The 113009-nt window shown below is 46.9% G+C and carries 118 protein-coding genes, 3 tRNA genes, 2 pseudogenes, 2 riboswitches and 1 other annotated feature (1 of these 126 running past the window's edge); of the genes and pseudogenes, 84 read left to right on the forward strand and 39 right to left on the reverse strand.

Translation table 11 applies throughout. The features are described from left to right. Window positions 1–60: 60 nt before the first annotated feature. From ACQ5DJ_RS11365 to ACQ5DJ_RS11380, 4 genes are all read left to right on the forward strand, one after another. Window positions 61–136 (forward strand) — tRNA-Gly (locus tag ACQ5DJ_RS11365). 28 nt (window positions 137–164) lie between these two features. Beyond that, a tRNA-Cys gene (locus ACQ5DJ_RS11370) sits at window positions 165–238 on the forward strand. 8 nt (window positions 239–246) lie between these two features. Further along, a tRNA-Leu gene (locus ACQ5DJ_RS11375) sits at window positions 247–328 on the forward strand. A gap of 127 nt (window positions 329–455) precedes the next feature. Then, window positions 456–1784 (forward strand): purine/pyrimidine permease, encoded by a 1329-nt coding sequence (locus ACQ5DJ_RS11380; protein ID WP_429842569.1) that lies wholly within the window; start codon window positions 456–458, stop codon window positions 1782–1784. Window positions 1785–1799: 15 nt separating this feature from the next. Here ACQ5DJ_RS11380 and ACQ5DJ_RS11385 read toward each other — a convergent pair whose 3' ends face one another. Then, complete coding sequence (locus ACQ5DJ_RS11385; protein WP_429842570.1) at window positions 1800–2471, reverse strand: B3/B4 domain-containing protein; 672 nt, start codon at window positions 2469–2471, stop codon at window positions 1800–1802. A gap of 115 nt (window positions 2472–2586) precedes the next feature. Here ACQ5DJ_RS11385 and rnhA point away from each other — a divergent pair, with 115 nt between their 5' ends. From rnhA to ACQ5DJ_RS11405, 4 genes are all read left to right on the forward strand, one after another. Next, a complete protein-coding gene (rnhA, locus tag ACQ5DJ_RS11390; RefSeq protein WP_186380639.1) occupies window positions 2587–3021 on the forward strand; it encodes a ribonuclease HI in 435 nt (144 codons plus the stop codon). Next, window positions 3018–4169 (forward strand): tRNA epoxyqueuosine(34) reductase QueG, encoded by a 1152-nt coding sequence (queG, locus tag ACQ5DJ_RS11395; RefSeq protein WP_429842571.1) that lies wholly within the window; start codon window positions 3018–3020, stop codon window positions 4167–4169. The genes rnhA and queG overlap by 4 nt, the downstream gene beginning before the upstream one ends. Before the next feature lie 26 nt (window positions 4170–4195). Then, complete coding sequence (locus tag ACQ5DJ_RS11400) at window positions 4196–4732, forward strand: methylated-DNA--[protein]-cysteine S-methyltransferase (RefSeq protein WP_429842572.1); 537 nt, start codon at window positions 4196–4198, stop codon at window positions 4730–4732. A gap of 124 nt (window positions 4733–4856) precedes the next feature. Continuing rightward, on the forward strand, window positions 4857–5828 hold the full coding sequence (locus ACQ5DJ_RS11405) for an amidase domain-containing protein (protein ID WP_429842573.1): 972 nt from the start codon (window positions 4857–4859) through the stop codon (window positions 5826–5828). Here ACQ5DJ_RS11405 and ACQ5DJ_RS11410 read toward each other — a convergent pair whose 3' ends face one another. Then, window positions 5829–6536, reverse strand: a complete 708-nt coding sequence (locus tag ACQ5DJ_RS11410; protein WP_429842574.1) for a ferric reductase-like transmembrane domain-containing protein — start codon at window positions 6534–6536, stop codon at window positions 5829–5831. A 138-nt stretch (window positions 6537–6674) separates the two neighbouring features. Here ACQ5DJ_RS11410 and trmL point away from each other — a divergent pair, with 138 nt between their 5' ends. The 3 genes from trmL to ACQ5DJ_RS11425 all read left to right on the forward strand — a co-directional run bounded on the left by trmL (window position 6675) and on the right by ACQ5DJ_RS11425 (window position 8602). After that, window positions 6675–7145 (forward strand): tRNA (uridine(34)/cytosine(34)/5-carboxymethylaminomethyluridine(34)-2'-O)-methyltransferase TrmL, encoded by a 471-nt coding sequence (trmL, locus tag ACQ5DJ_RS11415; RefSeq protein WP_069853088.1) that lies wholly within the window; start codon window positions 6675–6677, stop codon window positions 7143–7145. A gap of 25 nt (window positions 7146–7170) precedes the next feature. Next, the gene (locus tag ACQ5DJ_RS11420) at window positions 7171–7896 is read left to right on the forward strand and encodes an HAD family hydrolase (RefSeq protein WP_429842575.1); all 726 of its coding nucleotides are present in this window, start codon (window positions 7171–7173) and stop codon (window positions 7894–7896) included. A gap of 145 nt (window positions 7897–8041) precedes the next feature. Further along, entirely contained in the window at window positions 8042–8602 is a 561-nt protein-coding gene (locus tag ACQ5DJ_RS11425; RefSeq protein ID WP_429842576.1) for a hypothetical protein, read from the forward strand. Window positions 8603–8841: 239 nt separating this feature from the next. Here ACQ5DJ_RS11425 and ACQ5DJ_RS11430 read toward each other — a convergent pair whose 3' ends face one another. Beyond that, on the reverse strand, window positions 8842–9042 hold the full coding sequence (locus ACQ5DJ_RS11430) for a hypothetical protein (RefSeq protein ID WP_429842577.1): 201 nt from the start codon (window positions 9040–9042) through the stop codon (window positions 8842–8844). A gap of 357 nt (window positions 9043–9399) precedes the next feature. On the opposite strand from ACQ5DJ_RS11430, the gene ACQ5DJ_RS11435 reads away from it, so the two are divergent. From ACQ5DJ_RS11435 to ACQ5DJ_RS11445, 3 genes are all read left to right on the forward strand, one after another. Further along, a complete protein-coding gene (locus ACQ5DJ_RS11435; protein WP_429842578.1) occupies window positions 9400–11298 on the forward strand; it encodes a PrkA family serine protein kinase in 1899 nt (632 codons plus the stop codon). A gap of 70 nt (window positions 11299–11368) precedes the next feature. Next, the gene (gene yhbH, locus ACQ5DJ_RS11440) at window positions 11369–12526 is read left to right on the forward strand and encodes a sporulation protein YhbH (protein WP_017251936.1); all 1158 of its coding nucleotides are present in this window, start codon (window positions 11369–11371) and stop codon (window positions 12524–12526) included. 57 nt (window positions 12527–12583) lie between these two features. Then, a complete protein-coding gene (locus tag ACQ5DJ_RS11445; protein WP_429842579.1) occupies window positions 12584–12871 on the forward strand; it encodes a YiaA/YiaB family inner membrane protein in 288 nt (95 codons plus the stop codon). Window positions 12872–13060: 189 nt separating this feature from the next. Here ACQ5DJ_RS11445 and ACQ5DJ_RS11450 read toward each other — a convergent pair whose 3' ends face one another. From ACQ5DJ_RS11450 to ACQ5DJ_RS11480, 7 genes are all read right to left on the reverse strand, one after another. Continuing rightward, complete coding sequence (locus tag ACQ5DJ_RS11450; protein WP_429842580.1) at window positions 13061–13378, reverse strand: hypothetical protein; 318 nt, start codon at window positions 13376–13378, stop codon at window positions 13061–13063. A 393-nt stretch (window positions 13379–13771) separates the two neighbouring features. Next, window positions 13772–14821 (reverse strand): alpha/beta hydrolase, encoded by a 1050-nt coding sequence (locus ACQ5DJ_RS11455; RefSeq protein ID WP_429842581.1) that lies wholly within the window; start codon window positions 14819–14821, stop codon window positions 13772–13774. A gap of 120 nt (window positions 14822–14941) precedes the next feature. Continuing rightward, the gene (locus ACQ5DJ_RS11460) at window positions 14942–16414 is read right to left on the reverse strand and encodes a methyl-accepting chemotaxis protein (protein WP_429842582.1); all 1473 of its coding nucleotides are present in this window, start codon (window positions 16412–16414) and stop codon (window positions 14942–14944) included. A 3-nt stretch (window positions 16415–16417) separates the two neighbouring features. After that, window positions 16418–16972: a GNAT family N-acetyltransferase gene (locus tag ACQ5DJ_RS11465; RefSeq protein ID WP_429842583.1), complete on the reverse strand. Its 555-nt coding sequence runs from the start codon at window positions 16970–16972 to the stop codon at window positions 16418–16420. A 194-nt stretch (window positions 16973–17166) separates the two neighbouring features. Further along, window positions 17167–17250, reverse strand: a riboswitch (cyclic di-GMP riboswitch). Between the two features lie 173 nt (window positions 17251–17423). After that, complete coding sequence (locus ACQ5DJ_RS11470) at window positions 17424–18086, reverse strand: peroxiredoxin-like family protein (protein WP_429842584.1); 663 nt, start codon at window positions 18084–18086, stop codon at window positions 17424–17426. A gap of 84 nt (window positions 18087–18170) precedes the next feature. Next, the gene (locus tag ACQ5DJ_RS11475; protein WP_429842748.1) at window positions 18171–18848 is read right to left on the reverse strand and encodes a Crp/Fnr family transcriptional regulator; all 678 of its coding nucleotides are present in this window, start codon (window positions 18846–18848) and stop codon (window positions 18171–18173) included. Next, entirely contained in the window at window positions 18848–19687 is an 840-nt protein-coding gene (locus tag ACQ5DJ_RS11480; RefSeq protein ID WP_429842585.1) for a DNA alkylation repair protein, read from the reverse strand. The genes ACQ5DJ_RS11475 and ACQ5DJ_RS11480 overlap by 1 nt, the downstream gene beginning before the upstream one ends. 133 nt (window positions 19688–19820) lie before the next feature. Here ACQ5DJ_RS11480 and ACQ5DJ_RS11485 point away from each other — a divergent pair, with 133 nt between their 5' ends. From ACQ5DJ_RS11485 to ACQ5DJ_RS11505, 5 genes are all read left to right on the forward strand, one after another. After that, the gene (locus ACQ5DJ_RS11485; RefSeq protein ID WP_376894036.1) at window positions 19821–20006 is read left to right on the forward strand and encodes a hypothetical protein; all 186 of its coding nucleotides are present in this window, start codon (window positions 19821–19823) and stop codon (window positions 20004–20006) included. Between the two features lie 124 nt (window positions 20007–20130). Next, complete coding sequence (locus ACQ5DJ_RS11490) at window positions 20131–20838, forward strand: DNA alkylation repair protein (RefSeq protein ID WP_429842586.1); 708 nt, start codon at window positions 20131–20133, stop codon at window positions 20836–20838. Window positions 20839–20998: 160 nt separating this feature from the next. After that, the gene (locus ACQ5DJ_RS11495; protein ID WP_429842587.1) at window positions 20999–21775 is read left to right on the forward strand and encodes an amino acid ABC transporter substrate-binding protein; all 777 of its coding nucleotides are present in this window, start codon (window positions 20999–21001) and stop codon (window positions 21773–21775) included. A 72-nt stretch (window positions 21776–21847) separates the two neighbouring features. Next, window positions 21848–22507, forward strand: coding sequence for an amino acid ABC transporter permease (locus ACQ5DJ_RS11500; RefSeq protein ID WP_017251947.1), 660 nt, complete (start codon window positions 21848–21850; stop codon window positions 22505–22507). Window positions 22508–22521: 14 nt separating this feature from the next. Further along, a complete protein-coding gene (locus ACQ5DJ_RS11505; RefSeq protein WP_429842588.1) occupies window positions 22522–23268 on the forward strand; it encodes an amino acid ABC transporter ATP-binding protein in 747 nt (248 codons plus the stop codon). Window positions 23269–23333: 65 nt separating this feature from the next. On the opposite strand, the gene ACQ5DJ_RS11510 is transcribed toward ACQ5DJ_RS11505, so the two are convergent. Next, window positions 23334–23597 (reverse strand): KTSC domain-containing protein, encoded by a 264-nt coding sequence (locus ACQ5DJ_RS11510; protein ID WP_429842589.1) that lies wholly within the window; start codon window positions 23595–23597, stop codon window positions 23334–23336. 466 nt (window positions 23598–24063) lie between these two features. Between ACQ5DJ_RS11510 and ACQ5DJ_RS11515 the strand changes: the two genes are divergently transcribed. The 3 genes from ACQ5DJ_RS11515 to ACQ5DJ_RS11525 all read left to right on the forward strand — a co-directional run bounded on the left by ACQ5DJ_RS11515 (window position 24064) and on the right by ACQ5DJ_RS11525 (window position 27580). Next, the gene (locus tag ACQ5DJ_RS11515; protein WP_144617407.1) at window positions 24064–24390 is read left to right on the forward strand and encodes a PadR family transcriptional regulator; all 327 of its coding nucleotides are present in this window, start codon (window positions 24064–24066) and stop codon (window positions 24388–24390) included. Next, window positions 24383–25150, forward strand: coding sequence for a VanZ family protein (locus tag ACQ5DJ_RS11520; RefSeq protein WP_429842590.1), 768 nt, complete (start codon window positions 24383–24385; stop codon window positions 25148–25150). Before ACQ5DJ_RS11515 ends, ACQ5DJ_RS11520 begins: the two co-directional genes overlap by 8 nt. 138 nt (window positions 25151–25288) lie before the next feature. Further along, window positions 25289–27580, forward strand: coding sequence for a glycoside hydrolase (locus ACQ5DJ_RS11525; protein ID WP_429842591.1), 2292 nt, complete (start codon window positions 25289–25291; stop codon window positions 27578–27580). 54 nt (window positions 27581–27634) lie between these two features. Here ACQ5DJ_RS11525 and ACQ5DJ_RS11530 read toward each other — a convergent pair whose 3' ends face one another. Next, window positions 27635–28561, reverse strand: coding sequence for a LysR family transcriptional regulator (locus ACQ5DJ_RS11530; protein WP_429842592.1), 927 nt, complete (start codon window positions 28559–28561; stop codon window positions 27635–27637). Window positions 28562–28697: 136 nt separating this feature from the next. On the opposite strand from ACQ5DJ_RS11530, the gene ACQ5DJ_RS11535 reads away from it, so the two are divergent. The 6 genes from ACQ5DJ_RS11535 (at window position 28698) to ACQ5DJ_RS11560 (ending at window position 35302) form a co-directional block, all read left to right on the forward strand. Then, window positions 28698–29453, forward strand: coding sequence for an SDR family NAD(P)-dependent oxidoreductase (locus tag ACQ5DJ_RS11535; RefSeq protein WP_429842593.1), 756 nt, complete (start codon window positions 28698–28700; stop codon window positions 29451–29453). Window positions 29454–29494: 41 nt separating this feature from the next. Then, complete coding sequence (locus tag ACQ5DJ_RS11540; protein WP_429842594.1) at window positions 29495–30238, forward strand: SDR family NAD(P)-dependent oxidoreductase; 744 nt, start codon at window positions 29495–29497, stop codon at window positions 30236–30238. 47 nt (window positions 30239–30285) lie between these two features. Then, window positions 30286–30651 carry a spore germination protein gene (locus tag ACQ5DJ_RS11545; RefSeq protein WP_429842595.1) on the forward strand — a complete coding sequence of 122 codons (366 nt, stop codon included), beginning with the start codon at window positions 30286–30288 and terminating at the stop codon, window positions 30649–30651. Between the two features lie 125 nt (window positions 30652–30776). Beyond that, window positions 30777–31922: an alpha-hydroxy-acid oxidizing protein gene (locus ACQ5DJ_RS11550; protein WP_429842596.1), complete on the forward strand. Its 1146-nt coding sequence runs from the start codon at window positions 30777–30779 to the stop codon at window positions 31920–31922. Window positions 31923–32157: 235 nt separating this feature from the next. Continuing rightward, window positions 32158–34284: a bifunctional diguanylate cyclase/phosphodiesterase gene (locus ACQ5DJ_RS11555; RefSeq protein ID WP_429842597.1), complete on the forward strand. Its 2127-nt coding sequence runs from the start codon at window positions 32158–32160 to the stop codon at window positions 34282–34284. Window positions 34285–34396: 112 nt separating this feature from the next. Beyond that, the gene (locus ACQ5DJ_RS11560; RefSeq protein ID WP_429842598.1) at window positions 34397–35302 is read left to right on the forward strand and encodes a DMT family transporter; all 906 of its coding nucleotides are present in this window, start codon (window positions 34397–34399) and stop codon (window positions 35300–35302) included. Between the two features lie 56 nt (window positions 35303–35358). On the opposite strand, the gene nadD is transcribed toward ACQ5DJ_RS11560, so the two are convergent. The 4 genes and pseudogenes from nadD to ACQ5DJ_RS11580 all read right to left on the reverse strand — a co-directional run bounded on the left by nadD (window position 35359) and on the right by ACQ5DJ_RS11580 (window position 38268). Further along, window positions 35359–35997, reverse strand: a complete 639-nt coding sequence (nadD, locus tag ACQ5DJ_RS11565; protein WP_429842599.1) for a nicotinate-nucleotide adenylyltransferase — start codon at window positions 35995–35997, stop codon at window positions 35359–35361. Between the two features lie 30 nt (window positions 35998–36027). Then, a pseudogene (locus ACQ5DJ_RS11570) lies at window positions 36028–36572 on the reverse strand (cysteine hydrolase family protein). Between the two features lie 66 nt (window positions 36573–36638). Next, on the reverse strand, window positions 36639–37427 hold the full coding sequence (locus tag ACQ5DJ_RS11575) for an NUDIX hydrolase (RefSeq protein WP_429842600.1): 789 nt from the start codon (window positions 37425–37427) through the stop codon (window positions 36639–36641). 154 nt (window positions 37428–37581) lie between these two features. Next, entirely contained in the window at window positions 37582–38268 is a 687-nt protein-coding gene (locus ACQ5DJ_RS11580) for a YceI family protein (RefSeq protein WP_429842601.1), read from the reverse strand. A gap of 280 nt (window positions 38269–38548) precedes the next feature. Between ACQ5DJ_RS11580 and ACQ5DJ_RS11585 the strand changes: the two genes are divergently transcribed. The 5 genes from ACQ5DJ_RS11585 to ACQ5DJ_RS11605 all read left to right on the forward strand — a co-directional run bounded on the left by ACQ5DJ_RS11585 (window position 38549) and on the right by ACQ5DJ_RS11605 (window position 44075). Continuing rightward, window positions 38549–39232, forward strand: coding sequence for a response regulator transcription factor (locus ACQ5DJ_RS11585; RefSeq protein WP_429842602.1), 684 nt, complete (start codon window positions 38549–38551; stop codon window positions 39230–39232). Next, complete coding sequence (locus ACQ5DJ_RS11590; RefSeq protein ID WP_429842603.1) at window positions 39229–40725, forward strand: sensor histidine kinase; 1497 nt, start codon at window positions 39229–39231, stop codon at window positions 40723–40725. Before ACQ5DJ_RS11585 ends, ACQ5DJ_RS11590 begins: the two co-directional genes overlap by 4 nt. A 49-nt stretch (window positions 40726–40774) precedes the next feature. Beyond that, window positions 40775–41016 (forward strand) — a binding site (T-box leader). 126 nt (window positions 41017–41142) lie between these two features. Continuing rightward, window positions 41143–41643: an Lrp/AsnC family transcriptional regulator gene (locus ACQ5DJ_RS11595; RefSeq protein ID WP_429842604.1), complete on the forward strand. Its 501-nt coding sequence runs from the start codon at window positions 41143–41145 to the stop codon at window positions 41641–41643. Next, the gene (locus tag ACQ5DJ_RS11600; protein WP_429842605.1) at window positions 41640–42818 is read left to right on the forward strand and encodes an aminotransferase; all 1179 of its coding nucleotides are present in this window, start codon (window positions 41640–41642) and stop codon (window positions 42816–42818) included. Before ACQ5DJ_RS11595 ends, ACQ5DJ_RS11600 begins: the two co-directional genes overlap by 4 nt. A gap of 345 nt (window positions 42819–43163) precedes the next feature. Continuing rightward, window positions 43164–44075: an aminoglycoside phosphotransferase family protein gene (locus ACQ5DJ_RS11605; protein ID WP_429842606.1), complete on the forward strand. Its 912-nt coding sequence runs from the start codon at window positions 43164–43166 to the stop codon at window positions 44073–44075. A 71-nt stretch (window positions 44076–44146) separates the two neighbouring features. On the opposite strand, the gene ACQ5DJ_RS11610 is transcribed toward ACQ5DJ_RS11605, so the two are convergent. From ACQ5DJ_RS11610 to ACQ5DJ_RS11635, 6 genes are all read right to left on the reverse strand, one after another. Continuing rightward, window positions 44147–45202, reverse strand: a complete 1056-nt coding sequence (locus ACQ5DJ_RS11610; protein WP_429842607.1) for a TolC family protein — start codon at window positions 45200–45202, stop codon at window positions 44147–44149. 216 nt (window positions 45203–45418) lie between these two features. Further along, a complete protein-coding gene (locus ACQ5DJ_RS11615; RefSeq protein ID WP_429842608.1) occupies window positions 45419–45565 on the reverse strand; it encodes a hypothetical protein in 147 nt (48 codons plus the stop codon). Further along, window positions 45558–45749, reverse strand: a complete 192-nt coding sequence (locus ACQ5DJ_RS11620) for a hypothetical protein (protein ID WP_429842609.1) — start codon at window positions 45747–45749, stop codon at window positions 45558–45560. The genes ACQ5DJ_RS11615 and ACQ5DJ_RS11620 overlap by 8 nt, the downstream gene beginning before the upstream one ends. A 106-nt stretch (window positions 45750–45855) precedes the next feature. Then, the gene (locus ACQ5DJ_RS11625) at window positions 45856–46716 is read right to left on the reverse strand and encodes a hypothetical protein (RefSeq protein ID WP_429842610.1); all 861 of its coding nucleotides are present in this window, start codon (window positions 46714–46716) and stop codon (window positions 45856–45858) included. Between the two features lie 217 nt (window positions 46717–46933). After that, window positions 46934–48382 (reverse strand): amino acid permease, encoded by a 1449-nt coding sequence (locus ACQ5DJ_RS11630; protein ID WP_429842611.1) that lies wholly within the window; start codon window positions 48380–48382, stop codon window positions 46934–46936. 112 nt (window positions 48383–48494) lie between these two features. After that, window positions 48495–48680, reverse strand: a riboswitch (Lysine riboswitch). 84 nt (window positions 48681–48764) lie between these two features. Next, on the reverse strand, window positions 48765–49259 hold the full coding sequence (locus tag ACQ5DJ_RS11635; RefSeq protein WP_429842612.1) for a DinB family protein: 495 nt from the start codon (window positions 49257–49259) through the stop codon (window positions 48765–48767). 168 nt (window positions 49260–49427) lie between these two features. Here ACQ5DJ_RS11635 and ACQ5DJ_RS11640 point away from each other — a divergent pair, with 168 nt between their 5' ends. Together ACQ5DJ_RS11640 and ACQ5DJ_RS11645 are read left to right on the forward strand one after the other, a co-directional pair. Then, entirely contained in the window at window positions 49428–49985 is a 558-nt protein-coding gene (locus ACQ5DJ_RS11640; RefSeq protein ID WP_429842613.1) for a CGNR zinc finger domain-containing protein, read from the forward strand. A gap of 105 nt (window positions 49986–50090) precedes the next feature. Then, complete coding sequence (locus ACQ5DJ_RS11645; RefSeq protein ID WP_429842614.1) at window positions 50091–50843, forward strand: alpha/beta fold hydrolase; 753 nt, start codon at window positions 50091–50093, stop codon at window positions 50841–50843. Here the strand turns inward: ACQ5DJ_RS11645 and ACQ5DJ_RS11650 are convergent. The 3 genes from ACQ5DJ_RS11650 to ACQ5DJ_RS11660 form a co-directional block, all read right to left on the reverse strand. After that, a complete protein-coding gene (locus ACQ5DJ_RS11650; protein ID WP_429842615.1) occupies window positions 50821–51219 on the reverse strand; it encodes a hypothetical protein in 399 nt (132 codons plus the stop codon). The genes ACQ5DJ_RS11645 and ACQ5DJ_RS11650 overlap by 23 nt on opposite strands. A gap of 34 nt (window positions 51220–51253) precedes the next feature. Next, the gene (locus ACQ5DJ_RS11655) at window positions 51254–51778 is read right to left on the reverse strand and encodes an ImmA/IrrE family metallo-endopeptidase (protein ID WP_429842616.1); all 525 of its coding nucleotides are present in this window, start codon (window positions 51776–51778) and stop codon (window positions 51254–51256) included. Window positions 51779–51850: 72 nt separating this feature from the next. Further along, window positions 51851–52297, reverse strand: coding sequence for a helix-turn-helix domain-containing protein (locus ACQ5DJ_RS11660; RefSeq protein WP_429842617.1), 447 nt, complete (start codon window positions 52295–52297; stop codon window positions 51851–51853). A 180-nt stretch (window positions 52298–52477) separates the two neighbouring features. On the opposite strand from ACQ5DJ_RS11660, the gene ACQ5DJ_RS11665 reads away from it, so the two are divergent. The 7 genes from ACQ5DJ_RS11665 to ACQ5DJ_RS11695 all read left to right on the forward strand — a co-directional run bounded on the left by ACQ5DJ_RS11665 (window position 52478) and on the right by ACQ5DJ_RS11695 (window position 56978). Next, window positions 52478–52672, forward strand: a complete 195-nt coding sequence (locus tag ACQ5DJ_RS11665; protein ID WP_017251979.1) for a BhlA/UviB family holin-like peptide — start codon at window positions 52478–52480, stop codon at window positions 52670–52672. A 218-nt stretch (window positions 52673–52890) separates the two neighbouring features. Then, on the forward strand, window positions 52891–53109 hold the full coding sequence (locus tag ACQ5DJ_RS11670; RefSeq protein ID WP_429842749.1) for a hypothetical protein: 219 nt from the start codon (window positions 52891–52893) through the stop codon (window positions 53107–53109). After that, on the forward strand, window positions 53063–53191 hold the full coding sequence (locus ACQ5DJ_RS11675) for a hypothetical protein (protein WP_429842618.1): 129 nt from the start codon (window positions 53063–53065) through the stop codon (window positions 53189–53191). The genes ACQ5DJ_RS11670 and ACQ5DJ_RS11675 overlap by 47 nt, the downstream gene beginning before the upstream one ends. Before the next feature lie 94 nt (window positions 53192–53285). After that, complete coding sequence (locus ACQ5DJ_RS11680) at window positions 53286–54218, forward strand: hypothetical protein (RefSeq protein WP_429842619.1); 933 nt, start codon at window positions 53286–53288, stop codon at window positions 54216–54218. A gap of 189 nt (window positions 54219–54407) precedes the next feature. Next, on the forward strand, window positions 54408–55574 hold the full coding sequence (locus ACQ5DJ_RS11685; RefSeq protein ID WP_429842620.1) for a dicarboxylate/amino acid:cation symporter: 1167 nt from the start codon (window positions 54408–54410) through the stop codon (window positions 55572–55574). Window positions 55575–55827: 253 nt separating this feature from the next. Further along, entirely contained in the window at window positions 55828–56220 is a 393-nt protein-coding gene (locus tag ACQ5DJ_RS11690) for a hypothetical protein (protein ID WP_429842621.1), read from the forward strand. A 281-nt stretch (window positions 56221–56501) separates the two neighbouring features. Continuing rightward, the gene (locus ACQ5DJ_RS11695) at window positions 56502–56978 is read left to right on the forward strand and encodes a hypothetical protein (RefSeq protein WP_429842622.1); all 477 of its coding nucleotides are present in this window, start codon (window positions 56502–56504) and stop codon (window positions 56976–56978) included. 80 nt (window positions 56979–57058) lie between these two features. Here ACQ5DJ_RS11695 and ACQ5DJ_RS11700 read toward each other — a convergent pair whose 3' ends face one another. Beyond that, window positions 57059–57496, reverse strand: a complete 438-nt coding sequence (locus tag ACQ5DJ_RS11700) for a Dps family protein (RefSeq protein WP_429842623.1) — start codon at window positions 57494–57496, stop codon at window positions 57059–57061. 87 nt (window positions 57497–57583) lie between these two features. Between ACQ5DJ_RS11700 and mobA the strand changes: the two genes are divergently transcribed. Further along, window positions 57584–58216, forward strand: coding sequence for a molybdenum cofactor guanylyltransferase (gene mobA / locus ACQ5DJ_RS11705; RefSeq protein WP_429842624.1), 633 nt, complete (start codon window positions 57584–57586; stop codon window positions 58214–58216). Between the two features lie 37 nt (window positions 58217–58253). On the opposite strand, the gene ACQ5DJ_RS11710 is transcribed toward mobA, so the two are convergent. Both ACQ5DJ_RS11710 and fdhD read right to left on the reverse strand, forming a co-directional pair. Then, window positions 58254–58871 (reverse strand): hypothetical protein, encoded by a 618-nt coding sequence (locus ACQ5DJ_RS11710; protein WP_429842625.1) that lies wholly within the window; start codon window positions 58869–58871, stop codon window positions 58254–58256. Window positions 58872–58902: 31 nt separating this feature from the next. Next, window positions 58903–59700: a formate dehydrogenase accessory sulfurtransferase FdhD gene (fdhD, locus tag ACQ5DJ_RS11715; RefSeq protein WP_429842626.1), complete on the reverse strand. Its 798-nt coding sequence runs from the start codon at window positions 59698–59700 to the stop codon at window positions 58903–58905. A 401-nt stretch (window positions 59701–60101) separates the two neighbouring features. Here fdhD and ACQ5DJ_RS11720 point away from each other — a divergent pair, with 401 nt between their 5' ends. From ACQ5DJ_RS11720 to ACQ5DJ_RS11750, 7 genes are all read left to right on the forward strand, one after another. Next, on the forward strand, window positions 60102–61376 hold the full coding sequence (locus ACQ5DJ_RS11720; protein ID WP_429842750.1) for an L-lactate MFS transporter: 1275 nt from the start codon (window positions 60102–60104) through the stop codon (window positions 61374–61376). A gap of 53 nt (window positions 61377–61429) precedes the next feature. After that, window positions 61430–61795 carry a DUF2294 domain-containing protein gene (locus ACQ5DJ_RS11725; RefSeq protein WP_007722503.1) on the forward strand — a complete coding sequence of 122 codons (366 nt, stop codon included), beginning with the start codon at window positions 61430–61432 and terminating at the stop codon, window positions 61793–61795. 196 nt (window positions 61796–61991) lie between these two features. Then, complete coding sequence (locus ACQ5DJ_RS11730) at window positions 61992–64340, forward strand: FdhF/YdeP family oxidoreductase (RefSeq protein WP_429842627.1); 2349 nt, start codon at window positions 61992–61994, stop codon at window positions 64338–64340. Window positions 64341–64382: 42 nt separating this feature from the next. Continuing rightward, window positions 64383–65642: a molybdopterin molybdotransferase MoeA gene (locus ACQ5DJ_RS11735; RefSeq protein ID WP_429842628.1), complete on the forward strand. Its 1260-nt coding sequence runs from the start codon at window positions 64383–64385 to the stop codon at window positions 65640–65642. Between the two features lie 3 nt (window positions 65643–65645). Next, the gene (gene mobB / locus ACQ5DJ_RS11740; protein ID WP_429842629.1) at window positions 65646–66146 is read left to right on the forward strand and encodes a molybdopterin-guanine dinucleotide biosynthesis protein B; all 501 of its coding nucleotides are present in this window, start codon (window positions 65646–65648) and stop codon (window positions 66144–66146) included. A 149-nt stretch (window positions 66147–66295) separates the two neighbouring features. Further along, window positions 66296–66781, forward strand: a complete 486-nt coding sequence (locus ACQ5DJ_RS11745; RefSeq protein WP_429842630.1) for a DUF2199 domain-containing protein — start codon at window positions 66296–66298, stop codon at window positions 66779–66781. A 165-nt stretch (window positions 66782–66946) separates the two neighbouring features. Further along, window positions 66947–67483 (forward strand): pyridoxamine 5'-phosphate oxidase family protein, encoded by a 537-nt coding sequence (locus ACQ5DJ_RS11750; RefSeq protein ID WP_429842631.1) that lies wholly within the window; start codon window positions 66947–66949, stop codon window positions 67481–67483. Here ACQ5DJ_RS11750 and ACQ5DJ_RS11755 read toward each other — a convergent pair. After that, window positions 67467–68903, reverse strand: coding sequence for a PLP-dependent aminotransferase family protein (locus ACQ5DJ_RS11755; RefSeq protein ID WP_429842632.1), 1437 nt, complete (start codon window positions 68901–68903; stop codon window positions 67467–67469). The two genes, ACQ5DJ_RS11750 and ACQ5DJ_RS11755, sit on opposite strands and share 17 nt — an antisense overlap. Window positions 68904–69128: 225 nt before the next feature. Here ACQ5DJ_RS11755 and hmpA point away from each other — a divergent pair, with 225 nt between their 5' ends. Then, window positions 69129–70346 (forward strand): NO-inducible flavohemoprotein, encoded by a 1218-nt coding sequence (gene hmpA / locus ACQ5DJ_RS11760; protein ID WP_429842633.1) that lies wholly within the window; start codon window positions 69129–69131, stop codon window positions 70344–70346. 28 nt (window positions 70347–70374) lie between these two features. Here hmpA and ACQ5DJ_RS11765 read toward each other — a convergent pair whose 3' ends face one another. Further along, window positions 70375–70884: a Crp/Fnr family transcriptional regulator gene (locus ACQ5DJ_RS11765; protein WP_429842634.1), complete on the reverse strand. Its 510-nt coding sequence runs from the start codon at window positions 70882–70884 to the stop codon at window positions 70375–70377. 165 nt (window positions 70885–71049) lie between these two features. Between ACQ5DJ_RS11765 and ACQ5DJ_RS11770 the strand changes: the two genes are divergently transcribed. From ACQ5DJ_RS11770 to ACQ5DJ_RS11800, 7 genes are all read left to right on the forward strand, one after another. Next, window positions 71050–71991 (forward strand): MBL fold metallo-hydrolase, encoded by a 942-nt coding sequence (locus ACQ5DJ_RS11770; RefSeq protein WP_429842635.1) that lies wholly within the window; start codon window positions 71050–71052, stop codon window positions 71989–71991. 125 nt (window positions 71992–72116) lie between these two features. Then, window positions 72117–73907 (forward strand): M3 family oligoendopeptidase, encoded by a 1791-nt coding sequence (locus tag ACQ5DJ_RS11775; RefSeq protein ID WP_429842636.1) that lies wholly within the window; start codon window positions 72117–72119, stop codon window positions 73905–73907. A 180-nt stretch (window positions 73908–74087) separates the two neighbouring features. Beyond that, window positions 74088–75050 carry a metal-dependent hydrolase gene (locus ACQ5DJ_RS11780; protein WP_429842637.1) on the forward strand — a complete coding sequence of 321 codons (963 nt, stop codon included), beginning with the start codon at window positions 74088–74090 and terminating at the stop codon, window positions 75048–75050. 259 nt (window positions 75051–75309) lie between these two features. Then, window positions 75310–76095, forward strand: coding sequence for an ArsR/SmtB family transcription factor (locus tag ACQ5DJ_RS11785; RefSeq protein WP_429842638.1), 786 nt, complete (start codon window positions 75310–75312; stop codon window positions 76093–76095). 51 nt (window positions 76096–76146) lie between these two features. After that, window positions 76147–77391 carry an MDR family MFS transporter gene (locus ACQ5DJ_RS11790; protein WP_429842639.1) on the forward strand — a complete coding sequence of 415 codons (1245 nt, stop codon included), beginning with the start codon at window positions 76147–76149 and terminating at the stop codon, window positions 77389–77391. A 370-nt stretch (window positions 77392–77761) separates the two neighbouring features. After that, entirely contained in the window at window positions 77762–78934 is a 1173-nt protein-coding gene (locus ACQ5DJ_RS11795) for a bis-aminopropyl spermidine synthase family protein (RefSeq protein ID WP_429842640.1), read from the forward strand. Window positions 78935–78988: 54 nt separating this feature from the next. After that, window positions 78989–79327 carry a DoxX family protein gene (locus tag ACQ5DJ_RS11800; protein ID WP_429842641.1) on the forward strand — a complete coding sequence of 113 codons (339 nt, stop codon included), beginning with the start codon at window positions 78989–78991 and terminating at the stop codon, window positions 79325–79327. 47 nt (window positions 79328–79374) lie between these two features. Here the strand turns inward: ACQ5DJ_RS11800 and helD are convergent, their stop codons facing one another. The 3 genes and pseudogenes from helD to ACQ5DJ_RS11815 all read right to left on the reverse strand — a co-directional run bounded on the left by helD (window position 79375) and on the right by ACQ5DJ_RS11815 (window position 83130). After that, window positions 79375–81711 carry an RNA polymerase recycling motor HelD gene (gene helD / locus ACQ5DJ_RS11805; RefSeq protein WP_429842642.1) on the reverse strand — a complete coding sequence of 779 codons (2337 nt, stop codon included), beginning with the start codon at window positions 81709–81711 and terminating at the stop codon, window positions 79375–79377. Window positions 81712–81964: 253 nt separating this feature from the next. Next, complete coding sequence (locus tag ACQ5DJ_RS11810) at window positions 81965–82588, reverse strand: DUF6143 family protein (RefSeq protein WP_429842643.1); 624 nt, start codon at window positions 82586–82588, stop codon at window positions 81965–81967. A 168-nt stretch (window positions 82589–82756) separates the two neighbouring features. Further along, window positions 82757–83130: pseudogene (locus tag ACQ5DJ_RS11815) on the reverse strand (DUF423 domain-containing protein). A gap of 185 nt (window positions 83131–83315) precedes the next feature. Here ACQ5DJ_RS11815 and ACQ5DJ_RS11820 point away from each other — a divergent pair. Together ACQ5DJ_RS11820 and ACQ5DJ_RS11825 are read left to right on the forward strand one after the other, a co-directional pair. Then, on the forward strand, window positions 83316–83498 hold the full coding sequence (locus tag ACQ5DJ_RS11820) for a hypothetical protein (protein WP_429842644.1): 183 nt from the start codon (window positions 83316–83318) through the stop codon (window positions 83496–83498). 133 nt (window positions 83499–83631) lie between these two features. Then, window positions 83632–85053: a SpoVR family protein gene (locus ACQ5DJ_RS11825; protein WP_429842645.1), complete on the forward strand. Its 1422-nt coding sequence runs from the start codon at window positions 83632–83634 to the stop codon at window positions 85051–85053. A gap of 63 nt (window positions 85054–85116) precedes the next feature. Here the strand turns inward: ACQ5DJ_RS11825 and ACQ5DJ_RS11830 are convergent, their stop codons facing one another. Both ACQ5DJ_RS11830 and ACQ5DJ_RS11835 read right to left on the reverse strand, forming a co-directional pair. Continuing rightward, window positions 85117–85884 carry an SDR family NAD(P)-dependent oxidoreductase gene (locus tag ACQ5DJ_RS11830; RefSeq protein WP_429842646.1) on the reverse strand — a complete coding sequence of 256 codons (768 nt, stop codon included), beginning with the start codon at window positions 85882–85884 and terminating at the stop codon, window positions 85117–85119. Between the two features lie 28 nt (window positions 85885–85912). After that, a complete protein-coding gene (locus ACQ5DJ_RS11835) occupies window positions 85913–86614 on the reverse strand; it encodes an SDR family oxidoreductase (protein ID WP_429842647.1) in 702 nt (233 codons plus the stop codon). 199 nt (window positions 86615–86813) lie between these two features. Between ACQ5DJ_RS11835 and ACQ5DJ_RS11840 the strand changes: the two genes are divergently transcribed. From ACQ5DJ_RS11840 to ACQ5DJ_RS11920, 17 genes are all read left to right on the forward strand, one after another. Continuing rightward, window positions 86814–87746 carry a 3-hydroxyacyl-CoA dehydrogenase family protein gene (locus ACQ5DJ_RS11840; protein WP_429842648.1) on the forward strand — a complete coding sequence of 311 codons (933 nt, stop codon included), beginning with the start codon at window positions 86814–86816 and terminating at the stop codon, window positions 87744–87746. Between the two features lie 130 nt (window positions 87747–87876). Further along, the gene (locus tag ACQ5DJ_RS11845; RefSeq protein WP_429842649.1) at window positions 87877–89859 is read left to right on the forward strand and encodes a methyl-accepting chemotaxis protein; all 1983 of its coding nucleotides are present in this window, start codon (window positions 87877–87879) and stop codon (window positions 89857–89859) included. Between the two features lie 204 nt (window positions 89860–90063). Next, window positions 90064–92043, forward strand: a complete 1980-nt coding sequence (locus tag ACQ5DJ_RS11850; protein ID WP_429842650.1) for a methyl-accepting chemotaxis protein — start codon at window positions 90064–90066, stop codon at window positions 92041–92043. Between the two features lie 118 nt (window positions 92044–92161). Beyond that, window positions 92162–92698, forward strand: coding sequence for a GNAT family N-acetyltransferase (locus ACQ5DJ_RS11855; RefSeq protein WP_429842651.1), 537 nt, complete (start codon window positions 92162–92164; stop codon window positions 92696–92698). A gap of 133 nt (window positions 92699–92831) precedes the next feature. Next, complete coding sequence (locus tag ACQ5DJ_RS11860; protein WP_429842652.1) at window positions 92832–93173, forward strand: GRAM domain-containing protein; 342 nt, start codon at window positions 92832–92834, stop codon at window positions 93171–93173. A gap of 138 nt (window positions 93174–93311) precedes the next feature. Further along, window positions 93312–93533 carry a hypothetical protein gene (locus ACQ5DJ_RS11865; protein WP_429842653.1) on the forward strand — a complete coding sequence of 74 codons (222 nt, stop codon included), beginning with the start codon at window positions 93312–93314 and terminating at the stop codon, window positions 93531–93533. 37 nt (window positions 93534–93570) lie between these two features. Then, window positions 93571–93867 (forward strand): hypothetical protein, encoded by a 297-nt coding sequence (locus ACQ5DJ_RS11870; protein WP_261375916.1) that lies wholly within the window; start codon window positions 93571–93573, stop codon window positions 93865–93867. Window positions 93868–93970: 103 nt separating this feature from the next. Continuing rightward, on the forward strand, window positions 93971–94672 hold the full coding sequence (locus tag ACQ5DJ_RS11875; protein WP_429842654.1) for a TerC family protein: 702 nt from the start codon (window positions 93971–93973) through the stop codon (window positions 94670–94672). A gap of 2 nt (window positions 94673–94674) precedes the next feature. Continuing rightward, entirely contained in the window at window positions 94675–95547 is an 873-nt protein-coding gene (locus ACQ5DJ_RS11880) for a LysR family transcriptional regulator (protein ID WP_429842655.1), read from the forward strand. Between the two features lie 183 nt (window positions 95548–95730). After that, a complete protein-coding gene (locus ACQ5DJ_RS11885; RefSeq protein WP_429842656.1) occupies window positions 95731–96798 on the forward strand; it encodes an AbrB family transcriptional regulator in 1068 nt (355 codons plus the stop codon). A 203-nt stretch (window positions 96799–97001) separates the two neighbouring features. Continuing rightward, the gene (locus ACQ5DJ_RS11890) at window positions 97002–98036 is read left to right on the forward strand and encodes a Bug family tripartite tricarboxylate transporter substrate binding protein (protein ID WP_414853327.1); all 1035 of its coding nucleotides are present in this window, start codon (window positions 97002–97004) and stop codon (window positions 98034–98036) included. A gap of 81 nt (window positions 98037–98117) precedes the next feature. Beyond that, window positions 98118–98579 carry a tripartite tricarboxylate transporter TctB family protein gene (locus tag ACQ5DJ_RS11895; RefSeq protein ID WP_429842657.1) on the forward strand — a complete coding sequence of 154 codons (462 nt, stop codon included), beginning with the start codon at window positions 98118–98120 and terminating at the stop codon, window positions 98577–98579. Window positions 98580–98591: 12 nt separating this feature from the next. After that, window positions 98592–100115 (forward strand): tripartite tricarboxylate transporter permease, encoded by a 1524-nt coding sequence (locus ACQ5DJ_RS11900; protein ID WP_429842658.1) that lies wholly within the window; start codon window positions 98592–98594, stop codon window positions 100113–100115. A gap of 23 nt (window positions 100116–100138) precedes the next feature. Further along, window positions 100139–100921 (forward strand): class I SAM-dependent methyltransferase, encoded by a 783-nt coding sequence (locus ACQ5DJ_RS11905; RefSeq protein WP_429842659.1) that lies wholly within the window; start codon window positions 100139–100141, stop codon window positions 100919–100921. 235 nt (window positions 100922–101156) lie between these two features. Continuing rightward, window positions 101157–101609, forward strand: a complete 453-nt coding sequence (locus ACQ5DJ_RS11910; RefSeq protein WP_429842660.1) for an Lrp/AsnC family transcriptional regulator — start codon at window positions 101157–101159, stop codon at window positions 101607–101609. A gap of 19 nt (window positions 101610–101628) precedes the next feature. After that, window positions 101629–102210: an EamA family transporter gene (locus tag ACQ5DJ_RS11915; protein ID WP_429842661.1), complete on the forward strand. Its 582-nt coding sequence runs from the start codon at window positions 101629–101631 to the stop codon at window positions 102208–102210. Further along, window positions 102207–102593: an EamA family transporter gene (locus tag ACQ5DJ_RS11920; protein WP_429842662.1), complete on the forward strand. Its 387-nt coding sequence runs from the start codon at window positions 102207–102209 to the stop codon at window positions 102591–102593. The genes ACQ5DJ_RS11915 and ACQ5DJ_RS11920 overlap by 4 nt, the downstream gene beginning before the upstream one ends. A 28-nt stretch (window positions 102594–102621) precedes the next feature. Here ACQ5DJ_RS11920 and ACQ5DJ_RS11925 read toward each other — a convergent pair whose 3' ends face one another. After that, window positions 102622–103341, reverse strand: a complete 720-nt coding sequence (locus ACQ5DJ_RS11925) for a response regulator (RefSeq protein ID WP_429842663.1) — start codon at window positions 103339–103341, stop codon at window positions 102622–102624. Next, window positions 103334–104962 carry an ATP-binding protein gene (locus tag ACQ5DJ_RS11930; protein ID WP_429842664.1) on the reverse strand — a complete coding sequence of 543 codons (1629 nt, stop codon included), beginning with the start codon at window positions 104960–104962 and terminating at the stop codon, window positions 103334–103336. The genes ACQ5DJ_RS11925 and ACQ5DJ_RS11930 overlap by 8 nt, the downstream gene beginning before the upstream one ends. 266 nt (window positions 104963–105228) lie before the next feature. Here ACQ5DJ_RS11930 and ACQ5DJ_RS11935 point away from each other — a divergent pair, with 266 nt between their 5' ends. The 6 genes from ACQ5DJ_RS11935 (at window position 105229) to ACQ5DJ_RS11960 (ending at window position 110793) form a co-directional block, all read left to right on the forward strand. Next, window positions 105229–105441: a hypothetical protein gene (locus tag ACQ5DJ_RS11935; protein WP_429842665.1), complete on the forward strand. Its 213-nt coding sequence runs from the start codon at window positions 105229–105231 to the stop codon at window positions 105439–105441. Window positions 105442–105986: 545 nt separating this feature from the next. Further along, a complete protein-coding gene (gene qoxA, locus ACQ5DJ_RS11940; protein ID WP_429842666.1) occupies window positions 105987–106973 on the forward strand; it encodes a cytochrome aa3 quinol oxidase subunit II in 987 nt (328 codons plus the stop codon). 23 nt (window positions 106974–106996) lie between these two features. Continuing rightward, on the forward strand, window positions 106997–108967 hold the full coding sequence (locus ACQ5DJ_RS11945; protein ID WP_017247321.1) for a cbb3-type cytochrome c oxidase subunit I: 1971 nt from the start codon (window positions 106997–106999) through the stop codon (window positions 108965–108967). 2 nt (window positions 108968–108969) lie between these two features. Next, the gene (cyoC, locus tag ACQ5DJ_RS11950) at window positions 108970–109578 is read left to right on the forward strand and encodes a cytochrome o ubiquinol oxidase subunit III (protein WP_429842667.1); all 609 of its coding nucleotides are present in this window, start codon (window positions 108970–108972) and stop codon (window positions 109576–109578) included. A 1-nt stretch (window position 109579) separates the two neighbouring features. Beyond that, entirely contained in the window at window positions 109580–109897 is a 318-nt protein-coding gene (gene cyoD, locus ACQ5DJ_RS11955; RefSeq protein ID WP_056497113.1) for a cytochrome o ubiquinol oxidase subunit IV, read from the forward strand. Window positions 109898–110262: 365 nt separating this feature from the next. After that, the gene (locus ACQ5DJ_RS11960) at window positions 110263–110793 is read left to right on the forward strand and encodes a GNAT family N-acetyltransferase (RefSeq protein WP_429842668.1); all 531 of its coding nucleotides are present in this window, start codon (window positions 110263–110265) and stop codon (window positions 110791–110793) included. Window positions 110794–110853: 60 nt separating this feature from the next. Here the strand turns inward: ACQ5DJ_RS11960 and ACQ5DJ_RS11965 are convergent, their stop codons facing one another. Together ACQ5DJ_RS11965 and ACQ5DJ_RS11970 are read right to left on the reverse strand one after the other, a co-directional pair. After that, window positions 110854–111384, reverse strand: coding sequence for a hypothetical protein (locus ACQ5DJ_RS11965; protein WP_429842669.1), 531 nt, complete (start codon window positions 111382–111384; stop codon window positions 110854–110856). A 50-nt stretch (window positions 111385–111434) separates the two neighbouring features. Further along, the gene (locus tag ACQ5DJ_RS11970) at window positions 111435–112313 is read right to left on the reverse strand and encodes a YpjP family protein (protein ID WP_429842670.1); all 879 of its coding nucleotides are present in this window, start codon (window positions 112311–112313) and stop codon (window positions 111435–111437) included. 190 nt (window positions 112314–112503) lie between these two features. On the opposite strand from ACQ5DJ_RS11970, the gene ACQ5DJ_RS11975 reads away from it, so the two are divergent. Beyond that, window positions 112504–113009 carry the 5' portion of an FAD-dependent oxidoreductase gene (locus ACQ5DJ_RS11975; RefSeq protein WP_429842671.1) on the forward strand. The gene runs 64 nt beyond the window's last position, so only the first 506 of its 570 coding nucleotides appear in the window; the start codon lies at window positions 112504–112506; its stop codon lies off the right edge, out of view.

Here is a 113009-nt window from a genome sequence, read left to right on the forward strand (position 1 = left end):
GCAACGGACTTTGACTCCGTCATTCCTAGGTTCAAATCCTAGTACCCCAGCCATTAAAATGCGGACGTAGCTCAATTGGTAGAGCGTCGCCTTGCCAAGGCGAAGGTCGAGGGTTCGAGACCCTTCGTCCGCTCCATTTCTCAACTTGTTTTACCTTATATCATGGAGGCATAGCCAAGTGGTAAGGCACGGGTCTGCAAAACCCTTACCCCCGGTTCAAATCCGGGTGCCTCCTCCAAAGTATTTGCCGGTGTGGCGGAATGGCAGACGCGCGCGACTCAAAATCGTGAGGGAAACCGTGGGGGTTCAAGTCCCTTCACCGGCACCATACATTTACAAGCTAACCCTGAATGTCAAGATATCTTGATGATTGGGGTTTTTTTCTGCTTTAATATGCACATAGTGTAGACAGGGAAATAGACAACTTATGCAAGCAAGAGGACGAGGTGGTTGAGGTGTTTTACAAACTGCAAGACAAGCCGCCAATGGGGATCACGACGCTGTCCGTATTGCAATGGATGATCGTAACTGTTTCCAGCAGTGTGGCGGTACCACTAATGATTGGAGACATGTACGGCTTGCAGCCTGATGAAATTGGAAAGCTGATGCAGCAGACCATGTTTTACATTGGACTCGCGTCACTACTGCAAGTATGGATTGGACACCGCTATCCGATGATAGAAGGACCGGCTGGATTATGGTGGGGGATCTTTATCATTTTGGCTCAACTCGGAACGAGCATGGGTCTTCATCCACAAGAAATTGGTCAATCCTTTCAAGTGGGGATGATATTAGCAGGTCTACTCTTTTTTATTTTTGGTTTATTAGGCTGGATTGGAAAATTACAGAAATGGTTTACACCGCTGGTTTCAGGTACGTATATGATTTTGCTTGCTGTTTCTTTGTGTAGCAACATTCTCACGGGCATGCTCGGTATTGGGTTTCAACATTCAAAAGAGGTGCAACCGGGTGTAGCACTTGTGTCCATAGGGATCGTAGCCCTTGTTGTGTTCATTATGCGAACGAAGCGCTTCTCTAGTTTTGCGGTTTTGTTTGGCATGGTTGGGGGCTGGATCGTGTACGCGCTTCTTGGATGGACAGAACCTGTCCGGCCTTCTGAGCAATTATTTTCATGGCCTTCTATTTTCTTTTGGGGCCCTCCACGTTGGGATTGGGGCGTTGTATTAACAAGTATGCTGACAGGATTCGTTCTGTTGACAAACCTTATGACGAGTCTGGCGGTCATGGGAAAAGCGACAGACACTGTGCCTACTGAAAAGCAGTACAATCGCGGTGGTATTTTTACAGGGGTATCCCATTTCCTGTCAGGTCTGAGCGGTGTGGTTGGTATGATTCCACTTTCCTTGGCAGCAGCGGTTATTCAAACGACGAAAATGGCTTCGCGCCTGCCATTTGTAATAGCGATGCTGGGGATGATGTTGATTGGGCTGATTCCCACTGTTGCTCATTTTTTGGCAGCTTTACCTACTCCAGTGGCATATGCGGCGATGTTCATTTCCTATACGCAACTGCTTGGCTTCGGCTTGAAGGATTACGTAAATGTGAAGATGGACGAACGTACGATTATTGTTGGGGGCAGCTCGCTGCTGATCGGGATCGGAGTCATGTTCGTACCGGCTGTAGCTTGGCAGCAACTTCCTGCACTAGTCAGCTTTTTGTTCGGCAATGGCTTATTGCTCGGAGTTATTGTATGCCTGGTCCTAGAACATATTGTTTTTAGAAAAAAGGAAGATAGCGTAGAAAAAGACGGCCAGGCTGCATGACGGGCCGTCTTTTTCTTAGGCGGTAACAATAGAGGAGTAAGTCAGCTCGCCACCGTTGATTTCCGTAAACATGCGACCAACTGAACCTACGATTTCTTCTTTTTTAGATTGTTCCATTTTTTCATGGAAAAAGATGACTTGGAGTAGTGTCCGGCTTTGTTCCGTTACGCATGAGCGCTTGGAATCAACAATGGGACTCCCAAATGAGCCGTTACCATCAGCGAGAAGCAGTTTCCCTTCCATGTTGACTTCGCGTCCGTTTAATCCTTCATAGACATCATCGGCGTGGCCGAGACGACATGTGATATCACCCGCTAAGTGATTGACGTCATAAATCCCAAAAGGAAGCGCGTGCAAAACTGAGAAAAAATTATTAACATCAACAGCGCTGTTGATCCAGAAAAAAGGATTTCCCTGCAGCAGTCGGCGTAGTAATGCTTCGGAGGAAGGTCGGTATCTGGACGGATCAATGCCAACTTGCTTAAAGCAGGCCCTCCACTCGCGGACGCCTTCGATTTCTGTTAGGTTTGCAGTATCGTGCTCCAGCCGCAAGCTCTCCACATAATAATTAATACGTCCCTGCAGCATTTTCGGGGAGTCACTGACAGAAGCATTGCTGTATTGTAAAATGCCGAGAGAAAACTGTGGCAGACGCTCGGACACGGAAGAATCTAGTTGAACTTTCATCTTTAGACACTCCTTACTAAACCTATTTTTGGTAGTATAACAAAAAATTTTTGTGGAAGCGACTAAGCTTCGATACAATAGAAGAGAACAGAGGAGGGAACCCCTGACGATGACGATGCGTGAGGTTGAAATTTATACAGACGGAGCTTGTTCCGGCAATCCAGGACCAGGTGGTTGGGGAGCTGTACTGATGTACGGCCAACACATCAAGGAAATGTCCGGTGCCGAACCGCATACAACGAATAACAGAATGGAGCTGTTGGCGGCCATCAAGGCGCTCTCTACATTGAAGGAGCCTTGTAAGGTGACGCTGTATAGCGACAGTGCATACTTGGTTAACTGCTTCAAACAAGGCTGGTATAAAGGCTGGTTGAAAAACGGTTGGAAAAACAGCAAAGGCCAGCAGGTGGAAAATCAGGACTTATGGAAAGAACTGCTGCAATTGATGGACACCCACAAGGTAGAGTACGTAAAAGTTAAAGGACACGCCGACAACAAATGGAACAACCGCTGCGACGAATTGGCGACAGGAGCGATTAAACAGCTGTGAACGACTTGCAGTACTGGGAACAGACAAAGCAGTCCATCATTGACTATGCCAAGGAAATTGGAATCGATAAGATCGGGTTTGCCAGTGCCGATCCATTCACGGCCTTAAAAGAACGACTTCTTGTACATCGGGAAAAGGGTTATGAATCTGGATTTGAAGAGCCTGATTTAGAAAAGAGGACGAATCCGGAACTGTTGCTGGAGGGGGCACGTTCGCTGATTTCTATAGCACTAGCCTATCCATCCAAGCTAAAAAATCCACCAAAGTCAGAGCCTGGTGCGTATCGGGGAATCTTGTGCCGTGCAGCATGGGGAACCGATTACCATCACGTTCTGCGCGACAAGCTGGACAAGCTGACTCGATTCATTATCGAGCTGGAGCCAGGAGCTCGGATCGAATCTATGGTAGACACGGGAGCATTGTCTGATCGTGCGGTTGCCGAGCGGGCTGGGATTGGATTTGCCGGAAAAAACTGTGCCATCATAACACCGGAGTTCGGATCATGGGTGTACTTGGGGGAGCTTGTAACGAATCTTCCGTTGCCAAGCGACATGCCGATCGAAGAAGGCTGTGGCGACTGTAATATATGTGTTGATGCTTGTCCGACCGGAGCCTTGATTCAGGGCGGACAGCTTGATGCACAGCGATGTGTTGCGTATTTGACTCAGGTAAAAGATTTTATTCCAGATGAATTCCGCGGGAAAATCGGGAATCGACTGTATGGTTGCGACACTTGTCAGACGGTATGTCCTAAGAATCGTCGCATCGATAACGACCATCATGCTGAATTTCAGCCTGATCCGGAGATTGCCAAGCCTTTGCTGATACCGCTGCTTCAGATGAGCAATAAGGAGTTTAAGGAAAAGTTCGGTCTATCTTCTTCATCTTGGCGGGGTAAAAAGCCCATTCAGCGCAATGCCATATTAGCACTTGCACATTTCAAGGATCGGACGGCTGTTCCTCATTTGGAGCGTCTTTTGTTCGAAGACCCCCGTCCAGTCATTCGTGGAACTGCTGCATGGTCACTTGGAAAAATCGGAGGAGAGCAGGCACAAGAAGCGCTCATTTCCGCAAAAGCAAAAGAGGCGTCACCAGAAGTAGTGGAAGAGATAGAAAAAGGGATGACCATGATTCGTGCACAGGCTTAGTTTGAATGTGAGAGGGAGGACGTAAAATGGCAAAGGAATTAGGCTATAGCATGATGGATTCACCGATTGGACCATTGCTCTTGGCTTCTACAGAAGAAGGGCTGTGCTACATTCAATTTGCCAATGAACAAGACGGATTGGCGCCTCTGGTGCGCTGGTGCAAAAAAACGTTCTTAGGAATTACCCCAACGCTCAACGATGCGATCAATGAGTCTGCAAAAAAACAATTAGAAGAGTATTTTGTAGGCAAGCGAAAGACGTTTGATGTTCCAACCGTATTGTACGGAACTCCCTTTCAAAAGGCTGTATGGAATGAGCTATCGAACATCCCCTATGGAGAAACTCGTTCTTACAAAGATATTGCCTTGGCTATTGGAGCAGCGAAAGCTGTTCGGGCCATTGGCGGTGCGAACAATCGCAATCCGATTCCTGTCATTATTCCTTGCCATCGTGTCGTTGGCTCGAATGGTGCCTTGGTCGGATACGGCGGTGGCTTATCCATTAAAAAATATTTGTTGTCCTTAGAAGAAGGCCCACTTTTTGCTCACGCTTCTTCCAAATAAGCTGTCTGCTTGCTCGGGCAGCTTTTCTTTTTCTTCTGAATGCTCCAGGAGTGACATATTCTTCATTGAGATGCACGGTTCATGGGTCTATGTCGCAGTCTGAAGTGGAAAGGAGGAGGAGAAAGTGGAGTGGCGTGAATTTGTTCAGCAATATTTTCAAGCAGTTCACCAGTCATCTATGGACGGAAAGTATGAGCGGCTGCTGCCTTTTTACTGTACAGGAGAGTCTGGCGTACAGGAAGAATGGGGTCGACTGAACCGGGAGAAGCAGAAAATCGAGGAGCGGGGAGTCAAATTATTGGCTGTCCAGGGACAAGTAACGCCCATGTGCTGGGTAGATACCGATGCCACCATGGAAATAACGGTTCAATGGGAAGAAAAGAAAACCCTGGGGATCAAGCATACCAAGTATAAAGAGGCAAACAAACGATTGTTCCAGCTCCAGTTGCTCAAAACGAATGAAAAGTGGTCGATTATCGGGGCAAGGGAGTCGAATGGTGATCAAAAAATGATGGTCGAGGAAGAGGAGGAGCCTGTCATCGTTGTGTCAGGCGTCGAGGATGCCATTGACCAACAACCTATGCTGATTGTGCATGGAGTGGGAGGATACAACGCTGCAAATGCAGTCGCGTATGCGGAACGCTACTGGAACACGACCAATCCTGTGTATCCTCGTTTTACGGATGACTGCACGAATTTTATTTCGCAATGTTTACACGCTGGCGGAATCCCTATGCTGATGTCGAAGGAGATGGGCAAGGGCTGGTGGATTCGCACGGGAAAAGGCTCCTCTTGGAGCTATAGCTGGACGGTAGCGCATAGCTTGTATTTGCTATTGAAATCGGGTGGACCACCTATGCAGGCAGTTACGAAAAGCTCTGCGGCCGAATTGGTCCCAGGTGATATTATTTGTTATGATTTTAACGGGGATGGGCGTTTTCAGCACAATACGATCGTGGTCGCAAAAGACGCGAATCAGATGCCGTTAGTGAATGCCCATACGACAGATAGCAGCATGCGTTATTGGGCATATGAGGATTCCACAGCCTATACGCCCAAAATGCGCTATGCCTTCTTTCATATAAGAGGGGTATAATTACCGCTTGCGAAAATAAGCTCTTCGTATAAAAGCGATGCTGCGAATCATCCAAATCATTGCTGCGAAAACGAGCATGTCTGAAAAGGTATGCGGTTCTCCTTTAATGGATTGGATGTAAATCAAGCCATGGAACAAGACGATGACAAACAGCCATGGATTCGCGAGATGAAGCCTTTTCCAACTGGAGCCACCCAGCCATTTTTCTGCCCGTGCAGAAGAAGTCAGCGACAGGGTTAGTAGCATGAAAAAAGCCAGCAGCCCAAGGTAGTTCGCAACGCCTGTAAGGGTCCAGTTGGGAGATGGCCACATGGTTGGATCAGAGGAAGCGAAAAAGAACAAACCCAGCCAGCCATCAGCCTTTTCAGCACGGTTGTCATCTATGATCATCAGGCGAGGCTCACTTTCAAAAAGGACGAGCACAAGAAGGACGTGCAGCAGTCCAGTTAGCCCAGCCCATATGCCGATATCTCGGCGGATGGACAAGCTGACAGCCATCCAGCCAGCAGGGAGCCTGGACTGGAGTGGCCCCATCAGTAAGGTGCAGCCAATCAAAATAAATGAGAGATAGCCAAGAATCATACTCCATGTTTCTAAGGCGGGGAACGCAGAAAAATCAGTCCACATCCAGCTGGTACCTAACAGGATCAAACTCAGGATGCTCACATGTGCGACAAGGCGTTGCCCAAATGATAGGGGTGTCCCCATCTAATCGTCACTCCTTCGATAGCCAAAAGTTTCTGATTAGATGCAGCAGGCACTCCATTTGTTACAGAAGCTGGGCACGGTGGTATAATAAGACGTGTACAGGTATCAAGTTCGCAATTTACAAGGAGATTTTCAGATATGCCGTTACATATTGTTTTGCATGAGCCGCTCATTCCGGCCAACACGGGAAACATCGCCCGTTCATGTGCAGCAACAGGAGCTCATCTGCATTTGATTCATCCGCTCGGATTTTCAACGGACGATCGTTATCTGAAGCGGGCTGGTCTTGATTATTGGCATGCAGTAAATGTTCACCATCATGAGAGCTTTGAGCACTTTGCTGCGGCACAAGGGGAAGGTGCGGGCACCTTTTACTTTGTGGAAACCTGGGGGGAAAAGTTATATTCGGACGTTTCTTTCCGGGATGGCGACTACATTATCTTGGGCAAGGAGACGACGGGCTTGCCGGAAGAGCTGACAGAAAAATATCGGGAACAGACTATTCGTATCCCGATGAGCGGTGCGACCCGTTCTGTGAACCTGTCCAATTGTGCAGCTATTGTCTTGTTTGAGGGACTTCGTCAGTTAGGTTTTCCATCGTTATCGTAAGGCATTTGGGAGGGAGAGATCCATTATGACTGTGAACACCATCCTGTTTGATTTGGACGGTACGTTATTAGAGATGCAGACAGAACCCTTTGTCAAAAGTTACTTGGTTGAAGTAGGTCGCCATGTCGGAGATAAGTACGATACCGAAAAGCTGTTGGCGCTGATTTGGGATGCGACCAAGGCAATGATTATGAACCAAGAGCCGGACAAAACAAACGAACAAGTTTTTATCGAACATTTTATGGAACACAGTGAGTGGGAGCGGGAGGAAATATGGCCTCTGTTCGATTCGTTTTATCGCGATGTATTTCCGACACTTTCTCACCTGACGTATCCTTCGCCGTGGGCGAAGCAGATTATTGCTGCCGCTAAAGAGCAAGGATTTCGGGTTGCAGTAGCGACGAATCCTGTTTTCCCGCGTGATGCGATTCACCATCGCCTCGCTTGGATCGGGATGTCCGCGGATGAATTCGAGCTGGTCACCGTCTACGAGGAGTCGCATTTCACGAAGCCGAATCCTGGTTATTACAATGAGATTTGCCAGAAGCTCGGGGTTGAACCGACAGACTGTGTCATGGTCGGAAATCACATGCAGGAGGACATGGTCGCATCCAAGCTGGGGATGAAAACGTTTTTGGTAACCAATTGGATGGAAGACCGTGGTGATCCTGAGTATCCGGTAGATCAGCGGGGATCACTAGAAGAGCTGTTTACGGCGATTTCTGAAAAAAGCGGTGTGTTTGCGCGTTAAGAATTGACCATGAAAGAATAAGCGAGAAGCAGGCTGTCCGTTTGAAAAAATGGTCAAGCCTGCTTTTTCACATACTTTTCCCAAAATCATTAGGTAGGCTAGGGGTGTACGACCATGTTTTACATAATAAAGGAGGAAATCCTGCATGAAAAAACTTGTTTCGTCTCTGGTGATGGCTACGTTGCTGTTTAGTGGTATCTCTGTAGTGACTGCGGCGGATACATCAGCGGATGCTACGGCTAAGCACTCGAAAGCAGAGAAAAAGGAAGAAAACAGAGCAAAACTGAACGCGAAGGCTGCCAAGTGGGGCGTAGAAACATCGGAAAAAACAAATAAGGAAGTAAAAGCAGGCATTCAAGAAGCAAAGGCAGCAAAGAAAACAGAAAACGCTGAGAAAAAAGCGGCAAAAGAAGCGAAGAAGCAAGAACAACTCGCCAAGCTAAATGATAAAGCTGTGAAGTTGGGCGTTGATACGGCAGGTAAAAAGGCGAAGGAAGTAAAAGCGGCTATTAAAGAAGCAAAAGTAGCAAAAAAAGCAGCAAACGCTGAGAAAAAGGTAGCAAAAGAAGCGAAGAAGCAAGAACAGCTCGAAAACCTGAAAGAAAAGGCGGCCAAGTGGGGCGTTGACACAGCAGGTAAGAGCGTAAAAGAAATCAAGGCTGAAATCGAAGCGAAGAAAGCAGAAAAGAAAGAGAATAAGAAATAACAAGAAAACAAAAAAAGCAGGTTGCCACAGTAGGCAGCCTGCTTTTTTCCCCTGGTTGCTTCTTACATGTTCCAGGTTTTGTCCTCGTTGTAGCCAGCTGTCAGCATGAAAAACAGAAAAGCTCCGAAGACCAATGCTACGATAAATGTACCCACGTTTGACAGCTCCTTTCGTAAACAAACTACTTTCATTATAGCGTAGCCTGCCCACTTTGCAAACGAATTAAAGCTGCTGCACCCTTAAGTTAGTGACAATTTACGATGGTCATGAACCATTTTCAAAAAGGCACTAACCGATATGTACACACTCAGTATTTCTCCCGTATCGAGCTCCATTCCTGTCACTGCTTGGTAAATGAATATCGAAAGAATCATTAAGGTCGCAATGCCGGTCAAAAAAAGTCCCTTTTTCACTTGAATGCGTTCTGCTTGAATGTCCATGAATTTTGCCTCCCGTTATTTTAAGCCAATCCATATTGGCTTCCGTGTATGTTGCTTATGATTGTATTTTACAGGGGAGAAGGGATTACAAACCATCGAATCAGCTTACAGCTACGTTCGCTAAACCTTACAATTCCGTAATCTTCCAAGCCGTAAAAAAGCAATGTGACGGATTTTTATGGGAAGATTGCTGAAACTTGTGCTGATGTCTCGCATACACATATGTAAAGGCTGTAAGAGCCTGTTGGCAACCGGAGAAAACGGCTTGCACGTGAATGCGTGACCGCAGGCGGACATATACATGAGAGTACATTGTCGTTGGGAAGAGAGAGGGCTTAAGAGGGAGGAGTGTCGAACATGGACATTTTAAAACGGATCGCTGAGCACCGGGCCCGCGAAGAAAACCTGATGTGGAGAGGAACATTCGCCGAATATTTGGATCTGGTACGTAAAAATCCGCAAATTGCCCAGACGGCGCATTCACGCGTCTACAACATGGTTAAAAGTGCGGGAGTTGAAGAGAACGAGGATGGCTCACGTTCGTATCAATTTTTTAGTCGGGAAATCTTCGGACTGGATCGTTCTGTAGAGCGCCTAGTGGAGGAATATTTCCACTCGGCTGCGCGTCGTCTGGATGTCCGCAAACGCATCTTGCTCTTGATGGGACCTGTGAGTGGCGGTAAGTCTACGCTCGTGACGATGCTCAAGCGAGGACTGGAAGAGTATTCAAGGACGGAAGCCGGAGCGATCTATGCACTTGATGGCTGCCCCATGCACGAAGAACCACTTCATCTCATCCCGCACGAGCTGCGTGCAGAGGTGGAAGAAGAGCTGGGAATCAAGATTGAAGGAGAATTGACGCCTTATAACCGGATGAGGTTGGAGAACGAATATGGAGGGTGCATCGAGGATTTCCCTGTTCATCGGATTTTGTTTTCCGAAGCCAATCGTGTCGGGATCGGTACATTTAGCCCTTCCGATCCGAAGTCTCAGGATATTGCCGATTTGACGGGGAGCATCGACTTCTCGACGATTACGAAGTACGGCTCTGAGTCCGACCCGCGTGCTTATCGTTTTGATGGGGAGCTGAACAAAGCCAATCGCGGATTGATGGAATTCCAGGAAATGCTGAAATGCGACGAGAAATTTTTGTGGCATCTCCTGTCGCTGACACAGGAAGGAAACTTCAAGGCAGGTCGTTTTGCCCTCATTTCTGCAGATGAGCTGATTGTTGCACATACGAATGAATCTGAGTACAAGGCTTTTATTGGGAATAAGAAAAATGAGGCACTGCAATCTCGGATTATCGTCATGCCGATGCCGTATAATCTGCGTGTCAGTGACGAAGAAAAAATATACGCGAAATTAATCAAGCAATCCGACTTGGGGCATGTGCATATTGCGCCGCATGCGCTCCGGTCAGCAGCAGTCTTTTCCATTATGACCCGCTTGAAAGAATCGAAAAAACAAGGGGCCGATCTGCTGAAAAAGATGCGGCTGTATGACGGTGAATCGGTGGAAGGCTTCAAGGGAGCCGATCTGGAAGAACTGCGTAACGAGCATGCCGACGAAGGAATGTCCGGTATTGATCCGCGCTATGTTATCAACCGTATCTCTAGTGCACTGATCCGCCGCGACACGGAGTGCATCAATGCGCTTGATATTCTTCGGGCACTGAAAGAAGGCTTTGACCAGCATCCATCTATCACCAAGGAGCAGCGGGAGAGGTATATGAACTTTATCTCTATCGCGCGCAAGGAATATGACGAGCTGGCGAAAAAAGAAGTGCAGAAGGCGTTTGTTTACAGCTACGAAGAGTCGGCAAAAACGCTCATGGATAACTATTTGGACAATGTGGAAGCTTATTGCAACATGAACAAAATCCGTGACCCCGTTACAGGTGAGGAGATGGATCCAGATGAGCGCCTGATGCGTTCCATCGAGGAGCAAATCGGCATTTCGGAAAATGCCAAGCGGGCCTTCCGCGAAGAAATTCTCATCCGTATTTCGGCCTATGCGCGTAAAGGGAAACGTTTTGACTACAGTACGCATGATCGCCTGCGGGAAGCTATCGAGAAGAAGCTGTTTGCCGATCTAAAGGATGTCGTCAAGATTACGACCTCGAACAAAACGCCGGATGAGCATCAGCTCAAGAAGATTAATGAGGTCACTAAGCGTCTTATCGAAGAGCATCAATATTGCCCCGTTTGCGCAAATGAGCTGCTGCGCTATGTGGGTAGCCTGTTGAACAGATGACAGAACTTTGGCGACATAAGGAGCACGTCATATTCGGCGCAGATTGCGCCAGTTGCTAGGAGGAGACGGCATGAAAGATGAATCATCGTTCATTGTCTCCCGGGAAGACTGGTCGCTGCACCGCAAAGGGTACCAGGACCAAAATCGACACCAGGAAAAAGTGAAAGAAGCGATCAAAAAAAATCTGCCCGATCTCGTCAGCGAAGAAAACATCATCATGTCGAATGGTCGGGAAGTCATTAAGATCCCTATTCGCTCCCTGGATGAATACCGATTGCGTTTTAACTTCCAAAAGGGAAAACATGGCGGTCAAGGTAAAGGAAACAGTAAAGTAGGCGATGTCGTCGCCCGTGACGGCGATCCGGCGCAAGGGCCAGGAAAGGGTCAGGGAGCGGGTGATCAGCCAGGTGTAGACTACTACGAGGCTGAAATCAGCGTAGAAGAATTGCAGGAAATGCTTTTCGCCGAGCTGGAGTTGCCGAACCTTCAACAAAAAGACGAGGAACAAATCGTCGTGGAAGAGACTCGGTTTAATGATGTCAGGAAAAAAGGCTTGATGGGCAACATTGATAAAAAACGTACGCTGATTGCGGCCATCCGCCGAAATGCGCTGGCAGGCTACAGTGATATGGAGCTGGGGATCACCGATGATGACCTGCGCTTCAAGACGTGGGAAGAGATCATCAAGCCACATTCCAATGCTGTCATTATTGCGATGATGGATACTTCCGGATCGATGGGTGTGTTTGAAAAGTATATCGCCCGCAGCTTTTTCTTCTGGATGGTACGTTTTCTGCGCACTAAGTACGAAAAAGTCGAGATCGTCTTCATTGCCCATCATACGGATGCGAAGGAAGTAACGGAGGACACCTTTTTCTCGAAAGGGGAAAGCGGGGGGACGATCTGCTCCTCTGCCTACAAAAAGGCGTTGGAGATCATCGATAGCCGCTACCCAACATCGCAGTACAACATTTACCCGTTCCATTTTTCCGATGGCGACAACCTCACGTCTGACAATGAGCGTTGCGTAAAGCTGGTGAAAGAGCTCATGGAGAGATGCAACATGTTCGGCTATGGCGAAGTGAATCAGTATAATCGTCATTCAACCCTCATGTCAGCATATCGCCACATCAAAGAGCCGAAATTCATGCATTGTGTCATTCGGGAAAAGGGCGAGGTATACAAGGCGTTGCGTACTTTCTTTGGCAAGAAGGAAGCTGTGAAGTAATCTATAGAGGCAACCGGGCGAGAAATCGTCCGGTTGACTTATGTGAGGGGTGTTACTATGTATCCACAAAAGCATCGGATGCGCAACACGGGAGCCTTCACTTTCTTGGCATACTTTACATTGGGCGCAGGGGTACTGCTATTTTCCATCGGTTTATACAATGCGCCAGGTCTTCAGCTACACGAAAAGGGGTATTATATCGCATGCATGCTTTTGGTAGCAGTTGGATCGATTTTGACACAAAAAGTAGTGAGAGATAATGCAGAGGATCGAGCGATTATTGAGGAACAGGAAAGAGATTTTAACTTGAAGGTATCGAAAGCGGAGAAAGATACGCCGAAATAGCCATCATCAGGATATACAGGTCGCGTAGTCTTTTAGACGAGCGGCCTTTTTGTTCTTATGTATAACGAGCCGTTTTCATCCTCTAGTAGGTATGGTCGGCTCTTACTCGTTGATCCTCTCAACCGATTTGCATAATGTTTACGTTTGCTGCGACAAACTTGATTTCTTCCAAGTTGGTATTCACTAGCTTCAGTTCGTTCGTACCTGGTCCTGTAAGCTTTGATACAGAGGAACATCATTTAGTGTCAGCAGGACGCGAACAGGCAAGTTCGCGATTAACGGACATTCGATAAAATTGTAGCAGGCAAAGTAAGTAGCATGGGGAGCTAACGAGATAACGGTTGGGGTTGTTTGCGAGAAAGAAATACCCGTGCCGTTGATGACCTCGGCTTCTAAAAAGGGTACGGGAGAGTTATAGGGAACATTGACGTAGCCGTATCCGTAGATTGCCGCATTATTCGCGGTTACTGGGGCGGCGTTAACGGTGTTGACCTCACTAATTCTCACATTTACCCCGCTAAAATTCGCCCCAGATACGCCTAAAGGTGGAAAGCCGACAAGCTGCAAGACGCTTGGATTTGGGCTTGCTGGCGTGTTGAAAAGGCCGCCTCCGGTGCGGTTGGGGCGTTCTGACCAAGGGGCATGGCGGTAGGGAAGGAGAGGGTTTGCGAGCCAGGGATGAGCACACCGTTCAAACGAAGCTCCGCTGAAGCTACTCTTCCAACAGTCGGCGTACTGAACTCGGCATTGTATTCACAAAAATACGTTTTATGTGGGGTAAGAAGGATATTTGAGAGCCCCTGCAATGTAATAGAGGTCCCATTTTGGACAATGGTGGTGAGTAAAGCTGGAGCAACCAAACTAGTCAAAATTGGACGGGGATTCAAAAAACCGTCAGGGTCATGCCCTGGCGGTCTTTCGAATGAGCTCTACAAACTCCTCTGCCTTTTCAATGTGTGGAGCGTGCCCCACATTTTCCATGACAATCTCCTGATAGGAACCACCAGCACGCTGATACTGTTCGAGCACGTCTCGAATTTGGGAGACCATCGGCTGCGGAGGATATTCGTCTTCCCCCGGCCATCCGGGAACATAGCCAAGCTTTCCTAGCGTACCGAAATCAGCAAGTGACTGATCCGAGATAATGGCATCATCCGCACCGCGAATCCATAAAATTGGGCACTTCGGCTCAATCTGGACAATACCGGACAAATTAACGTATTTGGGAGAAATCGCATTTGTAATCCCTGTCGTTCCAGGAGCAACACCGGGCCAATCGTTTACATATTCAAAGGTACCGGGGTAAAAGCCCTCTCCGGTTCTCGTAGAGAGTATCGCGCTCACATAACGGTCTTCCTGCTCTGGGCCAACTTGGAACGGGGGCTTGAAATAAAGCTGATTCATGACATTGCGAGGGCTGGAGGGAGATTCATTACTCCTATCTTTGGCTGCCATCCTTTTGACCAGCTCGGAGTTGGCGGCTCCTCCACCCGAGCCTGAGAAGCTGCTGTAGCACGGGGTGCCAGCTATATCCTTGGTTCCGCCGAAGCCGTAAGGGGACATGGGGGCGACCAGAATGAGGGAGCGTACTTCCTGCGGGTGATCGATGGCAAACTGCATCACGATCCCACCGCCCAACGACCAGCCGGCAAGATGGACCGGTGTTGGCAAGTCCAATGCCCGAATAAACGAATGAAGGTCATCTGACCAGTCTCGCAAACCGCGTGTCGCATCGATAGGCAATGCTTCACTTGCTCCAAAGCCACGCATATCAGGTGCATACACACGGTACTGGTCACATAGAGCCGCAATGGTATCATCCCAGAACAAGTTGGCTGATGCATTGCCGTGAATGAGGAGAAGGGGTTCTCCTTCCGGTAGGTCTGCTGTCAGATAGGAAACGTGGAGTCGATCGGTCTGAATCGTTTTTGTTTCGATTCGTGCATCCATCAATGATGTGCCTCCTTTCATTGTATGAGAACTAAATATCAGAATATTTTTATTATATATTTGTTGGGTTACAAAATGAGAAAAGAAAACAACCGCCCGTGAAAGGCGGTTGCAGGAAGGTTACATATGGAGACCACGCATCTGTTGTTCGATTTTCTCAAAGCCGCCAGAAACTTTAACGACTTCGTCTTTTTGCTCAGAAACGAGAACAAGTACTTCTTCCAGGCTCTCTTTATTCTTGTCGGTAATATCTGCGTTCACTTCTACTTTTGCGCCGACTTCTTGAATCATGCTGTGAACATGGATGATGAACTCTTGCAGGTTTTTCGTTTTATCCGCGAAGTTTTGCATGTAGTTATCTACATTGGTGAACATTTCTTGTACTTCGAGGATGCCCTCGCTATTTTTCTCAAAAGAAGTCTGTGACTCGGAAATCATATCCGATACGAGCTTCATTTTTTCGCGGATGGTCATAAGCAGGCTCGAGATCGACTCAGAGGACAGCTTGGAGGATTCAGCCAGCTTGCGTACTTCATCTGCTACGACAGCAAATCCTCGGCCATGTTCGCCTGCACGAGATGCTTCAATCGTGGCATTGAGTGCCAATAGATTGGTTTGTGCAGAAATCTCGGAAATGGTTTGAATGATTTTCCCAATCGATTCGGTTTCTTTATTGAGCTCTTGAATCAGCTGGTTCGTACCTTGAATGTCTGTGATGAATCGTTCAAAGTCATTGCCGATGTTACCAATGCGTTTTCCGCTCTCGCTAGTAGCTTCTTTGGTTGATTCTACGTACTCATGCATTTCTGTAACTGAGCGGGTCATGTCCTCAACTTGCAGATTCGTCGAGCTCATTTCCCGACGCAGCTCGTCCGTATTGCTGGTCTGGACCGTAAAGGACCCCATAATTTCTTGCAGGGAAGCGACGGTTTCGACTGCGCGAACATTTACACCGTCCGTCACCTTGTTCAAATTCTCTTGATAGTCTTGCATAGAGGTGAGTGATTCATTGATCTGATCCAGAACACGTTGCAACGATTCCTTCGAGGCAATCGCTTCTTGCTTTTGTTGCTCACTTTCCTCTTGCAGCTTGTTGTTGAATACAGCATGCATCATGCTCGTGACAGAGACGAAGCAGAAGGTAAGCAGGAAGTACATCAGATCAAGATCGTTTGTCGAATGGAAAATCGTTTCTCTCTGTGTCAGGAAGTAATAAGAGACAATACCCAATGTCGATACAATCGTCAAAATATTAATGAGTCGGTCTTGATAAATCCCCATGACTGCTACAAAGAACATAATGGTCATGATATTGATCATATGCGGGTCCAGTCCAACTACGATGAACATGAAGATCCCGATTACGGCGAAGTTGAAAAACTTCATGAAGGGCGCTGCTTTTTCACGGAAGCTCGGGCGATTGGAGATGTAAGTAAAAGGTGCCAGCACGCCATACAAAATACCCAGTACCGTGAGAACGAAAGTGAACGGTACGCCTAGAAAGAGGTTTAAGACTTGAACAACCGTAATAATACTTGCGAATACGATTACGACCCAATTGTTTCTTCTTCTCAATAGATCAATGTTATCCATGTTTTACCCACCTACCTCGACTTTTACTTGGTTGGATGACGACGAATTGTACCAGGAATATTTCGGATCGTGCTTATTGTCATAGACAGCTTTTAGATGGAACAGGGTCGGAATGGCATCGGCCCCTTTGTAAAAGACGATATCTTTGGTCTGAGTCGCCTTTACTTGATACTTCTTGTTAATGAACGTAAAAAAAGTCGGATCTGATACCCCGATTGCGTGGGTATAACCATGCTTTTCAGCGTAATCTATCATCAAGCAAATTCCTTTTTGCCCTAGTTGTCCGCGGTATTTCGGCAAAACAGCGAGACTGTCTACCTCCATTACTTTCATATCTTCTGTAACAACATCCTGAAAAAGTGATTTCATATAAGCACTTGATTTGGAAAAGGGCGTCATTTCAAATGTTCCACCTGCTTTACCATCTTCGGCAAGTAAGAGGAACCGAGCCGAGCCTTCTTTCGCGTACTCCATCTCGAAGCCCATGCTTGTCCATACTGTTTCTTTGATTTCATGAAATTTTGCTAACTCTTGTACGGTTTCTACTTGTTTGTACATAACTTCTCCACTCCATCATTTTCTCTGATTGAACTGTGTTGTGTATGTTTGACGTCACTAAAGTTATGTTTTTCCATCCGTTACGAAAATGAAAGTGCTTTCATCCTCCTTTCAAGAAACGAAACACAAAAAAAGGCCGTTCCATGGAAATGGAACAACCGAAGCTACCAACATCGAAAAAATGGTCTCAAGATGATGGCAACCCGGCTATCATGGTCAAAGACTGTAGACCCGTGGTTTTGCGTCGCCACCTTTCGATGACTTTGCCTTTTGCACTTTTTAGCAAAAATTGTAAAGATGTGTCGAATTTTGCAAGGTATAATCATGCAAAATATAAGTCAAAAGATATATCCTTGTCAAGTTTTGGTAGGGAAAATAAACTATTTGTTCATAAAGTATAGACGTACAAAAAACCAGTTGTGGGATCAACTGGTTCTTCGTTATATAGGCGTTAGGTTAGGGTACGCAGAATGTCCAAAACTGTACTAGGCTCCATGCGTTTTTTGTAATCAGAATCTAAGCCTGCTGAACGGATTACGCCCTGGTTGTCGAGGATATAAGTAGCAGGTATGGGGAGTGTCCAGGAATCTTCGCTATTAAAACGAGTGAGATCAATATCCAATGATCGGTAGGTATCATGTAAATAATCAGGCAGTCTGAATCTGAGTTTATATTTTTCTGCTACTTGGTTATTGGTATCGCATAACACGGGAAAGCTCAGTCCGTTTTTCTCTTGCATAGTAAGAGAGTGTGCAGGAGATAGTGGACTAATGGCAAACAATTGGACACTCAGAGAAGTTATCGTATCGATCTGTTTTTGGTATGCTTGCAGCTCCAAATTGCAGTAGGGGCACCATGATCCACGGAAAAATGTGAGGACGACGGGACCTTTTCCGAGTTCTTCCGACAAGGTAATAGTCTTGCCAGTGTGATCGTTCAACGTGAAATCAGGTGCAATCGAACCAATCGGCAAACCCTTTGCTTGTCCAGAGGTACGCAGCTCCTCGATTGATCTTGTGAATGCATCTGTTACTTCACGAGTGAGTAAGTCTGCTATTTGAATAGTTGTAAAATCTAGCTCTTCGCGCAGGCTCTGAAAATGTGGTTTATCCATATGTCATTCCCCTCTTTTTCGAAAGAATAGTAGAAGCCATAGCTTTACGATATCTTTCTTTTGGAGGGAAAGATGTGAACTGGATTACATTCTCTTCAAAATTTTGTCCCGATGAATGGAAATGGATTTAAAGCCTGTTTGGATCAGTTCTTCCTTTGCTAAAGCACGTAATGCTACTGTCACGGCTTCCCTGGATGCCCCAACAAAATGGGCAAGTTCTTGATGGGAAAGAGGTAACTCAATTTGTTGAAACGCTGAACTGTTAGGATTGCCAAATTGATCGGCAAGCTTTACTAACGTGGAAATAATGCGATCTTGTAAAGGGAGGAGTGCAAGATTTTCGGCTGCCTGGCTGATTGAAACCATTCTATCGCTAATGAGCTTCATGATCTTCATCATCAGTTGCGGATGTTCGATTATGTAGCTCTCAAATTTTGCTTTGCTCATTTTACAAATGAGGCAGTCTTCGATGGCTTCTATATACATCTCCCGTGTACCTAATGAGAGGAGATCCACTTCTCCAAACACATTACCTTCCCCGAGGATATCGAATGTGAACTGCCGCCCATCCCGATTCACTTTATATAAACGTACTTTCCCCTGTTTGATGAAGTAAAAGCCTTCTGAAAAAGTTTCTGATGTTTGAATACACGTATTTTTGGGGAAAGGGGTTAAGGAGGTTAATTGATCGATTAAGTGCAAACTTTCCTCGGATAATGAATTCAACAAATAAAATTGGGATAAATATGTGATTCGGTTCATCATTTTTGTTCGGTTTGGGTCTTCAGGATCGTTCTTTTCGCTTTGGTGACAATTCTTTTCGTTTCCTTTGTATCAGAGATTTTCAGCCACTCGTCACAAAGCTGCGTCACCCAGTCAGGTTGTGATTTACTCGCATCGTTCAACCAATTCCCTACAGAATCTTGAACATATTTGGACGGATCTGACTTCACTGGCGTGAGCAAAGGCAGACAGCGACCAGGCTCATTTTTCAATGCGTCAATATGCTTGCACCAGACCCCTCGAGGGCGTGTGGCTTCTACCGCAAAGCGGCGAATATTTTCGTCAGTATCAAGTACCCATTCGCTCAGGAGTTGAATGGAATGGTTCAGATCATGCACGAGAGAATCTCGAATTGCCATCCATGCGATCTCTCTCACTCCAAAATGATGATCAGCCGCGAGTTTTCTTATTTGCCTTAGCTTTTCTTGGAGCGTTAAGGTGTTGTCCAGGCCGATGATATAGGCACTCCAGCAACGTACACTGTCTGACTTGTGAGTGGCCAACGATAGGAAAATGGGAGACGTAGCTGTGGGTTCACCCGATTTGTGTAAGATCGCAAGTAGTTCTAGGCCAATCAGACGGATCGCTTTCATTCCGTTCGTAGATCCCGTTTCTTCTAATTGATCAACGAGTTGAGAGATATGTGCGTCTAATTGAACATGAGGCAGAACGCTTCGTAACAGATGAATATGATCAACAGCCTGCCATTCAGTCAAATTGACACTTTCTAATTCTCCAGTATGAAGGAGTGCTAATATATTGTCAGGGATGAGCGAGGCTTTACTTGCTCCTTTTCTCGTGTATACCGAATCCGGCATTTTCAACAAACCCCTTTTCACAGAAATGGTAGACATTCAAGACGGAATGGCTGCAACAAAAGTATACATAAAAATCACCCGTAACAAAAATTTCCCAACCATCCGATAACTAGAAGGAATAGGAGGGGATTTTATGAAGGAAGTAAAAGTGATTCAATTTTACTTTTCCGGGGGCGGTGAAACGATTAGCATCGAAACGACGGAACCGGAAGAGATCATTCAAATGGTCGCTAATCAAGACGGTGGATGGCTACAGTACGATGATGTTGTCATCAACGTCAGAAATGTTTCGTATATCAAAGTACGCAGTCAGGCGTAAGGATCGGAAAAGCGCGTCAAGCACATCAGGAAAAAGCTCTCCTTTATAATGAGGAGGGTTTTTTCGTGTTGGAGGTAACGCCGCTGGTTATCCTAATTAATAGAAGAAAAAGGAGGGTGATAAGATGACGCTGGAAGAAGTCATGCAGAAGCTCGAAGCGATGGGGACAGAGCAGACGAAAAAAACGTTATTGCGGCATGGGGCGAAAGAGCCTTTGTTTGGCGTGCGAGTCGGCGATATGAAAAAGCTAGTCAAGGAGGTCAAGCGTGATCAGCAGCTCGTCCAGGCGCTGTACGATACGGGAAACTACGACGCCATGTATTTGGCCGGATTGACGGTTGACCCGAAGAGTATGACAAAAGAGCGGCTGCAGGCTTGGGTCAAGGAAGCGTCTTGGTACGCTCCCGCCGAATATACGGTTGCGAGTGTAGCCGCTGAGAGCCATTTTGCCATGGAGTTGGCACGAGAATGGATCGAGTCAAAAGAAGAGATGGTAGCCACATGTGGGTGGAATACATATTCGAACTACTTGTCGATTATGCCCGATGAACAGCTACATAAAGAAGAAATCAAACGGCTCCTCATGAGAGTGAAGGAGACGATTCATCAGGAACAGAATCGCGTACGGTACACCATGAATCAATTCGTTATTTCAGTAGGTGCGTATGTACCGGAGCTTCATCAGGAAGCGTTGGAAGTGGCCGCAGCAATTGGCAAAGTACATGTGGACGTCGGACAGACAGCGTGCAAAGTTCCGTTGGCTACGGAGTATATCAAAAAGATAGAGGAACGAGGGAGTGTCGGAAAAAAGAAAAAGACATGCATCTGTTAGTCGGGCATTTTACTCATTCATTTGGCGTATATTTCTAAAGTGCTTTTGTTTGCTAAAGTATCGACTATTCCTTGCTAATGTGCTATCATGATACCTTGTTAACGTATTACCACTTTATCAGAGTAAAATATAGAGTAGGGAAACGAGGGGGATCATCACGATGAAGAAAATAGCATGGATGTCATTGTTGTTGAGTGCGATGGTTTCATTGGTAGTGGGCTGTTCCAGCGCGAAAACTGGCGCTGACGCGAACAAGCTGATTATCGGAATTGATGATAAGTTTGCACCAATGGGATTCCGGGATGAAAAAAATGAGCTAGTCGGTTTTGATATTGATTATGCGCGTGCAGCCAGCGAAAAAATGGGAAAACAAGTCGAGTTTCAACCAATCGATTGGAGTGCAAAAGAGTCTGAACTAAATAGCGGTCGTATCGACATGATCTGGAATGGATATACGATTACAGATGTGAGAAAAGAGAAGGTTCTCTTTACCAAACCTTATCTGAAAAACGCGCAAGTAGTGGTCACGATGGCAAATAGCAACTGGACCAAGCTGTCAGACTTGGCCGGTAAAGCAATTGGTTTGCAAAAGCTGTCTTCCGCAGCTGACGCTGTCAATGCAAGTGACATGAAAAATCAGGTCAAATCCATTACAGAGTATCCTGATAATGTACTGGCATTGAGTGATATGAAGATTGGCCGCGTGGAAGCAGTTGTCATCGATCAGGTTGTAGCCGATTACTACATGGCAAAAGAACCTGGAACCTTTAAGGTGTTGGAAGAATCACTTGCACCTGAGGAGTATGGAGTGGGCGTCAAAAAAGGGAACGAGGCGTTATTGAACGAACTGCAAAAAGCGCTGGATACCATGAATCAGGATGGAACCGCAGCTAAAATATCGGAAAAATGGTTTGGCGAAAATCGCGTGTTGAAATAAACGGAAGATACGATGGCTTCGCCGAATGATTGGCGAAGCCACGCTTTATTATAAGGATTAGGAGCATACCAGATGAGCTTAGACTATATTATCTCGATTACCGTGCCCATGCTAGAAGGGGCGCAGATGACGGTGTTGCTGTTCTTTATCGCTATCCTGGCATCGATTCCATTGGGATTTCTCATTACCTTAATGGCGAATAGTAGCAACAGAGGTCTGTCTTGGTTCGCGCACACCTATGTATATGTCATGCGTGGAACGCCTCTATTATTACAGCTATTGTTTTTTGTCTTTGGTCTCCCTCTCTTGCCAGTGATCGGAGAATACTTGGTTATGGATCGATTCGTAGCTGCATGCCTCGGCTTCGTGCTGAACTACGCAGCGTATTTCGCGGAGATTTTCCGTGGAGGACTGTTGTCGATCGACAAAGGACAGTACGAGGCAGCGCAGGTCCTCGGCTTTAGCAAATGGCAGACGACCAACAAGATTATTTTGCCGCAAATGTTTCGCGTGGCTTTGCCTGCTGTCGCAAATGAATCCATTACTCTCGTAAAAGACACAGCGCTGCTCTATGCAGTTGCCGTCCCAGAATTGCTTCACTTTGCACAAACGGCTGTGAATCGCGACTTTACCATCGTTCCGTTTTTTATTGCCGGAATCATTTATTTGTTGATGACGCTATTGTTGACGTTATTCTTTAAGTGGCTGGAGAAAAGGTTCAAATTCGAATAAAGGGCTGGCGCAATATGGATATCATTCAAGTATCGAATCTAAAGAAATCGTTTGGCAATCAGGAAGTTTTGCGAGATGTCTCGTTTTCGGTGAAAAAGAACGAAGTCGTGGCGGTCATTGGACCATCTGGCTCCGGGAAAAGCACAATGCTGCGTAGCTTGGTCAATCTGGAGCAGGTGAATGGTGGCAGCATTCGTGTGCAGGATGATTATTTGGTGAAGGATGGCGTTTATGCCAGTAACCAGGAAATCAAGCAGATTACATCGAGAATGGGCATGGTCTTTCAGCATTTTAATCTGTTTCCTCATTTGACGGTGAAGGAGAATCTTGAGATCGCACCTAGAGTGGTCAAAGGGGAGGCGTCAGAGGACATCCAGCGCAACAGTGCAGAGCTCTTGGAAAAGGTCGGCTTGTCTGATAAGGCAGGAGCATACCCAGCAAAGCTCTCAGGTGGACAGAAGCAGCGTGTGGCGATCGCCAGAGCATTGATGATGAGTCCGCAAATCTTGTTGTTTGACGAGCCTACGTCTGCGCTCGATCCCGAACTGACGGGTGAGGTCCTGCAAGTCATCAAGCAGCTTGCCCAGGAGCATATGACGATGATGGTTGTGACGCATGAGATGGGATTCGCGCGCGAGGTAGCGAACCAAATCATGTTTATGGACAACGGGGAATTCGTAGAGTCGGGGACACCTGAGCAATTGTTTACAAACGCTAAATTTGAGCGGACCAAATCTTTTTTGCATCGCGCATTAAAATAGAGAAGATTAACAACAAATGCCCTCAGTGTCGAGAAGACAGACTGAGGGCATTTTGTATAGACAGGCTACATCACCTGATAGTTCAAATACCGTTGGCTGATGAACGAATGAAAATGATCGCTGAACGAGTCAGCATTTAAAAACGCATTGTAAGCGTAAGGAGTGACCCGACAGTAAACGACCTCGCGTCCATCGTGAAAACGGATGTAGAGGTGGCTTGTAACCAGATCGTAGCGAGCAGCTTTGATCAATTTCGAATCCAGTTCCTTGTAAGTAATTTCTTGGGGTTGATTCTGACGTGGCAGAAATTGGCGGAAAAAAGATCTCAATGTACGTGCAAACTCCTTTATCTAAAAATCGGCTTATCTATTTCTACGAGTCTTCATTTTACGCAAAAATTTGGATTCGGAATACAAAAATAGCACACCAATTGCAAAATAGGCTAAGAGAACTGCGTTCAGAACGATCGACGAAAAGTCGGCAAGCATGTAAGTGCCTCCTGTTAGAGAGAATGAAGTCACGAATTGAAAGGAACCTGCTCCAAAAAAGTGAAAATCTTCTTTTTGTTTCGTTCTACGGGCCTATAATCTGGTTGTGTGTAGAAAAGAATCATCATCCGAAAGTATGTCGACTCATGGAAAACGTCGTCGAATATAGTCTATATTACCTATTTTATTATTGTCAATAATTACATAGAACCAAAACTATTATCCGCAAATTTCCTTGGTTAACTACCTTGTATCACGAGGTATAGTGTGATAATCTCTAGGCATGTCACGGGGAGGAGATGCTTTTGTGAACAAGGAGTTGTTGAAAGGAAGCATCGATCTATTGCTGCTCTCGCTGATCGCACAGAAAGACCAGTACGGCTATGAGCTGGCCAAGAAGATTCGTGATAAAAGCAATGAGATGTATGAAATCGGTGAAGGCACACTGTATCCTGCTCTAAAGCGATTGGAGACGCAAAAGGCAGTGGAGTCTTACTGGGGGGAAGCCAACGAAGGCGGACGCCGCAAATATTATCGGATCACCAAGACAGGCCAGGGACTTCTTCAAGACAAGATGAAGGATTGGCAGAGCTTGAGTAGACTCATTACGCTCGTCAATGAGGGAAGTGAGTAAGCAAATGAAGCTGGAAGAATACGCAGAGCGGGTTGTCAGTCGTTTGCCGTGTTCCAAGTGGGAAAAGCAGGATGTCAAAGATGAGCTGATGGATCATTTAAGGAGTATAAAGAGTGAGGTGGTTGAAGAAGGCTACGAGGAACAGGAAGCCGTTTCTCTGACCATTCAACGATTTGGGCCTAGTGGGGCAATCAGCCGGGAACTGTCTGAATCGATGCCGCTCATTGATAAATACTTCCGAAAATGGCTCATGACGTTGTTTTTCTTGTATGTAGCGATCTCCAGCTATCTCTTGTTATTGTCGCCTGATCGCTTCCGGCGCAGAGCTTTTACAGTGGAATGGAAGCAGAGGATGATCGAATACGGCGTCCCGCAATATACGCATCTTTTTCAAAATACGAAGCCATTTCAAACTTTGGTGGATTACGTCTTCCATTATGATAATTACAGCTTCGGTACGGTGATGTATAACTTGCTAGGGAATATCCTTATTTTTTTGCCGCTGGGATTGTTTTTGCCACTGTTATTCTTGTCCTTTCAAAGCATGCATCGCGTGTTTTTTCTCACATTGTCCGCCAGTCTTATCGTGGAAACGTTGCAGCTTTTGCTTGCGTTAGGAAGCTTTGATGTCGATGATCTGCTGTTGAATGTAATTGGTGGACTTATTGGTTATGGAATGTTTCGATTAGGAGCAGCCATGATACACAGGCGAAGGAAAAGCATTCGCTTCGATGACGATTTTTCTGCTACACCCTCGTAAAAGCAACATAAGTCGAAGAAGCCTCATGGACCGAGGTCGCCGGGTTGTAAGGTGACCTTGGACAAGGTTTTCGATGGCTTTTTATGCATATGTACATCGTAATACGATATACATAGTTATTCGATCTAGGAGGATTTTATGAAAAGAAAAGCGATTTTACTCATCGTGTTCGCCCTTATGCTCCAAGTAGTAGTTGGTTGTGAGAGCAACCATGCGAACGGGCAAGTGCAGACGAAGCAACACGCAGATTTTACTTTTGATGTGAAACCGGAGACCTTCGAAGTATTTGTCGAGAAAGACGGAGTGAAGGAACGTGCTTCTGAGCCCTTGCCAGCGCGTAAGGTAGCGAATGTACAGAAAGGTGAGCAGGGGATTACCTGGAGCTATCCAGAAGATAAGCTGGACGTCTCGCTTCAAAAGAAAGAGGATCATTTGCAAATCACACTGACCTCGACAGGGACAGAGAGCTTTTCCTGGCCAACCGTGAAAGGACCTAGCTATATGCTGCCTTTGGGGGAAGGGAAGTGGATTCCTGCCGACGACAGAGAGTGGCAGTCCTTTTTCAAAGAGGAGAGTCTTACTTTCGCGGAGTCATTCTCCATGCGCTTTTTTGCTGTCAATAAGAACAAGTACGCGCTCCTGTACGTGGTGGACAACTTGTTTAACAGTACAGTCGATTTTGCAGTCGATCCGACGATTTCCTTCACGTTCTCGCATGAGTTCCCGACGATTAATTCAGACAAGACCTACGGATTCCGCTTGTATGTAACAGACAATGATCCAGTCAGCATTGCAGGCGTGTACAAGGATTATATAAAGGAAAAGGGAGAGCTGCTGACACTGGCTGAAAAAGCGAAAGCGAACCCGGATGTGGAAAAGCTGTACGGGGCTCCTCATTTTTATTTGTGGAACAAGAGCTTCCTGACTGCTGAGGATGTAAAATGGCGTGCATTGAAAACCAAACTGGACGCGAACTTCATCGGATGGATGGAGCAGCACTTGCAAAGCAGCGAGGATGGAAAAGAGAGCATCCAGCAATTCCGCGAGATTCAAAAACAGGATTACGTCGCGGACTACCAGAAGAGAGCGATCATCAGCGGGTTCAACTATGCGTTGCGCTCACGTGAGTTTTACAATCCGAAGCTATTTACGAACGTCGATGAGAAGACAAAAGAACTCATCGGAAAAGGGATCGACAAGCTGACGGAAGCACAGCTGTACGACTTGAACAAACGACTACTGAAAAGTGTATTGCAGGATGCAGTTCCACCGATAGAAAAGTGGGGCAATGCAGATTCTACTGATCTGCTCAAGGACATGAAAGCAGCCGGAATTACGAATGCATGGATTGGCTTGCCGGACTGGACTGCGGCTTACATGAAGCCAGCATTCATTCAACAGGCGAATGATAAAGGCTATTTGATCGCCAGCTACGACTCGTACCATTCCATTCATAAGGAAGAAAATCAGGATTGGAATACAGCTATTTTCGAAGATAAGAGCTTGTATGAGAATGCGACAATCACGAAGAAAAATGGAGAAAAGAAGGCTGGTTTTCTGCAACGTGGCAGATTGCTGAATCCAACCTTATCGCTACCAAGTGTGAAGCAGCGCATGGATGAAATCATGAGTAACGATGTCGCTTTTAACTCGTGGTTTATTGATGTGGATGCAGCAGGGGATTTCAACGATGATTATTCGCCTGAGCACACGACGACAGAAGCACAGGATATGAAGGCGAAGCTTGCACGGATGGACTACATTCGTGATGAAAAGAAGTTGGTCGTTGGTTCTGAGACGGGCAACGACTTCGCTAGCAGAAGCATTTCTTTTGCGCACGGGATTGAGACGCCTGTCATCAAATGGGCAGATTCAGATATGCGAAAAAACAAGCAAAGCCCGTATTATGTGGGAGGTTATTGGTCCCCAGCGGGTGAGATTCCAGAGAGATACAAGAAGCAGGTTCCAATCAAGGAAGAGTACCAGCATGTGTACATTGATCCAGCATACTCCTTGCCGCTATACAAACTGGTGTACAATAACTCGGTGATCACAAGCCATCACTGGGAGTGGGGTAGCCTGAAGATCAAGGGAGAAGTCGGTACTCGCATGCTCAAAGAACTGCTCTACAATGTCCCGCCGCTCTATCATGTGGATAGAAAGATGTGGGATGCTGAACAAGAGTTGATCATGAACTATCTGAAGGTGTGGTCTCCCTTCCATAAAAAAGCAGTGCAGCAAGAGATGACCGATTATCGTGTGTTGTCTGAAGACAGACTCGTGCAAAAGGCAGTTTATGGAGATGATTTGCAAGTGATCGCCAATTTCTCACAGCAAGATTTCACGTACGAGAATCAAGTGGTGAAGGCTAGATCGGCTCTCATCATCGATGGTAAGAATAAACAGACATTCCTTGCTCCAGCGCAATAGGAATGCATGGAAGAAGGCTGTCCGCGAAAATTAATGCGGCAGCCTTTTTGCTTACTAAGGGAGAGGAGAGTATTTCTTGCTTTTTAAATCGTATTGGAGTCGATTGATAAAGTTCATGGAAATGCGGGAGTAATGCCGTTCCGCAGAGCGGACCCAGCCATAATAAATAGGTTGTTGATAAGGGATATCCAAATCAAGGGTTCGTGAATCGGAGTCTTGCAAATGTGGTTCATGAACAAAAGAGTAGTCCAGTCCGATCGTAACAGCGAGATTTTGCCGGATCGCATTGCGGAGGGCTTCTGTGTTGTTTGTGGTGAACAGTATGTCGACAGGACCGTACGTAGCGGCAAAATCCTCTACGAACCATTTGACATAGTCGTCGTTATACAGGACAAAGGATTGCTTGCGAAGCTCTTCGGGCGTAACGGAATCCTGATAGGCAAGCGGCGAGTTTTTGGGGACACCGACGACCATTTTCCCCTCTAGCAACTGTTCGAACACTAGCCCAAGTCCCTCACTCTTTTTGAGCAGGTTCTCGTGGATGATGACCAGACCAATGTCCAGCTTGTCATGAAGAATGTCCTCTAATATTTCTTGCGTGCCTTTTTCGGCGATTTCGGTACGGATGTGAGGATAATCTTTCTTAAAGCTCGCGACGGCATCGACCAGTAGATTCATGGGGCCGGGAATCGTGGCGAGTCTCAGCTCACCCGTCAACGTGTTCGTGTAGTTTTGTGCTTCCTCCCAGATCTCCTGGATTTTTCCCAAGGCTTCAAATGCTTTTTTGATGATGATGCGCCCTTCAGAGGTCGGTACAGCTCCAAGGCGCGAACGTGTAAACAGAGTAAGGCCTAGCTCTGCTTCCAGACTGGCGAGTGACTGGCTGATGGCGGAGAGGGTCACGTGCTTATTCTGAGCGGCTTTGGTCAGGGAACCTGCCTTCGTTATTTCTACGATATATTCAAGCTGTTCCAGATGCATAGCGTTGAATCACATCCTTTAGTCGTGCTTAAGGAAGGGTAAGTATGTTTACATATTTTTAAATATAAAAGAGTCCTATAATGAAAGCAAGGCAAGGGATCAGATACAAAAGACGAGCGAAGTGGAGGCGTTTGCAATGGCAAGACTCGAAGGAAAAGTAGCGGTTATTACCGGTGGAGGAACAGGGATTGGGAAAACAACGGCGATCCGCTTTGCCAAGGAAGGTGCGAAAGTAGTCGTTACCGATATTAATCTGGACAGTGCCTCGCAGACGGTAGCGGAAATCAAGGAGGCAGGTGGAGAAGCCATCGCGATTGCGCATGATGTAAGCCGCGAAGAGCAATGGCAGCAAGTAGTGGCAACCACCGTTGAGCAATACAACAAAGTAGATATCCTGTTCAATAATGCAGGCATTTATATCATTAAACCGTTGGCGGAGATTACCGTAGAGGAATGGAATCGTCTCATGGCGATTAACGTCACCGGTGTCTTTTTGGGAATGAAGCATGTGATGCCTGTAATGGCAAAACACCAAGGCGGGTCAGTCATTAATGCGTCTTCTGTTGCAGGGCTGATCGGTGCGCCTGGTCACGTATTGTATGGTGCGAGCAAGGGAGCCGTTCGCATCATGACCAAGGATGCGGCGATGGAATATGCAGCGCAAGGCGTTCGTGTGAACTCAATTCATCCTGGGTATATTGATACGAACATGGTGTCATATGCTTCGGAGACGACTAAGCACTCCAAGGCTGAACTGGCACAGGGTGTTCCAACAGGCCGACTCGGAACAGTAGATGATGTGTCCAATATGGTGTTGTTCCTCGCTTCTGAAGAGTCTGCACATGTCACAGGGGCTGAATTCGTTATTGATGGTGGCGGAACTGCGCGATAAAACGGTGGAGAGGGAATTTTAGGAAGCAGGAGGAGTTAATCATGAGACTTGAAAATAAAGTAGCGATCGTAACAGGTGGAGCAAGCGGAATCGGAGAGACTACCGTCCGTCTCTTCGCAAAAGAAGGGGCGAATATAGTGATTGCTGACTTCTCCCCACGTGGAAATGAATTGGCGGAAGAGCTGAATCAAGCAGGCTTCGATGCGTTGTTCGTGAAAACGGACGTAACGAAAGAAGACGAAGTGAAAAACATGGTGAGCGCCACTGTAGAAAAGTACGGAAAAGTAGATATTTTGTTTGCCAATGCAGGTATCGCGAAAGACGCACCTGGTCATCTGTTGAGCATGGATGACTGGCAAAGAACGATTGATATCAATCTGACTGGCGTATTCCTGTGCGATAAATACGTCATCGAGCAAATGCTGGCGCAAGGGACTGGCGGCGCGATCGTCAATTGTGGCTCGATCCATAGCCATGCCGGAAAAGCTGGCGTGACCGCATACTCTTCCGCCAAAGGTGGCGTGAAGCTTCTGACCCAGACACTGGGACTTACGTATGCGAAGCAAGGGATTCGCGTAAATGCTGTCTGCCCGGGCTATATTGATACGCCACTGATCGCTGGTCGAGATGAAGCCTTAAACGAGCATCTGATTGGATTGCATCCGATGGGGCGCTTGGGTAAACCAGAAGAAGTCGCCAAGGCTGTTCTGTTCCTTGCCAGCGATGATGCTTCATTCGTCACAGGGACAAGCCTGCTGGTCGACGGCGGATATACCGCGCAATAAAAGGTTCCTTCTCCTCGTGTAGCTTTGTCTACTAGGGGAGATTTTTTTTGGCAAAACCTATCCTGCAAATGCCCTCAACCATCGTCCAAGCGGGCGTCAAACCGTTCGAATATGATGGAAATAAGCTATTTGCAGACGGGGAGGGAGAGGGATTGCCGACTTTTGTGGGAACTGTGACAATCAACAACAATGTCGGAAACATCAACTTTGGTGATACGGCAAATAACTCTCCTAAAAGTGTAACCAAAGCGTTTGCCGGTTCAGGTGGAAACAACAGTGGTAACGTGGTAAAGGTCATCAATGAAAATAGTCAAACCATCACATGGGTGGGTTCAATAACCCGTGGAATGAAGGCAAAAAAAGCAAAGAAACAAATCCGTCGCAAAGCCCGAAAAGGCAAAAAGAAAAAGTAGCCTTGATAAAGGCATTTGCGAATGTGGACAAGCTTGTGGAATAGAAAAGGGATTAAGACTATTGCGAATTTATGTGAATTGAGATAAAAAAGATGAAAGACGATCGTAGAAAGGAAGCAAACCAGATGACGAAAACAAATGAGGAATCACTCTTATTTACCCGTGTGAACAAGGACACACAGGCACTGCCGATCTCCATTGAGGATTGGGAGAAAAAGGCGCGAGAGGTGTTACCAGATGGGCCATTTGATTACGTTGCCGGGGGATCAGGGGCAGAAGAAACGCTGGTAGAAAACCGGACAGCTTTTTCCCGTTGGGCCATCATTCCTCGGATGATGCGGGATGTGACGAATCGCACCCTTGGTATTTCGATGTACAATCAAGCGTTGCGCACCCCGATCTTCTTGGCACCTGTCGGCATGCAGACGATTTCACATCCCGATGGAGAGCTGGCGTCTGCCAGGGCGGCGGCAGCAGCTGGAGTACCGTTCGTAGCCAGTACGGTTTCTGCTCACTCGCTCGAACAGATTGCCGAAGTGATGGGCGATGCCTACCGCTGGTTCCAGCTCTATTGGTCGAATGATCGAGAGGTTTCTGCGAGTATGGTCAGACGAGCGGAAAAGTCTGGCTATTCTGCCATTGTCCTCACAGTAGATACCGTTATGCTAGGGTGGAAGCGCAGAGATTTCCGCAACGGGTATTCACCACTGCGCGAAGGAAGAGGACTGGCGAATTACTTAACAGATCCTGTTTTTTGCTCGCGACTCCCTGAGGTAACGCCGGAGAATGCAGTGGAGGAAGTGTTGAAAAACATTTATCATCCAGCGCTGAATTGGAACGATATCGCCTTTTTGCGTGAGCATACTCGTCTGCCGATTTTGGTAAAAGGCGTTTTGCATCCAGATGATGCGCGACTTGCTTTAGAGCATGGTGTAGATGGAATCATCGTTTCCAATCACGGTGGAAGGCAGATGGATGGCGCCATTTCTACGCTGGATGCGCTGCCAGCGATTGCCGAGGTGGTAGCTGGCAATATACCTGTCTTGCTCGACAGTGGCGTGCGTACAGGAGCAGATGTCATGAAAGCGATGGCTTTAGGTGCCAATGCCATCCTGATTGGTCGCCCATTCCTGTATGGACTGGCTGTTGCCGGAGAGCAAGGTGTAGCGAGTGTGTTAGATACACTCATCCATGAATTTGACGTCGCGATGGCGCTGTCTGGCAGCAATTCTGTCGCAGACCTCAATCGCAGCATTCTAGCCCGCTTGTAAGGGCTAGCAGTCCGATCATAGCCATTGTTGAAAAAAGTGAGCCAGGTTGCGTGTGCTGGTTCATTTTTTTTTGTATGGAAACCCCATGAAGTTTGCAAAAATGTTGTTTCTACCGCAGCTGTTCTCGTTGAACTTTCGGAAAAACATGGTAAAATGGAACGAACTTGTATTCTGAACGTTACGATCCTTCTGTAAGGATCATTTTTTTTGACTGTATCCAAAGCAGGTGATTGAAATGAAAAACCAAATGATATCTTCACTGACACCCCAAGATTGGGTAGGGCTACTACGCGAAAAAGATGGTGAGCTGAACATGGTTGTGAATGAGCTGGCAGATGTCAAATACGCTTTGGACCAATCCACGATCTTGGCAATTACGGACCATAAGGGGATTATTTTGCGGGCAAATGAGCAATTTTGCCGCATATCCAAATACGAACGAAGCGAATTGATTGGAAATGACCATCGTATTCTTAACTCGGGTTACCATCCGAAAGGCTTTTTTAAAGAAATGTGGTCTTGTATTCGATCTGGCCAGGTCTGGCGGGGGGAAATTCGCAACTGCGCAAAAGATGGCAGCTATTATTGGGTCGATACAACTATCGTGCCCTTTAAGGACCAAGCGGGCGAAATCTATCAATATCTATCCATTCGCAGCGATATCACAGCTCGCAAGCAGATGGAAGATGAGCTCAAGCAGAGTGAAGAAAAGTATCGCATTATCGCGGAAAACACGTCGGATATCATCAGCATCATCAACCTAGATGGGGAGTTTCTCTATTTGTCTCCGTCTCACAAGCGCGTATGGGAGCATACCGTTCCTGATGAGGAAATCCATAACCTGTTCGAGTGGATTGTGGAGGATGACCGAGATATTTTTGCTTATGCGATTCAGCATGCCTTCTCTACACGTAAAGAGTACATGGTAGAGTGCCGGATTAACACCCAAAGAAACGATGTTATCTGGACAGAAAGCAAAATCAATCCGATCTCGGATAAAGACGGAAATGTGACCAAGCTGCTCCTCGTTACCCGTGACGTCACAGACCGCAAACAGTCCGAAGAGACGATTCATCACTTGGCTTATCACGATGCGTTGACAGACCTGCCGAATCGCCGGATGTATGTTCAACAGCTCAGCAAGGAAATGATGCAGGCCAAGCGTTTCCAATCGAATCTGGCTGTGTTGTTTTTAGACATGGATCGCTTCAAGGATGTGAACGATTCGTTCGGTCATGACGTAGGGGATATGTTGCTGATCGAAGCATCAAAGCGTCTACAGGCATGCCTCAAGCCAGGAGATGTCGTGGCCAGGTTAGGTGGAGACGAATTTACGATTATGCAGAACCATCTGCAAGATCGAAACGAAGCGTCTGCATTGGCAGAGCAGATCATGAATCAGTTGCAGCGGCCGTTTGAATTAGAAGGTCATGTGTTCAACGTGTCGTGCAGCATTGGCATCGCCTTGTACCCGCAAGATGGGGATAATCCCGAAGATTTGTTGAAGCGGGCCGATACGGCCTTATATACAGTGAAATCACGTGGGAAGAACGGCTATGACTTTTTCGATCCAACGATGGAGGCGAAGTCGCTGGAACGTATCTTGATGGAAAATGAGATGCGGAAGGCCATTGAACAAGAGCAGTTCCAAATCTACTACCAGCCCAAAATCGATATTGTGACCAGTTCGATGACAGGCATGGAAGCGCTCGTCAGATGGGTGCATCCAGAGCTGGGCATCATCCCGCCGAATCGCTTTATTCCTATCGCTGAGGAGACAGGAATGATTCTGGCGCTAGGGGAATGGATATTGAAACAGGCGTGCAAACAAAATAAAATCTGGCACGATCAAGGATATACGTTGAAGGTCTCAGTGAATTTGTCAGCGAGACAGATCTATCAAAAAGATCTGGTCGAGATGATCAAGGATATTCTTCGGGAAACAAATCTGTCTCCTGATTGGCTAGAGCTCGAGATTACGGAGAGTATTTTTGTCAAAATGGAAGAGGCGACGGCAGTCCTGCAACAGATTCGGGACATCGGCATCCAAATTTCGATTGATGATTTTGGGACAGGCTATAGCTCATTTAGTTATATTAAAAGCTTGCCAGTCGATACAATCAAAATTGACGCCTCATTTATTCGCGACATTCATCACAACCAAGAGAGTCAAGCGATTGTAAAAGCAATTGTTACGATCGCGCAAAGTCTCAATATGAATGTCATCGCAGAGGGAATTGAGCTCCATGATCAAGTAGCGGCTTTGAAGGAAAATGGCTGCGACCACGGTCAAGGTTATCTGTTCAGCAAGCCGCTTCCGACAGATGCTTTCGACCAGTTTCTGCGCCAAGAGCTACAATAATATGGTAGGAAGCAAAGCCGGGTGAGAACATCCGGCTTCTTCTTTTGTGTGGTACTATAAGAGGCGGACAAAAACATAAGAGCAAGTGTGCAGCTAGAAAGGGAGGCCCCTCGTGGGAAAGTTTTCGGGTAAGACTGTTTTCGCTATTGCAAGTTTGGTATTGATGTGGGGATTAAGCTGGTCGATCTACAAAATGTCACTAGCCTATACGCCACCGATTTTATTCGCAGGAATGCGTTCACTGATTGGCGGACTTCTGCTCGCTTTATTCATTTTACCGAAATGGAAAAAGATCAACTGGCGTGAAAACTGGTTGCGCTATTGTATATCTGCCTTTCTGAATACCTTGTGTTTTTACGGCATTCAGACGGTTGGACTCGTGTATTTGCCAGGTGGATTATTCTCAGTGTTGGTGTACTTCCAGCCAATCTTGATTGGACTCTTCGCTTGGTTGTGGCTGGGTGAGAACATGACGGTCCTCAAGGTCATTGGGCTGATCATGGGCTTCCTCGGGATACTTGCGGTCAGTGCAGATGGACTGACTGGACAGGTTTCCATCGTGGGCGTCATTTTAGGTTTGTTGACGGCTCTTACGTGGGCGCTGGGCGTGATCTATGTGAAAAAGGTCAGTGCCAAGGTAGATTCCCTGTGGATGGTTGCCATGCAATGCATCATTGGTGGCGCGGCCTTAACTCTTTTGGGGACAGGCGTAGAGAGCTGGTCCGACATTGTCTGGAATGTTCCGTATCTGATCGGTCTCAGCTATGGCGCTACATTTGGGGTACCGATTGCCATTGTCATTTACTTTGGGCTCGTAAATGCAGGTGAAGCGAGCAAGGTGGCCGCCTTTACGTTTCTCGTGCCGCTCATCGCAGTCGTCACTGGCACCATTTTCATGGACGAGCCGGTTACGTATTCGCTCATCGCCGGTCTAGTATTGATCGTGTGCAGTATTTACTTGGTGAACTATCAGAAAAAGATAAGACAGCCTGCAATTTCCAATACTCTCAATCGTTGATGGAGACGACAAAAACAGCCGACACTTCTCAAGTTCGGCTGTTTTTCTTTTTGGCATTATACGTAGGGATCTTTGTAGATTCCTTTTTCATAAATGTACTGAAGGCAAGCATCCGGCAACAGGAAGCTGGGGTCGCCGCCTTTGCGGATTTCGTCTCGGATATAGGTAGAGCTGATTCCCATGTTGATGCCCTTGCTCATAATGAGAAAATGCTCGTCGTGATTGCGCAGCAGGGCGTCCTCTGCAATCAGGTCAGCGGTCGGATAGCCTTCGCGCGACATCACGATGAAATTGAAGCCTGCGACCAGCTTTTCAGCGTTGCCCCAGTTCGACAGTCCTTCTAACAAATCCGATCCCATGATGAAAAAGAGCTCGTCGTTCGGGTACTTCTTTTTCATATGTATCATCGTATCAAACGTATAGGTTTCACCTGGCAAGGCATCCATCTCGACTGTAGAAATTTCGAAAAGTGGTTCGCCATACTTGTTTGTTTTGTGTGTACTGCTTGCCAAAGCTAGTTTGAGCATGTGCAAGCGATGGATGTCCTCTGTCTGCAATTTTTTATCATGACGCTTTGAAGAGCAGGGTACGAAAATGACTTTATCCAGTCGTCTCCGATGAGCGACGGTCGCTGCCGTGAACAAATGGCTGTACGTGATGGGATCAAAGCTGCTGCCATAAATGCCGATTCGCATTAAGATTGCCTCCTATTCGCCATGAGCCTGTTATTTTTTGCGGACAGTCATACCAAGCTGGTTCTGAAAATGACCGAGAGCCCATTTGTGACCTTCTGGAAGAAAGCTTGCTACTGCATCCTCGTGGATGACGACAGAAAAGCCATTATAGAAGCCTTCAATCGCTGTATGCAATACACAAATGTCCGTGCAGACACCTACCAGATGAACCTCAGTGATCCCCCTCGTACGCAACAATAGGGCAAGGTCGGTTCCTTGAAAAGCACTGTAGCGCGTCTTATCCATCCAGTGAATCGTATCTTCGAATTCCTCGTAAATCTCCTGAATGCTACCATACAAATTCCGGCCAGACGTACCGATAATGTTGTGCGGAGGGTAGAGTCCAGTCTCAGGGTGGTATGGATCCTGCTCGCGATGAGCGTCGACTGCCATGACGACAAAGTCGCCTTCTGCGAGGAGTCGCGGATCAACTCTCCAATGCGTCCTTCAATAGCCTGACCAGGCTCTCCACAAGTCAATGCACCATCTGTCGCGACAAAATCATTCGTGTAGTCGATCACAATCAAAGCTTTCATGGCAAAAACCTCCTGAATTTGTGCGTTCAAAAAGTCAGCTGTTCAGCACCGAGAAAGTGTCCTTACTCAGTAAATCATGGCAGTTGGGGTAAAGCCTGTAAAGCGATAAAGCTTGGCTGGCGAATTCGAAAACTCGGTCGAGTAGACAGGCTGTCCGTCAGCCGTTAGAACTGGCTCGAGAAGTCCTTGTCGTCTGGTTGTCGCAAGCAAGCGACGCTCAAAATTGCCGCGATCTTTTGCCGAAAAGGATGAAACGACAGTCTCGATCACTTGCAGCAGTTCGCTCAAGGTAAACTCATCTGGCAAAAACGCTTTGGCGATCGTTGTTTGCAGCATCTGCTCACGAACTCGCTGTAAGGCGTCAGTCAAAATTTCCCGATGATCAAAAGCAAGGTTGAGGGCAAAGGCTTCCTCAATCGGAAACAGCTGCGCGTCCGATGCATCGTCGTTTGCCTGTGTGTGCTTTAATAAATCTTCATGAACGAGGGAGACATAGGCAACACTCGGGATCCAACCACGAGGGTCTCTTCCCGGCTTGTAGTACGTCTTTAGCTGCTCGATGTGTACATCGCGGTCAATATTCGTCTCTTCTTTCAGCTCACGATAGGCGCATTCGTCCAGTGTCTCCGATTCATGGGAAAAACCACCAGGCAAGGCCCATTGCTCTCCAAAGGTATCGCTTTTTCGCTTGATCAGAAGAACGGCCAATTGCTTGTGCGGCAGCGATTTGGTTTTCGTATGGCGCGGGATGGAAAGGATCGTAAAGAGGCAAATATCTGTAGGAAGTCCATCCGGCGAGCGGTACTTTTTGGTCCGATAGTGGATGCGTTTGGCTCGAAGGGGAGACGTACTCACAAGATCATCCTTTCCGTTTGCTCGAATCTGTTATCATGCTTCTATGTTATGGTATCGTTTTAACAATGTCAATATTACAATGTAAAAATTTGTGAAAAAAGACGTCTGTGAAAGCCAGACGTCTCTCGAAGCAATTCCTGCGAAAAGCGACTGATTAAACAGCATCCAGCGCAAGTCGCAATGTAAGGTTAATGTTTTCTTCTGTTTTGGCCACGATCGTATGAGGGCTGGTCAATCCGAAGTCACCAAACGTTACGACGGACGTTCCTTCCAACTGTAGCTTGCCTTGGGAATAAATCGCGTCAGCATTAATTTTCACGTCTTTGGTAATTCCTTTTAGGGTCAGGACGCCATTGATGGTGAACGAAGCCTTTTGTCCTTCTGTCCAAGTGGTTGGCCAGTTCTCAAAAGATTTCGCTTCAAAAGTAGCAGCTGGGTGCACGGCAGTATCAAAGTAATCAGGAGATTTGATATGGGTGTCGCGCTTTGCATTACCGGAGTTCAGCTTATTCAAGTCAGCGGAAGCTGTTGCTTTCATTTGATCTGGTGCAGAGAGATTCACATCCCAGCTACCAGTAATGCCGTCCATTTCAAAGTTTACCGTTTCTTTCGACGTAGTTACGGAGAAATAAACTTTGGACTTGTCATTAATCGTCCATTTTTTATTCAGTTGATCTGCTGTCAGAGCTGTTGAGGAAGCGGTAGATGAGGCTGTGGTTGCCGCAGCTGCAGGCTGAATCTCCACATGGTTTCCCACAAAATAGTCATAGAGCATGTAACCTCCGATACCGACCACGAGCGTGGCAACTGAAGCTGTCAGGATAACCGAATTCTTTTTCATTTTTGTATAACCTCCATGTTTTTGAAGTGTTCAGACTTGAGTCGTATGTATTTGACTACGCAGGGATCATTATGAGAGAGGAAGCTGAGTGGGTCTTGAAAGCTGGCTGAAAGTTTGTTGAAAGTGCAATGGTTAGAGAATTATCAACGTTTTTTATAATAAATTTACATTTTTTGGTTTGTTATTCTGGTAAAAGCTTTCAGCTCGTACTCAGGGCATATTCAGCAAACATTCAGCTACTCTTGGCCTGTTCAGGTAAAATAGAGGTGAGGTGAAAGAAATGAGCCTAAACAAAGGCATTAAAATATTGCTTGTCGATGATGAACCGACCATCCTGCAATTTTTGGAGATGGGTCTTGAAAATGAAGGCTTCCAAGTATTAACGGCTCAAGACGGGATGACTGCCGTGACCATGGTGAAGGAGCATCAGCCCCATGTCGTCATTCTCGATGTGATGATGCCAGGCATGGACGGCTTCGAGGTATGTCGGATGCTGAAAAAGATACAGAATGTAGCAACGATCATGCTAACAGCCAGAGAAGACGTGGAGGATCGGGTAAAAGGGCTAACGCTGGGCGCTGATGATTATATGATCAAGCCGTTTAGCTTTGAAGAGCTGCTTGCCCGTATCCATGCGCGCATTCGCAATCATTACCCACATCTGCTCTCGAAGATACATCTCGGCCCCTTCCAGATCGATGACAGGCGAAAGGAGATTAGCTACGAGGATACACTTCTGGAGCTATCGCCAACGGAATACTCTTTGCTGAAATATTTGGTAACGAATCACGGCTTGGTGTTGAGTAAACCTATGATTCTGGATAACGTGTGGGGCTATGATTTCGGTGGGGAGGAGAATATTGTCGAGGTGTATATCCGCTCCCTGCGTGACAAACTGAACGATCGTCAGCATCAGATCATTCGCACATTGCGCGGTGCGGGCTATCGGGTTGATTTTGTATGACGATGAATCGAAACAATCAATGGGCCGCCTTCCTAGAACCGAACTCTTTGCGTTATCAGCTTTTGTCACGTTCGTTATTTATCTTATCCGGGTTGCTGCTTCTAATTGGCATGATTCAATACTTATTGATGGAGCAGTTCTTGTATCGCAGCAAAGCGGAAAGCTTGTTAAATCTGGCAGTCACCGTTCCTTATCAGGTCTTGGAAGACACGGAAACGCTCCCGCAAAACGATCAGTATGTCAGCGCGTTGCTTTCCTTGCGTACACCCGATATCAAGTATGCCTTTATTGACAACGACGCGAAAGTGACGGAGCTGTTTGCGAATCCGAGCGAAGGGTATTCCCCGCGCTTTCCTGAGGGTTTATACCGTGAGATCTTAGCTAGTGGCGTATGCACTTTTAAATACAAAATTTTGGAAGGTAGCACTGGGAAGGATTATTTGGTCGTGCTGGCACCTATCAAATCACCTGAACAGCTGCAAGGAATCGTACAACTGAGTACACCTGTCGGCTCGATGCGGGAAGTGCTATTTCCACAGTTGATCATTTTCTTCTCTGCATCTGCACTTGCCTTGCTCATTGGCTTGTTAACCTATGTGCCTGTGCTCCGCCGTACGCTGAACCCACTTTCGCGTATTGAGGTTACAGTTGAGCGGATCAATGCGGGTAATTTGGATGAACGACTGCCGATGGATCAAGGCCAGATGGAGATTGATCAATTATCGGCGGTCTTTAACGGCATGCTGGAGCGGTTGGAAACCTCCTTTAAAATCGAGCAAGAAGCGGGAGAACGGATGCGACGCTTTGTGGCGGATGCCTCTCACGAATTACGAACACCGCTGACATCCATCCATGGTTTTTTGGAGGTGCTGCTGCGCGGTGCGGCGGCAAATCCCGAACATTTGCAGAAAGCATTGAAAAGCATGCACGGCGAGACGGAGCGACTGAACAAACTGGTCAATGATTTGCTCTACCTGGCTCGGATGGATAGGGAACCTGCTTTCTTTTTGCAAGAAGGGCAGTTGGACGCAGTTGTGCACAGTATGGAATCGCAGCTCATGGTCCTGGGGGGGGACCGAAACATTCATTTCCACGTAGAGCAAAATGGTACGGCTACTTTCGACTGTGACGGAATGAAGCAAGTCATTCTCAATCTGTTTCAAAATGCGGTGCAGCATACTGACCCTGTGAACGGTAAGATCGAGCTAACATTAAGCAAGATTGCCAACGGGATTGAACTAACGATCAGAGATAATGGCGCCGGGATCGCACCGGAGCATGTCCCGCATGTATTCGACCGTTTCTACCGGATTGAATCCTCACGGGCACGCAAAAGCGGAGGTGCTGGCTTGGGGCTGTCGATCACCCAATCCATCGTAGAAAATCATTGGGGAAAAATTGACGTACAAAGTAGCTTGGGAACAGGGACGGTGTTTCGCGTCTGGTTGCCTAACGGTTTAAAAGAGGTCCAGAAGACAGAAGTTGTTGGTTGACAATGAGAGAAAACGTCATTTATAATCTGAGACATTCAATAAAACAACCAACACAGCCGTGAAAAGGAAAGTAAAAAAGGGATTTTGACGTCCAGAGAGTTGCCTGTTAGCTGAGAGGGCAGCCGCGAACTCTTTTTGAAAGCCACCTTGGAGCTCTGCTTTTGAAAATGCCAAGTAGAAAGCAGCGGATGGCCCACGTTATGGGGCGCATGTCTTTGTAGACAGCACAAGTTTGCCTTTTGTGAGAGAGGCAAAAAAGCTGAGTGGTACCGCGATACCTTCGCCTCAGCAATCGGATTCATGGAAATCATGAGTCTGGTTGCTGAGGCTTTTTGCATGATGCCGTCGTTCAAAAAGTCGACTACTTGAACATGGACTTATGTACAAAAAATAAAGAGAAAACTGGAGTGGTGGGGCATGGATCGCTTGAAGCATAGAGAGCTGTTGCACCTGTTGGAAGAAGACAGTCGCATGAGCGCTGAGCAAATCGGAAAAATGATCGAAGAGCCGACAGAGGTCGTTGAGCAGACGATTGCAGCATTGGAAGCCGAGAAGGTCATTGTTAAATATCCAGCGCTGGTGAACTGGGAGCGTGTGGACGATCATCCGTACGTGAACGCCATGATTGACGTGAAAGTCACACCGAAGCGCGATGTTGGTTTTGATGAAGTGGCGGAGCGAATCTGCCGTTTCCCAGAAGTGAAGGCTGTTTACTTGATGTCTGGTGCAAGCTATGACTTGTCGATTATTTTGGAAGGCAAAACGATGAAAGAGGTAGCCACTTTTGTTTCGCAAAAGCTGTCCACTCTCGATTCAGTTGTCTCCACAGCTACACACTTTATTTTGAAACGTTACAAGCACGATGGCATTGAGCTGGAAGATCGTGACGAAGATCACAGGATGGTGGTTACGCCGTGAGTACACAAGTCAAAGTCAAAAACCGTTTATCCAGTACAGTTCAATCGTTGAAGCCATCAGGCATTCGCCGCTTTTTCGATTTAGCAGCATCGATGGAGGGAGTCATTTCCTTGGGCGTAGGGGAGCCTGATTTCGTCACTCCTTGGCGCATGAGAGAAGCTTCGATTTCTTCCCTGGAGCGTGGACATACAGCTTATACATCCAATGCAGGTATGCTGCCATTGCGCGTGGAGATTCAAAAATACTTGGAAGAACGTTTTTCTGTCAGCTATCATCCAGAGACAGAAATTCTCGTGACGGTTGGTGCCAGCGAAGCGATTGATATTGCACTGCGCGCAATTCTTGATCCGGGTGATGAAGTTTTGGTTGTGGAGCCTTGTTATGTCTCCTATGAACCAGTCATTCGCTTGGCTGGCGGGGTGCCAGTTTTCCTGAAAACAACGATGGAAAACGAGTTCAAGCTAACACCGCAAGAGCTGGAGACGCACATTACCGCGCGTACAAAAGCCATCATTTTCTGCTATCCAAATAACCCGACCGGGGGGACCATGACGGCTGAAGAGTGGAAAACACTTTTGCCGATCATTGAAAAGCACGACCTCATGGTGATCTCCGATGAGATTTATGCGGAGCTTACTTATGGGCGAATGCACGATAGTATCGCTGCTCTGCCAGGGATGAAAGACCGGACGATCCTGATCTCCGGTTTTTCCAAAGCGTTCGCAATGACCGGCTGGCGTCTGGGATATGTTTGCGCGTCGCCTGATTTGCTCGCAGGCATGCTGAAAATCCATCAGTACACCATGCTGTGTGCACCGACGATGGCTCAGATGGCTGCATTGGAAGCCCTGCGTCATGGACGCTCTGATATGGAACGAATGATCGAGAGCTACCGTCAGCGCCGCAATTATGTGGTAGACGGATTCCGTCAAATCGGATTGACTTGCCATGAACCGGATGGAGCATTCTACGCATTCCCGTCTGTGGCGTCTACAGGTCTCAGCTCTTCTGAGTTTGCGGAGAAGCTGTTGATGGAGGAAAAGGTAGCTGTTGTACCAGGAGATGTGTTCGGCGAAAGCGGACAGGGGCATATCCGTTGTTCTTATGCAACATCAATGGAGCAGTTGAAGAAGGCGCTGGACCGTATGGAGCGCTTGATGGGACGACTGTCCTAACATTTTCCGGGAAATAAAGGGGGGCGGCTTTCAAGCTGCTCCCTTTTTTAACGAGTGGCTGTGGTGGGAAAGAAGCGCATTTCCAGTCTGCACTTCGGCCTACGCCCCGCAAGGGGATTCACTGTCCGCTTCGGAAAAAATGGCGGGAGCGCTTCAAACGTAGAAGTTTCGGTGAGGTGTTTCATAAGTGAAGCTGAAATTCCCCACCATTTTTTCCAAAGCTGAGTTGGGCTCCAGAGGCGCTTGACTGGAAATGCGCTTCTTCTTACGCAGCTGTGGGAAGGAACCAGCTTGAAAGCTGGTGCAAGAGGATGTTTTGCAAGTAGTTCGAGGAGGAGATTCTTAATGATTTCACTGCCAACCCATTTTACCGAAACAATTATGGGCGTTCATAAAGAAGCAGGTCGTCTCTGGCTCGATTCCTTTCATGAGTTGATTGCTGATTGCGAAGCGCGGTGGTCATTGAAGGTACTAGAGGCGTTTCCACTCTCCTATAACTTTGTCGCACCTGCTGTGTTGCAGGATGGGAGAAACGCAGTGCTGAAGCTGGGCGTGCCTGGACTGGATTGGCAGAGGGAGCTAACGGCGATTCGGGCTTTTGCGGGGCGGGGAATGGTGCAGCTACTCGATGCTGACGAGGAAAAAGGGATCATGCTTTTGGAGCGTATCATGTCAGGGGAGACACTGGATAAGCTGAGCAGCGAAGAAGAACGAATTCAATACTTGGCAGACGTGATTAAAAGGATGCATACTCCAGTTCCGAGAGCTGGTAAGCTTGCGTCTACGTTTCCGACGATAGCGGACTGGGCTGTGGGACTGGAAAAGATTCGCCCTCATTTCCAAGGGGGGACAGGACCGATTCCCGAGCAAATGCTGGAGCGGGCCATGCAATGGTACAAAAAGCTTCTCTCCACACAAAAAGAACAGTGCCTGCTGCATGGTGATCTTCATCATGAAAATATTTTACGTGCAGAAAGAGAGCCGTGGTTGGCAATTGATCCAAAGGGGCTGATCGGGGAGACGGAATACGAGGTAATTCCGTTTTTGCTGAACCATTTGCCAGAGGATGGGGTAGAAGAAGTAGTTAAACAGCGGGTCGATGGGCTGACGAAGGTGCTGTCTTTGCAAAAAGAGAGAGTGTTGGCGTGGGCGTATTGCCACAGTGTGCTATCGGCTTGGTGGTTCATAGAGGATTTTGGTGTAGACGGTGGTCGTCTGGTGATGTCGGGAGTTTTTGAGAGGCTAATAAATGAGTAAAGGCTTCACCCTATGGGATGAAGCCTTCTTTATTTTAAATGAATAGATGAGATCCTTCGTTATGCGAAATATTAATAACCAGTCGACTGGTTCAAGGTGGTAGCAGCGAGATTATATTGATAAACCGATTCGATTGCTTTTGTTTCGGAGTCAAACAGGTTTGCTTCGTCTTCCATCAGTTCTTTCATCGATGCTTTTCCTAATCTATATTGATCGATTGTTGCCTGATAGCGTTCCAATGCGGTTTCTTTCTTTGTCGTACTTTCCTCTAATGCCTTTTTCGCTGCGAGTACCTTCGTATAGTTGTCACTTACTTCTTGACCGACTTTCTTTTGTGTTTTTTGTTTTTGCAGTTCCGCTTTTTTGTGCTCATTTTTTGCGATTGTACCTTTATGTGTGCTGAGTGCGGAATACTCTGCTGTGTAATCAATTCTTACTTGAGCAAAGTCTATTTCTGCTTGTGCTTTGATCATTTCAGGACGTTTTTCAAAAGCTTTTGCTTGCAATTGCTCCAAGTAAAGCAGCTCGTGCTGAGTCAGATCAGTGGTGATCATTTTCCATTGTCTGTCCGCTTTTTCATTCAATAAATCGTTGAGCTTGACCAATGCTTGTTTGTAGCTGGTTTCAAGAGCAGCAAGATTTTTGTGAGCTTCTGTTTCTTGGGAGTCCAACCAGTACTGTCTTTGCAAGCTTTTCTTTTGCGCTTTGATTTTGGCATCTAATGATTGGGCTTCGAAGAATGCTTTTTGCACTTGCAATTGAATGGTGTTTTTTTGCGTATTTAGGGCGACTTCATCGACAACGACTTCTTTGACCGCTTTGGCTGCGTCTTCGAATTTCTTTTTTGCATCAGCCAGAGTCATAATGTCGGCTTTTTTAATTTCTTCTTTTTCTCTCAGTGTGATGGATGTTTCGTATTTCGTAATATCTAAGTCAAGCCGAAGCACCTCCAGATCAACGCTGTTCTTTATTGCCTGTTCGACTGCGAAATCTAGCGACAAAGGAGAAATATCCGTCTGTTCAGCAGTGGCCACGAGTGGTGCGGCCAGAGCCATATGGGCGCCACCTGTGAGGAGAGAAGTGACTAATGTTGTGCTGTAAATGTGTTTGAAGAGCCTGGATTTCATGGGGCAACCTCCTGATCATATATACAAGAATATGATAACGATTCTCATTATCAAATCCATGAAAAGTATATATTTCCAACAGAATTTCGTCAATAACAAAATGTTAATCTATCATGTTCTTTGTCAAAAATCCAAAACAAATCCCCTTCAGGAAAAAGGCAAAGGAGTATCTGCCTGTTCCCCAAAGGGGATTTGTTTTTCGTAATGGGAAAAGAACTATTCTTTGTCCCTGTTTTCTTTGTTTTCCGCAGCAGCCTTGGCAGTTTGGTCCAATGTCCCTTCCTTTGGTGTAAGGGAATAACCATGCATATTGCTTCCGTTATAACCCATGTCCGGTTTTTCCTTTGAAGTACGATCAGTCATTTGCTTCCTCCTTATTTTGTCCAGTCGGTTTAGAGTCTTGCTGCACATACGGATTGTCTACGTCATTTGGTTCCTTGTCTAGATTGGTACGGATTGCGATTATTGGGCTAGTAGGAGGTTGAGCGATCAGTCTGTCATCCAGTTGTTTGAAATCAGGCAGGTCGTTTTCACGATTGTCATACATGTTCGTCTCCTCCTTTACGGGTTAGTATGTCCATCAGCTGCACCAAAAAAAGAGCCCCAGTCCCAAGGAAGTTCGGGAGGAGGCTGTGACCATTATCTTTGTGTAGTTAACTTGTTTTCTTGGTCAAGATCTTCATAAAAGAGGCAAGATTCGTTTGAAGCAATGGTGTGAAGGTAGAAAAGGAAGCATTTTCAGCGAGCGTATTCATTTCACGAACAAATTCAGTAGCGTCCTTTGTATTTACATTCTCAAAGCGGTTAGCGATTTTTGTATTTTTTAGATCGGAGAGAAGCGTAGCTTGTTCGTTCCGATATTGTGAGATCCAGTCTGGACGATGTTGGAGCTTTTTGACGAATTGAATCAGCATGCTCACTTTCTCTGTTTGATTGGTTGTAGCCGCATGCATCTTTTTGTAGGCTTCCGGCTCATACCGCTCCATCAGCTTGGACGGATTAACATAGTCGTTCGGCGCCCCATGTGGTTTTTGCGGAAGCTCTACGTAGCTGACACTGCCGGTTGCATGATCAACCTTTCGAGTTTTGGCAACGCCAGCGAGCAAATGGAGAGTATCCAAAAATTCAGCAGTATTTTCATCAGCCATGAATTGGTCTGCCAAATATTTGCCTTGGGTTAAACCGCCTTCTACCAAAGCAGCTCGTTCTTCATCGGTGTAGGAGGATTGGGAGTTGAAAAAATTTTTCTCCAGGATGTGGTCAAAGGCTTTGCGAGCCTCGGGTGGTTTATCTGCGAAAATTTTATCCAAACGCTCATTAATTTCTGTGTTAAAGAAAAATTGGACGCTGTGATGTTCGATGGCATCAGCAGGTAGCTCGCGTGCCTTGTGGGAACGCAGGTCTACTGTATCGTGCTCCGGCATTCCTAGACGAGTTCCTGTCACCATTTTCGGTGCAGTTTGGTTAGTTGTAAGCTGGGGTGTTAGATAGCGGGTGTTCGATTGGATGTGCATGTTCTACTCTCCTCACATGGATTCATGTTCAGTCGTGATGGCAGGAGATCTGGTTACCTTATATCAGATGACTGGTATGAGTTGTGAGAACGGAAGGAAACGGATCTCAATTGCTTCTTGTCTATACTATCGGATATTTTTGGACAATTTTTCATAGGCTGGCAAATATGAAAAAGGACTCCCGTTCAGATAACGGAAGTCCGTATTTTTTCTTCGATTATTTCGTGTGTTCATCCATGCTGAAGTCTACTTGCTCTAGAGGGACGAGCTCGGTCTTTTGGGTGATTTTATAAGCGAGCCAAATGATTAAGAAGAGTGGCAGGCCAATGTAAGAGACCAGGACGCCATTCCAGTCGATCGTTCCACCCATGAATGCGGAGTAGTTTTGCCCCAAAATAACGATACAGCAAATGATGAAGGCAAAAATCGGTCCAAACGGGAACCACTTTGCTCGATAAGGCAATTCGCTTAAGTCACGACCCTGAGCGATAAACGCTTTACGGAAACGGTAGTGGCTAATGGCAATTCCCAGCCAAGCGATGAAACCAGACATACCGGACGCATTCAAAAGCCAGACATACACTTCGCCTTCCCCAAACAGAGAGGACAGAAAAGCAAGGGCGCCGATGAGCGCAGTCAAGATCAACGCATTGATTGGTACGCCATTACTTGTTACTTTTGCGAACCATTTTGGTGCTTTTCCTTCTTTCGCCAAGTTCCATAGCATACGTGTAGAGGCGTACATGCCAGAGTTACCAGCAGACAATACAGACGTGAGAATAACGGCATTCATGACGGATGCTGCAAAAGCAAATCCGGCATTTTCAAAAACAATCGTAAACGGACTAATCGCAATATCTGTAATGTCGCCACTGATCAGATTTGGATTATCGTATGGAACCAACAACCCGATGATCAAAATAGCGAGGATATAAAAGATCAGGATACGCCAAAAAATTTGACGGATGGCCTTCGGAATGTTACGGGCAGGGTCTTCACTCTCCCCAGCTGCGACACCAACCAGCTCTGTCCCTTGGAAAGAGAATCCGGCAATCATAAAGACACCGAGCAGGGCCATGAAGCCGCCATTGAATGGCGCGTCGCCTTTGGTGAAGTTTTGGAGGCCGACTGCTTGGCCGCCCATAATGCCAAAAATCATCAACACACCAACAACAATAAAGATGATAACCGTTACTACTTTAATCAAGGCGAACCAATATTCAGATTCTCCATAGGCTTTCACAGACAGGAGATTCAAGGCAAACAGCAATCCGAGGAACAAAGCGCTCCACACTATCGCTGGGGTATCCGGGAACCAATATTTCATAATGAGTGCGGAAGCTGACAGCTCGACGGCAATGGTAATGGCCCAGTTGTACCAATAGTTCCAGCCGAGAGCAAAGCCGAGAGATGGATCGACGAACCGTGTGGCATACGTCGAAAACGAACCAGAAACAGGCATGAAGGCCGCCATTTCCCCCAAGCTGGTCATTAAAAAGTAAACCATGATACTAATGGCGAGATAGGCGACTAAAGCTCCACCAGGTCCGGCGGAATGAATCGAGCCTCCGCTCGCGAGAAACAATCCCGTCCCAATCGAGCCGCCGATGGCGATCATCGTCAGATGTCGGGCTTTTAGACCACGTTGCAATTGATTTTGTGACATAAGCTGCTTGCACGACCTTTCTTGATTTTTGAGAAGGAAGGTCGGAAACGAAAAAACCGCCATAGCCAAAAAATGGCATAGGGCGGTATCATCCAATCCCCACCAAGCCTTCACTGAAGATAGCTCACCACGCTTGCTTGGCATGCAAACGTGACAGTTCTGTCCCTTTCGAGTACAGCCCCAACCCAATCGCACAGAGACGCGATATGAGCTTCGGCGGATTTTCCTTACCTGGAGTCATTGATTTTCTCTGAATCTCGTACAGGATGATATAAAAGCCGCGACCTCTATCCTCACCGTGAAAGATGAGGATAACATGTATGAAATTTTGTGATTCATCAACTATAAAGGATTGTTAATGATTAATCAATGTGAAATTTTGTTATTCAAATGAGCGTCTGGCAGGCCAAGAGCCTTGCAGCTTGCGAATTTGGACGATTTGTCCCGTATGAAACGCATCATGCAGGACCAGACTCATCACGGCTTGGTAAATCGGCGTATAAGTAGCCGTCTGGTTTAAATCCTCATCCGTCAGCACGGAAAGCCTTTCATGAATGTGGCGATGAACGCTTTCCGTGCGCAAGAGGGTAGCTTGCCAAGCGTCTTCGTCATTTGGACCGCCGGACGTGATGAAGGTATCATCGTTCGTCTCAGCAGAGCCAGGAAATTCAGTGCCCAATAGACGATGCAACAGTCGTTCTTTGTAATAAAGAAGGTGACTGACGTTTTCCCAGATCGTGTTGGCTGCTTCTCCCACAGGGCGCCAGCTGGCCTGGGCTGCTGATACTCCGGAAAGCGCTTCTTTTAAAGGTGGATACCAGTCTTCCTTGTCATAGGTACATTCCCAACCGTGCAAAAGTAAATCCTTCCGATTCATACGCTTCCTCCTCGTCTGTGAAACAGATTGATGAAACGCTATAATAGCAGTAAGAAATGAGTATGTAACCAATGAATTACATTACGGTGGTTACAAAAATAGATTACCATATTCTGCATGATCATACAAGAGAGAAAAATGAAGGGTTTTGTCAGGAGAGATGAGTACATGGACTGGCTTTGTATCGATTTTTTAAATAGTGATTGGCGGGATTGGCGTGGTTCTGGTCGTGCGGAAAATCGCTTGGAGAACCAGAAATGGCTGTCATCCTTTTTGCAAACATACAAGCTAACCGCTCCGCTGCCGATGAATGAGGACTGTGCCGCTTCACTTTTACAGCTGCGTGAACGTTTGAGACGTATGCTGGAAGCCGTTGTCCGTGGAGACCGCTTCCAAGAAGAGGACCTCGTGGAATTGAACAGAGCTTTAGCTCTCGCCCCTTTCCATATGCAGGTGTTGTATGTCGATGAGGAGGGCGGCTACAGGCAAAACCAATCCAGCTCAACAGAGGGCTGGCCCCTCGTCATGGCACAAATTGCGGCTTCTTTCGCGGAGCTGCTTGCCCCGCAACATCTGGAGCGAATCAAAATATGTGACAACGAGGATTGCCGCTGGGTGTTTTATGATGAAAGCCGCAACCGGGTGCGCCGTTGGTGTGATGACAAAATGTGCGGAAACCTGATGAAGGTGCGCCGTTTTCGTGAGCGGCAGAAGGAAAAAGGCTAATGAAGCCATTACTAACAACCGTCGGGCTATTGTCTCTGACGGTTTTTTCTATGTTTGAGACATAATAAGTAGCATATACATGGGAACGGAAACGAGGTGGATGGGATGAGTCAAGCACGCAAAAAATGGTTTCAGGCTATCGTATTGGTGACACTTGGAGCGATTTGTCTGGCTATATGGTATTTGCAGCCCTATCAGCCCGACCAAGCAGCGTTAACGGCCATGCAAGGCGGTGAAGGGATTACGGTCATGGATACGAATGACTGGATTATTTTCCAAGGCGGGGAGTCACGTGAACCGGGACTCATCTTATATCCAGGAGCACTGGTCAAACCGGAGAGCTATGCACCGATTGCACGTGCCTTGGCAGGATACGGCTACCATGTTTTTCTCGCACGAATGCCGCTGAATTTGGCTGTAAGTGATATGACGCGAGCCACACAAGTATTAAAGGCGTACCCGAATAAAACGTTTGTTATCGGAGGACATTCGCTCGGTGGTACTATGGCAGCTCAATTCGCAGCAAACCACCCGGACCGAATCAGCGGAGTATTTTTGCTGGGAGCGTATCCAAACAGTCAAGGGAACTTGAAGAAGGTGAATTTGCCTGTGCTGTCTTTGCTCGGGTCTCGCGATGGTGTGATCCAAATAGAAAAGTATGAGGAGAGCAAGCAATATTTGCCGGAGCGTACCGTGTACATGTCCATAGCAGGGGGAAACCACTCTCAGTTCGGAAGCTATGGATCGCAGGAGGGCGACCAGCCCGCTGCCATTACCCCGCAGGAGCAGTGGCAGCAAACGGTGGCAGCAATCAAGGATTGGCTGCTTAATGAGGTTACGATGATGAACGTGGAATAAAACCAGATACAACACCTGTAATACGAATGTTTTCCGAGGGGAGTAGCATGGGGGTGTCTTGCTCGCGTGTGGTTGTAAACAGACATTCCAATGGATTGACGTCTGCTGCGATGCGCACAAGGAACTGCCCCTCCTGTCGGATCAATACAGGTCTGTCTTTTACAGGTTCCATCGAAAAGTCTGAGATCAAGAGGGCGTCTCCGGGAAAAATACCGAGACCACGAAGGCCGTCATCTCGCATGATGAGAGCAAAGCGGGCCACGTGATAGCTGGCTACCTGCAAAGAGGGTAACAGCGACAGCTCCTCGTCTTGGTCCAAGGCGAGATCAAAAAAATGAGTCGTGTATGCATCTCCGGCAATAAAGACTCGTTTCATCAGGTATCGCCTCCTACAAAATAGCGTCCGTAATTTACTCGTAGACGGGAAAGCCTTTGGCATACAGACGGCTAAGTATGCGCTCAAAACGGGCACGAGCAAGAGGCATCGGCACCTGAAAGCGCTGCGCCATCATAGCTGGAGCGTTGTATCGAGAACAATCAGCAAGCAGGGGGCTCATCATGTAAATGGGAAGCAGCAAATGCTCCGCAAAATGATTCGCTTGCGATTCTTGCCAGTCAATCATCCATTCGCTGCTCTGGGGCTGAATGCCTTCATGAAGGAGCAAATGTCCGAGTTCATGCGCGATTTTAACCCGTTGGGTAGCCAGATCGAGTCGCTCGTCCACCGCAATGACATAACGTCCCGGCAAAAAGGGATGCGCGTGTGCACGACTCCTGCCGCAAATACGATGGATCTCGATGCCGTACGTCTCGCACAGCAGATGCAGATCGATTTGTTCGGGCGAAGCGATGCCGTGATGCTGAAGCAGCAAGTACACGCGACTCTCGAGCCATGTTTGCGGTTCGCAGATTTCTTTCAAAAGGGAGTGAAGCATCAAGAACCTCCTAAATGAATGGTAAGGAACGTACGTTCTGTTTCTCGCTGAAAAGAAAACCCCGCACTGGGGTTATTTTTTTTTGATGTCTTCCGTGATGTCAAACAAAGACGGAGGTCTTTCCTCGCGTACTTTACGGACTTTCAACTGTTTCTTCAAGTCGTACCAGTAGCGGCGAATTTCTTTTTTCTCCTCTTCTGAAGCGTCCAGATACCCGTCAAGGAAATAGTAGTCGTCCGGGTCATCGATCTTTTCTTGCAAGAGCTCGTCCAACGAACGTTGATTTGTCTGCTCAGCTGCTGGGAGAATATAGGCAGTGACTTCATCTGTGCGGCCCAACAACCAATCGGTCGTGACGTCCAACACATCAGCCAATTGCCGCAGCATGTCATTCGGGGGGGTGCTGTGGTTGTTCTCGTAGTTACTGATCGTCCCCTTGGTGGTGCAGACATGCTCTGCCAACTCTTCCTGGGTCAGACCTTTTGTCTTACGAGCTGTGCGTAAGCGCTGAGATAGCATGAGCGTGCCAGTCCTTCCTGTGAGGATGTACAAAGTTATTGTACTAAATGAGAGTGGAAAAGAAAAGTATGGATATTAATTTTGCTTTCAACGAATTATGTACAAGCCTTTTGTACAAAATACAGATAAGGACGATGCAGGAACACTCGTTCTGTACAGTGACAAAAGGGGAGATCAAACATGGAAGATCAAGTAACAACCGTATTACTTCAGCAAGGGCCATTTGCTGCTTTGTTTGTCTGGTTGTTGTTTTATATTATGAAAGCAAATCGCGAGCGCGAGGGGCGTTTACAAGACTTGCTGGACAAATACAGCGACAAATATGATCTGATCCTCGAGGAATTGCGCGAGATCAAGGGAAAAGTAAAGAAATAACGTTTTTTGACAGCAAACCTTCTGATGAGCGTGACGAATACGAATCCATTACTTATGTTGCCCGATTCCTTGAAGAGCTTATTCAGCATGGGGAACAAAACGTTTTAGTCTGTACCAGACCTTGATCGGCCTTTAGCCCTTCAAGGTCCTTTTTTACTTGTAGTGTCCTTTTCCCCATTCACACGTCTTCCATATAACTTGCTGGACTCGACTGGGGGATTTGTCACGGAGACCTTCAAGGGAATTTTAATACGAATTTTTGCGATGACAACACCTATACCCACTTTGATTTCGACCTGTGCGGATATGGTTGGCGGGCGTATGATCTGGCTGCTTTCAAGCTGAGCCGAATATTGATCGAAGAAGATGACGAACTGGTGGGTGTCTCTCATGACAGGTATTCGCCAATTATGGCTAATGGGGCTGTGCATGCATGATCCTCATATCATGGGTAGCAGCGATTCGGATGATGCTTTTGTGAGCGAGAAGATGGAATTTTTCAAGAAATATTTCGCGTGAACGAGAAATGTTTTGCAAAGCGATGTCAGAAAAACATGCGACCCGAAGTCAATGAAAGGTAAGCCGTACATTGACGAGAAAGAGGGAGAAAAGCATGCTATCTTACATCGGAAGTGGCCACTATTGCTATGCAAATTCATCATCAATGCTTTTGGAGACAATTGGGGAGAAGGTATCGCCTGCCGTACTCGAGGTGCTCTCCGGCGTAGGAGTCGGAGCCATCTGGTATGAGGAGCAGAAAGTCATTTATTTCGGACAAGTGATTCCTGACCGTGGTGTCAGTCATGCGCTAGAACTGCTTGGTTTTCGTTGGACGGAAAGATCAGGAGATGCGGAGGGCGAGCCACCGTTGGCGGAATTAAGGCGCGATTTGAAAAAGGGGCCTGTGTTGCTCGGACCGCTTGATATGGGCTACCTGACGTATAACCCAAATGCTCAGTATTTGGGTGGCGCTGATCATTTTGTTCTTGCGTACGAGATGGATGACCAAGCGATCTACATGCATGATCCCGCAGGTTTTCCTTTTGTCAGCTTGCCGTTGTCTCAGTTTGTCTTGGCGTGGAAGGCTGAGAAAATCTTTGATGGCCTCTTTTCCTATCATTATTGGACAGCACCAAAGCGAGTAGGCAGTCCGACAGAAGAGGAGCTGGTTGCAAATACGCTTCGTTTATACAAAGGAATCTATCAGGACAGCGCAGCGGCTGAACCAAGCCCCTCAATCCTATACGGAAAGGAAGCAATCTTGCGTGTAGTGAAGCGGATGGAAGAGGAAGGTGGACTTTCACCAGCGGAAATGGGCCACTTATCTTATTTTGCTTTCCAGCTAGGGGCGAGGCGAGCGATGGATTTCGCTGTATTTTTCTCGAAGCATGATCCAGAGCTAGCGGCGATCAAAGAGAAGCAAGCGAAGCAATTCGGGCGTTGCCACACACTGACCGTAGAAAAGAATGAGAAAGAACTCGCGGATGCCATGCGCGTGCTGGCAGATATTGAAGAAGAATTTCGCCAAGTGGTTTGTGCCAAATAATATTGTTCCCCCAAGTGAGTAAGCAACGCTCATTGGGGGTTTTTCTTTAATTTAAATATTAGTACTTTTTTATGATTCATGACAATCTCATCCCGGATGTGTTACCTTGTTATTCATTAGTCCATGTAAAAGAGACATGGTCCATTCCACGCGGACATCATTTACCAACACGTAACGGGGGTTCAATTCATGAAACAGCTAGGTTTACTACCCAAAATCCTGATCGCTATTGTCCTTGGGATCGGGATTGGCTCCATTTCGCCGATTTGGGTTGTGAAAGGATTGGCTACATTTAGTGGCCTGTTTGGAAATTTCCTCGGATTTGCGATTCCGTTGATTATCATTGGATTTATCGCGCCAGGCATCGGTGAGCTGGGCAAAGGGGCAGGGCGTCTGCTTGGGGTAACCACAGGGGTTGCTTACTTGTCTACGATCCTTGCAGGAGCGCTTGCTTATTTGGTCAGTACGAGTATTTTCCCACACATTCTTGAGGTAGGTGGACTGGTGAATCAGTATGCCAACCCGGAGAAAGCACTGGTGAAGCCGTTCTTTACCGTAGACATGCCGCCGATTGTAGGTGTGATGACAGCATTACTGCTCGCCTTCACCCTTGGTCTTGGAGCGACTGTCATCAAAGGCAACGCACTGCAAAATGTGATGGTAGACTTGAGAGATATCGTAGAGAAGCTCATCGCTTCCGTCATTATCCCGTTGCTTCCATTACATATCCTGTCTGTATTTTCTAACCTGACCTATGGTGGACAAGTCACGATGATTTTGTCCGTATTTGTTAAAGTTTTCGTTATGATTATTGCTTTGCATCTATTCTATCTGTTCGTACAGTACTTGGTAGCGGGCCAGATGGGACGCAAAAATCCATTCACGCTGATGAAAAATATGCTCCCTGCTTACTTCACAGCGATTGGAACACAATCATCTGCGGCCACCATTCCTGTGACACTGAACCAGACTAAGAAAAACGGTGTGAGCGAAAAGATCGCGGATTTCGTCGTTCCACTCTGTGCGACGATCCATCTCTCCGGAAGCACGATTACGCTTGTCAGCTGTTCCATGGCAGTCATGATGCTAAATGACATGACGACATCCTTTGGCGTGATGTTTCCGTTCATTTTGATGCTGGGCGTAACGATGATCGCCGCACCAGGTGTGCCGGGCGGTGCAGTCATGGCGGCACTCGGATTGATGGAATCCATGCTCGGATTTACTACCACGTTGACTTCGTTGATGATTGCTTTGTACATTGCGCAGGATAGCTTCGGTACCGCTTGTAACGTAACGGGTGATGGTGCGATTGCGGTAATTACGGATCGATTGAGCGAGGAGAAGGCGGCTTGATAATCTTGGTACGAACCTATTTGAACAAGATCTGTCCATTTATGGATAGGTCTTGTTTTATGTGGGAATGCAAGATACTCACTAGGGTTAATGCATTTCATGATAAAAGCACGTTCAAGTCTGTTCGTGTTATTCGACAGCAAAACTAATAAAAAACAAAATTCACCATTAAAACCCAAAATAAGTTATTTTTTGACTATTTTCTCAAAAAATAGTATATTACTTTTATTCCAAAATATAGGGGGTAATTATTGTGAAAAAAATCCTATTAGCGCTAACTTTCGCATTCGCTGTATCATCATCTGCTTTTGCTGCAAGTACGGAATCTGAGCCTAACAATACCTTTGAAACGGCAGATTCCTTGACTATTAACTCAACCATCTCAGGACAAACTAATGGCAGTGATGAGGATTACTTTGTTTTTGTAGCTAATAAGACTGGAAAAGTTCGTACTTCACTTATAGATAACAACTCTAAAGGTATAAGCATATTCGGTGTGTTTGAATCTGATAAAACCACAATGATTGGAGATTCTGGCTCTGGTGTACCATTAGATATTAATGTAGTTGCTGGTAAAACTTATTATGTAAAAGTTATGGGAATCGTCGGTACTTCCAGTTATAATCTCTCGGTCAATAATTTATAATAAGCAGCTTCTGGATGTAGTAGAAGGATTTTATATCCTAAGATAAAATGAGAATTTTTTCTGTGACTGAGGAAAATGCGATTACAGTTCAAAAGAGTCTAGAGGTATTTCTTCATTAACACTGTACAGAAAGTATCTCAATACATTCATTATCAATGGGAGCGCATTGTTATGCGACTGGCTGACGTCTAAATTCCCCCGTTTTCAACAAGTGAGAATTATATTATATTGGATATAATTCCATCATTCTACTTTTTGCGAAAAGGGGAATACATTACGCAATGTTTAACGAACGGAAAGCGTTACAAATGACATTGCAGGCCATGCTAGAGCAGCGTATGGCTCTGCGTCGACAGTATGTCGATCAGGACAAGCAGTTGGGAGCTGACATCAAGCAGCTTTTGAGCCGCATTCGCGAGCTGGATAACGAAACCGGGATCGGAGAAGATGAAAGCTCAGAGGATGAGGCTATGTCGACAGAGGAATTTTCCGATGATCTGATGAAGCGTATGAAGGTGAGAAAGGCTCACATCCGTCACGATTATTTGGAAGTTGCGAAGCACATCGAAAACCTGTTACAGGAAGCGATGTCTCCGATGTCATTGGCTGATCTATGCTCCGTGTTGAAAGCACGGCACCAGGTAGAGTTTGCGAGTCCCTACATTGGTGTACAGAAGTCATTAAAGTATCTACCCCAAGTAAAAGTAGAAAAAGATGGGCGGAAACTGATTTTCTCTCTAGGCAACCAGGGTGGATAAGCAGTTTCACGGGAGGCAAGACCCAAAAAAGGCGATGTGTCTATGCACAATCGCCTTTTGGTGTCTATTGATTTACTTGCTTATTGCAAGAAGGATTTCAGCATCCAAATGTGTTTTTCCAGGCCACTGCGGATTCCCAGCAGCATATCGGCTGTCGCTTCATCGTCGGCTTGGTTTGCCGTTTCCATAGCCAGCTTCAGCTCGTCTATTAGAATGGAGAAGTCTCTTGCGATCGTTTCTACCATTTGCTCTGCTGTTTCGCTTCCTTCTGCTTCGGTGATGCTCGCTGTGTTCAGACATGCAGCCAAAGTCGCTACAGGTTTTCCACCGATGGAGAGGACACGTTCAGCAAGGGAATCAAGATTCGCTGCTGCTTCGTTGTACAATTCCTCAAATTTTGCGTGGAGTGTAAAGAAGTGAGGTCCTTTTACATTCCAGTGAAAATTGTGTAGTTTCGTATAGAGGACTGTCCAGTTCGCCACTTGTTTATTTAGAACGCTATTGAGTGTGTTTTCCATCGAGAATCTCTCCTTATTTATAATAATTATTTGTTTAAACTTATTATAAACTAATAAGGGTTATTGTCAACACCCAGGAGGAAATTTATGCAACAGCTACGTATCAGTGCGGTTATTTTAGCGGGCGGAAAAAGCAGCAGAATGGGCTCGCCCAAGCAAAAATTACCGTGGAGGGACGGAACTTTTTTAACAGAGCTGGTAAAGGAAGTACAGGCGGTTGGCTTGTCTTGTTTCATTGTAGTGAACGATTTTTCGGATACTCAAGTGACACAAAAGGAACAAATTGATGAACAGCCCGTCACAATTACACCTGATTTGGTACCATCCTGTGGCCCTGTCAGTGGACTGGTTACTGCCTTTCGCATAAGTTCCGAGGATGCTTTGCTTGTACTATCCTGTGACTTACCTTTTATGGATCGTGGGCAAATCGCCAAACTCATTGAATATGCGAGGGAGAGAAACGATTGGGATGTGATTGTCGCCCAGTCAGAGGGACGAATCCATCCATTATGTGCAGTATACCATCGGAGAACGCAGGCTAATTGGGAGCAGGCGCTGTTGAATGGACAGCGAAAACTGATGAGGACTTTAGATGACCTGCGCGTGGTGCCCTTGCCTGATGAATGGTTAGAACATTGGGCTGTTTTTAATGTCAACACGCCTGAAGAGTACGAACAGGCAAAGATTGAAGAAAAACGCAGAAAGACAGGACTTGCTTGAGACATGTCCTGTTTTTTGTTTGGAAAAAAGAGGCTTTTCATAGAGGGCTATCATACAAGCATTTCTCTGGACAAACCGTATGAATAGTAGTGATGGCGAAGGAAAGGAGGGAAGCGCAATGACAAGAAAGTGCAAAAAACAGGGCCAACACCACGGTCACCACTGTTGTTGCAAAAAACCCGACAAATACGACCACCACTGTTGCAGCAAAAAACACGACAAGCATCACGACCACCACTGTTGCAGTAAAAAACACGACAAGCATCACGACCACCACTGTTGCAGTAAAAAACACGACAAATATTACGACCACAACTTCTGCTGCAAGAAACACGACGATTACTACGAGCTTCACTGCTACTACAAAAAACAAAGTCATTACGATGAGCCGCATTGCTGCTGCAAAAAGCATGAACATTGCCACGATCACTGCTGTTGCTGCAAATGCCATGATTGCAAATGCATTGAAAAACATGACCACCACTGTTGCAAGAAGCACGAGATAGATGATGAAGACGAAGACAAAGATGAAGACGAAGACGATGACGAAGACCACTGCAAGCATCACAAAAAGAAACATTGCTGCTGCAAATAAAAAATTCCCACGTACAAAGAACAAAAGCCCGAGAGCTAACTCGGGCTTTGAGATTACCAACAGCTTGTCCCGCTTTTGATTGATTCCTCCTTTAAGGTAGGAGGATTCTCCCCGCTTGTGTATACACGTTCATTTTGTCATTGCGGATAAATCCGACAGCGGTGAGCTTCAGCTCATCTGCCAATTGTAAGGCGAGATCAGTTGGAGCGGACTTGGACAATATGATGCCAGCACCAATCTTCGCAGCCTTGAGCAGCACCTCAGACGAGATGCGTCCACTGAAGACAAGAATTTTGTCTGTGGTGGAAATGTTATCTCGCAAGCATTTCCCATAGATCTTGTCGAGCGCATTGTGACGTCCGATGTCGGAGAACTGAAGCAAAACTTCATCCGGTGTACAGAGAGCTGCATTGTGGACGCCACCTGTTTGGCGGTGGATCTCAGACGACGCTTGTAATTCTTTCATCAGGCGCATGCACTGAGCAGGGGTGACAGTTGTCGTGCTTTCAACGGGCTTTGCTGTGCGCGCATCGCTAAAAAAGTAAAAGGATTGTCTGCTTTTTCCGCAGCAGGAAGTAATTCTGCGCTTGGAGTAAAAGCTTTGCGACAAAATCGTTTCTTTATGCAAATCAACGTAAGCAAACCCTTGGGCCTCATTAATCGTAAGCTGTTTAATTTCCGAGTAGCTCTTAATGACGCCCTCGGCTGCGAGAAATCCGATGACCATTTCTTCCAGGTCGGCCGGAGTACATACAATTGTAGCGAATTCCTCATCATTGAGGAAAATCGTGAGGGGGTACTCGGTAACGATTTCGTCGTCTTCCCAGCCATGTTGGTCAGCCGAAATTTTCAACACGGGCAATCGAGTGGTGATGGTTAGTTCGGACATACGGGCCTCCTTTTTGTCGAAATTATGAAGTTTTCATGGCTATTTTGTGAGGAAAATATTGTCGAGTGAACGCTTACATGGTAGTATACTATGTGAGATGAAAAGTGTCATAAAATTTTCGTCTTTCCATGTATGCATAGCGTAAGGACAGATTGACACGGAGCAGCGACCCTGCCACCGATTATTTTGTAGCCTTGCAGCGAATTACATAGTGAACACAATGCTTGTTGATGCTGATGTAGCGTTCCTGCTGATGATTAACTGCTGTGTTTCATCGTAGCTCTCGTTTCCATTTGTGGAGACTTGGGTGAGTCGGTGAAATCAGCAGTTTTTCTTTTTTTCGAGAAGGCTGCTGATGGATCCACAGCATGCGAAAGACCATTACGAAGGAGATGAATGATTTGGAACAAAAAGTGAAAAACCGCTGGCTCATCGCGTTGGCTGCGGTAGGCATCCACATCTCGATTGGATCGGTATACGCATGGAGTGTATTCACCAAGCCAATTACCGAGCAGTTCGGCTGGGACTTGCCAGACGTTCAATTTACGTTTAGTATTGCGATCTTGTTCTTGGGGCTGTCTGCTGCCTTTCTCGGTCATTATGTGGAAAAGCACGGCCCGCGCAAAGCTGGCATTCTCGCATCTATCTTTTTTGGAGTAGGAACTGTTGGGGCTGGCTTGGCGATTCAATTGAGCAGCTTGCCTCTGTTGTACTTATGTTATGGAGTGCTGGGTGGTATTGGACTTGGGGTAGGTTATATTACGCCAGTATCGACGTTGGTCAAATGGTTTCCGGATCGCCGTGGTTTAGCAACAGGTCTTGCGATTATGGGCTTCGGCTTTGCTTCCATGATTGCCAGTCCGATTATGAACGCTTTGATTGCGAATGTAGGAATCGCGAACACCTTTTATATTTTGGGTATTATTTATTTCGTTGTAATGTTGGCTTCGGCTCAATATTTGGCTCCACCTCCAAAAGGCTGGGTACCGGCTGGATTTTCCGCTGAGGGAAGAGCTGGCAGCAAGCAAATCAAAAAAGATTTGTGCCAATTGACTGCCAACGAGGCGATCAAGACTCGCCGTTTTTACTGGCTGTGGCTGATGCTGTTTATCAATGTGACATGTGGAATCGCGGTTATTTCGGTAGCATCGCCGATGGCGCAAGAAATGGTAGGCATGTCTGTCGGAACAGCAGCCCTGATGGTAGGGCTAAACGGTTTGTTCAACGGTGGTGGACGCATTGGATGGGCGTCACTGTCTGATTTCATTGGACGACCAAATACGTACACAGCTTTCTTTGCCATCCAAATGGTATTGTTCTTCCTGTTGCCGAATTTGTCCAATCCAATCCTGTTCATGGTTGCGATGTTCATCATTATGACCTGTTACGGTGGTGGCTTTGCATCCATTCCGGCTTACATTGGTGACTTGTTTGGAACGAAGCAATTGGGCGCAATTCACGGCTATATTCTGACGGCATGGGCTGCTGCCGGCTTGGCAGGACCGATCTTTGCAGCATGGGTTCGCAAGACGACAGATAGTTATACTGGAACCATGAGTGTTTTCGCGGGAATGTTCGTTGTCGCTCTGGTGATCTCGCTAGTAGTCCGTCTGGATATCAAAAAACTGAAGGAAGAAGCCAAACAAAGAGAAAAGTCTGTTGAATTGGCTAGTTAATCAATGGTAAAGTTTAAGTAGAGAATGATTTGAAGTAAAGGTGATTTTCCTCGATGAATAAGTTCGAAGCAGAATTCAGTAATTTGGTCAGGGCTTTCCGAAAGCGCCATATGGGAAAGGGACCTAGCAAGATCAGCACCACGTTCTGCAAGAACTGGGCGATCTGCGAGATGGAAGGCAACCTTTCTCCGGTGGAAAAGTTCATCGCCACTTCGGAAGACGGAAAGCAGACATTACGAGCTGCCCGAACCGAAATGGTCAAAGAGATCTATCGGAAACACCAGCCAGTTGACATGGAAGCGTTTCTTGGAGCAAAACTCGTTGATCTTTTCGTCGATATTGACATTGAACGGGATTTTGGAATGTCGATCTTTGTTTTTGATCAAGACATCGAAAAAAGAATGAAAAACGAACCGTAAGTCTAAACGAAGCAGCGTTCCTGTTCACCGGCTTAGACGCAACGGAATTCGCGAAAGCAAACACGAAGTTGAGACTAGGTAGCGAACCTGCCGTAGACAACCACCGTGAACACGCGCTCTTTTCCTATAGGACAAGGGACGGTTTCATGGTGGTTTTTTCGTCTCAATGGAGTTTATTAGAGGGGAGACAATAGAAATGGGCAAGACCAAGCATGGAGGACCAATTAAGCTGGATACTTCGTGGAAGCCTTCCTTATGGGCTTCACTGATGCCGATGGGACTCGGAAAAATCAAGCCGCATCACATTCGCGATACGATGAAGGTGGCCTATGACAATCGCGATAATTTGGGATATGCCTATCGCATTTTGACGCAAGGGGTATGTGATGGTTGTGCTCTCGGCGTATCCGGTCTGTACGATCAGACGTTGACTGGTCCTCATTTGTGCACCACGCGACTGAACGTACTGCGTCTCAATACTATGTCTGCTATGGATGCCAAATGGTTTGAAGACGTGAATGCGCTACGTAAGCTGTCCAGCGAAGAATTGCGCAAGCTGGGAAGAATTCCGTATCCGCTTTCAAGAAAACCAGGCGAAAACAAGTTCACCCGCATTAGCTGGGATGAAGCGTTGAACCGCATCGCGAGAAAAATCAAAAACATCAGCCCGAAACAGCTGGCCTTTTTCTTGACCGCTCGTGGAATTACCAACGAGGTATACTACACGGCAGCTAAAATGGCTCGTTTCCTCGGAACCAACAACATCGACAACGCATCACGTATTTGTCACTCGCCGAGTAAGACAGCACTGAAGCGTTCGGTTGGAATTGGTGCATCGAGCTGTAACTATCAGGATTGGATCGGTACCGATGTGCTCGTATTCTGGGGCTCTGTACCAGGTAACAACCAGCCTGTATCGACGAAATACATGTATGCTGCGAAAAAAGCAGGAACGAAAATCATCCTGATCAACCCGTACAGAGAGCCAGCGATGGAGAAGTACTGGATTCCATCTGTACCGGATAGTGCTTTGTTCGGAACAAAGATTGCAGACGATTACTACCAAGTGAATATTGGCGGCGACATCGCATTCATGAACGGCGTGATGAAGATTTGGTTCGAGATGGAGGAAGCCAAACCAGGTTCTGCGATCAATCATGAATTCATCAAGGAGCACGCGAACGGAATCGAAGAGCTGCGCAAGCATGTGATGAATGAATCGTGGGACAAAATCATTGAATCCTCCGGTCTCAGCCGTGAGCGTATCAAGGAATTCGCGCAACTGCTCGCCAACTCTAAAAATGGCGTATTCGTATGGAGTATGGGACTGACCCAGCACAAATTCGGTACGGACAATATTTCTCAAGTAGCCAATCTGGCTATCCTGCGTGGATTCTTCGGTCGTAAGCACACAGGTCTCATGCCGATTCGCGGTCACTCCGGCGTACAAGGCTCCGGTGAAATGGGTGCCGATCCATTCAGCTTGCCTGGCGGCGACTTCGAAGAAAAATCGTGGGACCGCATTGAAAAGATCTGGAACTTCCCGATTCCGAAATGGCAAGGGGACATCGTGGGTATTTCTTTGGAAAATGCAGTGCTGCCAGATGGACACGAGCGCAAGACCAGACTGTTCTACACGAGCGGTGGTAACTTCCTGGAGACGATGCCAGATCCAGACTTCATGCAAAAATGCTTGGAAAGCGTAGAGCTACGTGTACATCAGGACATCATTTTCAATACATCTACGTTGGTGGACGCGAAGGAAGAAGTGATCGTTCTGCCAGCAATGACTCGTTACGAGCAGCCGGGTGGCGGTACTTCGACCAGTACAGAGCGTATGGTCTACTTCAGTGCAGAAGTCGAAGGGCCACGTATTGAAGAAGCTCGTTCGGAATGGGAGATTTACGTAGACTTGGCGGCACGGGTAAATCCAGAGAAAAAGCATCTGATGCACTTCTCCAATGCGGCTGAAATTCGTGCAGAGATCGCCCTAGCGAATCCGAACTACGACGGCATCCAACATTTGAAAAACCGTGGAGATGTCTTCCAATGGGGTGGCGCATGGTTGTGTGAAGATGGCGTATGCCCGACACCAGACGGACGTGCGAATCTGATCCCGACTGAGATTCCGGATTTGAACAAGCCAGAGGGCCACTTCTATGTAACGACTCGTCGGGGCAAGCAGTTCAACTCGATGGTCTATAGCAAGAAAGACCCGTTCAACAATGCGGACCGTTATGATATTCTGATCAATGCAGAGGATGCAAAAGAACTACGCATTGCAGAAGGCGAAAATATCGTCGTTTACAATAAATATGGAACGTTCCAAGGACGGGCCAAATTCGAGGACACCAGACGCGGAAACATTCAAGTACACTGGCCGGAAGGGAACGTACTCATTCCGAAGGGTGTATACGAGACATACGCAGGTATTCCCGAATACAATACAGCCGTGAAGGTTGAAAAAGCAGACACTTTCCACGCCAACAAAGATTTGAAATACGTGGAGAAAGAAGTAGAAGATTTGGAAGTAAACGTCGGCTGACGAGCTACAGCAATGGGTGGTCAAGATTAGGAGGAACAAGCCATGCGTTTTTCGCGACAAACACTCTCGGTTGAAGAAGCGATGAGCAAGCTGTTGGCAAAATTGCTGACAGGGAGAACGGAACAAGTGCAGATCGGGGAGGCATACGGGCGGATACTGGCCTCTGATCTATGTGCAACATACGATTTGCCGCACTTTGACCGCTCGCCGCTGGATGGGTTTGCCGTGAGAGCTGCGGATACGGTTGGGGCCTCCGTTGACCACCCGATTACGCTAACAGTGCTAGAGACGGTTGCGGCCGGGCAAGTACCTACTAGAGAATTGAAAAAGGGCTACGCTACGCGGATTATGACAGGCGCGATGATGCCTGCGGGTGCGGATGCGGTGATCATGTTTGAGCAAACATACAACCCAGCCGAAGAGGCGGATACTGTACGGATCAAGCGGGAGATGAAGCCTGGGGAAAATGTATCGCGTCGCGGTGAAGAGATGGCTAGAGGAACGATCATTGCCAAGGCGGGCGAGCGGATTAACGCAGGCACTCTCGCCAGTTTGGCTACGTTTGGCTATTCGCAGTTTGAGGTGTTCTGTAAGCCGCGTGTCGGTCTGATTTCGACTGGAAGCGAGCTGCTAGAGATTGATCAGCCGCTTGTTCCAGGCAAAATTCGCAACAGTAATACGGTGATGCTGACTGCCTTGATTGCCGAGGCAGGGGGCATCCCTGTTTCGTTTTCAAGACTACCGGATGATTTGTCGGTGGCAAAGGCGAAAATCAGTGAATGCTTGCAGGGCGTGGATCTGGTCGTTTCAAGCGGCGGTGTGTCCGTTGGGGATTTTGATGTGATCGCGGCATTAGTGGATGAGCCTGAGGTGGAGCTTCTGTTCAATCGGATCGCGATACGTCCGGGAAGTCCGACAACAGCCATGATCATGGAAGGCAAGCCTCTTATTGCCCTATCCGGTAATCCGGGTGCCTGTTTTCTAGGGTTTGAGTTATTTGCGCGAACAGCGATTCGTCGCATATCGGGAGAAGCCCATGTAATGCAGCAGATGATTAAGGCGAGACTTGGCGTCGATTATACGAAGCCTTGTCCATACCCGCGTTACTTGCGAGGGAAGCTCCTTGAAAAAGACGGGGTTTTGCACGCGATCCCTGATTTTAATGAAAAGGCAGGGAATCTGGGGACGTTAAAGGACAGCGAATGCTTTATGATCATACCAGCCGGGGGAAGCGGGCAAAAAGCAGGAGAGCTGGTTGATGTTCTCACGCATACCGCCCCAACCTGGAGAAGAGAGGGATAGCGAATGGTTAAGCCACCTTGTGTTTTGCAGATTGTTGGTTATTCGAACAGTGGCAAGACGACGCTGCTCACCAAGCTCATTCCGATCCTCGAAAAGGCAGGGATAAGAGTCGGGGTCATCAAGCATGACGGGGGACACGATTTTGAGTGGGATCAGCCAGGGAAGGACACCTGGCGTTATCGTGAAGCCGGAGCCTCGCTTGTTGCTATCACTTCGAAAACGAAGACAGCCATTGTGGAGCAAAAGCCGCAGGAGTTGTCCGTCCTTATCCAGCGCTTAGCAGATGCCGGGGCTGAGCTCGTTTTGGTAGAAGGCTTCAAGCGTGAAGGTTATCCCAAGCTCGTTCTGCTTCGCCGGCCAGAAGATGAGGAGCTCTTATCGCTCGTTACTCATCTGGTAGGAATCGTAGGTTGGTCAGACAATCGTCAGCAGGGGTTGCCATTTTTCGATATTAATGACATAGACAACTTGGCCAAGTTTGTAAGGGAACGGGTATCCGTTTAGCAGTGTCAAAACTGATTAGAAAAATTGAGATCATTCCAGCTTGGTTGGGATGATCTTTTTTTGTAGCACTTGCCGGAAGATTATCCATGTAATGAAATATGTGGTAATGTAAATAAAAAATCGGCGAGAAATGATAAGGAGCAAAGAACATGAAATGCCCTCACTGTAACGACGAATTAAATGAACTTCCCTTATGTTACGGAATGGAAGCACCACATTATTTTTACACGGTACCAGAAGAGAAAAGAACAGAATTAATCAGAGACTTTTGTGTAATTGATGAACAGCATTTCTTTATTAGAGGACATATTGAAATACCGATAATGGATACAAATGAGAAATTGATATGGAGTGTTTGGGTTTCTCTTAGTGAAGAAAACTTTTTGAAATCGAATGAATTGCTGCACGTAGAAGGAAGAGAGAATGAAAAACCTTATTTTGGTTGGTTATCGACTGAACTTCCCATCTATTCAAACACGACACTATCATTAAAGACATGGGTACATACACAAGAAGTTGGTGCGGTTCCATTAATAGAAGTAGAACAAACGAGTCATCCACTTGCAATTGAACAAAGAGAAGGAATTACAATGGAGAGAGTTAAAGAAATTGCTCATTTAATCAACCATACTTAGTAATAAGAAAATGCCTGCTGCCGGGATGTTCCGGCAGCTTTTTGGTTTTCTCATGCTTTAGACGATAGCTTTTGGATTGCTTCAATCTGCTAGTTTTGGACGTATATATTCACTCCAATGGCTGATAAACTTGCAGCATATTTCAAAATAATAGGAGTGATAACAATGGATGGAGTGCGTTACAAAATTAGAGAAGTTTTGGATAAGAGCAAGATTGAGACATTTTTGCAGCAAGCTAGAATCGGACATCTTGGAATGGTCGATGGTCATTTGCCGTATGTTGTTCCGCTCAATTTTGTCTGGACAAATGGGAAGCTATATTTCCATGGAGCCACTGGCGGGAGAAGAAATCAGGTTATGGATGCTAATTCAGAGGTCTGCTTTACGGTTTGTGAAGAATATGGAACGATTACGGATCCGGTGCCAGCTAAGACGGACACAGCGTATATGAGTGTAATGATTTTTGGCAAGGCACAGCCTATAGTCGATCTGGATGAAGCTACACACATGTTGCAAGAAATGATGAATAAGTATGTGCCTGGCTACTTTCATCGCCCTTTACCCAAGCAACACGTAGACAAATACCGTTCAGCAGTATTCGGTGGTCCGGTTCAGGTGTACCGAATAGATCCGCAGCATATCACTGCGAAAGAAAACCCAATGGAAGAAGACAAAATGTTCAAACCTAGTAAAACCGTGTAATCTCCGCAAGACGAAAAATGCCTTCTTCAATGGTGGATTCATCTACTTTAGCAAAACCCAGTACCCATCCTTTTCGAGCGCTTTTCAAACAATACTTACTAAGTGGATAAACACGGATTCCATTTTCCAGTGCTAGGATCGTCGCGGCTTCTTCATCAAACGATTTATCAGCTTCAAGAAGGATATGCAACCCCGTTTCTACGCCGCTTAGTTTGAAGTGTTCGCCGAGACCTGACGTGATGATAGCCTTTGTCATGGCTTCATGTCTGCGCCGATATACATTTCGAACTCGTCTCATATGGCGCATGAAATGACCATGCTCAATAAAATGAGTAAGCGTTAATTGCTCCATAATCGGAAGATGACGATAGGTTAATTCATGGACTTGGGCGAGCTGACGAATGGCCTCTTTGGGACCAATGATTGCCGATATTCGAATACCAGGAGCAATCATTTTGGAAAAACTCATCATATACAACGTGTTGTGAGGTCGCTGACTGAACAAGGTTGGAAGTGGGTCGCCGCGATAGCGAAATTCGCTGTCGTAATCATCCTCAACGATCCAAAGTCGCTGCTCAGCAGCCATGTGTAACAATTGTTGCCTGCGAGGTTCCGACATAATTACTCCAACCGCACACTGGTGTGATGGCGTAACATAGACAAGCTTGGACTCTGGATGAATCAGGTCAACGCATAACCCATACTCATCAACTGGAACGGAGACAACTTGCATACGCCGATACTTCATTGCCATCCAGGCAGCAGGAAAGCCAGGATCTTCAACAGAAACGGTTTCTCCTTCTTGTAAAAGGGCTTGGGCGATCAAATCGATGCTATGTTGTGCACCTGAGGTTAACATGATTTGATCGATAGTCACATGAACTCCCCGTTCAAGTGACAAAAAACGTTGAATCTGTTCTCGTAGCGGTTGGTATCCATAGGCATTGCCATAAGCCCAACTGTCCAGATTCGTTTCTGTGGAAGCCTGTAAAAACGAACGTCTCCAATTTTTTTGAAAATGTTCGTCCAAATATGGCTCGTGGGGACTGAAATCGATCTCAACCTTTCGACTATCTTTGTCCCCGAACCAACCGTGTAAATGACCGATTGTAGCGTTTAATAAAGGCAACTCGGGGGGGACAGGTCCTTCGGGCGCAGCATCCTCTGAAGGACGAGTTGCATAAGTCCATTCGCTAACTCTAGTCCCGCCGCGACGAGAGGTTACTGTGTATCCACGGCTGAATAACTCCTCATAAACAATCTGTATAGTTGAACGGGAAACGCCAATTAAAGAGGCGAGTTCGCGGGAGGGGAGCAGCAATTCACCTGGTTGCCATTTTCCGGTGGTAATATTATGGATTGCTTGGTCCAGCAGTTGCTGCCAGATTGGACGCTCGTCATCTCGGTTTACTGTTAGCATTCATTCACCTTCAGTGTTTTTGTTGGAATGATAGATTTGGCTGATATGCTATCATGGCAACCGCTTCTTTTGCAATAAGACAGTTGGGGGACGACTTTTTCTTATAGTGTTTTGCAGTTGTCACAAATCGTTTCTTTTTCCTGTGACCAGAATCACATGTGTATTTGTGAACCTCCCGTACACTTGAAATATAGAAAGAACGAAGCACTTCAAGGAGGTTCTACGATGTTAAGCCAAAAAACCATTGAAATCATAAAATCAACCGTTCCTGTGCTAGAGGTACACGGAACTGCCATTACAAAACGTTTTTATCAAATGATGTTTGCTAAGCACCCTGAGCTTCTCCATATTTTCAACCACGCCAATCAAAAACAGGGAAGACAGCAAATGGCTCTGGCCAATGCGGTGTATGCTGCGGCTTTGTATATTGATAAGCTGGAAACGATCTTGCCTGTAGTGAAGCAGATTGGACATAAGCACCGTAGCTTGGGAGTGAAGGCTGAACACTACCCAATCGTAGGGGAAAACCTACTTGCTGCGATCGAAGACGTACTTGGGGATGCCGCTACGGACGAGATTTTACAAGCGTGGGCGGAAGCGTATGGCGTCATTGCAGATGCTTTCATCGGTGTGGAACACGAAATGTATGATCAGGCGAGCGGGCAGCTTGGAGGATGGGTAGATTTCAGAGAGTTTATCGTCCAACGCAAGGTGAAGGAAAGCAACGTGATCACTTCCTTTTATCTGGTTCCGGCGGATGGTCAACCGATTTCCAGCTATGAGCCAGGGCAGTATGTCAGCGTCAAGGTAGAATTACCGGGCGAACAATATACACACATTCGTCAGTACAGTCTCTCAGATGCGCCAGGGAATGCGTACTACCGCATTTCTGTCAAACGCGAGGACGCAATGCAAGATAAACCAGCAGGAAAAGTATCCGTTTATTTGTCAGAGGAAGTGAAGGAAGGAGATAGCCTGCAGCTGTCTACTCCGGCTGGAGATTTTACCTTACAGCAAGAGGACAGCCGTCCAGTTGTGCTGCTCAGTGGTGGTGTAGGATTGACCCCAATGATCAGCATGCTGAACACACTGATCAAATCGGGAACAGACCGTCCGATCACCTTCATTCACGCAGCCAAAAACGGAAATGTGCATGCCATGAAGCCAGCAGTAGAGGAACTGGCCGCAAAACATCCGCAGCTCTCTGTTCACTGGTGCTATACACAGCCGACCGAGCAAGATCGAGTGAACGGTGCTTTTCAAAAAGAAGGATATATCGACTTGCCGTGGCTGCAAAAGGTCATCGATACAAAAGAGGCGAGCTACTATTTCTGTGGTCCAATTCCATTCATGAAGACGATCAACGGTGCTCTGTTGGAATGGGGCGTGCCAGCAGACGATATTCATTTTGAGTTTTTTGGTCCGGCAGCGACCTTGGCATAAATAGGTTCTCACGAAAAAAAGCGCAAGCTTACTCGCGATTCGCAGCTTGAGCGCGCAGCAGCCGATTTACCGTCTCGCGGCGAAGCCCGATGAGCTGACCGATTTCATCTTGAGTCAGCAATTCCGAAAGCGAGGCGACAGGAATGAATGTCTGAAACCAAAGCTGGAGCTTGCGTAGCTTTTCAGCAGGAGAGACCTCGGTCAGTTGGTCGATACGCTGCTGCATCATCCGTAGCTTTCCTTGCAGCTGTAGCGCGATATCACGACACTTTTCAGGATGGTCATCCAGATGGCGATACCAATCTGGGGCAGACAGCACTTCGACCTCACAGGTCACGAGAGCGATCGCTGTCCCGTAATATGGATTCGGGCTCATCAACGAATGATGCGGGATGATCTCATCTGGAACGATGATGTTGACCAGCGTCAATGCTCCGTCTACATGTACCCGGACGATTTTTAACAGACCGCTCTTCAAATGATAGAGCGGTCCAGATTCTCCTTGTCGAAACAGGACTTCTCCCTTGTGTAGGATCATGGGTTTCTCCTCGATTCTCTACGTTTTTCTCTAGCAATTATAGCAAGCCCGGCATGAGGAAGTAAGCAAACGTAAAAAGCAGTTTGCCGCTTTTTTAGGCTTGCTACAGCAAGGATGCCTTTTGCTATAATGGGGAAATCACAGCTAGATAAAGGGAGTTGTCTGATGCTCAACTTTTTTATATGGGTAGGCTCTATCGTGGGGGTACTCCTTATCGGATTGATTAGCTATGTGGCTTACCGCTACTGGTACCATATGGGGCAGCTTCCGAAGCCGGAGTTTCGTCATCTGGACACTGAAAAGCCAATGCCTGCCGACTGGAGTCATGATGAGGTTACATTTACATGGATCGGCCACTCGACGATTCTGTTGAATATGTTTGGTACGAAAATACTGACGGATCCGGTATTGGGCGAGAAGCTGGGGATTAAGCTTGCAGGTGTCCATTTTGGTCCCAAACGCTTCACGCCTCCTGCCCTCGACTTTGCTGAAATTGGCGAGGTAGATATCATCTTACTATCGCATGCCCATTTGGATCATGTCGATTTGCCTACCTTGCAGAAAATAGCGAATCGCTCCACACATGTCATTACGGCGCACCAGACGAGCAAGCTGTTTAAGCATATGCCGTTTGGATCGTATGAGGAAATGCAGCCGGGAGAAGCCATTACAACCAAAGAAGGAATGACGGTTACTGCGATTCCTGTTCGCCATTGGGGCAACCGCTTTCCATGGAATCATGAGTATGGCTACAACGGCTATATGATTGAGAAAAATGGTGTGCGCATTCTCTATCCAGGAGATACGGCTTATATCTCCATGGAAAATTTGCCGAAGCAATTCGGGCCGATCGATTTGGTGTTCATGCCGATTGGCGCCTACAAGCCAGACGCGTATCAAGCAGCGCATTGTACGCCAGAGCAAGCATGGCAAATGTTCAAGGAGACCAAAGCCAAGTGGCTGGTGCCTATTCATTGGAATACGTTTGTGCTCTCGCGTGAGCCAGTTGATGAGCCGTTCGAGCGTCTGTTGGCAGCCGCGGGGGACGAGAGGGACAGGATCGTTGTTGAAAAACAAGGGGAGACGTTTTCGATCCCTGTTCAATAGGTGTGAAAAGTTGGCGACTGCATACATGGCAGTCGCTTTTTACGTTGATATGAATAAACGGGGGAGGAATAGCTACCTTATTATAGAAATATTTTTATCGAAGGAGTTTTTGAGGAGGGGTACATATGACAAAAGCATTGCCACAACGCTGGGATATGGATGTGATTTTTCCTGGTGGTAGTGAATCGGAGGATTTTCGGGCGTTTTTAGGGACGTTGGAAGGGGATATTGCGAACCTGAAAGCACAGTTGGAGCAATCTGGCGCTGGTTTGCATGAAACAGCGGCTTTCAAAGAAGTTATCACGCATGTCCAAAGCATTGCTGTGCGGGTGAGACAAGCAGGTGCATTCATTTCTTGCCTAACTGCTCAAAATGTAAAGGATGAGCCAGCCAAACTGCTGGGTGGGCGTGTAAAGAGCATCTCGGCTGCGTTTGGTGCAGTATTGACGCGCTGGGAAGAAAAGCTGCTGGCTATCGACGAGGTTGCATGGGAGAAGCTGCTGGCAGACGGAGAATTGCAATCGCTTGCTTTTGTGCTGAATGAGCGCCGCCGCCGTGCACAGGAAAAGCTGTCACCTGAACAAGAAGTGCTGGCAAATGATTTAGCCGTAGACGGGTATCACGCTTGGCAAGATTTGTACAATACCGTCGTGGGACGTATGACCATTGAGGTTGAGGTCAATGGAGAGACGAAGCAGATGTCCGTCGGGCAAGCTTCTAACCTGATGAGCAGTCCTGATCGTGCTGTTCGTGCCCATGTTTTTGAAAAGTGGAATGAAGCTTGGGGCAAGGAAACGGAGCTGTGCGCGCAGGCGCTGAATCACTTGGGTGGTTTCCGTCTCTCTCTGTACCGTCATCGCGGCTGGGACTCCGTCCTGCGTGAGCCACTGGATATCGGACGTATGCAGGAAAAAACACTCGACGCGATGTGGCAGGCCATCGACAATCGCAAGGATCGTCTGGTTGCCTACCTGGAACGCAAGGCAAAGCTGCTCGGTGTAGACAAGCTGAGCTGGTACGATGTAGGAGCTCCAGTAGGTAAGGTACATAAAGAAGTGTCTTACGATGAAGCAGCTGCCCTGATCGTTGAGCACTTTAACCGCTTCAATCCGAGCATGGCTGAGTTTGCGCAAAAGGCATTCGATGAGGGCTGGATCGAGGCAGAGGATCGTCCTGGCAAGCGCCCAGGCGGATTCTGCACGAGCTTCCCAGTCAGCAAGCAGTCCCGCGTGTTCATGACGTATGCGGGAAGCGCAAGCAATGTATCCACACTGGCACATGAGCTGGGGCATGCGTATCATCAGCAAGTCATGTGGGATTTGCCAGCACTTAACCAAAACTACGCAATGAATGTAGCGGAAACAGCATCGACCTTCGCAGAGATGATCCTCGCTGACGCTGCTGTGAAAAATGCAGCCAATGACGATGAAAAACTGGTGCTCTTGGAAGATAAGCTGCAATCCATCATCGCGTTTTTCATGAACATCCACGCTCGCTTTCTTTTCGAGAAAAATTTCTACGAGAAGCGTAAAGAAGGTCTCGTAAGCGCGGCTGATCTCGACCGAATTATGGAAGAGGCGCAAAAACAAGCGTACAATGGAGCTTTGGCAGATTATGAGCCGCACTTCTGGGCATCCAAGCTGCATTTCTACATCACGTCGTATCCGTTCTACAACTTCCCGTACACATTCGGGTACTTGTTCAGCATGAGTGTCTATGCGCGTGCGCTTGAAGAAGGCGAGAGCTTCGCGCCGAAATACGATGCACTGCTCCAAGATACGGGCCGCCTGATGGTAGAGGACTTGGCGAAGAAGCATCTCGGCGAGGATATGACGTCAGTCGAGTTCTGGCAAAAAGCTGTTGACCTGGCTGTGGCAGACATCGAGGAATTCCTGCGCCTGACAGAAGAAGCATAAATACAAGACTAAATAAGCTCCAAGCAGTCTGTCGCTTTTCTGACAGGCTGCTTTTTCGTTGAGAGATTGTTAACATCGCAGACGAAATCTTCGGATAACCTTTACCTGCGGTTTATAGAATCCTCGTTATTTTTTCGTACAGTAAAAGAGAAGGGAGTACTTGCAAAGGGAGGCATCGAAATGGACACTGGTAGTCATCTTTTGTTGGGTGTCACACTGGCGGGCTTAGCTCATATCACGCCGGCAGTGGCACATGATCCGGCACTTGCTCAGGCGCTGATGGTCGCAACGGTAGTGGGCTCTCATGCCCCGGATTTCGACACTGTGGCCAGACTTCGCGGTATTTCTTTTTACATTCGTTTTCATCGGGGAATTACTCATTCGATTCCCGCCTTGTTTCTGTGGCCCCTCATCATCAGTCTTTCTCTCGCCTGGGGTTTTGGTCTCATGGGGCAGTTCGGGATTTTGTACGGGTGGACGCTACTGGCTGTTGTGCTACATGTTTTTCTCGATATGCTAAACGCCTATGGAGTCCAGTGTATTCGCCCTATTAACAAGCGCTGGGTGCATTTGGATGTACTCGCGATTTTTGAGCCACTGGTATTCGCGGTTCATCTGGCAGCGGCGATATGGTGGATAGCTTTTAACGGAAATCCCAGCGTGCTATTTCCGATAGCATATGGGATGACGCTCATGTATATTGGGGTGCGGGCTTGGCAGCATCACCGTAACGTCAGACGGGTAGCAAGAGCATTGGAAACAAGAGGCATAACCCATGTTTTCCCTAGCATACATCCTTTCCACTGGCGATTCGTTGTAGAGACGGAGGAACTGTTTTACACAGGGAGAATCGAGTATGCACGTGTGATACTGGAGGATATATATCCGAAGCAGCAGCGTGATGCAATCATTCAGGCTACTGTCGGTGTGGACGGAGTTCGTGCTTTTCTCGGATTTGCTCAACGAATCCACGTCACGTGGAAGGAGATTGCCGACGGTTATGAAGTCACGTGGAGTGATGTGCGCTTTTGGTACAACCGCAAGCTTCCATTTGGCGTAGATGTTGTCTTGGACCGTGATTTGAATGTCGTTGATCATCGGTTGGGCTGGCGAAAAAAAGCGTGGGACCCGCCGTTTGTATAAAAAGACTGTAAGAAATGCCCCGTCAGTGAATCTGGCGGGGTTTACCTGTTTTCTACAAAAGTAGCTATGCAAGCTCAGGAAATAATGATACACTGAAAAAAACTAAACGTTCGATGGTGATAGAATGAATGGAATATATTCGATTAGAGTAGAATGGTCTCCTGCGTATGAATGTATCATTAGCCTTTACACTTACATTTACGAAAAGGAGCGCAAGCATTATTTGCTTGGTACAGCTTGGAAAGAGGAGACAAAACAAATGCTTCCGGCGTCTTTTGCAGATGAACTCGCAGATGAACGCTGGGAGGTACTTCACCGTTTGGTACTGCTTGTAGCGCAATCGCCCCAGACCAAATCCGTCGAAGAATTTCTTGGGTGGCTAGAAAGTATCCCTCCGGGTGAGATTTATGAGCGTCTCGCGCCATGGGTGGAGACAATCCCGCTGAACCTGGGGGAAATCCGTGATCGCAGCCTATCGTTGCTTACCCGTTGGAATGAACATTATTTTTCGAAGGTGGAACCACGCATTTTGGAGAGTCTGCAACGGAGCGCCGATGAGCTGACAGTCCGTGCCAAAGAAACGCCTTCGATCGAATTGGTCGATCATGTTACGAACGGTATCTGGATTGAGCCGATGGCAGATTTGCGAGAGGTTGTACTGATCCCGCAATATCATTGTGCCCATTCTTCTGTGCTCGACTTTTATCGGGGGCTTGCCACTTGCATGTACCCTGTCAAAGATGCCGCAATGACCAAACCACAGCCGCTCCTGGAGCTGTTACCCATCACACAGTGCCTGGCGGATGAGAAACGCCTGCAAATCTTGCGTTGTCTAGCGAAAAAGACGTGCACCCTCGGGGAATTGCAAAAGCAAGTATCACTGGCAAAAAGCACCGTCCATCATCATGTAACGGCGTTGCGCAGAGCGGGGTTGATTCGTGCTCATTACACAGGCAGTACGACGATTTCCTACTACAGTTTGCGCGAATCATTCGTCGAGCGTCTTCCCATCTTGCTTCGTTCCTTTTTCCATACACCAGAGTAATTTTGCTTCCGGAGATTGCATGATTCTGTTGAGAGGGTAGGTTGAATCAGTATGAGCAAAATGAGGCAAGTGTGGGAGGCGTATCACCCGATTGTTCATTTGTTGATGGCAGGGACGGTTTTCGTTCAGCTCACGCAATCCATGAGTATTCCGTTTTTGGCCATCTATCTCGGTGAAACGACGAAGCTCTCTCATGCCTATATTGGACTTATTATCGGTGCAGGTCCCTTGGCTGGAACAGTCGGGGGATTTGCTGGCGGGATTCTCTCGGATTTATTTGGCAGACAAAAGCTGATGTTTTTTTCCTTGCTTGCTATGGCGTGCTCGATTATTGGATTCATTACAGTAGCGCATCCGATCGGTTTGCTTCTGATCAGTATGATAATGGGATTGTCGGCCTCGATATTTGCGACGGTTTCAAAAGCATTAATGGGAGACTTGACTCCCGAGCATAAGCGTTTTCGTGTATTCTCGAACCGCTATCTTGCGAACAATCTTGGTTTTGCGATTGGTCCTATGCTCGGTGCTTTTTTGGGGATTTCCGGCAGCAATCTGGCATTTTTTTTGACGACGGTATCCTTGGTGAGCTTTGCCATCATTTTAGTAGTGGCCTGTCGGAGATGTGGCGTCACTGATGATGCCGGGGGGAACGGAGAGGGAGAGGGAGAGAGGGCCAGTTTGGCTGAGATCTGGCAAGTCCTCAGAAGGGATGTCGTCCTTCTTACCTTTGTCACGGGTGGCGTCCTGTTAGTGACGGTGTACGGTCAGATGTCTGTTACGCTCTCCCAATACTTGCGAGAAAACTTTTCAGAGGGAGTCGCCTTGTTTGGAACTTTGATGAGCGTCAACGGATTTACCGTCTTGCTTTTACAAATTCCAGTGACGAGGCTGGTTGAGCGTTATTCCTTGTTTGCGCGGATAGCAGGTGGCGCTGTGCTGATGGCCATAGGAGAAGTCGGCTTTGCTTTTTCGCCAGACTGGGCTTGGTTTATTACGGCGATGATCGTCTTTACGCTAGGGGAAATCTTGATCATACCAGCGGAGTATACGCAAATCGACGAGATCAGTCCCGCGAATATGAGAGGGACTTACTATGGGGCACAAAGCGCAACGATGCTGGGTAGCTTCCTCGGACCATGGGCAGGTGGTATGGTGCTTACCGCATATGGTGGTCCCGTGATGTTTTTGGTCATGGCAGTTTTGGCGCTGGTCAGCTTGATCTTTTATTGGCTGGGACGCAGGCTGCATGAAAAGCGGAAGCAGCCTAGAACTGCGATCGTAGAGACTGCTATGTAGCTTCTTGCCGATTGATTGCGAGTACCGTATAATGGAAAGTATCTTTTCAAAAGGGGACGTTTTGATGTCGGTGTGTGTTCTTAACTAAGCAATTGGATAGGGTACTCCCATTCTTTTTGGCAAAAACCTCATTTTATGTGAGCTTATTTGCTATGGAATAGAGGAGACCTTGATTGGTTAAGAACTTACGGTCATCCATCTACCCATTTGCTCGACTACGGGAACCGTGCTCTTACGCACGGTTTTTTTGCGTGACTATCCACGCGCACGTAGCGAACGTATGCCCTCAAGGCGGAGATGAACGAATGTTCATGCTCTGCCTTTTTGCATGCATCGATGGGTCCATCCCTTTTGAAAAGAGGTTTTCTACATGAAAAATTATATCGAAGACACCTATAAACAAGTGCGTTTACAAGAAGGTCAACGAGTGATCGAACAGTTCCTGCTTGCGTGTTATTTTCATCCGGATTTGCCTACGAAAGAGCTGGCAAGAAAGGTACTCTTGCCTGTACCTGTGGCGACAGCCATAAAAAAAGAGCTGATCAAGGCAGGTGCCATACAGCAGGGGAGCGGGGTGAGATGCACCGAAGAAGGGGAAGCGTTCATTGAGCAAAAGCTAGGGTTCGCCGGACTGGATCGAGAGCTGTACGAAAAGCTGATGAAAGACGACGAAGCTTGGAAAACCGAGCTGGTTGACTTGCAAGCGGAGATGGAGACGATTTTTGCTGGGCGTCCGCAAGTCGATGTACAGATTGATCAGTCCAAATGCACAGTCGAGACGAGCTTGCGCAGGGCAATCTTATGCTTGCGGCATCAGAGCTTGGTGGGCAAAAAAATATTATGCGTCGGGGATGATGATTTAGTCAGCATCTCGCTGGGGCTTTTGCTTAAGCGCTTGTTTCCAGGGAATCAACAACGTCTAGAGCAAATTGACGTAGTCGATATCGATGAACGCTTTCTCCAGTACATTACGGATGTGGCCAAGCGAAAAGCATTGACCGTATCCTGCCATCAGGCTGATTTTCGGCAACCGCTGCCGAAGAAGCTGCAGGGTGGGTACGATTGCTTTTTTACTGATCCACCTTACACGCTGCAAGGAATGGCTTTGTTTTTATCCCGCGGCATCAGTGGGCTGCAAAAGCAAAAGGGGCTGTCCGTCTTTCTGTCCTTTGCGCATAAATCCCCAGATTTCACGCTGAATATGCAACGGGAGTTCGTGCTGGCAGGATTGACCGTACGAGAGGTGCTCAGTCATTTCAATGAATACGAAGCGGCGCAAATGATTGGAAATAAGGGACAGATGATCGTGCTCACCACGACAGAGCTGACGGCTCCGACGATCAAGCATTCGTTTCTAGAGTCGCTATACACAGGCGAAGAGACTCCTTCCAAGCGAGAGTATCAATGCAAGCGATGCAAAAGATTGATTCAGGTAGGGGCACAGGCAAAAATAGTGACGATTGAGCAATTGAAAAAACGCGGCTGCCCTCGTTGCAAGCACCAGAGCTTTGAACTGTTGTCCCGCCGGAGAGCACAAGACTGATTGTACGCAAGTGGGCATATGGTAGTGGTGGGAGGGGAGGGAGAATAAGATAAGATGGCTTACGAAAAAGCGTTTGCTTTATTACGGATTGGGACGGGAATCTTGTTTTTCATTCATGGCATAGCCAAGCTGCAAAAAGGGATGGCTGTTGTTGTGACGATGTTTGGAGATCTCGGCTTGCCGGGGTGGCTGGCGTATCTGGTGTTGATCGTAGAACTGATCGGCGGTCTCGCTCTGATCATCGGAGTCGGGGCGAGGTATGCTGCCTGGGGATTAGCTGTGAACATGGCAGGGGCGATTGTGACGGTGAAATGGGCGAAAGGCTTTGTGGGCGGTTATGAGCTGAATTTGATCCTGTTGCTTGTCACGATTTGTGTGGGTCTAAAAAGGTGAAAAAGAGATCCGGCTGAACCAGTAAGCGGTCAGCTGGATCTCTTTTTTTAAACAAACAGCTCGTAATACTCAGGAGAAACGTTATCTAAAAATGGACTTTTTTCACCCGAATAGTAAAGGTGCAGCTCGTGCATGGCTCGTGTGCATGCCGTGTAAAAAAGCTTGCGTTCGCTTTCTTTGCCATAGCATGTGGCGGAAGCATCATAAAGGATGACCGCATCGAACTCTACCCCTTTTGCCAAGTAAGAGGGAATAATCAAGATACCTTTCTCAAAGGAAAGAGTAGCGGGCTTGATCAAGCGAAGCGACAATCTTTCTTGCAAAGCGTCATGAACGACTTGGGCTTCCTCTAGCGTTTTTGTGATAACAGCGATCGTCTGATGACCACGCTCGGCGAGCTCACGTATGCGCGTTTCGATTTGATCAGTATGAGCTTGCGGTGATGTCACTTTGGTTAGCGTTGGCAAGCGACCGTCGCGCATAAAAGGCTCAATCATATCCCCGTTTCGCAAAAGTTGTCGTGTAAACAAGACGATGGGATAGGTGGAGCGGTAGCTTTTGGTCAGGACAGAGGTCTCCGTCTCTTCAGCCTCAAACAGGGATGTGACAGACTCAAAGCTATTCTGGTGATACGCATGAGCGTAAATCGCCTGATTCCAGTCTCCCAGCACGGTCATTTTGGCACGGGGAAACAAGCTCTTGATGAGAGCGAACTGAAAGGCAGAGTAATCCTGGGCTTCATCGAGAAATACATGACGGACGAGATTGTTCGTCTGCTTGCCCTCCAATCGTTCCTGCAAATACAAATAAGGAGGGATGTCTTCACATGCCAAATACTGTTGCTCTAAACGCTCTGCCGTCTGTTCGCACACGGCAGGCCAATTGTCCGGCGCAAGCGTCCCGAGCAAGTCAGGGGACAAGAAGAGCTGGCGGTAAATAGCGCGAGTATCAATAAATTGAAGTTCCCGGATAAAATTGCGCAGAGGTTGAAACTGCTTTTTGACGATCCATGTGGTTAAGAGTTCCTGCTCGCGTTCGAAGTCATCGAAGGTATCTTCCCGAAACTGCTTTTTGCGGCGCAGCGATTGATAGGCAGCTACATAAGCGTCTCGGTCAAGCAGCTCCAGTTCATCTTCTACCCAAGGTTTTGAGCGTTCTCGTTGTTCCAGTTTTTTCAGCTCTGTCAGCAGTGATTTCGCAACGAGTACCATCCGATTGGGGATCGGCAGACTCGTATCGAGAGAATAAAACAGCTCATGAATGTGGGCAGCACTGATTAGTGTCTGGTTTCTAAATGTAACGGGGCGAAACATGATACCAGATTCCTTCAGGCTATTCGCGTATTCGTCCATAGCCTGCAAAAACAAGGCACTTGATTTGAAACGGATTCCTTCCAGCCGCGCCTCGTATCCAGACTGATCACTTGCTGTCAGTACATATTCCATCTGTTCAAGCGGGTTTTCCAGGCGGAAGTCGTCACCGAGACGATGCTCCGCGTATTCCTGAAAAGTCGTTTGCTGCATATTTTCCTCGCCGAGCTCAGGAAGTACGGTCGAGACGTAGCTATTAAACAAGGAGTTTGGCGAAAACAAGACGATTTGCTCCGCGGTCAATGTCTTGCGATAACGGTATAACAAATAAGCGATTCGTTGCAAAGCAGCAGACGTTTTTCCGCTACCGGCAGCTCCGGAGACGATGACGAGTCGGCTACGTTCGTTGCGGATAATGCGGTTTTGATCCCGTTGGATCGTGGCCACGATGCTTTTCATCTGCGAATCAGCCTGTTTGCCGAGTACCTCCTGAAGCAGCTCGTCGCCAATCGTCACGCCAGTATCGAACAGGTGCAGCAATTTGCCGTCGCGAATGATGTATTGTCTTTTGCACGTAATCTCTCCATTTATGCTTCCGCTTGGGGTATTGTACTCGGCTGGCCCGGGCGAATAGTCGTAATACAGACTGGAGATCGGTGCGCGCCAGTCGTAGACAAGAAACTCCTCGTCGTTTTTATCCAGCAAGGAAGCAATGCCGAGATAGATGGCTTCTGGCTTCGATTCCAGCTCTTCTTGAAAATCAATCCTGCCAAAATAGGGAGAGTGCAACAATCGCTGCAGTGTACGCAACTGATTTTGGGCATGGCGATGGATACGTTCACGCTCGGACAGGACTTCCGCTTGCTGCTTGATACTGGCGTAAGTCTCGACAGCTTCGATGGCATCTTCGAAGTTGACTGTCACATCGTCCCAAAAATGCTTGCGAATTCCGATGATATCCTCGCTCACGACATTCACATGCTCTTTGAGGTCATCTATTCGGTTTTTTATCTCTGAGATGACTCGTTCAACACGTTGTTGTTCGTTTTGCCGATCTTGATCAGTCACGCTCATGGTACCGCTCCTTTTTCGTTCCCCTTTTTTGATCTGATGGTTTGACAATCGAAAGTGAATGTGGTACTATTATATTGGAGATAAAATAGATGCATATTAACAATTGACCAACAGACCAATTCTCATTGTATCACGTGAAAATTGGCTTTTCAACATGGTGTAGGAAAAACACAAATTGAAATGACAGGGAACTCCTTTGGGGGTTCCCTTTTTTGATGCGACTAGACTTGTCCTTCAAGCGTTCCAGTGAGAGCTACCCATATACGGGTTGTTCCCACCAGTCTATTGAAAAGGAAAAGGATGTCTTCTCACCAGTGTTTGGAACGCGAACGATGAGCGCCATTCCTGGTCCGAGAATCCACTGTCCGCCAGGGGTCGCCTCAACCGTGGAGGATGCCGGAATGATTCGCGTGGCGGTCTGAATGTGATCAGAAAAGGTATCCGTCATACCAGCCCCATGCAAAACTTGCCCTTGGGCGGCGGGACAAGCGGGGAGTTGAATATAACCAGAAGTCACTTGGCGTGAGAGAGTTGCACCAGTGAGGGAGGAACCTTTGCCAAACAAAAAATGTGCTTCTATCGGATGCGGGGATGGATTGGTGATCATCCAGTGATGGACAAATAAATGAACACCGGAGCGCAAGGGATTCGACAAGGCAGCGATCCCGATTGCCCCATTGCTCACGATCATTTTTTCCGATTGCCCCATGAAGTATTTACATTGATCCGCCATCGACATCGCATACGGAATGTGGACACTCCGACTCAGCTGTTCCGTAGCAGAAGGAGTGGGAAACGGATAGTACCCCATCTGCATGTAGACATCTGGTATTCCGCCATAAAAGTACGAGGGGCGTGTATAGGAGGGCTTTGTCATGATTTCCTCTCCTTGTGAGTGGGGTAACTGCTAACCCTACAGCATATGGCAATCGTCCATGGAGGGTGCCAGGAGCTGGCGTTATTGGCAGGCAAAGTTCCGCTGAAGTCATGGCGGAAAGAAAAAAAGGCTGGGAGTGAAAATCCCAACCTTTTGCAAGATTTTTGTCTACGATACGGTTTTCCAAGCATGAATCGCAAGCAGCGCCCATCCTGCGAGGAACAAAACTCCGCCAATCGGCGTAATCGCACCTAGAACCTTAATTCCGGTCATCGCCAGCGTGTAGAGACTGCCGGAGAAGATCAACGTACCAGCTGCAAAGCACCAGCCCGCCCAAACGAGGCCAGAAGAATCCGGGTACCATTGAGCAACAGGGCAACCAGCACTAGAGCCAGTGCATGTGTCGTCTGATAGGTCACGCCCGTATGGAAAATGCCCAGCGAATACTCGTCCAACTTCTCCTTCAGTGCATGTGCTCCGAAAGCTCCTAACGCAACCGAAAGAAATCCACTGATACTGCCAAGCATCAAAAACAGCTTCATGAGTGCGTCACTCCTTTATTCACATAATCCGTTCTTTATTTTAACGTAAATCGGGTATGAAAGCCCAATTGTAATTTGGTGAACACGCCTTGGACTACCATACAAGCCGCTTGTCAACCTCCGACATAGAGTAAAGTATCGCAGTGGCAACGCTTACAGGCTGCTGCGACGGGAGGTGACGTAATATGAACAAATGGATTTCCAACGTTGGAGGTCTCGTCGGTGGTTACGCATTACTGAAAGCACCAGTGGCTGGTTCCTTCCTGAATGGATTGGACCCGTTGGTAGATGGAGTTGGTCTCATCGCTGTGACTGTATTCGCGGGAGCTCTTATTTATTCTGGTGTACGCGACTGGTTTAAGGGTTAAGAAGTAAGATGGTAAACAAATCAAGGGTGTCTCCAATCGGGGATGCCTTTTTTCTTCGGAAGGCTGGCGTCTTTTAGCGCGGTCCCCCATATACATAAAGTAGACCGACGGCAAAAGGGGGAGGCGAAACGATTTGACCAACGACGAGCGAAAAGAACTGGAGCGATCCATTGACGAAATTACCGAGATCGCCAAAGGGTTCAATCTTGATTTTTACCCGATGCGATACGAGATATGCCCGTCTGACATCATTTATACATTTGGTGCGTATGGAATGCCTACACGATTTAGTCATTGGAGCTTTGGAAAGTCCTTCTACAGGATGAAACTGCAATATGACCTGAATCTGAGCAAAATCTACGAGCTCGTCATCAACTCCAATCCTTGTTACGCGTTTCTTTTAGACGGCAATTCCTTGATCCAAAACAAGCTCATTGTGGCTCACGTGCTTGCTCACTGCGACTTTTTCAAAAACAATATGCGCTTCTCCAACACCAATCGGGATATGGTCGAAAGCATGGCGGCCAGCGGAGAGCGGATTCGCCAGTATGAGATTGAGTACGGCAAGGATGCTGTCGAGAATTTGCTCGATGCGAGCTTGGCGATTCAGGAGCATATCGACCCGAGCTTGCTACGTCCAAAGCTGCGTTGGAAACGAGAGCCAGAGGAGCCGAACAAAAAGACGAAGAACGGACGGCAATCCCCTTATGACGACCTCTGGGGATTGGACCGCAAAGCAAAAGAGGAAGCCGAACCAGTAAAAGCACCACGCAAATTCCCGCCAGAGCCGGAAAAAGACCTGTTGCTGTTCATTATGGAATACAGCAATATCCTCGACGATTGGCAACGGGATGTGCTGACGATCATCCGGGATGAGATGCTGTATTTCTGGCCGCAGATGGAAACGAAGATCATGAACGAAGGCTGGGCCACCTACTGGCATATGCGCATCCTGCGGGAAATGGAGCTGACAGAATCGGAGACGATCGAGTTTGCGAAGCTGCATTCCTCCGTCATTCAGCCTTCGACGACGAGTATTAACCCGTATCATTTGGGTCTGAAAATTTTGGAGGACATCGAAAAACGCTGGGATAATCCGACGAAGGAAGAGCAGGAGCGCTTCGGACGCAAGCCAGGAGAGGGACGCGCGAAAATTTTCGAGGTGCGTGAGCTGGAGTCCGATATCAGCTTCATTCGCAACTTCCTGACCAAGGACCTCGTCAGTGATCTGGATTTGTATATGTTCGGCAAGCAGGGCAACGATTGGGTGGTCGCGGAAAAGCAGTGGGAGCAGGTACGCGATGGTCTTGCGGGCACACGGGTTAACGGGGGATTCCCTTATGTACTCGTGCACGATGGGGATTACTTACGCTCTGGCGAGATGTACTTGAAGCATCATTTCGAGGGGCTGGAGCTGGATGTCAAATACGTAGAAAAAACATTGCCTTACATCTATACCATGTGGGGAAAATCCGTCCATCTGGAATCAATGGTAGAGGATCGACAAGTGTTGTTTACGTACGACGGCAAGAAAGTGCATCGCCGCTTTTTATAGGGAAAAAAGGCCGCATGCCCAGTGGAAGCTGACCGAGCATGCGGCTTTTTCTACATGTCCGAACTAGGACAACTGATCCGTAATTCCGATGTGACTACTGATCCCGCCATCCATGGTGATGCTCGCTCCGTTGATGTACCCACTATGCGGTCCGACAAGATGATAAATCATCTGGGCGATTTCCAACGGCTGAGCTACGCGTTTCACCGGACTTTTGGCAATGACCCGATTCATGTAATCCGAAATATCCTCCGGACGTACGCCCATCGCCGTATCCACATATCCTGGACAGATGGCATTGCAAGTAATCCCGTGCTCTCCCCACTCGGCAGCAATTGTTTTCGTATAGCCGAGCATGCCGTGTTTGGAAGCGACGTAGGTGGATGAGTGTGCAGAGCCTAGCAAGCCCTGAATGGAAGCGATGTTTACGATCCGACCGAAGTTCCTTTCTTTCATCTTGGGCAACAGGTTTCTGCAAAATAGGAATACACTCTTCAAGTTGGTATTCATGATCCAATCCCATTCTTCATCGGAGACTTCGTCCACGCGGTGGAATGGACCGCCCACTCCCGCATTGTTGACCAAGATGGTGATATCTCCGAAATGCGATTCCACAAGCTGGATGGCTTCTTCAACTTGCGCTCGTTGACCGACATTACAGCGAATGGGCAAGGCTTGACCGCCTGCCTGATGAATTTCTTGGGCGACTATTTGTGCCTTTTCTACTTGTACATCAAGAACAGCGACACGAACCCCATGCTGAGACAAAAGCTTAGCTGCTGCGGCCCCGATCCCATTGCCTGCTCCTGTGATTATTGCTATTTGCTGCATTTGTAAACTCTCCTTATTCATTTGTCATTTAGAGAATGCCTTTAGGAGGAAGGATTTTGACTTCATCGATTCGAACGTGTAGGGGACGGGAGGCGATATCTAACACGGTATCTGCCACATCTTTTGGTACGAGCATCGCACTCGGATCAAAAAAATGCCGGTCCTCCGTCATGTTTGTATGAACGGCGCCGGGAAAAATGGTAGAGACCCTTACGTTGTCGTTTTTCCATTCTTCATTGCAAATTTGGGAAAAGCCCTGGACGGCAAATTTCGAAGCACCATAAACACCGTTTTCCGCAATAGGAATATATCCTGAGACACTAGCGATATTGATGATTCGTCCACCGTGAGCTTTCATTACTTTGTATCCTTCACGGCTACAAAGAAAGAGTCCGGTTACATTGGTGCGGAAAACATTCTCCCATTCTTCTAAGCTTGTTTGTTCAACAGGCTTAAACACGCCGACGCCTGCATTGTTGACGAGGACATCTAGACGCCCGTATATCCTTTGTACATGCGCAAAAAGGGCAAGGACACTTTGCTCGTCTGTTACGTCTAGCTGTATATTCGTCACACTTCCGGGTTCGGCGTGTGCGATTTCGTTGGGATGAGGCGCGGATCGAGAGGTTGCCCAAACAATCGCTCCTTCTTTTGCCAGAACAGTTGCCATTTCAAGACCCAATCCTCGACTGGCTCCTGTGATGACCACGACTTTATTCAGTAATTTCATGTGTACCTCCATATACAAAACATCCATCCAATAATTGGATCCTTATATGTTTTTTAATGGTACAGAAATTTGCCATCCCCAACAAGCGCCATAGGGATGAATTTCGGTAAAAGTAGTAGGAATTTGCTAGGAGGAACTAGGTATTTGATCGTGGAAAGCTTTGTTAGTAAACCTATTTCACCCCTGGGAGGCTCTTTCTATGGAAAAGCATGCGGCTGTTATCGGATCAGGTGTTATGGGACATGGAATCGCGCAGCTATACGCATTGGCTGGATTTCGTGTTTCTCTTTACGATTTGCAGGAAGCGTTTTTGATGAAAGCGAGGGCGAGCATCGAGCACAGCCTTTCCCTTCTGGTTGCAGAGGGAGTGATTGCAGACCAGTCTAGAGCAGCAGCGCTCGAGCATATTGTCCTGACCACGGATTTGCGAGCGGCAGTATCTGATGCAGAAATCATCACAGAAGCGGTACCAGAAGTCATCGAGCTAAAGTGGGAGCTGTTTGAAAAGCTGGAGCAATACGCGAGGCCAGATGCCATTATTGCTTCCAATACATCTACGTTTTCGATTGCGCGACTGATCGAAAAAGCAACTACGCCACAACGCTTTATCATTACACATTTTTTCAATCCAGCCCAATTGGTTCCGTTGGTCGAGGTAGTCAGGCACGAGAGCACGGCGCAGGAAGTTGTTCACAAGACGATGCAGTTGATGGAAGAGATCGGGAAGTCCCCGGTTTTGCTGAAAAAGGATGTACCGGGCTTTATCGCCAATCGGCTGCAAACAGCCTTGATGAGAGAAGCTTTTCATTTGCTTGCAGAGGGTGTGGCAGATGCAGCCCAGATCGATACGGTGATGAAGGATGGCATTGGCTATCGCTGGGCTTTTGTCGGGCCTATTGAGACGGCGGATTTTGGCGGACTCGATACGTGGAAGCGTGTGATGGATAACCTGGCGCCAGAACTGGATGCTTCGACAAAAGCACCCGCCATCATTGAAGACAGAGTAGCAGAAGGCAATCTCGGAACCAAGACAGGAGCAGGTATTTACTCGTATAAGGATACGGCTGTCTCAGAAAAGCTGCGTGTACGTGACGAACAGTTTATCCGCTTGGGGAAAATGAAGCGCGGTTGAAGTGACTTACAGATAAATACTTGATTCGTAAAACTTTCACTACATAATCATCCATTCCTAGCCGATATTAGTTTGGGGTTATGCCAAGATGAAAATTTCCCCAATACATCCTAGAAAGTAGTTGAAAATAGTGAGAGTTCGCTTAATAAATTGGAGTAGAAACTTTAAAACGAGGCTAATTGCATCCTTCCTGTTGATTCTGCTCGTTCCTACTATTGTTGTTGGAATGCTGGCTTCCAATCAGGCGAAGCAGGAGATGGAAAAGGAGATCTTGAACAGCGCCAAAGAAAATGTCGGGCTGGTCAATTCGATAGTGACGAATACGTTTAAACCTAAGCTGGATGCCATTGATTTTTTTGCCAAAACGGTCAACAGAACCATGTATCCAACCCAAAACAGTGCAGCGCTCGTCATGCCCCATCTGGACATCTTTAAAGGCATGCTTCCGGACGTGATTGGTGTTGGTTTGGGGACTGTGGACGGACAGTATTATGAATCCCCGATGGTAGGCGCAAAGGCAGGTTATGATCCGCGGACGAGAGAATGGTACAAAAAAGCGATGGAAAACAAGGGCAAGGCAGTCATTTCGGAGCCGTATGTATCTGCGGCAACAGGCAAAGTCCTCGTCTCCATTTCCAAAGCAACGGATGACGGCTCGGCTGTCGTTGGCATGATAATGGGCGTCGAGCAGATCAAAAGTCTGGCGGACATGGTCAGTATCGGAAGCGACGGGTACGTCATGATTTTGGATAGCAACAAAAAGTTCGTTGTTCATCCTGAAAAAGAGTCTGGCACTGTGGCTGAAGAGAGCCATTTTGAAAAATTGTATGAGGGTGCTTCAGGTGACTTCCGTTACGACGAGCAAGGCCACGAACAAGAAGTGCACTACACGACGAATGAGTTGACTGGCTGGAAAATCGCTGGCAAGCTGGATCGTTCGGAGATACAAAATTCTGTACAGCCTATCTTCACCTTTACATACGTGACAATCGCCATTTGCTTGCTTGTAGGAGGATTGATCGTAACGGTTGTACTGCGCTCGATTATCCGCTCGATTCAAGCAGTCAAGGTACATGCAGTCAAAGTGAGTGAGGGCATACTGACAGAGCCTATCCAGGTTCGATCCAATGATGAGATTGGTGAGCTGAGCCGCGCGTTCAATACGATGCAGGACAACCTACGCACGCTCATTTCAAATGTAGAGACAAGAGCAGAACAAGTGGCCGCTTCGTCTGAGCAATTGACCGCGAGCGCGCAGCAGACGAGCATCGCCACTGAGCATGTTGCCACAGCCGTGCAAGAAGTTGCTGGCAGCGTAGAAAAGCAAACCAATGGAATTGATCAAAACGTCCACTCTCTCCAAAATATATCAGACGGCGTAGCGCAAATTGTGGAGAGTGTGCATGGATTGACGGATATCGCTGAGCAAACAACGATTCACGCTGGTGAAGGCGGAGAATCGGTTCAGAAGGTGATGGGCCAGATGAACTCGATTCACGCATCTGTGGAACAGCTCAATCACATGGTCCAATCCCTTTCTGAACGCTCCAGAGACATTGTTGCCTTCTCCGAAGTGATCAGTGGGATTTCGCAGCAAACAAACCTGCTTGCACTGAATGCAGCGATCGAAGCGGCACGAGCAGGCGAGCATGGCAAGGGGTTTGCGGTTGTAGCAACAGAGGTAAGGCTGTTGGCAGAGCAATCACAAGAATCGGCCAAGCAAATTTCCGACCTTATCATAGAAATTCAACGCGATACGCAAGAATCCGTTGAGACCATGGAGAAAGTCAGACGCGATGTTTCGGAAGGCTTGCGAATTTCCAAAGGTACCATTGATAAATTCGAGGAAATTTTGACAAGCACGAAACAAACAAATCCTCGTATCGAGGAGGTCTCGTCGATCGCTCAACAAATCGTGGCAACTGTTGCGGAAGTGAAGGTAACAGCGAACGAGCTGGCGTTGATTGCAAAAGGCAATGCTGAGACCGCAGAGGAAGTAGCTGCTTCTACAGAAGAGCAGCTCGCATCAATGCAAGAGGTCTCAGCCTCTGCTCAATCTCTGTCATCGTTGGCAGAAGAGCTGAATGCGATGATCAATAAATTTCGCTACTAAATAGTCAACCAATATCGACCGTCCTGTCTTTCATTCATAAGCAGGGCGGTTTTTCTATGGCCTCGGGGGCCGCTTTTTTATATCTATTACAGTTCTATATATTTTTTACTTAATTAAGTTTCCTTCGTTACCGATATAAAAAATTAGAACTTCACCAACATGAAACGTTTATCCAAATACAACTTAGAAAGAAGATGAAATGAAGTGAAAGATAACCTTAGAAATTGGTTCAGTAGCTATCGAACCAAACTTATCATCACATTTCTCTTGATTCTGTTAGTCCCTTCCTTTGTCGTTGGAAGCCTGGCTTACCATCAAGCGAAACAAGAAATTGACAGACAGATCATGGACAGCGCCAACGAAAACGTTGATTTGGTCAACTCCATCGTCAGCAGTACGTTTGAGGGAAAAAAGAAGGATGCTGACTATTTGGCAAAAGATATCACACCTAGCGTGAAATCAGCTGAGGTTCAAGAAGAAATCATGCATCATTTGGATATGTATATGGGTATGCATTCGGAAGCGGCCAGTATCAGTCTGGGAACGGTTGACGGACAGTACTTCCGTGCTCCTAAGCAAGAAGTACAGGCTGGGTTTGATCCGCGGACGAGAGACTGGTACAAAAGAGCGATGGAGAAAAAGGGGACTGTCGTCGTGACAGAGCCCTATATTTCGGCGGTATCAGGTGAGGTTTTAGTAGCGGTAGCGAGAACAACGGAGGATGGTGCAGGGGTTATCTGCATTACAGTTGGGATTGAACAGATCAAACAACTGGCAAACTCAGTCAGCATTGGTTCCGATGGAGATGTCATCGTAGTGGACAGCAATAAGAAATATGTTGTCCACCCTGAAAATCAGGCAGGAACACTGGCACAAGAAAGTTATTACGATAACTTGTATCAAGGAGAAACAGGTCAATTCAATTACGAGGAGCAAAGCATCCCGAAACAGATTTACTATGTGACGAATCCGGCTACTGGCTGGAAAATTGCCGGGTCGATGTACCTGTCAGAGGTTGAGGATGCTGCACAGCCGATTTTCGCGCAAACGTTTTGGACGATTACGATTTGCTTGGTGCTGGGAGGACTCCTTGTAGCAGCTGTACTGCGTTCCCTTCTCCAGTCCATCCGGGAAGTGAAGGTACATGCGGTCAGAGTGAGCCAAGGTATTTTGACTGATCCGATTAAAGTGCGGTCAACGGATGAAATTGGTGAGCTCGGCCATGCGTTTAACTCGATGCAGGATAACCTGCGCGCGCTCATTTCCGATGTCGAGGCCAGAGCGGAGCAAGTAGCAGCGTCTTCGGAGCAATTGACTGCGAGTGCGCAGCAGACGAGCATTGCAACTGAGCTTGTAACGACTGCTGTTCAGGAGGTAGCTGGCAGCGCGGAACAACAAACGAGCGGAATCGACCAAAATGTTCGTTCATTGCAGGAAATTTCGGAAGGGGTCACACGGATTGTAGAGAGTGTCAATATGTTGTCGGACACTGCTCAGCAAACAACGGTTCAAGCAGAAGAAGGTGGCAACTTTGTCGCTCAGGTCATGAGTCAAATGAAGTCGATTCATGAATCGGTAGAACAGTCGGATCGCATGACCAAATCGCTCTATGATCGTTCGAAGGAAATCGGCACGATCTCGGATGTCATCAGCGGAATTGCCCAGCAGACGAATTTGCTGGCATTGAATGCAGCGATTGAAGCGGCACGGGCTGGTGAGCATGGTAAAGGCTTTGCAGTTGTTGCTACAGAGGTGCGCCTGTTGGCTGAGCAATCACAATTGTCAGCCAAGCAGATTTCTGAATTGATCACAGAGATTCAGCGGGAGACCAAGCAATCCGTCGACAACATGGAAAAAGTCAGACTGGATGTTGCAGAAGGCTTGAACGTTTCGGAGGAGACGATTCACAAGTTTGAAGGCATCATGGAGAGCACCAGACTGACCAATCCGCATATCGCAGAGGTTTCCTTGATCGCACAGCAAATCTTGGCTGCTGTTCAGGAAGTAACTGCGACAGCCAATGTGCTCGTCACCATTGCGCAAAGTAATGCCGAAACAGCTGAGGAAGTAGCAGCCTCTACTGAGGAGCAGCTCGCCTCCATGCAAGAGATCTCATCCTCCGCTCAATCCTTGTCGTCATTGGCGGAAGAGCTGAAAGTATTGATCAATAAGTTTACCTATTAACCTGTGTCCGTAAACAAACGAAGCGCCCTGTCTCTAGGCATACGAGCAGGGCGCTTTGCCGTATAGATGTGATAACATATGGGCAACACAAACGATATGGAAGTAGGAGATGAGAACGATGAATATGAGGATCAGAATAGAACAGGTAGATGATTATTCCGTTACGGAACTAGTCGTAAAAAGTGCATTCGCGAATTCGGAGTTCAGCGATCACAAAGAACATGAATTGGTGTCTCGCATCAGAAAATCTGATGCATTCATCCCAGCGTTATCTCTAGTTGCGATTGATGAAGAAAATCAAGAAATCGTGGGACATATTCTTTTGTCGAAAATACATATTTGCAATGACAATCAGAGAATAGAGTCACTTGCACTTGCCCCAGTGTCAGTATTGCCTGATTACCAAAGCAAAGGAATCGGAAAGAAATTAATTCTCGAAGCCCTCCAAAAAGCAAAAGAACTGGGATACCAATCTGTTGTTGTTCTCGGCCATCCCGAATATTACCCAAAGTTTGGCTTCCAAAAAGCTTCACACTGGGGAATAACAGCACCTTTCGAAGTACCGGATGAGGTATATATGGCTCTGGAGCTGCAAGAAAATGCGCTGGCTCAAGTCTCGGGCGTTGTTGAATACTCAAGTGCTTTTGTTGAATAAGGAAGTGAGCGGTGGATAAAGCAGTAGCAAAAAAGGCCGAGATTTGTACATGTGAATGCCTAATTATGGTAATATGAAGTTCCTACCAATTCGAGAAAAAACGGAATCGTATGTCGGAGGGGAAAAGGAAGAAATGGAACTCAGGCGAAACGAATCGATCGTGCAAGAGAATATAGCGGCAAACCTATTCAGAGGAATGGAAGGTGTAGGTGGGAAGTTAACGATTACAAGTGAAAGACTCTATTTCCAACCACACAGTCTCAATATTCAAACACAACCTCTCGAATTAAACTTGAAAGATATTGCGGCAGTTGAAAATCGGAATACGCTGTTCGTGATCCCAAACGGAATGAAAATCAAGATGCATAACGGGCAAGAGCATAAATTTGTGGTATGGAAACGAGCGGAGATCATCGGAATGATTGAGGATACAAAAATGAAGCAAAAAATGACGGTGATCATTAAGACGAGGTAAGCTTTCCGTTCAATAAAAGTCGCCCTGTCACAAGCAATACTGAGCAGGGCGATTATACTATTTTTGTTGCAACAACACAGGAAGCGTTCTATGATAAAACCAAGGACGGTATTCATTGTAAAAAAGGAGTGAAAGACAATGGCAAAAACCGCAGCACGCAAGCAACGGGAAAAGCTGGCCCGTGAAGGCAAAAGAAACCCAGAGCTCAACAGAAGCATTTTCACTTTTGCTGACATGAGACAGCGGACGACGAAGACCAGAGCAGAAAAACTGAATCAACAGAAGCACAAAAGGTCGTTATCCTACCAAAGTGATGATGGCCTTTTTTATTTGCGTGCGAAGCTTGCTGCAATCGTTTAACATAAAGTCATCCCGTACCAAAGTGAGGCATGACATCATGAATAATAGCATTCATCCCGAATGCGCGAGAGCCATTCAACATCTTCTCCAGCTGAAGGACCCAAAACGCGAAGACTTTTTGGCGCTGAAAACGTACGGAAATGACCGCTATTCCGCAATGGACTGGGAGGAACTTCAGACGTACATCAATGAAAAGACCATCATCATTGTCGAGCAGTTTGAAAATGAACAAAATATTATGTCTGCCCTACGTTGGGTAGCGAGAGGATTGCCGGTTTGGCTAGCGATTCGAAAAGTGCGGGCCGATTATTCTGTGTATGGATATAAGAAGTAGCCTGTCTTCCAAAAAAAATATATGCAAATAATAGAAATAATACTGCACTAACGAAAAGATAGGTCTATTATTGTCAATATCAGCAATTTTGGAGGGAGACATCATGACAGAATCCTTACTTAGCTTACTACAAATCATTATGATTAACCTGGTTCTGAGCGGAGACAATGCAGTCGTTATTGCCCTTGCCTGTCGCAACCTGAGTCCAGAGCTGCAGAAGAAAGCCACTTTTTGGGGGAGCTTCGGTGCAATCGGACTGCGGATCATCCTTACCTTCATTGCCATCTGGCTGTTGAATATCCCGTTTGTCCAAGTCGTCGGAGGACTTTTGCTCATCTGGATTGCGGTCAAGCTGTTAAAAGGTGAAGATGAGGACAGTCACATTGGTGGTGGAGCGAGTTTTGTTGAGGCACTTAAAACCATCATTTTTGCCGATCTGATTATGAGTCTGGACAATGTCATTGCCGTAGCGGGAGCAGCAAATGGGAACCTGGTGTTGGTCATCATCGGTCTTGCCATCAGTATTCCGCTCATCATTTGGGGAAGCCAGTTGCTGATGAAGCTGATGAACCGTTTTCCTATTATCGTATTATTGGGGGCGGCTTTGCTCGGATATACAGCAGGAGAAATGATTGTAGGAGACAAAGCAGTTGGCAGCTTCCTGGAGGGGGTAATGCCTTCACTGCATATGATTTTGCCGGTAGCATTGGCACTTCTGGTGATCGTGATTGGAAACTATTTGAAACGGAAGGAGAAAAATGTGTTAAATAAAGAAGTGACAAATAATCATGCGGAGACACTATAGCCATGGAATATCGCGATTGGTACATTCTCCAAACCTTGTATCAGGAACAAAACATCACAAAAACAGCAGAAAGCTTGTATTTGTCCCAGCCTGCGCTTACCAAACGACTGCGGCAAATTGAAAAAGAATTTGGCGTACAGATCGTGCAACGGGGGAGTAGAGGTGTTCAATTCACTCCTCAAGGCGAATACTTGGCCAAATGCGCGGATGAAATGCTCCTCAGACTGCGTAATATTAAGGAGCATGTCTTGAACATGGGAGACGAGGTCAATGGTACGCTTCGGCTGGGGGTTTCCAACTATTTTGCACGGTACAAGCTCCCGATGATCTTGAAAAAGTTCAAGGAGATCTATCCAAACGTCGAGTACAAGGTGATGACCGGATGGAGCAAAGATGTCTACAAGTCCGTGTATAATCAGGACGTGCACGTAGGCTTCGTCCGGGGAAGCTACAACTGGTCCGACCAAAAGCACTTGCTGTTCGAGGAATCGGTCTATGTCGTATCCACAGAACTGATTCAGATTGACGACCTGCCCACCCTGCCACGAATCGACTATGAGACGGACCCCATGCTGCTAGCGTTGGTGGACAGCTGGTGGACGGAAAGATTTTCCCAACCGCCGTTGATTGGCATGGAGGTCGACAAGGCGGATACATGCAGTGAAATGGTAGCAAGCGGTTTGGGATACGCCATCCTTCCGCGAGGCGTGCTGAATGGCAAAGATGATCTGCACATGATTGAGCTGACCACCGCAGAGGGGGAGCCGATCAAACGAAGTACCTGGATGTTTTATCATGCCGACTCGATGGAATTGCAAATGGTCAAGGCATTTGTGCGTTTCATAGAGCAGGGTGAGATATCATTCATCGATTAAGCCGGGAAAAAGGAACTGCTGGGAACTCTCGACTCGGGAGCCAGCAGTTTTTTTATTATTCATACAAGGAATCGCCAACGATAACCATTTTGTATTTTTGCTGCGAGAACAATTGTTTTACACTAGGTGTACCCCCACCCTAGAAGCTTCATACAACGTCGGAGAGTAGGAGAGGGAACGCTTATGCTGCTACGTATTCTGTTTACATTGCTGCTCGGATCACTGGGAGGCTGGCTGTTTGCTACCATCCACAGCCCACTTCCTTGGCTGCTCGGAGCACTAGTCACCACCGTTATTTGTAATATGCTTGGGGTCAAAAATCTTTGGATTCCCCGTTGGTTTCGTCAAGCAGGATTGACAGTGATCGGGATTACTCTTGGTCTGCGAATGACACCTGAAATCGTCGATGCGATGACAGGGCACATTGGTTTGATGCTCATCACCACGATTTTGACCATCTTGATCAGTTTGGTGAACGCTTGGATATTTTATAAGGTCTGCCGAGTAGACGGAATAACGGCGATCTTCAGCAATATTCCCGGCGGATTATCGGAAATGGTGTCGGTGGGGCAAACGGCGGGAGGAAATCAACAAGTCATCACGATTTTCCACTCGATCCGTGCGATCAGCGTCGTGCTTTGTACCCCTTATCTTGTGACTTTTCTACCTAGCGATGCTGCCATACAGACGGCTACTCCAGAACACATGCTGGGGATTGGGCAGACAGTCATGATTCTTGTGGCTGGTGTCGTTGGAGCGTTGATTGCATCGCGCTGTTATATCCCTGCTCCGTTCTTGCTAGGTGCCTTGCTCGTGACCGCTTTGATTTCGATGAATACATCGCTTGTAGGAGAGAGTCCTGCGTTGCCAAGCATCTTGGTCCAAGGGGCGCAAATATTCATCGGGGTCAGCATCGGTCTTGGCTTCAAACGAGAGGACATCGCCAAAAACCGCCGATTCTTTCTGTTCGGTCTCATGCATTCCCTGTTCTTGTTCGTCATGGTGATTGTGCTTGCCATCGGCATTTTTTACGTGACGGCTACCGATATCGTGACGGCGATTTTGGCTACGGTGCCAGGTGGACTCGCCGAAATGAGCTTGACTGCCTTGGCGACAGGAGCCGATCCGCTCTTAGTGACGGCGTTTCATCTGTTCCGTTTGGTCCTTGTCCTTACGCTGTTTTCCTTCGGCGCTCGTGCATGGACGAACCGTCACAGAAGAATAAAACAGCCAAAGGAGACCAGTGCCTGACGCAGTTTTATAGTCGAATCAATAGCGAGGCCTGTACGTTCCCTAATCGGAAAACTGCAGGTCTTTTTGGCGTGAAAAAAATGAAAATAATCATAAATATGGTGTTTATCCAAATTATCTGAACAAACTAGGAAGCGTTTTCATCGGATGCTATGATCTCCTTAACTTATTTGAAAACGCTATCAATCGAGGGGGTCATAAAGATGAAAAAATCAAACAAATGGACAAAATGGACCGGAGTACTCCTCACTACGGCAATGGCACTTAGCCTCGCAGCCTGTGGAGGCGGTGGTGGGCAGACGGCATCCTCTGGAGGAGCTTCTACCTACCCGGAAAAACCAATCTCGGTTATCGCTCCGTCGGGTGCAGGCGGCGGCTTGGATAAAACAGCGCGTTCCCTCGCAAAGGTGATGTCAGCAACGAAGCTGGTAGACAAGACGATCTCCGTCGAAAACAAACCAGGTGGCGGACAGGCAGTTGGCTTGGCTGATTTCGTGACGCAGGACAAGAAAAACAACTATAAGCTCCTACTTCCCTCTACACCAATCGTCATCAACAATGTGAAAAAAGAAGGAAACAGCCCGCATTCCTACAATGATATGACTCCGTTGGCACAATTGACGAAAGATTACGGCGCGATCGTAGTAGCAGCCGATTCTCCATACAAGGATCTGAAATCGTTAATGGATGCAATCAAAGCTGATCCAACCAAAGTAACGGTTGCAGGCGGTTCTGCTCCTGGCTCGCTTGATCACTTGACCTTTTTGATGCCAGCTGTAAAAGCCGGAATTGATCCGAAATCAGTGAAATACATTTCTTACGATGGCGGCGGAGAAGCGATCGCATCTCTCTTGGGTGGCAATGCTGACGTACTGGCTACAGATGTATCCGGTTCAGGTGAATACTTGAAATCCGGCAAAGTAAGAATCTTGGGTGTTTCATCCCCAGAGCGTTTGAAAGGTATGTTCAAGGACATCCCGACGTACAAAGAATCCGGTTATGACACGGAGCTGATCAACTGGCGCGGTGTATTTGGACCAAAAGACATGACGCCAGATGCTGTTGCTTACTGGGAGCAAAAATTGAAAGCGATGACAGAGACTCCTGAGTGGAAAGCAGAGCTGGAAGCAAACGGCTGGGACGATGGCTACAAAAACGGTGCAGACTTCAAGAGCTACCTGGGGGAGCAAGAAAAAATGTTCAAGGAAATCCTGGGCTTGCTCGGAATGGCGAAATAAAAAGGTTTGATGGGGGATGGAGAAGGAGCGATTCTTCTCCTCCTTCATTCTGGATTCTTGTACGAACAGGAGGGAACATACGTGAGCAAAACATTTGACCGCTTCGCCAGTCTGATTTTTCTCGTGTTGGGCGTAGCATTTGTGGTCGGCAGCCAAAACATCTCGGCGAGCGCTTACGGTAGCAATGTCGGACCAAACATTTTTCCGATGGGACTCGGAAGTCTGCTGATCCTGCTCAGCCTGCGATTATTTTATGAGACGTTCAAATACAAGCAAGAGGGCGAGAAAGAGAAGCAAAAGCTCGATTACAAACGGTTCCTCATCATTCTTGTCTCGGCATTATTCTACGTATTGCTTTTAGAGGAAATCGGCTACGTGATCAGTACCTTCCTTTTCCTTTTGGTTGGATTCCAGACGATGCAAAAAGGAAAATGGCTCAACAGCTTGCTCATTTCTGGTGCGTTTTCGTTCGGTGTCTACTTGTTGTACGTGGAAGTTCTCGATGGCACATTGCCCGGTTTACCAACATGGTTAGGCTTGTAGGAGGTGGATGAAATGGGTGCGATTGACTATTTGCTGAACGGATTTGCCACTGCCCTGCAATGGCAAAATATCATCTTTGCGTTTGTCGGCGTCTTGATCGGGACAGTAGTCGGGGTATTGCCAGGGATTGGGCCAATCAGTGGCGTGGCCTTGTTGATTCCAGTGACAGCTTCGTTGACGAGTGGACTGCCGCCAGAAGCAGCGGCGACCAGCGCCATTATTTTGCTGGCAGGGGTCTACTACGGAGCGATGTACGGCGGCTCTACCACTTCGATTTTGTTGAATACACCTGGTGAGTCATCTTCTGTCGTAACCGTACTGGACGGATACCCGATGGCCAAGCAGGGAAGAGCGGGAGTTGCTCTCTCCATCGCTGCGATTGGTTCGTTTTTTGCAGGGCTTGTCTCGCTTGTCGGTCTGGTATTTTTGGCAGAGCCACTCTCTGAAGTAGCGCTCAAGCTCAGTCCAGCAGATGAGTTTTCGCTGATGATCTTGGGGTTGTGTGCACTGAGCGGGTTGGCAGGCAAGTCCGTCACTAAAGCATTGATGATGACGGTTTTCGGCTTATTGATCGCGACGATCGGGCTGGACAACGTCTCCGGCGTGGCGCGTTTTACCTTTGATATGCCCGAGCTTTATTCCGGTTTGGAATTCTTGACGATTGCCGTTGGGGTATTTGCCCTCGGGGAAGTGTTCAAGACGATCCTAGAACGTGATATCAACGAGGGGGAGATCGCCAAAATCTCCCGAATTTTACCGACCAAGCAAGACCTGAAGGAAAGTGCCGGACCGATTCTCCGCGGATCGCTGGTTGGATTCTTTAAAGGAATTGTTCCTGGTTCTGGTGCAACACTGGCATCCTTCCTCGCTTATTTGCTGGAAAAGAAAATCAGCAAAACGCCTGAAAAATTCGGCAAAGGGGCAATCGCTGGGGTAGCGGCTCCAGAGTCGGCAAACAACGCAGCATCTGGTGGGGCGATGATCCCACTTCTGACCTTGGGTATTCCAGGTACAGGGACGACAGCGGTATTGATGGGCGCACTGATTATGTACAACGTGCAGCCAGGTCCACTCTTGTTTGAAGATCATCCGACCATCGCTTGGGGATTGATCGCCAGTATGTTCATCGGAAACGTGATGCTCTTGATCCTCAATATGCCGCTCGTAAAGGTGTTTGCGAAGCTGATTGAGACACCGCCAAAATATTTGATCCCGATGATCGTTGCCATTTCCGTGTTTGGTGTATACGCAGTCCGTGTCTCCGTATTTGATCTAGTCTTGTTGCTCCTCTGTGGGCTCGTGGGTTACTTTTTGGCGAAAAACGATTTCCCAATGGCTCCACTCGTTCTTGGCTTGGTCTTGGGTCCGATGATTGAAAACAATTTGCGACGCGCGCTGACGACGTCCAATGGTGATTTTTCTATCTTTATTGAAAAGCCAGTATCGCTGGTGTTTCTGATCATTGCGGTTCTCTGGATCACCGTTCCCTTAATCATGAAAATGAGAGGGAAGAAAGTAATCGTGAACGAAGAATAGAAGCATAGTGGAGGGCGGTTCTCATGCGCGATGACAAAAAGATCAAAGAGGAAGTCAGACAGCAGTTCGGTGCGAATGCCGAAAAATATGTGAATAGCCAGACGCATGCTACGGGAGAGGATCTCGGACTCCTGAAGCCTTGGCTGAATCCTTCGCCTGATTGGGTGTTTCTCGATGTGGCAACGGGTGGCGGTCATCTTACCAAGGCAATCGCTCCACATGTCGGTCAAGTATTTGCGACTGATTTGACGCAGCCGATGCTTACAGCGGCACGAAACCATCTGAAATCTCACGCAAGCAATGTCTTTTATGTAGTTGCAGATGCGGAAGCACTTCCATTTTTGAGTGAATCCTTTGATGCAGTCGGGTGCAGAATCGCGGCTCATCACTTCCCGAACCCAGAGGCGTTTGTAAAAGAAGTGGCCCGTGTCCTAAAACCGGGTGGAAAATTTGTGCTGATCGACAATATCGCAGTAGAGGATGAAAAGCTCGATCAATTTGTGAATACGCTGGAGAAACTTCGGGATCACAGTCATGTACGAAGCTACTCACGGTCCGAATGGTTAACGTGGATAGAGCAAGAGGGACTGGTGGAGAGTCATTCTCGCATCCGTAAAAAGACGTTCCCGTATGCGACTTGGGTCAGACGTACGACTGAGACTGAGGAGCAGGTTGAGCAAGTAACTGCGCATATTACAAGTGCTGATGAAGAAATCCAAGCCTACTTCGCAGTTGAAAAAGAAGGAGAGCAAGTCGTTTCCATCCAAGTCGATGAGTGGATGGCGTTGTTTGAGAAACGAGAATGATCAGGATGATGCTTCTAAGCTGGTCCCCGCTTACAATCAAGCGGGGGCTTGTTCTTTTTTGTATGGGTACCTAAGTAACGAATCGTAATGATAAGGGGGCTTTCAATACGGTTTTTTGGCATTATATTTTTGATATCTTGGTTCTGTATTTACTATTCGTTTGAATTCGGTCAATATAGAGTACGAATGGTCTATATGAAGGAAAATATGCTACTATAACCACAGGAGGTATGTGATGGATGAGGTTGACCTGAGAATTGTTCAATTGCTCGAGGAAAACGGAAGGATATCTCATGAGGAAATCAGCAAGCTGCTGCACATCTCGCGACCGGCTGTCCACCAACGGGTTGCCAAGCTCGAAAAGAATGGCGTTATCAAGGGATACCGTGGCATCATTGACTGGAGAAAACTAGAGCAAAGGCTGAAGGTATTGATCTTCGTCAAAGCAAGATGTCAGGATTTCAAAGAAATGACAGCAAAGATTGTGAACGTTCAGGTACCGAACGTGACCATCATCGAATGCCAGCGGCTCGCGGGAGAGTGGTGTATGATGCTAAAAGTACGTGCGACGGCACCGGAAGATATCACCAATCTGATCGATGAAATGGTCCAGTTTGACGAAATACTAGAAACCTCTACGACCTTCATTTTATCGACGATCTACGAGGATGGCAGGAAAGAAATTTGAAAGCCAGGGTGGAAACACAATGACAGGAAAAAAAGATTCGAAATTATTTGTCGTTACGATTGCGTTGCTAGCGGTCTACCTGTTTTGGGGAGGCACTTATCTCGGAATGAAGATCGCCATTGAATCGATGCCACCCTTTATTATGGCGGGAGCGCGATTTTTTCTGGCGGGATTGGTCCTGTTCCTGATTGGGCGTTGGAAAGGAGCAGAGCTGCCCAGTGCAGCAGAATGGAGAGGGGCCGGAATTGTTGGGGCGTTGCTGCTTCTCGGAGGTAACGGTGTAGTCGCATGGGCACAACTCAAGGTACCGTCAGCAATCGCGTCCTTGCTAATCGCTACGGTTCCATTATGGATTCTCGTTTTCAACTGGATCGGTGGCAGCAAGCAAAAGCCAACAGTTGGAGTCATGGGAGGAATCCTGTTTGGATTAGCGGGGATCGCTGTGTTGGTTGTCAATCCCGAGGGCACAGGCAATCAAGGGATCGATACCATCGGAATTTTGGCGCTTCTGTTTGCCTCGATCTGCTGGTCAGTGGGATCGCTGTATTCTCGCAAGGCAAAGCTCCCAGCCTCACCTGTGATGGCGACGGCCTTGCAATGATCATCGGAGGAAGCTTGCTGGGGATCGCGTCGCTGTTTCTCGACGATTGGACGAAGCTGCATATAACGGAGATTTCCCTGCGTTCCTGGATTGCCTTTGGCTATTTAGTTGGATTTGGTTCCATTGTTGCCTACACGGCGTACATTTGGCTTTTGAAAAATGCAGAGCCTTCTCTGGTCTCCACGTACGCCTATGTGAACCCGATTGTTGCAGTATTTCTAGGCTGGCTGCTCGCTGATGAACAATTGACAAGCCAAACCTTGATTGCTGCTGTCATGATCATCGCATCCGTTGCCATCATCACGATGTTTCGGGAAAAGAGTCCAGGTGCGACACAACCGGTAGTAAAGAAAGAAAAAGGGAAGCTTCAGGTTCATAAATGAAGCTTCCCCTTCTTTTTGCCATCAGGCATTATTTGGCCGTTTTTTGCGGCACCCAGCGGTATTTTCGTTCCGGACGCCCGACGGTTCCATAGAACGTCTCGACAGTCACTTCATTAATAGAGACGAGAAATTCGAGGTATCTGCGCACCGTCGAATGGCTCATGCCAGCCAGTGCAGCCAAATCATCGGCATTCATGCTTTGAGTGGTCTCCTGCATCTTGTCCCGGATCAGCTTTAACGTCAGCTTGTCGATGCCTTTCGGGAGTGTGGTGACAGTCTCAATGGTTTTGGTAGCGGGAGTGTGTGCGGCTTTTGTAAACAGCTTATCGATTGCTGTTTGATCAATGGTTGTATGCTGCTGGAGCTGACGTCTCGTATTTGCATATTGCTCCAAGGTAGACATGAATTTATCGATCATAATCGGCTTGATGATGTAGCTGTATGCCCCGCCACGTATCGCTTCTCTCACGGTTTCCACATCGTTTGCGGCTGTGATCATGACGACATCGATCCCGCGAAAATGATTCCGTACTTCACGCAACAGGTCAATCCCGTTCATATCTGGCAAATAAATGTCCAAGAGCAGAACGTCAGGTGTAACGACGTGAAGCATCTCCAATGCCTGTTTTCCAGTCGTGGCCGTGGCAATAATCTGGAATCCTTCCAGTTTACTTGTGAATTGTTCATAGATTCTAGCTGCAATTTCGTCATCTTCCACGATCATGACGGTAATGGGTTTCTCAGACATCGTGGATTGCCTCCTCTCTACTTGCTTTGTCCCATTTCTTGGGGACGACGACGGTGAAACGCGCTCCGCCACGATCACTTTTTCCGAGTGAGATTTGCCCCTCTAACAGCTCGATGGCGTTTTTCACAATAGCCAAACCGAGTCCTCGATTTTCACCTGATTTCGTAGTGACACCGCTTTCAAAGATGCGGGGCTCCAATTCTTTTGATACCCCATGTCCATTGTCTTCGATGTCAAAAATGATATCGCCACCTAAATCAGTAAAGGATACGTGAACCATTGCGTCTGAGCCTTTATATTCGAGGGCAGCTTCCATCGCGTTATCGATCAAATTGCCGAGAATAGTGACCAATACCTTTGTATCCAGGCTGTCAGGTACATTTCCCAAATAGCTGTCCTGATCAATTTCGAGTAATACCTTCAGCTCTTTGGAGCGATTGATTTTCCCTAGCAGACAAGCTGCGATGAAGGGCTCTTTGACTGAACTCATAATGAAGGCGAGAATATCCTGCCGTTCCTTTACTTCATCGGTGATGAGTTCGATTGCTTTGTCGTACTCTTTTAGCTTGAGAAGACCATAAATGATGTTCAAACGATTTAAATATTCGTGATTTTGTGCACGCATATTGTCCGAAAAGGAGCTGATCTTCGTAATTTCTTCGGTGAGCTGCTCGATTTCAGACTCTGGACGAAATGTGAAGACCACGCCTCTGATTTCATTATTGCTCAAAATAGGAGAGTAGTCGGTTATAAAAATTTCATGCCCCAGCAAAATTTTGTAGTTCATTTCTTGCGTATTTCGATTGACAGAATGAATGATGTCACGCAATTGCGGGCTAGCGATCGATTTGCCTACGGACAAATCTTCTTGGAGGAGGGAACGTGCGCGTTTATTCATCGAGACGACACGCCCTTGCATATCGACTGCTACCGTAGCATCGCGAATCGATTCAAGAATAGCTGCTTTTTCCGTAAACAAAAATGAGATTTCTTCTGGCTCCAGACCAAAGATCAATCGCTTGACTCGTCTGGCAATGATAATCGCCCCAATAATTCCGATAACCAGCAGCACCAGGGATAAGGTGACGACCCTTTCCTTGTATTCCGCAACCTTTTTCTCTACATCACTCATGACATAGCCGACAGAGGAGACACCGATTGTTTCCCCTTGCTTGTTGACGATCGGTGTTTTTGCTTTGATGGCTGGACCTGAAATGCCTGTCCCCCGATAAATAACTGAACGATTTTCTAAAAAGACGGGGTCATTGCTGGTTCCCATCGGTAATCCAATCTGCTTTGGGTCGTAGTGAGAGTACCGAATACCGTCCTTGTTTCCAATCACAACATAGCTGGCGCCCGTCTCCATCCGAATGGTTTCGGCTATCGGTTGAATGGTCTTGGAGGGGTCATCCGTTTCAAAAGCTGCAATAATGCGTTCGTCCATGGCAGATAGCTTGGCGACCGTCATGGCTTGCTGTCCAATATAACGATCCAAAATGTCATCTAATATGAAGGAAAATAAGGCAGTTCCTATTCCCATGCTGATCAGGACAACGATGGAAATGAGCAGAACCATTTGAGTCAAGAGGCTGATGCGGGCTTTTTTGGGTGTATGAACCATGGGCAAACCACCTTCGATGACAGTTCAAGATGTTAGGAATGTATGAAACCGTTTACTCCATTTATTATAACAATAACGCTTTCACATTTGTGACACAAAGTAAAAATGTAACAACGTGACAGCCAATAGGTTTATGAAAAAAGTTTTGACAATTTTTTTATAAAAAAATGAACAAATTATGAACAACAAGTGAATATTATGTTACAATAAGAGCATCAAACAAAAACGGTCACGCAAAAAATCTATGATGATAGGGGTTTTGTGTTATGAATAACGATCGAAAAGCAGCGGAAGTATTAAGATGGATGGCTTGGACAGCACTATTTGTCGGTGCTATTATTATGGCTTTCACTGCAAGCGATTTCAGATCGCAGAACTTGCCGTTGATGGTGTCGATCGGATTTTTGATCGCGGGCATGAATATTTTCATTATGAGCACGGTGTTTCGCTTAATGACACTAAAAAGAACGGACGCCTAACAAGAGAAAAATAGTCCCGTAGAGAACCTCTCAATTTCTTCATTATTATGAGAGGTTTTTTTATTTATATGGAATTTTACCGTCAGCCAATTGCGCTGGCGGTTTTTTTGATTTTTTTATTAAAAGTGAAAAGAAAACTTGACATTCAAAACTGGGCGAGATGACCAAAAATGGGTGATGAACTTCATTAGAGGAGAATCCTAACAAGAATATGATCAACTCGTGACTGCTATGTGAACACTTTGTAACAGAAAAGCTACGAAATATTGAACGTCGTTAAAAACGAGTACAAAAGCTCGCCGACTCTGATAGTATGTATATGCGGCAAATAGTGAAGTTCACTTGTGTTAAAAAACCTCTACTGTGAGGAACTCTCGAAAAGTGTGAATGCACGTTAAAAAAGAAGGTTTTCCAAAACCTCGTTCGAGACCTCTCCATAGAGAGTGACTGCACTATCGACATATGTGAGGCGAAGTTCACCTGAAAAGAACGGAGCTCTCAAAGTATTACATGCTTGTTGTTTGTGACTAGGAGGGATTAGGAGAATGAGCGGAGGAAAAATGCTGAGGCATATCCAGTTTTGGATCTTGGCAGTGTTGGGCACCGTTCTGCTGACAGGCTGTGGTAGCGAATACCTCGTCTTGAATCCAAAAGGACCTGTAGCAGAGACGCAGTACAATCTCATTATTATTTCCACGATATTGGTCGCTGTCATTATCGTTCCGGTTATTGTGCTTACCGCTTTCATTGTATACCGCTATCGGGATACACCGGGCAATAAAGCAAGTTATAAGCCGGAGTGGGCACACAGTACAACCCTAGAGGTAATTTGGTGGATTATTCCTATCGTTATCGTTGCATTGCTGGGTTACTTTACTGTCCGTGATATTTATTTGTTAAAAGAGAACCCGAATAAAGAAGTTGCCCCTATGACTATTCAGGTTACGGCTTTGGACTGGAAATGGATGTTTACGTATCCAGAACAAAATATCGCAACTGTTAACCATCTGGAGATTCCAGCAGGCGTACCGATTCGCTTCCAGGTATCTGCTGATGCACCGATGAACTCTTTCTGGGTCCCAGAATTGGGTGGACAGATTTATGCGATGGCGGGAATGGCTACCGAGCTATATCTGCAAGCAGATGAACCAGGTACATTCGCTGGATTTAGCTCCAACTTCTCTGGTGAAGGCTTCGCCAAAATGCAGTTCAATGTAGTGGCAAAACCAAAAGACGAGTTCGATAAGTGGGTTAAAGAAGTAAAAGGTACGACTCCAGCTATGACGAAGGCAGATTATGAAGAACTTCGCAAGCCTGGCGTGACAGATAAGTTTACGTATTCTGCATTCCCAGAAGGTATGTTTGAAGAGATCGTTGCCAAATATGGCCATGGTCACGATATGGACTATGTGATGGAGAAACTTCCTGCACCTGCAGGTGACAAGTCTTCTAATGAGACTTCGCAAAATACGCAGCAAAAGACTGAATCGCACAACATGCCTGGAATGAATCATTCCAGTATGAACCACTAGGCGAGAGGGAGGAGGAATACCACGTGTGGGAGAACATTAAGGATTTTGCATCCACGTTCTTTGTAACAGGTGACCCGCTGATTTACGGTGCGGACGTATCGATTGTACTATCCATGGTTGCGATCGTATTCGTTCTGACTAAGTATAAAAAATGGGGTTGGCTATGGCGTGAATGGTTGACTACAGTTGACCATAAGCGTATTGGTATTATGTATTTGATTGCATCGCTTCTGATGCTGTTCCGCGGTGGGGTTGACGCCCTGCTGATGCGTTTGCAACTGGCATTTCCGAACGTAGAGTTCCTGAACTCGGATCACTATAATGCCATCTTTACGACTCATGGTACGATCATGATTTTGTTCATGGCGATGCCGATGATGTTTGCCTTGTTCAACATGGTAGTACCGCTTCAACTCGGTGCTCGAGATGTAGCGTATCCGTTCTTGAACGCACTCAGCTTCTGGCTGTTTATGCTCGGTGCAATGCTGTTCAACATTTCGTTCGTAATCGGGGGCTCCCCGGACGCTGGTTGGTTGTCTTACCCGCCATTGTCACAAAATGAATTCAGCCCTGGACCAGGTCAGAACTTCTATATATGGGGGATTCAGATCTCCGGTATCGGTAGTTTGGCGACAGGGATTAACTTTATCGTAACGATTCTCAAAATGCGTGCACCTGGCATGAAGCTTTCCAAAATGCCATTGTTTAGCTGGTCCGTATTGTCCAGCTGCATTATGATTATCTTCGCTTTCCCAATCTTGACTGTAACACTTGCACTGTTGTTTCTTGACCGTTTTGCAGGTGCTCACTTCTTCACGATGGACGGCGGCGGTAATCCGATGATGTACCTCAACCTCATCTGGATGTGGGGTCACCCTGAGGTATATATCGTAGTAGTACCAGCTTTCGGTATCTTCTCTGAAATCGTGGCTACGTTCTCACGCAAAAAGATTTTCGGCTACAAATCAATGGTTTGGGCGATGATGATCATTGCCGTTGTATCGTTCTTTACATGGGCTCACCACTTCTTCACGATGGGTACGAGCGCAAGTGTTATCGCCTTCTTTGCGATATCAACGATGGTTGTTGGTATCCCGACCGGGGTTAAGGTCTTTAACTGGCTGTTTACAATGTACCGTGGTCGGATATCCTTTAAACAACCAATGCTGTGGACCATTGCCTTTATCCCGTGCTTCGTAATTGGTGGAGCGACAGGGGTAATGCTGGCAGTAGCTCCAGCAGACTATCAGTATCACAACAGTTACTTCTTGGTTGCCCACTTCCACCAAGTGTTGATCGGTGGGGTAGTATTCGGTTACTTGGCTGGTATTTACTACTGGTGGCCAAAACTGTTCGGCTTCAAGCTCGACGAGAAGCTGGGCAAATGGGGCTTCTGGTTCTGGAATATTGGTTTCTACGTGTGCTTTATGCCACAATACGCGCTCGGTTTCATGGGTATGACTCGCCGTTACTACACGTACGGTTGGGACCGCGGCTGGGCAGATATGAACCTCGTATCCACTGTTGGGGCATTCATGATGGGTATCGGTTTCATCTTCCAAGTATGGCAAATCGCTTACAGCATCAAGAATGGTGAGCGCGACACGACAGGCGATCCATGGAATGGTCGCACATTGGAGTGGTCGATTCCGTCACCTGCACCGTTCTACAACTTTGCTGTTGTTCCACAAGTGAAAGAAATGGATGACTGGTGGGCAACAAAAGAAGCAAAAGCAAATGGCACCTATAAAGAACAACCGGCGAAACTGGAGCCGATTCATATGCCGAAGAACTCTGGAATTCCGTTTATCATGGCGAACTTCTGGTTCTTGGTAGGGTTTGGTTTCACATTTGGTTGGGTTTGGATGGCCGTCATTGGATTCATTGGAGTATTCGCATGCATGTGGGCACGCTCCTTCCAATACGACACGGATTATTACGTACCGGTGGAGGAAGTGCGTCGCACTGAGGCTTCACTGGGGAGGGTGGTGTAACGATGGCGCAGCATCATGACCATGGTCACGGCCACGACCACGACCATCATGAAGAGCATGAACAATTAAAGGTTCTTGGTTTTTGGATTTTCGTTGTAACAGACTGCGTGCTGTTCGGTACATTGTTTGCAACATATGCGGTAATGATGAATAGCTTTGCTGGTGGACCAACTGGACAGGAATTGTTCCAGCTGCCAGGTGTTATTGCTTCAACCTTTATCTTGTTGACAAGTAGCTTTACCAGCGGTCTCGCTGTTCTGGCGATGAACAAAGGCAATGTTAAGCAGCTGATTGCTTGGCTGGCTGTAACTGGTCTTTTGGGACTGTCTTTCGTAGTGTTGGAAGTCACTGAGTTTATGCACTTGATCAGCGAAGGTGCAACCATGGCGACTAGCGGCTACTGGTCCGCTTTCTACACACTGGTTGGTACGCACGGATTGCACGTAACGCTTGGTCTGTTCTGGATGACTGCGTTGATCATGCAGCTGAAGCGTCGTGGAATCTCTGCGGTTACTCGCCGCAAAATTACCAACTTTAGCTTGTACTGGCACTTCCTTGACGTTGTGTGGATCTTCCTCTTCACAGTCGTTTACTTGATGGGGGTGATGTAAGGTGGCACAACATCAAAACCATGGCGGACATCATAGTCACGGATCGATGAAAGAGTACGTGATCGGTTTTATTCTGTCGATCGTGCTCACCATTATCCCACTCGTGCTGGTCATGAACTCGATTTTGAGTAAAACGGCGACCATGATCGCGATCTTGGTAATGGCGGTATTGCAGTTCGTAGTTCAGTTGGTCTTCTTCATGCATATCCGCGAAGGAGAAAAACCACGCTACAACGTACAGACATTGATTCTTGGACTTGTGATTGTATTTACAATTGTTGCAGGTTCCCTTTGGATCATGTTGTTTAACAAATATTAATCAGTTAAGAGCGTGGCACAGGCGATTCGTTGCTTGTGCCGCGTTTTTTTGTTTTTGATGTAGCTGTTGGTGGAGGAAGAAGCGCATTTCCAGTCTACGCTTCGGAAAAAATGGCGGGAGCGCTTCAAACGTTGAAGTTTCAAGGAAGTATTTCATAAGTGAAGCTGAAAACCCCCGCCATTTTTCCCTACGCTGAGCTGGGCTCCAGAGGCGCTTGGACTGGAAATGCGCTTCTTCCTACGTGGCTTTGGGCACAAAAAAGAATTGATTAACAAGTGAAAAGATTGTTTGACTGGTAACGCTCTTTCCTTACGATATAATAGAAAGAATTTTACGCAAAAATATGCAAGGGGAGAGTGAAGTCGATGGCTGGGCAACTGTATGTAACGAAGCCTTGTGCAGAACTTCAAGCAGAGTATATTTCCTTTTACGAAGAGTGGAAAGAAAGTGGAGAGCCTATCGTACCGTGGGTGGTGGATCGGGATCCCTATGATTTTCCTGCGTATCTGGAATTTCTGGAGAGTGAGAGCAGCGAGGAAAATCTTTCGGATGGCTATGTTCCTCATTCGACGTATTGGCTCATGAACGAGGAACGGCGCATAGTGGGGGCGGTGAATATTCGGCATCGTCTCAACGAGCGTTTACGAAAATACAGCGGGCACATCGGATATGGAATCCGGCCTTCCGAGAGACGTAAAGGATATGCGACGGAAATTTTAGCGCAAGCCCTAAACATCACGAACGAGCTGGGAATAAACGAAGTATTGGTGATTTGTGATTATGATAATGTAGGATCGGAAAAAACGATTCGGAAGAACGGGGGCGTATTTGAGTCGGAATGTACAGACGAGGATGGATTGATCATTCGCCGCTTCTGGATTACACGACCTTCGTAAAAGGAGAGGGCTATCTCATTGTCTGTTTACAAGACGTTTGAGATAGCCCTTCCCTATTTATTAATCTACCTCGTATGCAATCAACTTGCGAACCCATTGCTCCATCTCGTCAAGAATATAGTCTGGGGGTGGAGTTTTGCCGTCCTTTTTTGGTAGAACGAGCCATTGTAATGCTTTGGGGACACGGCAGATTTTCCCAAGCAGTTGTATCCCCTGATCGTCACTGACGATATCTCGTAAAAAGATGAACATTCTTTTGTCTAATGTATGGATTAGCTTCCCTTCATATTCTGTATCAGAGATCGTAACACTTGGGTGCCCATGCCTCTCAATTCCCCCTAATACTTCAACCCACACAAAATCGTACAACTGGGAAAGCTCAGCTTCAAGGAGGTCGGGATCTTTAATAGGGACTGGAAAAGTGGAAGAGAAGGAACGATCTAAAAAAATCTCTGGGTCCATCTCGATATAGTCTAATATGACCTCACAAGATGCATCTTGTTTGTTTTCATGGGTGTATAAAATCTCCCGGACTTTGTTGCAATCAATTTTTTTGCCAATCACAAAGCCGATTCGCAGTTCGATTTTCATTCACTCCTTAATGGAGAAGAGAAAATTGGGCTATCTCAATTATCTATACATTAATCTTCTCCCCAATGTTCTGGAAATTGATTTTTTCTCGTTATTTTTGTTTGACCATGATGCCACTTAAAATTATCATCTCTTTTATGCCAATGGAAGTCAATGCTTGTACCTTCGTCTACTCTTTTCATATGAAATCTCAATAAGTCTTTTCCTGTCCTCTTGTTTTTTATATCGAAAACTTTTTCTCCTTGGATAATGCCATTTCTAGCATTCTTGGACTCTGGACCATCATAATCAATATCGCCACCATATTGTTCGTGCAAGGCTTCAACTTCCGCCCAAATCTCAGGCTCTATTCTTTCTTCAAATTCGTCATAAGCCATTCTTTTTATTTTCTTCCCCATTTTTTTCTTAACTGCTTCTTTGAGAGCAATTCTTAGGAGAATAGGTAATATAGTAGCTTGAACTTTTTCTTCGCCTCTAAGGCTTGAGTTACTTTGCAACAGCAGAACTTCTGTTATTTCAGGTAATACCGAATGATTTTCAGCGATTTGGTCTTTTACGTCTCGAATTAATTTGTTCAGCTCTTTTTCATCATCGTGATTAGTGGAAAAATACACCTCCAAATCCATTTTCACATCATCTTCAAGTGTAGTTATTTCTAAAAAGGCTTCTTGAAGATTCCTATCAGATTTCATTCCTTTTAGAACAAGGTCTAGGTTTTCGAAAGTATCGGTAAGTGATTTTTCAAGATCATCTTTGTTTTCAGACATGACTTCATTTGAAAATTCGTATTGAAGCATTTCATTCACGGATGATTTGGTTAATACATCAGTCTCTGCAGCAAAACTAGATGTCAGAACAGTGCTGAATAGCATCATTGAGGCAAGAGAGGTTAAAAATAACTTTTTTCCTTTTTTAATAATATCAATCATTTTAATCCTCCTATTTCAAATATTTACCAATTAATAAGATAATATAAATTTGTGATTATATCAATTGCTTTTTGAATATTTTGTTCGAAGCTAAAAATCACTGGATAAACTAGTTAAAAGGTATTGTTATATTTAACATACTTAGTATATAATTATGTTGTGAAAGTTATTTTGGAAGGGAGAGATTTCTTTGTTTGATATCGTAATTATTGGAGCAGGCCCGGCAGGAGGAAGTGCAGCGTTGTTTGCTGCAAAAGCAGGTAAGAGGACGTTGCTGATTGATAATGACAAAAGCATGACCAAGCGCGCGTGGATGGAAAATCACTACGGCATCATGGAAATCTCAGGCCCAGATCTCATTGAGATCGGTAAGAAGCAAGCAGCGAAATTCGGTGCGGAACTGGTTGCCGATCAAGTGAGCAGCATTACCAAAACAGAGCAAGGCTTACTCGTAGAGACAGCCGAAAAAGGCAGCTTCGAGGCTAAACATGTGATTCTTGCAACGGGAGCGCTCGTGACTTTGGCAGAAGCGATTGGGGTAAAAACCAAAGAAGGCACAGAGCCACGGATTAAAACCGTTGTCGATGTCGATGCACAAGGGAAGACGAACATCGAAGGAATTTGGGCAGCAGGTACGTGCGCGGGAGTAAGCGTACATACAATAATTACATCTGGTGATGGCGCCAAGGTTGCAAT

The sequence above is a fragment of the Brevibacillus sp. FIR094 genome, from assembly GCF_050477165.1.
In the GTDB taxonomy this organism is placed as follows: Bacteria; Bacillota; Bacilli; order Brevibacillales; family Brevibacillaceae; genus Brevibacillus.

Excerpts from the sequence above, each read along its gene's own strand:
- ACQ5DJ_RS11875 (WP_429842654.1), top strand. The coding sequence starts at position 93,971 with ATGACAGAATCCTTACTTAGCTTACTACAAATCATTATGATTAACCTG.
- ACQ5DJ_RS11905 (WP_429842659.1), top strand. The coding sequence starts at position 100,139 with ATGCGCGATGACAAAAAGATCAAAGAGGAAGTCAGACAGCAGTTCGGT.
- ACQ5DJ_RS11530 (WP_429842592.1), bottom strand. The coding sequence starts at position 28,561 with ATGCATCTGGAACAGCTTGAATATATCGTAGAAATAACGAAGGCAGGT.
- ACQ5DJ_RS11935 (WP_429842665.1), top strand. The coding sequence starts at position 105,229 with ATGAATAACGATCGAAAAGCAGCGGAAGTATTAAGATGGATGGCTTGG.
- ACQ5DJ_RS11645 (WP_429842614.1), top strand. The coding sequence starts at position 50,091 with ATGAGTCAAGCACGCAAAAAATGGTTTCAGGCTATCGTATTGGTGACA.
- ACQ5DJ_RS11480 (WP_429842585.1), bottom strand. The coding sequence starts at position 19,687 with ATGCCGGATTCGGTATACACGAGAAAAGGAGCAAGTAAAGCCTCGCTC.
- ACQ5DJ_RS11820 (WP_429842644.1), top strand. The coding sequence starts at position 83,316 with ATGAACAAATGGATTTCCAACGTTGGAGGTCTCGTCGGTGGTTACGCA.
- ACQ5DJ_RS11420 (WP_429842575.1), top strand. The coding sequence starts at position 7,171 with ATGACTGTGAACACCATCCTGTTTGATTTGGACGGTACGTTATTAGAG.
- ACQ5DJ_RS11460 (WP_429842582.1), bottom strand. The coding sequence starts at position 16,414 with ATGGATAACATTGATCTATTGAGAAGAAGAAACAATTGGGTCGTAATC.
- qoxA (WP_429842666.1), top strand. The coding sequence starts at position 105,987 with ATGAGCGGAGGAAAAATGCTGAGGCATATCCAGTTTTGGATCTTGGCA.
- ACQ5DJ_RS11700 (WP_429842623.1), bottom strand. The coding sequence starts at position 57,496 with ATGGAAAACACACTCAATAGCGTTCTAAATAAACAAGTGGCGAACTGG.
- ACQ5DJ_RS11765 (WP_429842634.1), bottom strand. The coding sequence starts at position 70,884 with ATGATCCTACACAAGGGAGAAGTCCTGTTTCGACAAGGAGAATCTGGA.
- ACQ5DJ_RS11580 (WP_429842601.1), bottom strand. The coding sequence starts at position 38,268 with ATGAAAAAGAATTCGGTTATCCTGACAGCTTCAGTTGCCACGCTCGTG.
- ACQ5DJ_RS11595 (WP_429842604.1), top strand. The coding sequence starts at position 41,143 with ATGGATCGCTTGAAGCATAGAGAGCTGTTGCACCTGTTGGAAGAAGAC.
- ACQ5DJ_RS11495 (WP_429842587.1), top strand. The coding sequence starts at position 20,999 with ATGAAGAAAATAGCATGGATGTCATTGTTGTTGAGTGCGATGGTTTCA.
- ACQ5DJ_RS11855 (WP_429842651.1), top strand. The coding sequence starts at position 92,162 with ATGAATATGAGGATCAGAATAGAACAGGTAGATGATTATTCCGTTACG.
- ACQ5DJ_RS11685 (WP_429842620.1), top strand. The coding sequence starts at position 54,408 with ATGAAACAGCTAGGTTTACTACCCAAAATCCTGATCGCTATTGTCCTT.
- ACQ5DJ_RS11965 (WP_429842669.1), bottom strand. The coding sequence starts at position 111,384 with ATGAAAATCGAACTGCGAATCGGCTTTGTGATTGGCAAAAAAATTGAT.
- ACQ5DJ_RS11830 (WP_429842646.1), bottom strand. The coding sequence starts at position 85,884 with ATGCAGCAAATAGCAATAATCACAGGAGCAGGCAATGGGATCGGGGCC.
- ACQ5DJ_RS11470 (WP_429842584.1), bottom strand. The coding sequence starts at position 18,086 with ATGGATAAACCACATTTTCAGAGCCTGCGCGAAGAGCTAGATTTTACA.
- ACQ5DJ_RS11915 (WP_429842661.1), top strand. The coding sequence starts at position 101,629 with ATGACAGGAAAAAAAGATTCGAAATTATTTGTCGTTACGATTGCGTTG.
- ACQ5DJ_RS11780 (WP_429842637.1), top strand. The coding sequence starts at position 74,088 with ATGGACACTGGTAGTCATCTTTTGTTGGGTGTCACACTGGCGGGCTTA.
- ACQ5DJ_RS11860 (WP_429842652.1), top strand. The coding sequence starts at position 92,832 with ATGGAACTCAGGCGAAACGAATCGATCGTGCAAGAGAATATAGCGGCA.
- ACQ5DJ_RS11625 (WP_429842610.1), bottom strand. The coding sequence starts at position 46,716 with ATGCACATCCAATCGAACACCCGCTATCTAACACCCCAGCTTACAACT.
- ACQ5DJ_RS11660 (WP_429842617.1), bottom strand. The coding sequence starts at position 52,297 with ATGCTATCTCAGCGCTTACGCACAGCTCGTAAGACAAAAGGTCTGACC.
- ACQ5DJ_RS11445 (WP_429842579.1), top strand. The coding sequence starts at position 12,584 with ATGTATCCACAAAAGCATCGGATGCGCAACACGGGAGCCTTCACTTTC.
- ACQ5DJ_RS11960 (WP_429842668.1), top strand. The coding sequence starts at position 110,263 with ATGGCTGGGCAACTGTATGTAACGAAGCCTTGTGCAGAACTTCAAGCA.
- ACQ5DJ_RS11620 (WP_429842609.1), bottom strand. The coding sequence starts at position 45,749 with ATGTATGACAATCGTGAAAACGACCTGCCTGATTTCAAACAACTGGAT.
- ACQ5DJ_RS11795 (WP_429842640.1), top strand. The coding sequence starts at position 77,762 with ATGAAAAATTATATCGAAGACACCTATAAACAAGTGCGTTTACAAGAA.
- ACQ5DJ_RS11675 (WP_429842618.1), top strand. The coding sequence starts at position 53,063 with ATGACAGGTATTCGCCAATTATGGCTAATGGGGCTGTGCATGCATGAT.
- ACQ5DJ_RS11695 (WP_429842622.1), top strand. The coding sequence starts at position 56,502 with ATGTTTAACGAACGGAAAGCGTTACAAATGACATTGCAGGCCATGCTA.
- yhbH (WP_017251936.1), top strand. The coding sequence starts at position 11,369 with ATGAAAGATGAATCATCGTTCATTGTCTCCCGGGAAGACTGGTCGCTG.
- helD (WP_429842642.1), bottom strand. The coding sequence starts at position 81,711 with ATGAGCGTGACTGATCAAGATCGGCAAAACGAACAACAACGTGTTGAA.
- ACQ5DJ_RS11585 (WP_429842602.1), top strand. The coding sequence starts at position 38,549 with ATGAGCCTAAACAAAGGCATTAAAATATTGCTTGTCGATGATGAACCG.
- ACQ5DJ_RS11730 (WP_429842627.1), top strand. The coding sequence starts at position 61,992 with ATGGGCAAGACCAAGCATGGAGGACCAATTAAGCTGGATACTTCGTGG.
- ACQ5DJ_RS11880 (WP_429842655.1), top strand. The coding sequence starts at position 94,675 with ATGGAATATCGCGATTGGTACATTCTCCAAACCTTGTATCAGGAACAA.
- ACQ5DJ_RS11435 (WP_429842578.1), top strand. The coding sequence starts at position 9,400 with ATGGACATTTTAAAACGGATCGCTGAGCACCGGGCCCGCGAAGAAAAC.
- ACQ5DJ_RS11425 (WP_429842576.1), top strand. The coding sequence starts at position 8,042 with ATGAAAAAACTTGTTTCGTCTCTGGTGATGGCTACGTTGCTGTTTAGT.
- ACQ5DJ_RS11475 (WP_429842748.1), bottom strand. The coding sequence starts at position 18,848 with ATGAACCGAATCACATATTTATCCCAATTTTATTTGTTGAATTCATTA.
- ACQ5DJ_RS11410 (WP_429842574.1), bottom strand. The coding sequence starts at position 6,536 with ATGGGGACACCCCTATCATTTGGGCAACGCCTTGTCGCACATGTGAGC.
- ACQ5DJ_RS11455 (WP_429842581.1), bottom strand. The coding sequence starts at position 14,821 with ATGGATGCACGAATCGAAACAAAAACGATTCAGACCGATCGACTCCAC.
- ACQ5DJ_RS11745 (WP_429842630.1), top strand. The coding sequence starts at position 66,296 with ATGAAATGCCCTCACTGTAACGACGAATTAAATGAACTTCCCTTATGT.
- ACQ5DJ_RS11970 (WP_429842670.1), bottom strand. The coding sequence starts at position 112,313 with ATGATTGATATTATTAAAAAAGGAAAAAAGTTATTTTTAACCTCTCTT.
- ACQ5DJ_RS11490 (WP_429842586.1), top strand. The coding sequence starts at position 20,131 with ATGACGCTGGAAGAAGTCATGCAGAAGCTCGAAGCGATGGGGACAGAG.
- mobA (WP_429842624.1), top strand. The coding sequence starts at position 57,584 with ATGCAACAGCTACGTATCAGTGCGGTTATTTTAGCGGGCGGAAAAAGC.
- ACQ5DJ_RS11790 (WP_429842639.1), top strand. The coding sequence starts at position 76,147 with ATGAGCAAAATGAGGCAAGTGTGGGAGGCGTATCACCCGATTGTTCAT.
- ACQ5DJ_RS11925 (WP_429842663.1), bottom strand. The coding sequence starts at position 103,341 with ATGTCTGAGAAACCCATTACCGTCATGATCGTGGAAGATGACGAAATT.
- ACQ5DJ_RS11400 (WP_429842572.1), top strand. The coding sequence starts at position 4,196 with ATGGCAAAGGAATTAGGCTATAGCATGATGGATTCACCGATTGGACCA.
- ACQ5DJ_RS11650 (WP_429842615.1), bottom strand. The coding sequence starts at position 51,219 with ATGAAACGAGTCTTTATTGCCGGAGATGCATACACGACTCATTTTTTT.
- ACQ5DJ_RS11840 (WP_429842648.1), top strand. The coding sequence starts at position 86,814 with ATGGAAAAGCATGCGGCTGTTATCGGATCAGGTGTTATGGGACATGGA.
- ACQ5DJ_RS11725 (WP_007722503.1), top strand. The coding sequence starts at position 61,430 with ATGAATAAGTTCGAAGCAGAATTCAGTAATTTGGTCAGGGCTTTCCGA.
- ACQ5DJ_RS11655 (WP_429842616.1), bottom strand. The coding sequence starts at position 51,778 with ATGCTTCACTCCCTTTTGAAAGAAATCTGCGAACCGCAAACATGGCTC.
- ACQ5DJ_RS11755 (WP_429842632.1), bottom strand. The coding sequence starts at position 68,903 with ATGCTAACAGTAAACCGAGATGACGAGCGTCCAATCTGGCAGCAACTG.
- ACQ5DJ_RS11680 (WP_429842619.1), top strand. The coding sequence starts at position 53,286 with ATGCTATCTTACATCGGAAGTGGCCACTATTGCTATGCAAATTCATCA.
- ACQ5DJ_RS11550 (WP_429842596.1), top strand. The coding sequence starts at position 30,777 with ATGACGAAAACAAATGAGGAATCACTCTTATTTACCCGTGTGAACAAG.
- ACQ5DJ_RS11525 (WP_429842591.1), top strand. The coding sequence starts at position 25,289 with ATGAAAAGAAAAGCGATTTTACTCATCGTGTTCGCCCTTATGCTCCAA.
- ACQ5DJ_RS11465 (WP_429842583.1), bottom strand. The coding sequence starts at position 16,972 with ATGTACAAACAAGTAGAAACCGTACAAGAGTTAGCAAAATTTCATGAA.
- ACQ5DJ_RS11920 (WP_429842662.1), top strand. The coding sequence starts at position 102,207 with ATGATCATCGGAGGAAGCTTGCTGGGGATCGCGTCGCTGTTTCTCGAC.
- ACQ5DJ_RS11890 (WP_414853327.1), top strand. The coding sequence starts at position 97,002 with ATGAAAAAATCAAACAAATGGACAAAATGGACCGGAGTACTCCTCACT.
- ACQ5DJ_RS11555 (WP_429842597.1), top strand. The coding sequence starts at position 32,158 with ATGAAAAACCAAATGATATCTTCACTGACACCCCAAGATTGGGTAGGG.
- ACQ5DJ_RS11735 (WP_429842628.1), top strand. The coding sequence starts at position 64,383 with ATGCGTTTTTCGCGACAAACACTCTCGGTTGAAGAAGCGATGAGCAAG.
- fdhD (WP_429842626.1), bottom strand. The coding sequence starts at position 59,700 with ATGTCCGAACTAACCATCACCACTCGATTGCCCGTGTTGAAAATTTCG.
- hmpA (WP_429842633.1), top strand. The coding sequence starts at position 69,129 with ATGTTAAGCCAAAAAACCATTGAAATCATAAAATCAACCGTTCCTGTG.
- mobB (WP_429842629.1), top strand. The coding sequence starts at position 65,646 with ATGGTTAAGCCACCTTGTGTTTTGCAGATTGTTGGTTATTCGAACAGT.
- ACQ5DJ_RS11430 (WP_429842577.1), bottom strand. The coding sequence starts at position 9,042 with ATGGACATTCAAGCAGAACGCATTCAAGTGAAAAAGGGACTTTTTTTG.
- ACQ5DJ_RS11800 (WP_429842641.1), top strand. The coding sequence starts at position 78,989 with ATGGCTTACGAAAAAGCGTTTGCTTTATTACGGATTGGGACGGGAATC.
- ACQ5DJ_RS11775 (WP_429842636.1), top strand. The coding sequence starts at position 72,117 with ATGACAAAAGCATTGCCACAACGCTGGGATATGGATGTGATTTTTCCT.
- ACQ5DJ_RS11750 (WP_429842631.1), top strand. The coding sequence starts at position 66,947 with ATGGATGGAGTGCGTTACAAAATTAGAGAAGTTTTGGATAAGAGCAAG.
- ACQ5DJ_RS11930 (WP_429842664.1), bottom strand. The coding sequence starts at position 104,962 with ATGGTTCATACACCCAAAAAAGCCCGCATCAGCCTCTTGACTCAAATG.
- ACQ5DJ_RS11785 (WP_429842638.1), top strand. The coding sequence starts at position 75,310 with ATGCTTCCGGCGTCTTTTGCAGATGAACTCGCAGATGAACGCTGGGAG.
- nadD (WP_429842599.1), bottom strand. The coding sequence starts at position 35,997 with ATGCGAATCGGCATTTATGGCAGCAGCTTTGATCCCATCACGTACAGC.
- ACQ5DJ_RS11835 (WP_429842647.1), bottom strand. The coding sequence starts at position 86,614 with ATGAAATTACTGAATAAAGTCGTGGTCATCACAGGAGCCAGTCGAGGA.
- ACQ5DJ_RS11665 (WP_017251979.1), top strand. The coding sequence starts at position 52,478 with ATGGAAGATCAAGTAACAACCGTATTACTTCAGCAAGGGCCATTTGCT.
- rnhA (WP_186380639.1), top strand. The coding sequence starts at position 2,587 with ATGCGTGAGGTTGAAATTTATACAGACGGAGCTTGTTCCGGCAATCCA.
- ACQ5DJ_RS11590 (WP_429842603.1), top strand. The coding sequence starts at position 39,229 with ATGACGATGAATCGAAACAATCAATGGGCCGCCTTCCTAGAACCGAAC.
- ACQ5DJ_RS11610 (WP_429842607.1), bottom strand. The coding sequence starts at position 45,202 with ATGAAATCCAGGCTCTTCAAACACATTTACAGCACAACATTAGTCACT.
- ACQ5DJ_RS11540 (WP_429842594.1), top strand. The coding sequence starts at position 29,495 with ATGAGACTTGAAAATAAAGTAGCGATCGTAACAGGTGGAGCAAGCGGA.
- ACQ5DJ_RS11870 (WP_261375916.1), top strand. The coding sequence starts at position 93,571 with ATGAATAATAGCATTCATCCCGAATGCGCGAGAGCCATTCAACATCTT.
- ACQ5DJ_RS11615 (WP_429842608.1), bottom strand. The coding sequence starts at position 45,565 with ATGACTGATCGTACTTCAAAGGAAAAACCGGACATGGGTTATAACGGA.
- ACQ5DJ_RS11810 (WP_429842643.1), bottom strand. The coding sequence starts at position 82,588 with ATGACAAAGCCCTCCTATACACGCCCCTCGTACTTTTATGGCGGAATA.
- trmL (WP_069853088.1), top strand. The coding sequence starts at position 6,675 with ATGCCGTTACATATTGTTTTGCATGAGCCGCTCATTCCGGCCAACACG.
- ACQ5DJ_RS11635 (WP_429842612.1), bottom strand. The coding sequence starts at position 49,259 with ATGAATCGGAAGGATTTACTTTTGCACGGTTGGGAATGTACCTATGAC.
- ACQ5DJ_RS11385 (WP_429842570.1), bottom strand. The coding sequence starts at position 2,471 with ATGAAAGTTCAACTAGATTCTTCCGTGTCCGAGCGTCTGCCACAGTTT.
- ACQ5DJ_RS11630 (WP_429842611.1), bottom strand. The coding sequence starts at position 48,382 with ATGTCACAAAATCAATTGCAACGTGGTCTAAAAGCCCGACATCTGACG.
- ACQ5DJ_RS11535 (WP_429842593.1), top strand. The coding sequence starts at position 28,698 with ATGGCAAGACTCGAAGGAAAAGTAGCGGTTATTACCGGTGGAGGAACA.
- cyoC (WP_429842667.1), top strand. The coding sequence starts at position 108,970 with ATGGCGCAGCATCATGACCATGGTCACGGCCACGACCACGACCATCAT.
- ACQ5DJ_RS11500 (WP_017251947.1), top strand. The coding sequence starts at position 21,848 with ATGAGCTTAGACTATATTATCTCGATTACCGTGCCCATGCTAGAAGGG.
- ACQ5DJ_RS11640 (WP_429842613.1), top strand. The coding sequence starts at position 49,428 with ATGGACTGGCTTTGTATCGATTTTTTAAATAGTGATTGGCGGGATTGG.
- ACQ5DJ_RS11910 (WP_429842660.1), top strand. The coding sequence starts at position 101,157 with ATGGATGAGGTTGACCTGAGAATTGTTCAATTGCTCGAGGAAAACGGA.
- ACQ5DJ_RS11505 (WP_429842588.1), top strand. The coding sequence starts at position 22,522 with ATGGATATCATTCAAGTATCGAATCTAAAGAAATCGTTTGGCAATCAG.
- ACQ5DJ_RS11770 (WP_429842635.1), top strand. The coding sequence starts at position 71,050 with ATGCTCAACTTTTTTATATGGGTAGGCTCTATCGTGGGGGTACTCCTT.
- ACQ5DJ_RS11485 (WP_376894036.1), top strand. The coding sequence starts at position 19,821 with ATGAAGGAAGTAAAAGTGATTCAATTTTACTTTTCCGGGGGCGGTGAA.
- ACQ5DJ_RS11865 (WP_429842653.1), top strand. The coding sequence starts at position 93,312 with ATGGCAAAAACCGCAGCACGCAAGCAACGGGAAAAGCTGGCCCGTGAA.
- ACQ5DJ_RS11605 (WP_429842606.1), top strand. The coding sequence starts at position 43,164 with ATGATTTCACTGCCAACCCATTTTACCGAAACAATTATGGGCGTTCAT.
- ACQ5DJ_RS11885 (WP_429842656.1), top strand. The coding sequence starts at position 95,731 with ATGCTGCTACGTATTCTGTTTACATTGCTGCTCGGATCACTGGGAGGC.
- ACQ5DJ_RS11900 (WP_429842658.1), top strand. The coding sequence starts at position 98,592 with ATGGGTGCGATTGACTATTTGCTGAACGGATTTGCCACTGCCCTGCAA.